Source organism: Pseudomonas sp. UMAB-08 (assembly GCF_900095225.1).
GTDB lineage: Bacteria > Pseudomonadota > Gammaproteobacteria > Pseudomonadales > Pseudomonadaceae > Aquipseudomonas.
On the sequence record NZ_LT607422.1, the window covers coordinates 111655 to 222987 of the forward strand.

The following is a 111333-nucleotide window of genomic DNA, read 5'->3' on the forward strand; positions in this document are numbered from 1 at the left end:
TGAACAGGAGCAAAACGCGATGCAAAAGAGAGTGGCAGTGATTCTTTCCGGCTGCGGTGTCCAGGATGGAGCGGAGATCCATGAGAGCGTTCTTACCCTGCTGCGCCTGGACCAACGCGGCGTCGAGGTGCAATGCTTCGCTCCTGACATTGCGCAACACGATGTGATCAACCACCTGACCGGCGAAAAAATGCCCGAGTCGCGCAACGTCCTGGTCGAGTCCGCACGCATTGCCCGTGGCGCGATCAAGGATATTCGCGAGGCCAATGCAGAGGATTTTGATGCGCTGATCATGCCGGGTGGATTTGGCGTGGCAAAAAACCTGTCCAATTTCGCCTTCGAAGGCGTCCATTGCAGCCTGCAGCCTGAGCTTCTGACGCTGGCCGAAGCCTTTGCCGAATCAGGAAAACCCATAGGGTTGATCTGCATTTCCCCCGCGCTGGCAGCGAAAATCTATGGGCCGGGCGTCACCTGCACCATCGGCAACGACCCGGACACCGCCAAGGCCATCTGCAAAATGGGCGGCAACCACACAGAGTGCGCAGTCGACGAGATTGTCGAGGACACCGCACGCAAACTGGTCAGCACCCCAGCGTACATGACCGCCCAGTCGATCAGCGAAGCGGCGGCCGGGATCAACAAACTGGTGGATCGGGTGATTGAGTTGACGCAGGAAAACGAAGATTAACGGTGAAAACCGCCCAATCCTGACTTAAGGGTATTCCCGCACCAGCCGCGTCAGGATCCGATCAAGGGCATTGGCGAACGCCTGTTTTTCGCGTTCGCCATGGGGCGCTTGCCCGCCGCCCATCTGGCCCTGATCACGCAGGTCAGTGAACAGGTTTCGCACCGCCAGACGATCACCCATGTTTTGCGGGTCGAACTCGCGGCCCCGAGGGTCGAGTGCCGCGACGCCTTTTTTGATCAGCCGATCCGCCAACGGCACATCGCTGCAAATCACCAGTTCGCCCGGCACTGCATGCTCGACCAGGTAATCATCCGCAGCGTCTGGGCCGCTGGGCACCACGATCAATTTCACGCACGCATACGTCGGCTTGACCTGGCTTTGCCCTGCCACCAACAACACCTCGAAATGACGCTTCAAAGCGAACTTGATGACTTGGTCTTTAGCCGCCCGGGGGCAAGCATCGGCATCGATCCAGACGCGCATACAGTTTTCCTAGACCGCCGGAATGCGGCGTTTCTCAGCCAGACGGCTACGGCCATACAACACCGCAATCGCTAACAAGGCAACGGCCTGTGCAGACAGCGAATACGCGTCGGCATGAATGCCCAGCCAATCGAACTCGAAGAACGGCACCGGACGCGTGCCGAAGATGCCGGCTTCTTGCAACGCCTTGACGCCATGCCCGGCGAACACCACCGACAACCCGCACAGCAGTGCTGCGTTGATGCTGAAGAACAGCGCCAGTGGCAGCTTGGCCGAACCGCGCAAAATCACCCACGCCAGACCGATCAATAACACAAGCGCTGTCGCGCCACCGGCCAGCACGGCGTTATGACCCGCAGGACCGGCCTGCAGCCACAGGGTTTCGTAGAACAGGATGACCTCGAACAACTCGCGATAGACCGAGAAGAAGGCAAGGATTGCGAAGCCAAAGCGGCCACCACCGCCCACCAGGCTGCTCTTGATGTAATCCTGCCAGGCAGCGGCATGACGGCGGTCGTGCATCCACACCCCGAGCCACAGCACCATGACGCTGGCAAACAAGGCCGTGGCGCCTTCAAGTAATTCACGCTGAGCGCCGCTGACATCAATCACATACGCGGCCACCGCCCACGTCGCGAGACCGGCGAGCAGGGCCAGACCCCAACCAATGTTGACGCTACGTGCCGCCGACTCCTGGCCGGTGTTGCGCAGGAACGCCAGAATCGCCGCCAGCACCAGGATCGCTTCCAGGCCTTCGCGCAGCAGAATCAGCAGACCCGAGATATAGCTCAGCGACAGGCTCAAGCCATCGCTGCCGAGCAGATCCGCCGATTGTTTGAGCAGGGCTTTAGCCGCTTCCAGCTTCTGTGCTGCCTGCGCCACCGGCAGGCCATCCTGCAACGACTGACGGAAAGCCATCAGGGATTTTTCAGTGGCCTTGCGAACGTTGGGGTCGACGTTGTCCAGCGAGCTTTCAACCAGCTCAAACCCTTCCAGATAGGCCGCGACCGACAGGTCATACGCTTGCTCGTGATCGCCTGCACGGTACGCCGCCAGGCTCTTGTCCAACGTCATGCGGGTGTATTCGAGCAGTTGCCCGGGGCCACGTTGTGCTTGCGGCGGCTGTGCGCGCTGGGCACGGAAGGTCGCAGCGACCTCAACACCTTGAGCAGCACCCACCTCTGCCGGCGTTTGCCGGGCCAGATCGGCCAAATTGAATACCGTGCCTTTGGCCGTTGCGGGATCAGCCGTGAAACTGGCGATATAGGTGGCCACGTCCCAGCGCTGACGGTCGTCCAGTTGGTCGGCGAAAGCAGGCATGTCCGTGCCTTGAACACCCAGGCCCAGCGTGTTGTAAACGTCATACAGACTTAAGTGGTCGAGCCGGGCCTTGTTACGCAGATTGGCGGGCGGCGGCGTCAAACCAATCCCGGCCGGGCCATCACCCGCCCCGGCGTCACCATGGCACACCGAACAATGCTGGGCGTACAGCGGCGCACCACGGGCAGGATCGGGGGTGATTGCCGGGGCTTGGCTGACTTCATACGTCACCGCCAGCTTGGCCGCCAACAGTCGAGCCTGGCGCGCTACAGCGGCGCCCTCCTGATGCTGACTCACGGCCTCGCGCAGGCTGACCACGCCCTGCTCCAGCTCAGTGCGCTCGGCACGGGTAGGCAAGGTGACGATCAAACCCTGCAAGACGGTCAGAAATTCCAACTGCTCGCGGTATTCAGATTCATCGATGACCTTCCCATCAGCAACGGTAGCGGGATAGTCCGCACCGATGTAACCCAGCATGTGTAACGCCTGAGCGGCGCCATCAACAGGGTCAGCCAGCAACTCGAGACTGCACAGGGCAAACACGGGCAGCATCAGCCAAGCCCAAAAACGGGAGGGGAAAGACATCAAGGAATCCCAAATAAGAATGCGTTGTATTACATTGTATCAATATTTCTCGTTCTCATGCAGCTGCGTTTGGGATGGACGGTGTGACACCACGCCGCATAGCCTGCTGAGCACGTCGAAATGTTGCGCTAATCCTTGCGAACAATTGACGTGTAGTGGTCGGCCATAAAGTCCACGAAAGCGCGCACCTTGGGAGCAAGGTGCTTCGCGTGGGGGTAAAGCGCGTAGTAGTGAAGCGGCCCTAACGTGTACTGCGGCAGGATGCGCACAAGGTGCCCGCGGTCGATATCGCACTGGACAGTCGCCTGCGTAAACGCTGCGATACCCGCCCCCGCCAATGTCGCCGCATACAGAGCACTGACCGTATCGACCTTGAAGCTACCGGTTGGCATCACACGAACAGGGTCGCCACGCGCAGTGCCGAGCTGCCATGCTGAGGCAGCACCACCGTGGCCCGAGTAAGCCAATAGCCGATGCGCCTCAAGTACCTGCACCGTACGAGGCAAACCCCGCTCTCGTACATAGGCCGGTGATGCCACCAGCACCTGCTCCGAAACAGCCAATGTCCGGGCAACCATTGTCGTGTCGGCAAGCGGCCCGGTAATGCGCAGGGCCACATCGAAACGGTCCGCGACAAGGTCGACAAACTGGTCATCACAGGACAGATCAAGCTGAATATCAGGATAGCGATGCTGGAAACCCGGCAACCAACCGCCCAACTCCAATGTCCCGATGACCAACGGCACGCTGACCCGTAATACGCCCGCAGGCCGTTGATGCTCCCCTGCCATGGCCCGTGCCGCAGCGTCCACACGCTCCAGAATATCGACGCAGGACGCGAAGTATTGCTCGCCTGCACTGGTCAGGCTGAACCGCCGGGTGTTTCGATTGATGAGCTGAACACCCAATTCGACTTCCAACTGCTGCAACTGGCGCGAGACCGTCGAGTGCGTGGTGTCCAGGCGCTCAGCCGCGGCCGAAAAGCCCCTGGCTTCGACGATGCAACGAAAAGCACGCATGGCAAGCAGTTGGTTCATGGAGTGAGCCACTCAAAGGTGCCGCTCAAAGACCGGCAATGGACATCAATGCAGCGGCAAATTGATGATTTGCGCAGTGGTCAACACATCACCGAAGGTGTCTTCGATCTCGGCAAGCGCGGCGCGATGCAACGCATCGGCACTGACAGAGTCACCATTGGCACGCGTGATGGTGCGCGTGGCCGAGGCATCGGATGCTACCACGACCCCATAACCCAGCGGCACCGCGTCCCGCGCAGCGCCCGCCACACAGGCATGCGTCATAAGGCCTGAGATGATCACGGTCTTGATACCGGCCTTTTTCAACTGGCTGTCCAGATCAGTACTGGCAAATACGCTGACCGTGCTTTTTTGCACCTGTTTGTCCTGAGCGCGCGGTTTCATGAGCGGGTGGAACTCGACACCCTCGCTCCCTAGCGCAAAGACTGCGGAGTCCTTCGGTGCAACGTGCTGGACATGGATCACCGGCAGGCTGGCCTTATCGGCGAATTGAATCAGGCGCCGGGTATTTTCCAATGCGTGCATACCGTCGGGTATGGGCATTTTCCCGGTGAAGTACTCGTTCTGGAAATCGATAACGACCAACGCCGTCGTGCGCGGATCAAGACGGTCGATCGGCGTCGCACCTGACAGTGCACGAATAGTTGGCTGTGCGTTCACGACTGGGGTCGCAGCGACGCTCCACTGTGCAGCCGACAAACTGAAGGTCGCCAAAAGCGTCTTTAGTAGCGAAGGAAAGAAACGGGAGGTTTGAACACGGTTCAGAGAGAGGCTCGACATATGGATTCCTGGGTCAGAGTGATTTCATTCCGCCCAGTCTATGAGCCCACCGACACCCCAACCACGCACCTATCAAGACATGTCCTGTGCAAAAACTGCACAAGACATGCTAAAGGGAATCAAGCCGTACCGCGATGGATCGTGGCCAGAAATGCCGCCGCGCCGACGAACAATCCGGCAAAGGTCCGGTTCATCCGACGCTGCTGCTTCGGCGTGCGCAGCAGGCGCAGCACGCGCGAAGCCAGCCCGGTATAACCGGCCATCACCGTCAGATCGACCGCGACCATGGTGGCGCAGATGATCAGGTATTGGACGAGCAGCGGCTGATGCGGGTCGATGAATTGCGGGAGGATCGCCAGCATGAACACCAGCGCCTTGGGGTTGCTGATATTCACCAGAAAGCCACGCATGACCAGGCTCAAGGGCCGGCCAATCGGGCGTACGGCAGCGTCATCGGCCATGTCGCTGGGCAGCGCGCGCCATTGTTTGATGGCCAGATAGACCAGATAGAGCACGCCAAACCATTTGATCAGGCTGAAGGCCAGCGCGGACGTCGCAAGGACTGCACCCACGCCCGCCGCAACAATCGCAATCTGCAACACCAGCGCCAATTGCAGGCCCAGAACGTTCCAGTAACCGCGCCAGAAACCGTATTGCAACCCGCACGACATGGACGCGATAGCGCCAGCCCCTGGAGACAGGCTGATAACCCAGCAGGCGGCAAAAAATGCCAGCCACGTTTCAAGCAACATCACACACCTCAGGCAAGACCGGAATGCCTTCTAAGCTAATGTTTGCGCCGAAAAATGACTATTCATTTTTTAAGGTCTGCTGGCAAACGCCCAGCAGGCCCATGCGTTGATCAGGACAAGGCTTCCAGCTCGGCCTGCATACCTTCAAGCAGTTCGAGGGCTTCCATCCAGGCTTCTTCAAGCTCGGCTTCACGCACCTTCAGTTTGGCTTGATCAGCCAGCAGGTCGCGCAACTTGTCTTTGTTCGCCGCCTCGTAGTTCGCACTGTCGGCCAATCCGGCTTCGACCTTGGTCAGCTTTTCATGCAGCGTGCCAAGGTCTCGTTCAAGCTTGTCAGCCTCGCGCTTGTGCGGTGCCAGCTGTTGACGCAAAGCGGCGGCCTGTTGGCGCTGGGCTTTCTTGTCGGTTTTATCGGCATTGACCGGCGTGTTGCTGACCGGTGCATTCCGCAAACGATAATCCACCAGCCAGCGCGCGTAGTCTTCCAGGTCGCCATCGAAGGTCTGTACCAGACCATCAGCCACCAACAAGAAGTCGTCGGTGGTGCTTTTAAGCAGATGCCGATCGTGGGAAACCACCAATACCGCGCCACTGAATTCCTGGAGGGCCATGGTCAAGGCCAGGCGCATCTCCAGATCCAGGTGGTTGGTCGGTTCGTCGAGCAGCAACAGGTTTGGCTTGCCCCAGGCGATCAAGGCCAACGCCAGACGCGCTTTTTCGCCGCCGGAAAAATTCAGTACCGGCTCGTCCAGACGCGGACCGCGGAAGTCGAAACCACCGAGGAAGTCGCGCAAGGTCTGCTCGCGCTCGGTCGGCGCAATACGTTGCAGGTGTAACAGCGGGCTGGCTTTGGAGTCTAGGGAGTCCAGCTGATGTTGAGCGAAGTAGCCAACAATCAGGTTTTCGCCACGCACCAATCGCCCGCTCAACGGCTCAAGCTCGCCCGCGAGGTTTTTGATCAGCGTCGATTTACCCGCCCCGTTAGGGCCGAGCAAACCGATCCGCGCACCCGGCGTAAGCTGTAATTTGACCTTTTCCAGTACGGCCCTTTCGCCGTAGCCCAAACGCGCATCAGAAAGATCGAGCAGCGGGCTGGAAATTTTATCGGACTCACGGAAGGTAAAGTCGAACGGCGAATCGACATGCGCCGCCGACAACTCTTCCATACGCTCAAGGGCTTTGATCCGGCTTTGAGCCTGACGGGCCTTGGTCGCCTGAGCCTTGAAGCGTGCAATGAATTTCTCCATGTGCGCGCGCTGCACCTGTTGCTTGTCGTAGGCCTGCTGTTGCTGGGCCAGACGCTCGGCACGGGCGCGCTCGAAGGCGCTGTAGCCCCCGCGATAGAGAATGATTTTTTTCTGCTCGACGTGAGCGATGTGATCCACCACCGCATCGAGGAAATCCCTGTCGTGGGAGATCAGCAGCAGGGTGCCGGTGTAGCTCTTAAGCCAGTCTTCGAGCCACAGAATGGCGTCGAGGTCCAAGTGGTTGGTCGGCTCATCGAGCAGCAACAGGTCCGACGGACACATCAGCGCTTGCGCAAGGTTCAGACGCATCCGCCAGCCACCGGAGAAATCTCCGACCTGACGTTCTGTCTGTTCATTGGTAAAGCCCAGCCCGGCAAGCAACTTTCGCGCTCGCGCATCGGCGGTGTAGCCGTCGGCACTGTCCAGCTCGGCATGCAAGCGCGCTTGCGCGGCGCCATCGTGCGCGGCTTCGGCGGCGGCCAGATCGCTCTGTACCTGGCGCAGGCGCAAGTCGCCGTCCAGCACATAGTCCACGGCCAGGCGATCGAGTGTGTCGACCTCCTGGCGCATGTGGGCAATGCGCCAATCGGCAGGCACAAGGCAGTCGCCGCCGTCCGGGGTCAGTTCACCCCGCAACAAAGCGAACAGGCTCGATTTGCCGGCGCCATTGGCGCCGATCAGGCCGGCTTTATGGCCGGGGTGCAGGGTCAGCTCAGCGTCTTCTAGCAGACGTTGCGGGCCACGCTGTAAAGTCAGGTTTTGAAGTCGAATCATAATGGCGGCGGAGTCTACCAGCTTCGTCCGGAACAAGTAGATGACTATGCCTTCTGATCTGTGGAGTTTCACCCTCATTCTTTATACCCGCCCGGGTGTGGAACAGGCGTGTTTGCGCCTGCAAGCCAGCGGCGCCAACGTTTGCACGCTGCTGTGTGGTGCCTGGCTGGGGCAACGCGGCGTGGTTTGCACCGCCGACCGTTTGCGGAAAATCAGACAATTGGCCACGCCCTGGCACGATGATGTGGTGCAACCCCTCAGGGCATTGCGCACCCGTTGGCGAGCAGCGGCGGTCAATGACGTCGAATGGGGGAAGTTGCGCGAGCAGGTAAAGGGTCTGGAACTGGAGGCAGAGCGCGAATTGCTTTCGCGGCTTGAAGCACTGACGCAGGACTGGTCAGCAGGGACACCGAAAGATCTGATGGCGTGGCTGGAAGGTCTGATGGCGTGGCTGGAAGGTCTTGCGGGCGACGCTGCCCACCAGAACCTCGACGCGCTGCACGTGCTGCGCGTCGAGGCGAACCAGCCTTAGGAAGCGCTGATAGGTGTGACGTTGCCAGTCGCTGGCACTGCTGCAGGGACAACGGCAGTCGGCGTGGTGGACGCTGACGGCGTTGCAGGTTTTGCAACAGGCTTGGCGGCTGGTTTCACTGCGGCAGGCTTGGCAGCCACTTTGGCGGGAGCCTTGGCAGTTGGCGCTTTAACCAGAGCAGGTTTGGCGGCTGGCTTGGCGGCGGCTGTTTTAACCGGTGCCTTGACCGCAGGTTTCACGACCGGCTTGGCAGCGGGTTTAGCGGCGGTTGCAGCAACTGCTTTTTTCGCGACAGGCTTGGCAGCAACTTTTGCGGCTGGCTTGGCAGCTACAGCAGGCGCTTTAGCAGCGGGTTTGGCAGGCGCCTTGACCGGAGCTTTTGCAGCCGTTTTTGCAGGGGCCTTCGCGGCGGCTGTTTTAGCCGGAGCTTTGGCGGCTGCAGGCGCGGAGGCTTTTACAGCTACCGGTTTCGCATCACGCAGGCTCAAGGTTTTACCCACGGCCTCTTTGACACGACCAATGCCCTGAGCCAGCTTCAGGCTCTCTTGAGCATCGCGCTTGAGCTGCAGAATGTAAGTGCGGGTTTCAGACTGACGAGATTTCAGTGCATCGAGCAACTCTTCAAGCTCAGACACGCCCTGCTTGGCTTTGGCTTGCGCCTTGGCTTTACCGGCGGTAGCGGCATCCTGCAATTTGATGCGGGATTTGTGCAGTTTTTCCTGAGCTTTACCGCGTTGCTTTTCCAATTTGGCGAGCAATTTTTCAGCATCAGCCATCGCTTGGGAGCAAGCGCTTTCAAGATGTTCGAGCAGGCTGCTCGAGAGCTGTTGGAGCAAATGCAATGGGGTGTTTACTGGCTTCTTTTGGGCCGACATGACTGACCTCCTGGCTGGCTTGATTGCGGCTCATACTAGACCTCTGCCTGCACCGCCGCTAGGCCATGTTGACAGTAACAATGGCCGTGCGTTTCACGACGGGGTGAAAGTGGGTAGAAGAGTGTGTGACAACCTCATGAAATTCCTTTCATGCCGAGCAACACCTTAGCGATTGCACTGGCATAATTGCCCTCTTCCCAGGCTGGAGAGCACCATGTCGCGTTACATATTAATGTCTCTGTTTCTCTTGCTACCACTCGCTCAAGCTGCTGAAACCGCCACCCCGGCTAATGACCATGACCTTGCCTACAGTCTGGGCGCGAGCCTTGGCGAGCGCCTGCGCCAGGAGGTTCCGGACCTACAGCTTCCGGCGCTGATCGAAGGGCTGCAGCGGGCCTATCAAGGCAAGCCGCTCGCGCTTAAAGATGAGCGCATTGAACAGATACTCAGAGACCATGATGCTTCAATGGCGCAGGCAGAAGACACGCCGCCCCCAGAGCCGCAAAGCGAAGTTGCCATGAGTACCGAGCAACGCTTTCTGGACAGCGAAAAAGCCAAACCGGGCGTTCGTGTCCTGGAGGACGGGATTCTGCTGACAGAGCTGACCCCGGGCAACGGTGCAAAACCGACGACTTCGGACCGAGTGCAAGTGCGCTATGTAGGTCGGCTGCCGGATGGGACCATCTTCGATCAAAACAGCCAACCCCAATGGTTCCGCCTTGATAGCGTAATCGCCGGCTGGACCAGCGCATTGCAAGGCATGCCGGTGGGTGCGAAATGGCGGCTGGTCATTCCTTCCGCGCAAGCCTATGGCGCAGAAGGTGCCGGGGATCTGATTGATCCTTACACACCGCTGGTGTTCGAAATTGAGCTATTGGGTGTCGCTCCGTAAGAGCGAGGGATCAGAAACCGGGGCGCAGGGCGCGCGCCCGGTAATGTCGAGGCTTCAGGCCTGGGCCACGTCTTTTATTTCATGAGAGGTGTGCAGCACTTCGATCAGACAGTCTTCAAGTTCGAAGCGCTCATGCAGCAGACCGCCCAGTTTCTTGAGCTCGACGGCAACGACTTCGCCATCGGAGCAATCGCCTTTGTCGCAGCGATCATTGAACGCCAACGCCACTTCAGTGATGACATCCAGACGCGGATAAATCTTCTCAGCCAACTCAAGGCCACGCTCATCGCCGAAGGCCTTGGCCTCATTGGTCAGCTGTTCGTAGACTTCGAAATGCCCCGCCGAAACGTAATCGACCAGAATTTCGCAGAATTTCTGCAGAGATACGCGGTCATCCGCCAACGCCTCGGGCGTTCCGCCGAGAGCACCGTAGGCTCGGACCAACTCGTGACGCTCCTTCAACCAGCGATCGATCAGCAGGTTGACCCCGCCCCAACGCTCCTGAGCATTCTGACAACTTTCCAACATGATGATCTCTCTTCCCTTCAGGGTCATGCTGCTCTGTACCCGCCTCCAGACTTTCTAATAAATCTCGATGCCAGAGACGGGTCTGATAAAGCCAGATAGGCAGCATATTTCCAATGACGCGTGCGGCCAAGATTATGCCCGCACGCTAACCCCATCAAGGTACGCAGGAGATAAAGTTCATACAAGCGTTTAATCCTTACCCGAATTTCAGGCCTCCTGTGCATCGTTCGCGCCGACGCCGACGCGCTGAAACAACGGGTAAGCCGCAAACAGAATCATGCCGGCGAACGCCAAAAGGCTCCATTCGGCAACGCTCATACCCAGCAGCGACCAATGGATTTCAATACAGCCGGCGGCGCATTTGAATACCTGCGCAAGAAGCAGGGGCACGGCCTCCTGTGCGGAGTTCGGCGCGTGCAGGCAGGCCGTTACGTCTTCCCTAAGCGGGCTTTGCAGCCAGACCTGACTCCCCGCCGCCACCGCCCCTGAAAGGGCGCAGAGCAAAGCCAAAAGCGAGTAGATCCGCCAACCGGCCTTACCGGGCGCATGTAAAACCGCGAGCAGGCAAATGACACCGAAGGTGATCAAAAAAACACGTTGAATGATGCACAGCGGGCAGGGGCGAAGCCCTACGCCATACTCCAGATATAACGCTGCGCAAGTGACAAGCGCACAGGCAATAAATGCCAAGAGGAACAGAGAGCGCGAGCGGGCCAGGTGCATGGCTAATCCGTAACAGAATGCGAGGTCTATTACGGTAGAGGAAAGCGCATAACCCTTTCAAGACGGGGGCGTAGCGATACTTCTGCAATCTTGTAGGCGTGTGCTGACGCAGTTGAGCGGATTTAATACCGCGCTCTGCAAGATCATTCCTGCGCCCTACGGAATGGTAGGGCACCTCCTACAAAACGGGGTCGGACACCCCCTCCAGACTAGGCCCGGCCTACTGCCGGAAGCGGACGTGCCAGCAAACGCTCGTCAAGCATGCCCAGGCCTTCTTGAAACAGCTGATTACTGCGTTCGGTCTCACCCAGTCGTGCCAACAATCGAGCCAGTTCGGCGCAAGCTTCCGGGTTACGTTGCTGGCCGAGACTGCTTTCCAGATAGTCCCGCGCCTTGCCCCACAGGCTGCTTTGCAGGCACAAACGACCCAGCGTCAATAACAGGCTCGGATCATCAGGATGACTTTTGAGCCAACCTTCAGCCGTTTGCAGTTGTCGCGCGGGATCGCGGCCCCGCAACAATCCATAAAGACGGGCCAGATGGCTGTTGTAGTCGCGCTTGAGCGCTGTACGCAGCGCCTCTTCCGCCTCGGCATCGGCACCCAGCTGGCGCAATTGTTCGGCATAGGCCAGGACCAACGGCGGCTCCTGACGTTGTGCCGAGGTCAGCTGTTGCCACGCTTTGTTGAGCGACTGCAGACCCGCTTCGCCCTCCTCCCCGCGTTGCGCAGCAAGGGTGAGATTCTCGCCCCAGGCACGCCGCTCCAGCTCAGCCAGCTCAGACGGCGGCAGCACTTTGTCCTTGCGCAGCTCGGGCATCAGTCGAATCAGTGACGACCAATCCCCACGCTGCTGATACAAACGTTGTAGCTGGCGCAACACCTGGGCGTTATGCGGGTGGCGATCATGCATCGCTTGCAAGGTCACCAATGCACTGTCGATGTCGCCGCGATCCTGCTGCAGTTGCGCGTGACTCAACGCAATCGCCAGCTCGGCTTGCGGCTGGCGCTCCAGCGCTCTCTCGAGCAGGTTGTCACAGTCCTCGTAACGGCCCAGTTCATTTGCCGCGCGTGCAGCGCCCAGGTAATACAACAGCGGCTGACGCTCAGCTTCAGCGGCACGCTGGAGATGGCGCTGGGCACTGGCCCAACGGCCCTCGGCGAGGTCCATCTGACCGTGCTCGATCGCCAGTTGCACACGGCGGCTGCGGTTATACCGCGACCACGGATTGACCACCCCACCCGACGCTGTCAGGAGATTGAACAAAGCCCGCAGCAGGAAAACCACCAGCCAGATCACCACCAGCAGCGCCAGCGTTGCCCATAGGCTCGATTCGTAACGGAAGTTTTGGTACGCGATCAACACGTAGCCCGAGTGCTCGGAGATAGCGACACCAATCAACGCCGCGACAACAATCACCGCGAACAGGATCAGGTAGGCACGCTTCATGGACGGGCCTCCTGCTTGGCAGGTGCGGCAGGCTGCTCGATAGACGCATGACGACGCTCAAGGTAAGCCTGCACGGCGCTCAGGCTTTGCGCCAGATCGGGTGTCATCACCGATACCGGCTGAGTAATCAGGGCTTGAAGGCGCTCATCCAGGAACTTGCTTTGCGGGTTGTCCTGATTGAAATTACTGAGCAGCACACTGCGCGCTTCAGTCAGGGCCTGGCTGTACACCTGCGGCTCGCCATTGAGCGCTGCCCACTGAGCTTGCTCCAGCGCCAGGGTCAAGGCCAGCCGAACCTGTGTCAAGCTCTGTCCGGCCAGCAGTGGACGAATGTTTTTGTCAGCATTGAAGTCGATACGAATGTAGTGCGAGAGTTTATCCCACCACTGCACCCAGCGACTGGAGTTGTCACTGTCGGAGGTCAATCCCAGCAACGACCCTCCCCTGTCTTCATATTCGGGCGCCAACGCATTGAGCTGCGCGGCCTGATCACGCAGGGCCGCCAATTGCAGAAACAGGCCGGTGCGATCAGGCTGCTCTACGCTGCGCAACGCAGCCAGGCTTTTGGCCAATTGCTCGCGCGCGGCAAAGGAACCCGGGTCATCCTGTTCGCGAAGGATTTCATCCGCACCCTGCACCAGCGCCTGAGCACTGTTGATATCTTGCAGCGCCGACAAGCGCAAGCTCGCCAGACGCACCAGATGCTCGGCTTCGGCCAGTCGCCAGTCTTTGCGGCTGGCACCCAGCACAGTTTCCAGACGCTGACTCAGACGCTGCTGATCGCCCTGAAGCTGGGCGACCAGTTGCCGACGATTTTCAAGTTCATCCGCTGCGGGCAACTGTGCAAGACGCGTCGCCAACTGGAGCTCGTTCTCTTTGAGCGTCTGAGTCTGCGCGCCAATATCCTGCAATTGCCCCGACTGTTGCTGATGGCCAGCCAGCAGAATGCGCACCTGCCAGACACCCCAGCCACCGGCAGCAACACCCGCAGCGCCCAGCAGTAACGCTAAAATCACCAGACTATTGCCACGACGCTTCGAAGGCTCGGTCGACGTTGGCGCAGGCGCTTCAAGCCGCGGTTCAAGATTCTCTTTAGGCAAGACTGTTTCGCTCACGTATCCATCCTTTGCATTAGGGCGCAGTCACATCAATGACGACTCTATTCTGAATGAGCCCGTCTTTGCTACGTCTAGAGGGCAGGCCCGGGGTGTTCCCGTAACGCCGCCAGCAAAGCCGCGGCGTTAGCGCCACGGCAATCCACAACTGTCTGGGCACCGGCGGCATGCGCCAACTCGGCAACCCGGGGGCTCGGTACAAACAGCGGTAACAGGGCCACGTCAGGCCAGGCATCGCCCGCCAATTCACGCAGGTGTTCAAAACCCTGCCCACTGCTGACCACCAGGCCGTTCAAGCGTTCCGCTTCGATACGGCGCGGCAGCTCCGAAACTGCATAGTGCGGCATATTACGTCGGTACAACGGCAGATAATCGACACTAGCACCTAGATCGCGTAACCGCTCGGCCAGTAGTTCTCGGCCACCTTCCCCGCGCAGAATCAATACGCGAGCTCCCGGCAGCGCCAACGCTTGCTGCAACTGCGGCAACGCGAGCAAGGCTTCGCTGTCATCGGCACGCGCGGGGTACGTGACGTCCAGGCCGTAGTCTTCAAGAATCTGCGCCGTCGCCGCGCCAACGCTGAACCATTGCTGTATCGGCGGTTGCGGCCAGAGTTCGTCGATCAACGCCAAACCCAGACGTGCGGCTGGCTTGCTGACCACGATGACCACCCGGTAAAGGTCCAGGTCGAAAATGATCGAACGCTGCGCTGGCGTAATCGCCAGCGGCTCGATGTCCAGCAACGGCAGGCTACTGCTGTAGATGCCGGCCTCGGCCAGCACTGCCGCCAGCGCCGCCGACTCCTGCGCAGGACGGGTCAATAGCAGTCGCCAACCGGTCACTCTTCGCCTGCCTCGCCATACACCGCTTGCAGAATGGCTTGCGCGCCCTGGGCCAGCAACGCTTCAGCGACCTGCACACCCAGTGCCTGAGCCTCGGATTGCGGGCCTCGGGCTTCGGCGTTGAGCAGCAGGCCTCCCGCAGGGTCGCCCACCAAACCACGCAACCAGACCTGTTCACCTTCAAGCACGGCGTAACAGGCGATGGGAACCTGGCAACCGCCATTCAGGTGTTTGTTCAAGGCGCGCTCGGCGGTAACCCGCACAGCCGTGTCGGCATGATGCAGCGGTGCGAGCAAGGCATGGATTTCAGTGTCCGCGCTGCGGCATTCGATACCGACCGCGCCTTGGCCACCGGCGGGCAAGCTGTCGTCGACGCTGATCGCTGAGGTGATACGGCTTTCGAAACCGAGACGAATCAAACCGGCGGCGGCAAGGATGATCGCGTCGTACTCACCGGCATCCAGTTTCGCCAGTCGGGTATTGACGTTACCCCGCAAGAAACGGATTTCCAGATCAGGTCGACGCGAGAGCAATTGAGCCTGACGACGCAGGCTCGAAGTGCCGACGACGCTGCCCGCAGGCAACTGATCCAGACTGGAGAACGTGTTGGACACAAAAGCGTCGCGCGGGTCTTCACGCTCGCAGATGCAGAACAAGCCAAGGCTTGGGGGGAAGTCCATGGGCACGTCTTTCATCGAGTGCACAGCGATGTCCGCTTCATGCTCAAGCAGGGCCGTTTCCAGCTCCTTGACGAACAACCCCTTGCCGCCAATTTTGGACAACGGCGAATCGAGCAGCTTGTCGCCACGACTGACCATGGGCACCAGCGTCACGACCAGCCCTGGGTGAAACTGCTCCAAACGGGCTTTAACATATTCGGCCTGCCACAGGGCCAGCGCACTTTTGCGGGTAGCAATGCGGATTTCGCGAGAGGACATGGGGTAAATCCGTACTTGAATAGATGTGACGGATAATAACAGCTCGGCCATGACCTCTGTAGACGCGCTTGCCCGCGCCGCTTTTACAGCTGTTGCATCATCTTGCGCACCCCGGCCACATGCCGACGGCTGACGATCAACGCATCCCCATTGAGGCCCTTGAGAAACAGCTGAAAATGGCCCAAAGGCGTACGCTGCAAGCGCTCGATGCGATCACGGGCAACCAGTGCATTACGGTGGATACGCACGAAGCGATCGCCGAACTCATCCTCCAACGCCTTGAGTGGCTCGTCCAGCAGCACCTCACCGCCTTCATGGCGCAAGGTCACGTACTTGTGATCCGCGATGAAATAAATCACTTGGTTGAGCGGAATCAGCTCAATGCCTTTGCGGGTTCGCGCACTGATATGGCTCCGCGGGCCAGTGCCGCTTTCGGCCGCAGGCCGGGTCAATGCCGCCAGTTGCACCCGATTGGGTCGCTCGGCTTTTTTCAAGGCTTCGAGCAAATGCTCGGCACGCACCGGTTTGACCAGATAGCCCACAGCGCTAACCTGAAACGCCTCCAGGGCAAACTCGTCATGGGCGGTGCAAAACACCACCGCTGGCGGCGTCTCGCGCTCGCACAATCGAGCGGCAACTTGCAGACCATCCAGGCCGGGCATACGGATATCGAGTAACACGACATCAGGTTTGAGACTGTCGATCAACGCCAAGGCTTCTTCACCATTAGTGGCGCTGGGTTCAAGGACTCGATAGCCCTCGAGTTCGCTGACCAGGCGGCTTAGTCGCTCGCGGGCCAGGGGTTCGTCATCAACGATCAGGACATTCATATTGCGTTGGCTTCCTGCGTAAGTCTCGCACAAGGATAGCGTAGACAGGTGAAGTGACGACCGTCACGGCGCTCCACGCTCAGACTGGCGCGGGGACCAAAAAGTGCCGCAATGCGTGCACCAATGTTTACCAGCGCCTGATGAGTACCGTTAGAAGTCTGCCTTTTGGCAACTTCGTCATAGGGATTGCTGACACACAATATGAACTCTCCCTTTTTATAGGTTGCTTCGACCCTTACTACACCGCCTTCGACCCGAGGAGCAATCCCGTAGATCAAGGCGTTTTCAAGCAGTGGTTGTAAGGTTAGCTGTGGAATCGGCAAGTCGTCTGGAATTGCACTCACTGCCCACTCCAACTGTAGACGTTCGCCAAGACGATATTGCTCAATCGATAAATAACGTTTCGCCAACTCCAGCTCATCATGCCATGTCACCAGACTCCCCGGTTTGGCAAGACTGGCACGAAACAGGTCGGAAAGGTCCAGCACCGCTTGCTCGGCCTTGACCGGATCGCTGGCCACCAGACTAGCAATACTGTTGAGCGTATTGAATAGAAAGTGCGGGCGGATCCGCGCCTGAAGCGATTCGATCCGGGCCCCCAGTTCGGCCTGTTGCTGTTTGCGCCACTGACTCTGCAAGTAAAAGTAACGCAGCATCAGCGCAGACATAATCAAGGCGATCAGCGAATACCGTAGATAACGCTCGACCATTGCGCCAACTGAAGGTGATCCATCCAGCTCACAATAGTCGGTCACCGCCGTGCACAGCAGGGTCAAGCCAACCACCAGCACACAACACAAAAGACCTGCGACACCCGCACGCAGGCGCGCCAGCCACGGCCGAAGGCCGCACAACAAGGCTGCCGAGAGCAGCACGATCCATTGCACGAACAGCGAAACCAACGCCAGCCGCACCCAATTGAACGCTGGGTACATGGGCTCGACCAACACCAGCACCATCACTAATAGCTCGGCCAGCACCACAAGCACCAATAACGCCTGAGGCAGGCACAGTTCGGGTAAGAAAAATTCTTTGCCGGGCGCTGGCGCTGCCCCCGGGTTCAAACGGTTATTTCGCATTAGGCCAGTCTCTGCGTCACGGGACCCAGCGGCAAGCCGGTCAAGGATAAAATAACAGCAACCCTGTTATTATCGCTGCGCCCATTTCAAAATCGGCCACGCCATATTTTTTTAAACAGCAGCCTGCAGACTAACGAGCGAACCCATGAGCACCGACAAGACCAATCAGTCCTGGGGCGGCCGCTTCAGTGAACCCGTCGACGCGTTCGTCGCCCGCTTCACCGCCTCCGTCACCTTCGATCAACGCCTCTATCGCCACGACATCCTGGGCTCCATCGCCCACGCGACCATGTTGGCCCACGTCGGTGTTTTGACCGATGTCGAGCGCGATACCATCATCGATGGCCTGAAAACCATTCAGACCGAGATCGAAGCCGGCAACTTTGACTGGCGTATCGATCTGGAAGATGTGCACATGAACATCGAAGCGCGTCTGACCGACCGCATCGGTATCACCGGCAAAAAACTGCACACCGGGCGTAGCCGTAACGATCAGGTCGCGACTGATATCCGCCTGTGGTTGCGCGACGAAATCGACGTGATCCTGGCGGAAATCACCCGCCTGCAAGAAGGTCTTCTGGGGCAAGCCGAGCGTGAAGCCGAGACCATCATGCCCGGCTTCACCCACCTGCAAACCGCGCAGCCGGTGACTTTCGGTCACCATATGCTGGCCTGGTTCGAAATGCTCAGCCGTGACTACGAGCGTCTCGTCGACTGCCGCAAGCGCCTCAACCGCTTGCCATTGGGCAGCGCGGCCCTGGCCGGCACCACCTACCCGATTGACCGCGAACTGACCTGCAAGCTGCTGGGCTTTGATGCAGTCGGCGGCAACTCGCTGGACAGCGTCTCCGATCGTGACTTCGCCATCGAGTTCTGCGCTGCAGCCAGCGTGGCGATGATGCACCTGTCGCGCTTCTCGGAAGAGTTGGTGCTGTGGACCAGCGCGCAGTTCCAATTCATTGATCTGCCTGATCGCTTCTGCACCGGCAGCTCGATCATGCCGCAAAAGAAAAACCCCGATGTGCCTGAACTGGTGCGCGGCAAAAGCGGCCGGGTCTTTGGTGCCTTGATGGGCCTGCTGACCTTGATGAAGGGTCAGCCACTGGCCTACAACAAGGACAACCAGGAAGACAAGGAACCCTTGTTCGACGCCGCCGACACCCTGCGCGATTCACTTCGCGCGTTTGCCGACATGATCCCCGCGATCAAGCCCAAGCACGCGATCATGCGTGAGGCGGCCTTGCGTGGCTTCTCCACCGCTACCGACCTTGCCGATTACCTGGTCCGTCGCGGCCTGCCATTCCGTGATTGCCACGAAATCGTTGGGCATGCGGTGAAGTACGGTGTGGAAAGCGGCAAGGACCTGGCTGAGATGAGCCTGGAAGAACTGCGCCGGTTCAGCGACCAGATCGATCAGGACGTGTTCGCGGTGCTGACCCTCGAAGGCTCGGTCAACGCCCGCAACCACATCGGCGGCACTGCACCCGCCCAGGTCAAAGCGGCCGTGGTGCGTGGCAAGGCGCTGCTGGCAACCCGCTAACTCAAAAACCTGCAGGCGCGCGGAGTTGCAAGCGCGCTCCTGCAGAGCCTTCTTTTTTCAGGAACATTTATGACCGACCAAATCAACAACAGCGACGATGACGAAGAATTTGCTGAGTCGACCCTGACTCAGGCCATCGAAAACCAGATCGAAAGCGACAATCCACCCGCCGCCAAAGCCACGTTCAACAAGCTCACCCTGGTGGGTTACGAGCGTGCAGAAATTCTCCAGCTCATGGCCCACGTGCTGGCGGTTGAAATTGATGCGTTGCTTGAAGAGGATCGCCCTTTCAATACCGAGTGGTACGAACAGGCCCTTCGCGCCTTGCCAGAGCTACCGCCCGAAGCCAAATGACGGCCGGCCAGAGATACATAGGCAAAAAAGCTACAGCCTGACTACACTGCAAAGGCCCCGCTGCCGCATGACCTCCGGGGCTGTCACGCCAAGCCGGCTTTATGGGTCCTCAAGAGCTCAATAAGCGCAGAACAGCTCGTTCCTGTGCCTTGACTCGAGACACTCCACAGACCTGCTGCCGCGTATTACTGGAAATGTCTGGAGTGCCTATGTCGTATACCCCTGATTTGGTTGCCGAACTGGAAATCCTCGCACTGTTCAATCTGGGCAATACCCTTGAGGGCCTGAAAGTCCATCACGTAGCTGCTCCCACCGCGATTGCAGCCGTACAGCGCCTCTTTGAAAAAGGGCTGATCACCCAACCCGATGGTGGCTATCTGACCAGTCTTGGGCTTGACGCTGCCGAGCACACCCAATCGCTGCTGACCATCCTGACCAGCCTGAATGTACCCGAAACGGCCTGAAGCGCGGCCTGGCTCGCGGGAGGTTTGGTTCGCCCTCAAAACCATTTCGCGAGCCCTTCCTCCTGCCCTTCACTTCCCCGAAGTGAAATCGCTTGAATTTTGACGTCAAAATAAAAAATCAGCTTAAAAGTACCTGATCACAGGCTGTAAACTGCTCGTCGCCCTGAGCCCTCCTTTCGAGCCTCGCCCGCCGGTTATTTGCGATGATGCGTACGTATGAAATTCGTCCCGACCTGGATGAGGGGATCGACCGCAAGGTCCTCAGCCAGTTGCGCGCCCGCTTTCTGTCCCTCAACGATGGGCGGCTGGGCCGTGCAATGGAAGGTCTGTCAACGCGGCAACAGGCCGTGTTGACGCTGCTGCCACTGTTTTTTCACGTCAATCACCCGCTGCTGCCCGGTTACGTTTCCGGCAGCACGCCAGCCGGGGTGACGAGCTATGAACCTGATGCCCAAGCGCTGGCCGAAGCGCAGCGACTGACCCGTTCGTTCTCTTACAAGCCGCGCCACGGCAATCCGCCGCAGCCGATCCACGGCCTGTTCCTGATGGGCAGCCTCGGCACGCTGGCCCAGGCCGAGCAGAGCGACATGGATGTCTGGGTCTGTCACGACTCCGAACTGGGCGAGGACGCCCTCACTGAACTGCGCAAAAAATGCCAGACACTGGAAGCGTGGGCTGCGACCCAGGGCGCTGAAGCACACTTTTTTCTGATTGATCCAAAACGCTTTGCCCTTGGCGAGCGCGACGCCCAACTCAGCTCGGAAGATTGCGGAACCACCCAGCACTATCTGCTGCTGGACGAGTTCTATCGCACCGCGATCTGGCTGGCAGGCCGCACACCCCTATGGTGGCTGGTGCCGGTCTACGACGAACAGCGGTACAGCGAGTACGCCCACACGCTGCTGTCCAAGCGCTTCATCCGGGCCGAAGAGATGCTCGACCTCGGTCATATGGCGCACATTCCACCTGGGGAGTTCATTGGCGCGGGCCTGTGGCAGCTGTTTAAAGGCATTGAGTCGCCTTACAAGTCGGTGCTCAAACTGTTGCTGATCGAGGTCTATGCCAGCGAACACCCGCACGGGCAGTGCCTGAGCTTGCGCTTCAAACAGGCGGTCTTCGCCAATAAGCTCGACCTCGACGAGCTGGACCCGTACATGGCTGTGTACCGGCGCATCGAAGAGTACCTCAATGCCCGGGGCGAACCGGAGCGTCTGGAACTGGTGCGGCGCAGCCTGTATTTGAAGGTCAACAAAAAGCTCACCGGCTCCGCACGCCAGCGCACGTCCCGTTGGCAGCACGTGCTGCTGGAGCGACTGACCAAGGAATGGGGCTGGGACGAACGCCACCTGGCGCTGCTCGACAGTCGCAGTCAGTGGAAAGTCCGCCAGGTCACCACTGAGCGCCGCGCGCTGGTCAACGAGCTCAATTACAGCTATCGGTTTCTCACCCAGTTTGCCCGCACGCAACAGGCGGTCAGCGTGATCAACAAGCGCGACCTGAACGTGCTCGGCCGTCGTTTGTATGCCGCCTTCGAGCGCAAGGCCGGCAAGGTCGAGTTCATCAATCCGGGAATCGCCCCGGACCTGGCCGAAGACACACTGACCCTGGTGCATTCGCCCAATCGCCGCGAGCCGGGCAAAACCCAATGGGGCTTGTTTAACGGCAGCCTTGGCGCGCAGGAATGGGAGCATTTTTCACCCATAAAACGCAGCCGGGAATTGCTTGAGCTGCTGGTCTGGTGCCATCGCAACAACGTGATCGACACCACCACGCGCCTGGCGCTGCACCCAGGCAGCAGCGATTTGACCGAGTTTGAGTTGTTCAACCTGATCGGCAGCCTGCAGCAGACCATAGAAATGCCCCTCGCCAGTGTCAGCGAAGAATCGCTGTTGCGCCCCAGCGTGCCCAGCGAAGTGCTGCTACTGATCAACGTCGGCATCGATCCGCTCAAACATCACCGGGACCTGAATGTCCTGATGACCACCGAGCGCACCGACTCGCTGAGCTATGCCGGCGTTCGGGAAAACCTGGTACTGACCCTCGACCAGATCACCCTCAACAGCTGGAATGAAATACTGGTCAGCCGTTACGACGGGCCCCATGCGCTACTCAACTGCCTGAGCGAATTCCTCAGCAACCTGCCCGAAGGCCGGGAACAACCGCATGTGCGCGTGCGCTGTTTCTGCCATAACCGCGCAACAGCCATTGCCCAGCGTGTCGAAGAGTTGGTGCACACTGCCCAACTGCTGCTCACCCGACGCCTTAATCACCGTTACCTGATCCAGGTACAGCAGCACTATCACGTATTGGAAATGGTGCCCGGACACGTCAATCACGTGGCACTGGCCAGCTTGCCGGCGCTGCTCGATTACTTGAGCGAAGAGTTACCGAGCTACAGCCCGTTGCACCTGGACACGAACGCACTGGATGAGCATGACCTGACGCTGATCCTGCCCCACGGTCAGCCGGAATGCATTCAGGTGTTTTACCGGATCAACGAACCCCACGCAGACCTCTATGTGCTCGATGAGCACAACGCGCTATGGCATCAGCGTTTGCCGTACCACGATGAATCAAGCCTGCTGGTGCCGCTGCAACGCTTCTTCCAGTCACTGGTGTATCGACGTGGCGCCCTGCTGCCGCTGGACAATCCGCTGGAACCGTCCGCGCTGGAAACCCTGTACTACCAGGTGCTGCCCACCGGCGCAGGCCGCGCCCGGCGAATCGAGCCCCGCGTGACGCCCGCCATCCCACTTGAAAAGCCGTTCTATGACGTGCAGGCAATCATCGACGAAGCGGCGCCAGGACAGGTGAATGTCACCTTGTACTGCAACCACCGAGAGTTTTCCGAACTGGAGTATGGCGAGCAGTTGTTCGCCGTGGTCGCCCAACAGATTCTCGAACAACGCAGTGAAATTCAGCGCTATCGCTGCTACATCACCGACCTTGATCTGTCCGGTTTACTGGGTGATGTACGCGGGCAAAGCATTCTGTTTCTGCGCTACAAAGCGGATCTGGAAAGAGCGCTGAACAGCGCCATGGATGCAGCCTGAGCTGCGACCACGGGCAGGCGTTCTACATGTAGACGGCTTGCCCGCGACCTAGGGCCTTACTGGTTGTACTCACCCGCCGCTTCCGGCTGATATTCCACTTCCAGTAACGTCAGTTTCAGCGTCTTGCCGCCGGGCGCGGGCCAGTCGATGTGTTGGCCGACCTGCAAGCCCAACAGTGCACAACCTACCGGAGCCAGCACCGACACCGTGCCTTCGGCGCCTGCGTCTTGCGGGTAGACCAGCGTCAGGTGGTAATCCTTGCCACTGCTTTCTTCGCGGCAATGCACGCGGGAATTCATGGTCACGACACCGGCAGGCACCTCTTCGTGACCTACCACGTGTTCGGCGCGATCCAATTCGGCCTGAAGCGCTTCAATGCCCGGCGTGCCCTCATCCAGGCTGTCGAGGAGACGCTCAAGACGTTGCACGTCGAGTCGGGTGAGGATGATTGAAGGTGCGATGCTCATGATCCTGACAGGCTCCTTTTATTCTGCCTGATAAAAGCAAAACCCCGCCGATTCGGGCGGGGTTTTGACGGGCCTCAAGCAAATGAGGCATGCCCGGACACTATCACAGCCTAATAAATACACAAGCCGACGAGGTTTCAGCGGGCAGCCACTCACTGTCCAGAGACGTCCAGCCTGCGCTGCTCGGCATCCGCGCAAATCTCCCGGCGTCGGTGATCATCCGCCGAGCGCCATTCGCGAATGGCTTCCACTGGACGCCAGCAGCCCTGGCAAACCTTTTGCTCATCGAGCCGACACACGCTGATGCAGGGCGACGGCACTGCCGGGCTGACATTGCTGAACAAGGGTTTCGCCGGTTTGACCGGCGCTGAAGCGGTGCTATCGGCCACTGTCAGATCTCGTCGAACTCAAGTTCGACGCCGGCCTGTTCCAGCGTGATGCGTGCGAGCATTTCGCTGAGCAACTCATCACTGGAGTCGCACACCCAACGCTTGTGCTCTTCGTCGTAGTCGAAATGGAAACCACCGGAACGCGCGGCCAGCCACAGCTGACGCAACGGTTCCTGGCGGCTGAAAATAAGCTGGGTCCCATTTTCAAACTTCACGGTCAGCACGCCGGCCGAGTTTTCCAGGTCCAGATCCAGATCGCTCTCATCGAAAATATCCTCCAGCGCTTGCTGGGTGGCATCGACCAAATCGTGAAAGCGGGCTTCAGTCAAACTCATTACGGGAACCTCAAAAAGTGTCTACCGGTGACGCAGCGCCGCAAGATACGGTCGCTTCCAGACAAATGCAAAGCATACCCGCCCAACAGCAGGCGGCAATGTCGATAATGCCTCATCGCGTCGGGACAAATCATCAGGGCCTTGCCCGGAGCCCCGCCAGACGGGTAGGCGGCCGCATAGGCAAGGCGCTGGGTGGCCGGTATACTCGTGCGCAATTAATGCTTTTACAAAGGATTTCGCCATGAAGCGCCTGATCTCTTCCCTTGCTGCGCTCCTCGCGGTCGCTTGCCTCGTCTCTGCCTGTGGTCAAAAAGGGCCGCTGTACCTGCCCGACGACAGCAAATCCCCTGAAGACCAAGCAAAGTCATCGCAATCGCAATCGCATAAGCACTCTACTTACTAGGGAACACCCATGGACGCCTTCAACTACCGCGACGGTGAACTGTTTGCGGAGGCTGTAGCGTTGTCTGCCATTGCCGAGCGTTTCGGCACGCCGACCTACGTCTACTCCCGCGCGCACATCGAAGCGCAATACCGTGCCTATGCCGATGCACTGGACGGTATGCCGCACCTTGTGTGCTTTGCGGTAAAAGCCAACTCCAACCTGGCTGTACTCAATGTCCTGGCGCGTTTGGGCGCTGGTTTCGACATCGTGTCCCGGGGTGAGCTGGAACGCGTCCTGGCCGCTGGCGGCGAGCCCGGCAAAATCGTGTTCTCCGGCGTCGGCAAGACCCGCGAAGACATGCGTCGCGCCCTGGAAGTCGGCGTGCACTGCTTCAACGTCGAATCCACCGACGAGCTGGAACGCCTGCAAGTGGTGGCCGCAGAGCTGGGCGTACGCGCCCCGATCTCGCTGCGCGTCAACCCGGATGTCGATGCGGGCACCCACCCGTACATCTCCACCGGGCTCAAAGAAAACAAGTTCGGCATCGCCATCGCCGATGCCGAAGACGTGTACATCCGGGCCGCGCAATTGCCGAACCTGGATGTGGTCGGCGTCGATTGCCATATCGGCTCGCAACTGACCAGCCTGCCGCCGTTCCTTGATGCACTGGATCGCTTGCTGGCGCTGGTCGATCGCCTCGGCGATTGCGGCATTCACTTGCGCCATCTGGATCTGGGTGGCGGTCTGGGCGTGCGTTATCGCGACGAAGAGCCACCGCTGGCCAGCGACTACATCAAGGCTGTGCGTGAGCGCCTTGACGGTCGCGACCTGGCACTGGTGTTCGAGCCCGGTCGCTTCATCGTGGCCAATGCCGGCGTGCTGCTGACCCAGGTTGAATACCTCAAGCACACCGAACACAAGGATTTCGCCATCGTCGATGCGGCAATGAACGACCTGATTCGACCGGCGCTGTATCAGGCCTGGATGGACGTGAGCGCGGTTCGCCCACGCGACGGCCAGCCACGCACTTACGACATCGTCGGACCGATCTGCGAAACCGGTGATTTCCTGGCCAAGGAGCGCGAACTGGTGCTGGCCGAGGGTGATTTGCTGGCTGTGCATTCGGCCGGGGCTTATGGTTTCGTCATGAGTTCCAACTACAACACCCGCGGCCGCGCCGCTGAAGTGTTGGTCGATGGCACCGAAGCGTTCGAAGTGCGCCGCCGCGAGACCGTGGCAGAGCTGTTTGCTGGCGAAAGCCTGCTGCCGGAGTAACCCCATGCTGCTGCGTTTTACCAAGATGCACGGTTTGGGCAACGACTTCATGGTTCTGGACCTGGTCAGCCAGCACGCGCACATTTTGCCCAAGCACGCCAAACAATGGGGTGACCGCCACACCGGGATCGGCTTCGACCAACTGCTGCTGGTCGAAGCGCCGAGCAACCCGGAGGTCGATTTCCGTTACCGGATTTTCAATTCCGACGGCTCCGAGGTTGAGCAGTGCGGCAACGGCGCGCGCTGCTTTGCCCGCTTCGTGCTGGACAAACGCCTGACCACCAAGCGCCAGATTCGCGTGGAAACCAAAAGCGGCATCATCGAACTGGACATCCGCAGCGACGGTCAGATCAGCGTCAACATGGGCCCACCCCGGCTGATTCCAGAAGAGATTCCGTTTCAGGCCGACGAGCAGGCGCTGAGCTATCCCGTCGAAGTCGATGGCCAAATCATTGAGCTTGCCGCAGTATCGATGGGCAATCCACACGCAGTTTTACGTGTCGAAGACATCAATAATGCGCCCGTGCACGAGCTTGGGCCGAAGCTGGAGCATCACCCGCGCTTCCCGGCCCGGGTCAATGTCGGCTTCTTGCATGTGGTTGATCGCCAACGCGCGCAACTGCGCGTCTGGGAGCGTGGCGCCGGGGAAACCCAGGCCTGCGGTACCGGGGCTTGCGCGGCGGCGGTGGCTGCCATCAGTCAGGGCTGGATGGATTCGCCCCTGTTGATCGACCTGCCTGGCGGGCGCCTGTCCATTGAGTGGGAAGGCCCAGGCCATCCCGTGATGATGACGGGTCCTGCAGTGCGGGTTTACGAAGGACAGGTTCGTCTATGAGTGAGCAAATCCGATGACCGATCAGCCTCAGATTTCAGCCGAAAAGCCCAGCGAAGCACCTGCCGACAACGCAGCGCCAGCCCTTGAGGCGGAGGCTATCGCCGCTTATTTGCGTCATCACCCGGAGTTCTTCGTTGAACACGAAGAACTCTTGCCAGCCTTGCGCATCCCGCACCAGCGCGGCGATACCGTGTCACTGGTCGAGCGCCAGCTCAAACTGTTGCGCGACCGCAATATCGAGATGCGCCACCGCCTTTCGCAACTGATGGACGTGGCTCGCGACAATGATCGGCTGTTTGACAAGACCCGTCGCCTGATCCTGGCGTTGATGGACGCCAGTAGCCTGGAAGAAGTGATCATCGCCGTGGAAGACAGCCTGCGCCAAGAGTTTCAGGTGCCCTTCGTCAGCCTCATTCTGTTCAGCGACAACCCCATGCCCGTGGGCCGCTGGGTCAGCAGTGCCGACGCGCAGAAAGCCATCGGCGGCCTGATCTCGGGCGACAAGACTGTCTGCGGCGCACTGCGTGAGCACGAGCTGACCTTTTTGTTCGGCCGCGAACAAGGCGAACAAATCGGCTCAACCGCCGTCGTCGCCCTGATTCATCAAGGCCTGCATGGCGTTTTGGCCATCGGCAGCCGCGACCCGCAGTACTACAAAAGCTCCGTCGGCACGCTGTTTCTCAGCTATATCGCTGAAGTATTGGGCCGGGTGTTGCCGCGCTTCACCCAGTCACTACGCTCGGTTCGCTGACCATGGAAAGGCAACTGGACGCTTACTGCACGCACCTGCGCAGTGAGCGCCAGGTGTCCTCCCATACCCTGGAAGCCTACCGCCGCGATCTGAGCAAAGTCCTCGCCTTTTGCGAAAAACAGCAGCTTAGCAGTTGGTCGGCGCTGGACATTCAGCACCTGCGCAGCCTGATCGCCCGTCTGCATCAGCAAGGCCAGTCCTCGCGCAGCCTGGCACGCCTGTTGTCAGCGGTTCGCGGCCTGTACCGTTACTTGAACCGTGAAGGCCTGTGCGATCACGACCCGGCCAACGGCTTGTCTCCCCCCAAGGGCGAGCGCCGCCTGCCGAAGACCCTCGATGCCGATCGCGCCCTGCAATTACTCGACGGTGCGGTCGAGGACGACTTTCTGGCTCATCGCGATCAAGCGATCCTGGAGCTGTTCTACTCGTCGGGCCTGCGCCTGTCGGAGCTGACTGGGCTCAATCTCGAACAGCTTGATTTGAGTGACGGATTGATTCAAGTCCTCGGCAAAGGCAGCAAGACCCGCGTGTTGCCAGTGGGCAAGAAGGCCCGTGAAGCCCTGGAAATATGGTTGCCGTTGCGCGCACTGGCCAATCCGGAGGACGATGCGGTATTCATCGGCCAGCAAGGGCGTCGTCTGGGACCCCGGGCGATTCAGTTGCGCGTGAAAGCGGCGGGCGAACGCGAGCTGGGGCAAAATCTGCATCCACACATGCTTCGCCATTCGTTTGCCAGCCACTTGCTCGAGTCTTCACAAGATCTACGCGCGGTGCAGGAGCTGCTCGGCCACGCCGACATCACCACCACGCAGATCTATACGCACCTGGACTTCCAGCATCTGGCCACGGTTTACGACAGCGCCCATCCCAGGGCCAAACGCAGCAAGGGCACTGATCATGATTAAACTGATTACCTTCGACCTCGATGACACCCTGTGGGACACCGCGCCGGTGATCGTCAGCGCCGAAGCCGTGCTGCGCGACTGGCTGGCCGAACACGCGCCGAATCTCGGCCCGGTGCCGGTGGAGCATCTGTGGGCCATACGCGCACAACTGGTCGAGGCCGACCCCACGTTCAAGCACCGAATCAGTGCGCTGCGTCGACGCGTACTGTTTCATGCGCTGGAGGAGGCTGGCTACGCCCATGCCCACGCGCAGGAATTGGCCGACAAAAGCTTCGAAGTCTTCCTGCACGCACGGCATCAAATCGAGATATTCCCCGAGGCTCAGCCGACGCTGGAAATTCTCGCCAAAACCTACACGCTGGGGGTTGTGACTAACGGCAATGCCGACGTCCGCCGCTTGGGGTTGGCTGATTATTTCGCGTTCGCCCTGTGTGCCGAAGAGCTGGGCATCGGCAAACCCGACCCGGCCCCCTTCCTTGAAGCGCTGAAGCGCGGCAAGGTCGACGCCAGCGCAGCCGTGCACATCGGCGACCACCCCGGCGACGATATCGCAGGGGCGCAGCAGGTTGGTTTTCGCGCCATCTGGTTCAATCCCGCAGGCAAAGCCTGGGAAGCCGACAAGCCGCCTGACGCCGAGATTCAAAGCCTGATGCAATTGCCGGAATTGTTGGCGCGTTGGGGCTGAGAGCAATTTTCAGACAAGAAAAAGCCCGCGGCGACAGCGGGCTTTTCTTTGTTCGATAAACGACCGTTTAGATAGGTCGGCTACCGTACTTGTTGTCAGGCTTCTTCGGCGGATCAGCAACCACGTTGGGCTCCACCTCGACAACCTTGCCGCCTTTGGAGAGGAACTCTTCCATCGCACGGGCCAGAGCGTCGCGCTCTTTGTTCTTGGCTTCTACGCTCGGCAGTTCATCTACCGAGACAGCGGCCTTGGCTTTACCCTTGGTGGGAGTGACCGAGGCTTCGATGCTGTCATCAGCGTCGGCGCCATCGTCTTCGGCAGCAGCAGCGAGCTCCTCACCGTCCTCTTCACCTTCCAGATCGTCTACCATTTCATCGTTGTCATCGTCGCTCATGTTCTACCTCATGACTTGCGAAAGCAGATTAGTTATAGCCCAGCTACGCCCACTGTCGAAGGCTGCCGGAAAAAAATCAACGACCGCTGAAAATCAGTGGTCATGCCTCATCACCGTACAAGGTGGCGAGGACTCTGCGAGCACCGCCAACATCTCGATGCTCACCCAGATAAACACCTTGCCAGGTACCCAGCGCCAATCGCCCCGCCGTGACCGGCAAACTCAACTGGCAGCCAAGCAAACTGGCCTTGAAGTGCGCAGGCAGGTCATCGGGGCCTTCGTCGTCATGTTCATATACGTCCATACCCTGGGGCACCAGACGATTGAAAAAACGCTCGAAGTCACGACGCACAGCCGGGTCGGCATTCTCGTTGATGGTCAACGAGGCCGAGGTATGCTGTAGCCACAGATGCAATAGACCGACCCGACAAGTGCGCAGCTCAGGCAAGCCTGCCAGTATCTCGTCGGTTACCAGATGAAACCCGCGAGGCCTTGCTCGCAGAGTAATCAGCGTCTGTTGCCACATACAGTTCTCCACGCTTCGGCGCGCATTCTAACGCGCTGGAGAAAAAAACAAAGCGCGTAATAGACCACCTTTTGTGTAAGCCGCCGCCCAAGAGCAAACAACCCTCTCCATCCTGCGTGTATCGACAAACTTCAGACAAAAAAATGCCCGGTCGCCCGGGCATTTTTTATGCGTCGACTTACAGGTTGTAGCCACGTTCGTTGTGCAGCGCAAGGTCGAGGCCGACAGCTTCTTCCTCGTCAGTGACACGCAGACCCATGACCATGTCCAGGACCTTGAGAATGACGTAGGTCACAATCGCGGTGTAGATGATCGTGAAGCCTACGCCTTTGCACTGGATCCAGACCTGTGCAGCGATGTCGGTCACGGTGCCGAAGCCACCCAGGGAAGGCGCTGCGAACACACCCGTCAAGATCGCGCCGAGGATACCGCCGATACCGTGTACGCCGAAGGCATCCAGGGAGTCGTCGTAGCCCAGTTTGCGTTTGAGGCTGGTGGCGCAGAAGAAGCAGACTACGCCCGCAGCCAGACCGATCACCAGGGAGCCCATCGGGCCAACGGTACCGGCGGCAGGGGTAATGGCAACCAGACCGGCAACCACACCCGAAGCGATGCCCAGGGCACTTGGCTTACCGTGGGTCAGCCACTCAGCGAACATCCAGCCCAGTGCGGCAGCAGCGGTCGCAATCTGAGTCACGAGCATTGCCATACCGGCAGTGCCGTTGGCCGCAGCAGCGGAGCCAGCGTTGAAGCCGAACCAGCCTACCCAAAGCATTGCCGCGCCGATCAGGGTGTAACCCAAGTTGTGCGGGGCCATTGGGGTGGTTGGAAAGCCTTTACGCTTGCCCAGCACCAGGCAGGCAACCAGACCCGCAATACCGGCGTTGATGTGAACCACGGTGCCGCCAGCGAAGTCGAGAACGCCCCAATCACCCAACAGTGCGCCCGGACCGCTCCAGACCATGTGCGCAATTGGCGCATAGACCAGCGTGAACCAGATGCCCATGAAGATCAGCATGGCGGAGAACTTCATCCGCTCAGCGAACGCGCCGACGATCAGCGCAGGGGTGATGATGGCGAAGGTCATCTGATAGGTGATGAACACTGCCTCAGGGAACAAAGCGGCCGGACCCGTGATGCTCGAAGGCGTCACACCGGCAAGGAATGCCTTGGACAGGCTGCCGAATATGGAGTTGAAGTTGACGACGCCCGCTTCCATCCCCGTCGTGTCGAACGCAATGCTGTAGCCATAAACGACCCACAGAATGCTGATCAGACCGGTAATGGCGAAGCACTGCATCATTACAGAAAGAATGTTTTTCGACCGAACCATACCGCCGTAGAACAGCGCCAGGCCGGGAATGGTCATGAACAGCACCAACGCCGTCGAGGTCATCATCCAGGAAGTGTCGCCGGAATTGAGGACAGGCGCAGCCACTGGGTCTGCCGCCATGGCCAGACCAGGGATTACAAGGGACAACAGGGCTCCTAGCCCTGCGAATTGACGCAGAGTCATATTGTTTTACTCCTGGGGCGTTGGGTTTGGCGGCTTAGATTGCGTCGGTATCGGTTTCGCCGGTACGGATGCGAATGGCCTGTTCCAGATTGACCACGAAGATCTTGCCGTCACCGATTTTGCCGGTGTTGGCAGCCTTGGTTATCGCCTCGATCACTCGATCCAGATCCTTGTCATCGATCGCAACATCGATTTTTACCTTGGGCAGGAAGTCGACTACGTATTCCGCGCCGCGATACAGCTCGGTGTGACCCTTTTGCCGACCGAAGCCTTTGACTTCAGTGACAGTGATGCCTTGCACGCCGATCTCCGACAGTGACTCGCGCACGTCATCCAATTTAAACGGCTTGATGATGGCAGTGACTAGCTTCATGAAACTTTCTCCCGAATTGGTGGACTTGCCCCAGGAAAACAAACCCGACTCAAGTCTAAGCGCAGTGCCTGGCTTTGTAACGTGTCGGTCGCCTTAACAGCCCCGATCAACCCCAGAAAACCGCTTCTGACGAAACACTTCCCCGCTTCGCCTGCCGCACTGCAATCGTCACAGCGACTGCATCAGTGCATGGGTCATATGCCACTAAGCAGAAAGCTTGCCATCTCGTGAAATCTCATTGAATACAGGGCCTTGGCCAAGAATCACTTTCCCGGCCACCGATTGCGGCGATCAGGACGCACAACAACAGTGCGCATGCGCCCGCCCCCATGCGCGAAAAGCGTGCAGAAAGGGCGATCTGAATTGACTATAGACGCTGCGTGATATACTGCCGCCCATCTGTTTCCGGAACCCTGACCATGCTCGCGCCCAAAGCCTTCCTCGACGCCCTGAGTGGCCACGCCTCTCGCTTGTTCAACGGCGAAACGCCTGTCCCGCGCAACGAATTCGAAACCCAGTTCAAAGCCCTGCTGCAAAGCGGCTTCAGCAAGCTTGATTTAGTGAGTCGCGAAGAGTTCGACAGCCAGATGACCGTCCTCGCCCGCACCCGCGCCCGCCTTGAAGCGCTGGAAGCAAAAGTGGCCGAGATGGAAGCGAAACTGACGCCACCGGCGGAGTAACAGCCGCGCGACTTCTGGACGTTCACCGTCCAATCCCGGTGGGAGCGAATTCATTCGCGAATAAGACTACGCGTCCCGATTGCTCCCACCCGGGACTATCCACTCACACCCTGTATCGATTCCCCTCCCCAGCTCCCCCTCGAATTCCCGCAGGATGCGGTTCTTCAGACATCAAGGAATGATCATGTCTCTCGCCATCGTGCTCAGCCGCGCTCAGGTGGGTGTGGAAGCGCCCGCCGTCACTGTCGAGTGCCATCTGGCCAACGGCCTTCCTGCGCTGACGCTGGTGGGCTTGCCTGAAGGTGCAGTCAGGGAAAGCAAGGATCGGGTCCGCAGTGCCATCCTCAATTCCGGCCTCGAATACCCTGCCCGCAGAATCACCCTCAATCTCGCACCGGCCGACTTGCCCAAAGACGGCGGGCGCTTCGATCTGGCGATTGCCCTGGGTTTGCTCGCCGCCAGTGGGCAACTGCCCGCTCACGCGTTGCAAGATGTCGAATGTCTGGGTGAATTGGCGCTCTCTGGCGCTATAAGGCCGATACAGGGTGTTTTGCCTGCCGCACTGGCCGCGCGTGCCGAGAGCCATACGTTGATCGTGCCTGCGGCCAATGCCGAGGAGGCGTGCCTGGCATCCGGGTTACGAGTGATTGCAGTCAATCATCTGCTGGAACTGGTGGCGCACTTCAATGGCCGGACACCGATTGTCCCCTACGAATCCAGCGGCCTTTTGCACCTGAGCAAACCCTATCCGGACTTGAGCGAGGTGCAAGGCCAGACTGCCGCCAAACGCGCATTGCTGGTAGCGGCGGCGGGCGCGCACAATCTTCTTTTCAGCGGGCCTCCCGGCACCGGCAAGACACTCCTCGCCAGCCGTCTGCCAGGCCTGTTGCCGCCACTGGATGAGCATGAAGCCCTGGAAGTCGCCGCGATTCAGTCGGTCGCCAGCCAGAGCCCTCTGACCAGTTGGCCACAGCGACCCTTTCGGCAGCCCCACCATTCCGCCTCAGGGGCAGCGCTGGTGGGTGGCGGCAGTCGTCCGCAACCCGGCGAAATTACCCTTGCCCACCATGGCGTGCTGTTTCTCGATGAGCTGCCCGAGTTTGATCGCAAAGTGCTGGAGGTGCTGCGTGAGCCACTGGAGTCCGGGCACATCGTCATCGCCCGTGCCCGCGACCGGGTGCGCTTCCCGGCGCGCTTTCAGTTGGTGGCCGCGATGAACCCCTGCCCTTGCGGCTATTTGGGCGAGCCCAGCGGTCGCTGTCGTTGTTCCACCGAGCAGATCCAGCGCTACCGCAACAAGCTCTCCGGCCCGCTGCTGGATCGAATCGACCTGCACCTGACCGTCGCCCGCGAAGCCACGGCGCTCAATCCGCCCCCCCACATCGGCGACGACACCGCCAGCGCCGCCGCCCTCGTGGCCCAGGCCCGCGACCGGCAACAACGGCGCCAAGGCTGCGCCAACGCCTTTCTCGACCTGCCGGGTCTGCGCAAACACTGCTCGCTGTCCAGTGCCGACGAAAACTGGCTGGAAACCGCCTGCGAGCGTTTGACCCTGTCACTCAGGGCCGCACACCGCTTGTTGAAAGTGGCAAGAACGCTGGCTGATCTGGAACAGGTCGATGCGATTGGGCGCAGTCACCTGGCCGAGGCGTTGCAGTATCGGCCGTCGAGTAATTGATGGGGTCACATGCAGAATAAGAGTCGCGCGCTACTGGATTTTCGGCGAACCATAGATCTGCTTCTGGCCGCCAGGCCGTAGGAGCGCGCTTGCCCGCGATCGACTACGTAGCGGTCGTAAAAGTGCTTGGTTTCATTGGCCCCTGAAGGCAGTGCCGACCTTTTCGCGGGCAAGCCCGCTCCTACAGGAGATCAACGTTGGGCTGAAAATTAAGTTTTCGGTGAACACAAACCTTGTATCACCGAAACCGATTGACCTCTTTGCGCAAATCCGCCGCCAGTTCGTCGAGTTCTTTCGCGGTGACAGCCAGGTGGGAGACGACTTCGCGCTGTTCGCTGTTGGCCAGGGCGATGCTTTGCAGGTTGCTGCTGAGCAAGGTAGCGGTGCTGCTTTGTTCTTGGGTGGCGGTGGTGATGGCCGCGAATTGTTCGCCCGCAGAGCGGCTTTGTTCGTCGATCCGGGCCAGAGCAGCCGCAACTTTTGCGTTGCGCGAGAGGCCTTCCTGCATGAGCGCGTTGCCCTGTTCCATGGTGCTGATCGCGTTACCGGTTTCTTGCTGAATGCTCACGATCATCCCTGAAATCTGGTCGGTCGCCTGACGGGTGCGCAAGGCCAGATTACGCACCTCATCCGCTACCACCGCAAAGCCACGGCCCTGCTCGCCAGCACGCGCGGCTTCAATCGCGGCGTTGAGAGCCAGCAGGTTGGTCTGCTCGGCAATCGAGGTGATGACGCCGACGATGCCGCCGATTTCCTGAGAACGCTGGCCCAAGGTATCAATCACCGTGGCCGTGCCTTTGAGCGAGGACGCGATTTGCTCAAGGGATGCCGAGGCTTCATCCATCGAGGTGCGGCCGATGCGCGTCTGCTGAGCGTTCTCCTGCGCCAGGCGCTCGGTGCTGCCCATGTTGTCGGCGATATTCAATGAGGTGGCGCTGAACTCTTCCACGGCGCCAGCCATGCTGGTGATCTCCCCGGACTGCTGCTCCATGCCGTCGTAGGCACCGCCCGACAAGCCGGACAGCGTCTGAGCGCGGCCACTGACTTCCTGTGCCGCGCTGCGGATGTGCGCGACCATGTTCGACAGGGCTTCACCCATCTGATTGAAGCTGCGTGCCAATTGACCGATTTCATCGTGACTGGAAACATTCAAACGCGCGCTCAGGTCGCCGGCGCCCAGGGCTTCAGCCTGACGAACCAGATCCGACAGCGGTTGCAACTTGCGGCGCAACAGCCAGATCGCCGCACCGACCGCGATCAACATGGCCAGCAAGCTGCCGATTGCCAATTGCGTGCCGACGCTCCAGGTCACGGCGCTGATTTCGGTTTTTGGCATGCTCGCAAACACTGCCCACGGGCCGCCAGCAAAGGGCACGGCGACGGTATAGAAATCTTGCGTGCCGTCACTCCAGAAATGACCTGTGCCTGGGCGCTTGACGAAGTCGGCCAACGTTTGCGTTGCCTGATCCAGCGCCTTGACCCCGGCAGGCGCCACCAGCCAGCGATTCTGCTCATCCAGCAGGGCCAGCGAACCCGTCGTGCCGATGCGGAAATTCTTCAGGTTCTCGAGTTGGGTATTTTGCGCACTGGTGTAGTCGAAGCCGACGAACAAGGCGGCAATAATTTTGCCACCGCTGTCACGCACCGGGCTGTACTGCGTCATGTAGTAGTGCTCGAACAACAGCGCCCGGCCGACGTACTCCTGCCCCGCCATCAGCCGGTCATAGGCCGGGCTCTTGTGATCCAGCAAGGTGCCGACGGCCCGCGAGCCATCCTGCTTGCTCAGCGACGTACTCACCCGAATAAAGTCATCGCCACTGCGCACGAAAATCGTCGCCACGCCGGCCGTCATTTGCTTGAAATTATCGACCTCGGTGAAGTCGTTGTTCAGTACATGGTCCCCCAACAACAGGCTCGGTGCCTGCACGCCCGCAACCGTCACGGGTTTGTCTGCCTGTAGGCTCAGGCCGCCGGTAAAGCGCTTCTCGAACAACCCATTCAAGCGCTGGGTGCTTTCACGCAGGGCGCTGTGAAACGTATTCAGTTGATCGGCCAGCAAGCGTGCTTCGCTGGCCATGTGCTCTTCACGAATTGCCAGGTTCGCGGCGTCCAGCGAGCGCAACGCGAACACGGTACTGCCGCTGATGACCACGGCCAGAATTACCGCCAGGGCGAGACCCAACTGCGAGGCGATACGAGCACGGGGTTCAGACATGGAAGCTCCTGGCCGAACAGCGGCATCGTTTTGATCTCGATGCCCTGTTCAGCAAAATTCAAAAATGGGGTCCGTTGAACCTTTTTTAAAAAGTCCGACTTATACGGATTCGGCCGACGTGAACAATACTTGAGTCCTACACTAGGATACTGACGAATAACCGCTCAACAGCCCGTGCCGCAGCTGTTTTTCAGGTCAATATCTCAACCGTTGGCAGGTCCATCGCCTGCACCTCGCCTTGAAGAAATTCGCTGAGCCGGCGCAGACGTTCGCCGCCCGGTCGGGTCTTTGGCCACACCAGATAGTAGTTTTCGCCGCTGGCCACGGCGGTGCGCCAAGGCAAGCTTAAACGCCCCTGCGCGACGTCCTCGGCGACCATCAGCAAGTCACCCATGGACACGCCATAGCTCCGCGCCGCCGCGATCATGCCCAACTCCAGGGTGTCGAACACCTGCCCGCCCTTGAGCGAGATCTGCTCCGACAGGCCCATCCGCTGTAGCCAGCTGCGCCAATCGCGGCGGTCGGGGGTTGGGTGCAACAGTTCGGCGCTGGCCAGCCGCGCGACATCCCAGGGCTGGTCCTGGAGCAACGTCGGTGCGCCCACTGGAATCAGCAGCTCAGGGAACAGGTAGGTGGCTTCCCAATCCGGCGGAAAATGCCCACGGCTGAGCAATACCGCGCAGTCAAACGGCTCCTGAGTGAAATCCACACTGTCGACATCCATCCAGGCGCTGGTCAATTGCACTTCATTACCGACCTGAAGATGGCGAAACCGGCTCAGGCGCGCCAGCAACCAGCGCATGGTCAGGGTCGACGGTGCCTTCATGCGCAAAATACCTTCCTCGGCGCGCAACGTGCTGCACGCACGCTCCAACGCCGAAAAACCTTCACGCACTCCCGGCAGTAGCAGGCGTGCCGCCTCAGTCAATTGCAGGTTGCGGCCATTGCGCTGAAACAAACGGCAGGCAAAGTGATCTTCGAGCGTGCGGATGTGGCGGCTGACGGCACTTTGGGTGATCGACAGCTCCTCGGCAGCGCGGGTGAACGAGCTGTGTCGGGCAGCAGCTTCAAATGCGCGTAACGCATAAAGGGGAGGAAGACTACGGGACATACACAACTCTCCTACGCAACAGTTGCGCTACTTTACCCCCAACGACTACACCCGATTCAGATGAGTTTTACTCATGCCAATCATCGGATTTATCCCTTTGTGCCCGCTGTGAGAAATGCCGAGAATCAGTTGCTCACGAAACCTCGTCCGCCGAGCGCCACGACCATGCGAGCTGCAACCACTCAACCCCCCTGGATCAGCGAACTGCGGATTATCCTGCGCTTGGCCGGGCCGCTGATCGCCTCGCAAATGGCGCACATGCTCATGGTTTTTACTGACACCGTGATGATGGGTCATCTGGGACCCGCTGCCCTGGCCGGCGGTGGGCTGGGCGCGGCCAGCTACAACCTGATTTCGTTCTTCTGCGTGGGGGTTATCGCCGCCGTCGGCACGCTGGTCTCGATCCGTCACGGTGCAGGCGACAACGTGGGCGCCACGCGGCTGACTCAAGCGGGGCTGTGGCTGGCGTGGGGCATGGCGCTAATCGCGGCCTTGGTGCTGTGGAACCTTGAGCCCATTTTGCTCAGGCTTGGGCAGAATGAGGCTAACGTGCACATGGCCGGGCAATTCTTGATCACCCTGCCCTTGGCCCTGCCCGGCTTTCTGTCGTTTATGGCATTGCGTGGCTTCACCAGCGCGCTGGGGCGTGCCGGCCCGGTGATGGTGATCAGCCTGGGCGGCGTAGCCATCAACTTCGGGCTTAACTATGCACTCATTCATGGCCTGTTTGGCCTGCCGCATCTGGGCCTGATGGGCATCGGTCTGGTCACGGCGGTGGTTGCCAACGGCATGGCGTTGCTTCTGGCCCTGCATATCCGCCAGCACCCGGCCTATGCGCCCTACCCCATTCGCCAAGGCCTGATGCGCCCCTCGCTGATTTATTTGCAAGAGCTGTGGCGCCTCGGCTTGCCGATTGGCGGCACCTATGCGGTCGAGGTTGGCCTGTTCACCTTCGCCGCGTTCTGCATGGGCGCGATGGGCAGTACGCAAATGGCCGCGCATCAGATCGCCCTGCAGTCGGTGTCGATGGCGTTCATGGTGCCCGTGGGGATTTCCTACGCAATGACCATGCGCATCGGCCAACACTACGGCGCGGGCAATCTGCTCCAGGCGCGGCTGGCCGGGCGCGTCGGCATTGCCTTTGGGGCAATGATCATGCTCGGTTTCGCGCTGTTGTTCTGGCTGGCGCCGTATCAAGTCGTCAGCCTGTTCCTCGACCTCGACAATCCGGCCTACCACGACGTGATCGATCTGGCCGTGAAGCTGTTGGCGATCGCCGCGTGGTTCGAACTGTTCGATGGCACGCAGACGCTGGCCATGGGCGCCATCAGGGGATTCAAGGACGCCAGGACCACGTTTGTCATCGGCCTCGCCTGCTATTGGCTGGTCGGCGCGCCTGCGGCCTGGGCTTTCGGTTTTTATGCACAGGGCGGCGCGATGGGGGTCTGGTGGGGGTTGGCCCTGGGGCTGGCCTGCGCGGCGCTCGCACTGACAGTGGCGTTCGAAAGGAAGACCTCACGCTTGTTGCGGCAAGCGCCAGTGAGTGCATCGGTCATGGTTTGAAGAGCTGAATCAGGTATGCCTACTGAACGTGCGCTTGCCCGACGTTATGCCGCTGTCCATACGTCAGGTACTCAATCAGCTCCGTGAATGGCAACGGCTTGCTGATCAGGTAACCCTGAATTTGATCGCAACCAAAATCACGTAACAGTGCCAGTTGTTCCGGGGTTTCGACACCTTCGGCGACCACTTCCAGGCTGAGGTTGTGCGCCAGGTTGATCATGGCGTGCACCAGCTTGCGGTTTTCTTCGCGCAACTCCATGCCGCCGACAAAGCTTTTGTCGACCTTGAGCAAGGCAATCGGCAGGCTGTTGAGGTGCACGAACGACGAGAAGCCGGTGCCAAAATCATCCAGCGAAAAACGCACACCCAGCCGACCCAGCGCATCCATCGTCTGTTTGACCAGATCGCTGCGGCGCATGACGGCAGTTTCGGTCAGTTCGAATTCCAGCCAGCGGGCATCGACGCCCCGCTCGGCGATCAAGCGGCTCAGGGTCGACAGCAATTGACTGTCCTGAAACTGGCGGAACGACAGGTTGACCGCCATGTGCAGTGCCGGCAGCCCGAGTTCGCGCAGCGCCTGCATGTCGCGCAGGGCGCGGGAAATGACCCAGTAACCCAAAGGCACGATCAAACCGCTTTGCTCGGCCAAGGGTACAAACTCGCTGGGTGGCAGCAATCCACGCTCGGCGTGGCGCCAGCGCACCAGGGCTTCAAGGCCAACGATGCGACCGTCGTTCAGTGACAGGCGTGGCTGGTAATGCAGCTCCAGCTCATCGCGGCGCAAGGCCCGGCGCAGTTCGCTTTCCAGATCGGCCAGGCTGCGGGCGTTGCGATTGATGCGCTCGTTAAAAATATGAAAGGTGCAGCCCTGAGTACCTTTCGCCTGCTGCATCGCGATATGAGCGTGCCACATCAACGGATCGGCACCGGCACCGACCCGTGCATAGGCAATCCCCAGGCTGCAGCCGATCAGCAAGCTTTCGCCATCGACCCAATAGGGCTCGGCCAAGGCTTCGGTAATGCGCTCGGCCATCCATTCGGCACGCTGCGGCGCACGGCGGATGTCGATCAACAACGCAAATTCGTCACTGCCCAGCCGCGCCAGTTGATCGCCCGCTTCCAGCTGGCTCTTGAGCCGCGAGACCACTTGCAAGATCAACCGGTCGCCGGCCTGATGACCCAGCGCGTCGTTGGCGTGGCGGAAATTGTCGAGATCCAGATGCCCAAGCGCGAGACCTCGGCCTTCATTTTCAACCAAACGCGTCGCCAATAAGGTCTGGAAGCCCTGGCGGTTGGCGATGCCGGTTAGCGGGTCTTGCTCGGCCAGGCGTTGCAGAGTGTTTTCCAGCACGCCGCGCTCGCGCACATGCCGCAGGCAACGACGCAGCGCATCAATGCTCAACGTGGCGAGCACCAGCCAATCGCTGACGCCCAGCGGGGGTTCGAGCGGTTCGTGCTCAAGCAGCATCACCACGGGCAACTTACAGCGCCCGGGCGCCGGCTGGAGCTCAGGCGTCGTCAGCAGCACGGCACTGCGCTCGTCGTCGAACAGGCTGCTGACATCGTCCCAACTCGGCGCACAGACCAGCGCGGCCGCATCTCCCAGAGGAGCCAGACACTCACGCAATAACGCCAGCCATTCCGGCTTTTGGGCCAGGAGCAACAAACGCAAGGGTTCGACAGGCGTAGACAAACTAGCTCCCTACTCGCAAAAAAATCGTTGGTGGTTCCGCCCTACTTCGGACATCCGGCGTAATCCACTGCGCATCCTGCGGGAAAGTAACAAAACCGGCAAATTTAGATCGCGCGCTACGTCACAGTGTCGGACGATGACCGCACAAATGCGTGAGCCTGTTAAAATGCCCACCCATTTCGCAAGCGACCCTTTTTCTGTCATGTCCCGACTCAATCCTCGGCAACAAGAAGCCGTGAACTACGTCGGCGGCCCTCTTTTGGTGCTCGCCGGTGCTGGCTCCGGCAAGACCAGCGTGATCACCCGCAAGATTGCGCACTTGATCCAGAACTGCGGCTTTCGGGCACAACACATTGTCGCCATGACCTTTACCAACAAGGCCGCGCGGGAAATGAAAGAGCGGGTCGGCACCCTGCTCAAGGGCGGCGAAGGGCGTGGCTTGACGGTATGTACCTTTCACAACCTGGGCCTGAACATCATCCGCAAAGAGCATGCGCGGCTGGGCTATAAACCCGGTTTCTCGATTTTCGACGAGACCGACGTGAAAGCCCTGATGACCGACATCATGCAAAAAGAATATTCGGGCGATGACGGCGTCGACGAAATCAAAAACATGATCGGCTCGTGGAAAAACGACCTGATCCTGCCGCCCGAGGCCCTGGAAAACGCGCGTAACCCCAAGGAACAGACCGCCGCCATTGTCTATACCCACTACCAGCGCACGCTCAAAGCCTACAACGCGGTGGATTTCGACGATTTGATCCTGATGCCCGTGAAGCTGTTCCAGGAACACGCTGACATCCTGGAGAAGTGGCAAAACAAGGTTCGCTACCTGTTGGTGGATGAATATCAGGACACCAACGCCAGTCAGTACCTGCTGGTGAAGTTGCTGATCGGTATGCGTAACCAGTTCACCGTGGTCGGCGACGATGACCAGTCGATCTATGCCTGGCGTGGTGCGCGCCCGGAAAACCTGATGCTGCTCAAGGATGACTACCCGTCGCTCAAGGTGGTGATGCTTGAGCAGAATTACCGCTCCACCAGCCGTATCCTGCGCTGCGCCAACGTGCTGATCTCGAACAACCCGCACGCCTTCGAAAAGCAATTGTGGAGCGATATGGGTCACGGCGATGAAGTCCGTGTGATCCGCTGCCGCAACGAAGATGCCGAAGCCGAACGCGTCGCGGTGGAACTGCTCACCCTGCACTTGCGCACCGACCGGCCCTACAGTGACTTCGCGATTCTCTATCGCGGTAACTATCAGGCCAAGCTGATCGAGCTGAAGCTGCAACACCACCAGATCCCCTACCGCCTGTCGGGTGGCAACAGCTTCTTCGGGCGTCAGGAAGTGAAAGACCTGATGGCCTACTTCCGCCTGCTGGTGAACCCGGACGACGACAACGCCTTCTTGCGCGTGATCAACGTACCGCGCCGTGAAATCGGCTCGACCACCCTGGAAAAACTCGGCAATTATTCCACCGAGCGCAAGATATCGATGTACGCCGCCACCGATGAAATCGGCCTGGGCGAGCATCTGGACAGCCGTTACACCGACCGCCTGCAACGCTTCAAACGCTGGATGGATGGCGTGCGCCAGCAATGCTCGCAAAACGACCCCATCGCCGCGCTGCGCAGCATGGTCATGGACATCGACTACGAAAACTGGCTGCGGCAGAACAGCTCCAGTGAAAAAGCCGCCGATTACCGTATGGCAAACGTCTGGTTCTTGATCGAAGCGCTGAAGAACACGCTGGAGAAAGACGACGACGGCAAAATGACCATCGAAGAGGCCATCGGCAAGCTGGTCTTGCGCGACATGCTCGAGCGTCAGCAGGAAGAAGAAGACGGCGCCGAAGGCGTGCAAATGATGACCCTGCATGCCTCCAAAGGCCTGGAATTCCCCTACGTGTTCATCATGGGCATGGAGGAAGAAATCCTCCCGCACCGCTCCAGTATCGAAGCCGATACGATCGAGGAAGAGCGCCGCCTGGCGTATGTCGGGATTACCCGCGCGCGGGAAACACTGGCCTTCACCTTTGCCGCCAAGCGCAAGCAATATGGCGAGATCATCGATTGCGCCCCCAGCCGCTTTCTCGATGAACTGCCGCCGGACGACCTCGCCTGGGAAGGCAACGACGACACACCGGTAGAAGTGAAAGCCGTTCGCGGTAACACGGCACTGGCCGATATTCGCGCCATGCTCAAACGCTGAATTGATCATTTATTGCGCACATGTGCGCAGCCTGAGGAATCACCGTGGAAGCACTGCATAAGAAAATTCGCGAAGAGGGCATCGTCCTTTCTGACCAGGTGTTGAAGGTCGACGCGTTTCTTAACCACCAGATCGACCCGGCCTTGATGCAGCTGATCGGCAACGAATTCGCCACGCTGTTCGCAGACTCGGGCATCACCAAGATCGTCACCATCGAGGCCTCGGGCATTGCCCCCGCGATCATGACCGGCCTGAAACTGGGCGTGCCGGTGATCTTTGCGCGCAAACACCAATCGCTGACCCTGACCGAAAACCTGCTGTCGGCGACCGTGTATTCATTCACCAAGCAAGTCGAAAGCACGGTCGCCATCTCTCCTCGACACCTGACCAGCAGCGACCGCGTGCTGATCATCGATGACTTTTTGGCCAACGGCAGGGCCTCGCAGGCGCTGATTTCGATCATCAAGCAAGCGGGCGCCAGCGTGGCCGGACTGGGCATTGTGATCGAGAAATCATTCCAGGGCGGCCGTGCCGAACTCGACGCTCAGGGTTATCGCGTCGAATCCCTCGCACGGGTGAAATCGCTGGAGGGCGGGGTGGTGACGTTTCTGGATTGATTGTGGCGGCCCCTTCGCCAATGTAGGAGCCAACTTGTTGGCGAAGGCGGTAGGTCAGACGCCAGAGATTGCCGTGGCCTGCAACCCCGCCAGCACCAAGCGCTGATACAGCTCTTCAAGCAGTCCCTGCGGCTGCAAAAGTCGCATGCGTTCAAGGTGCGCCGGGAAGGCTGTCGGTTCCGGTGCGTCGAGGGTGGCTTTGCCCAATTGCAGCATTTCGGTGAGTTTGAGTTTGCTTTTCAGCCAGTTCAACGCTCGCAACAGATCCCGCTCTTCAGCGCTGAAATCACAACCCAGTGGATACTCAGGGAACAACTGCGCGTAACGCGCCTGCAACGTCTGCAAACGTTCAGGGGTATTTTCGCTAAAGCGCGGATCGAGGCGGAAATCGCGGGGCAATTTGCCGACCTTTTGCGCCTGCTCGATCAAGCCCTCCTGGAAGCGTGAGTCACTGATATTCAGCAGCGCCTCAATCACCTTGGCGTCGGTCTTGCCACGCAGATCGGCAATCCCGTATTCCGTGACGATAATGTCCCGCAGGTGCCTCGGAATCGTGACGTGACCGTACTCCCAGACAACATTTGAACTGACCTCCCCGCCCGACTCCCGCCAGCTACGCAGCATCAACAGTGAGCGAGCACCTTCCAGTGCATGCGCCTGAGCGACGAAATTGTATTGGCCGCCCACCCCGCTCAACACTCGGCCGTCTTCCAGTTGATCGGCCACTGCGGCGCCCATCAGCGTCACTTTAAAAATGCTGTTGATGAATCGCGCATCGCGCCGTTGCAAGCGCTTGAGCTCTTCATTGCCGTACAGCTCGTTGATGTAGCTGATGGCGGTCATGTTGAAGCGCTCACGCTGAGCCAGTGAAAACTCGCGTAAACGTTGATAAAAGCTGCGAGGCCCCAGGAAAAACCCCGCGTGGACCATGACGCCATCGGGATGGGCCGATTCGTCCAGCGTGCCATCGTTGGCCTGCCGTTGCAGGGCCGCGTCGGGGTAAACCTTGCGCCGCACGATGCCGGCGTCCACCAGCACCAATAAACCGTTCACGAACATTTCGCTGCAACCGTACAGCCCGTGAGCAAACGGCTGCACCCCGCCTTCGCGCTCGATCAGCGCTTGCCACGACGTGGTCGCGTCCAGATCCGCGAGCAGCGCGCGGTAAGTGGCGTTATCCGCTTGCCGCGCCAAAAGCGCCGCTGTCAGCGCATCGCCCATCGAGCCAATACCGATCTGCAAGGTCCCGCCGTCGCGCACCAGAGTGCTGGCGTGCAAGCCGATGAAATGGTCCTGAAATCCGACCGGCATGTTCGGGGTAGAGAACAGGGTGCTGTGTTCTTCCTCGTCGAGCAGCACATCAAAGACGTCAGTGCCGAGCTCCGAGTCGCCGGGCATGTACGGCAAGTCAGCATGGACCTGGCCGAGCAACAGGATTGTTTCCCCGGCCGCACGACGTTTGGCGATCATCGGCAGCAGGTCGAGGGTGATGTCCGAGTTGCAACTCAGGCTCACGCGACCCGGACGCTGCGGATCACGGGCGACCAACTGCGCCACCAGATTCAGGCCATTGGCGTTGATGTCACGCGCGGCATGGCTGTAGTTGCTGCTGACGTAGTCCTGCTGCGCGGTGTGGCTGTTGAGCAGGCTGCCGGGCTGCAAGAAGAACTGCTCGATACGGATGTTCGTCGGCAGGCTGTCGCGCCGCAAGTCATCAAGGAAGTCCAGTTCGGGGTAATCGCCGAACACCCGCGCGACGAAGGGCTCAAGAAAACGCGCCTGCAAACCCTCGCCAAGCGGCGGGCGCCCGAGACAGAGGGCGGTGTACATCGTCAACTGTCGTTGGGGCAGCCCCTTGACCCGCGCATACAACGCGTTAACGAAGCGGTTGGGCTTGCCCAGCCCCAGCTGCAGGCCCATGTGAATGTGCGCAGGCAGTTGCGCCAGTACTTGGTCGACTGCTTGTTCAATGGAACACGACTGCGTCATCTCACCCTCCCGGAACATCCTTGATTTCAGGTTGGACCGAGATTGCCGGGTGTTTGCTGCAAAGGACAGGACTTCGAATCATTCGCGCACAAAAAAGCCGACACGAAGTCGGCTTTTTGTCATCGGGTCGAATTACTTCAGACCGGACATTTTCTGAATCGCGCTTTTCAGCTCTGCATCAGAGCAATCTGCGCAAGTGCCTTTTGGCGGCATCGAGTTGATACCGGTAATGGCTTTAGCAAGAATGCCTTCAAGACCGCCCTGCGTTTTGGCACGGTTGCCCCAGTCAGCCGCGTCACCGATTTTCGGTGCGCCCAGCAAGCCGGAACCGTGACATGCATTGCAATGGCCGGCGATGATCTCATCAGCGGACTTGGCACCACCGGCGCCGCCAGCCGAAGCTGCGACGTCCATACCGGCGCACTCTTTACCCTGCACACACACTTGACCCACTGGATCAAGGCGCTTGGCCAAATCGTCGCTTGTCGTGGCCTGAGCACCGACAGCCCAAAAGACCAATACGGCAGCTTGAACTGCCAGCATTTTATTAATTAGGTTCACGCGTACACCCTCATGGTGGCTAGTCACGCCCGCGGCCACGGTTTTGCGGGCGGGCGGAAGTATACCGGTTAGCCCGTCACACTGAAACAACCCTATAGTCGCAGGGGTATTTACCAGCTGTCAGGCCCTGCAAACGGGCACTTTGTGCTTTCATTTCTGAGAAGCAGCGCCTGTAAATGAAGCGTTCAATCAAAAATTCGCGGGTGTTGCCGCGCTGATCAGCCGCGCAGGCACATCGAACGGATTACGAAAACGGTGTGGCTTGGTACTCTCAAAGTAGTAGCTGTCGCCAGCTTCGAGGATGAACGTCTCAACGCCAACCACCAGTTCCAGCCGACCTTCGAGCAGGGTTCCGGTTTCTTCGCCTTCATGAACGAGCATTGCATCCCCGGTATCGGAACCCGGAGGATAGATCTCGTTGAGAAAAGTGATCGCCCGACCCGGATGGGCCTTACCGACCAGCTTCATGGTGACGGCGCCGTCCGAAATGTCGATCAACTCACTGGCTTTATAAACCACTTGAGTCAGATTTTCTTGCTCCAGCTCTTCCGAAAAGAACTCAACCATGGACATCGGAATACCGCCCAGCACCTTTCTCAGAGAGCTGATCGAGGGGCTGACGCTGTTTTTCTCGATCATGGAAATGGTGCTGTTGGTCACGCCCGCTCGCTTGGCGAGTTCACGCTGGGAGAGACCTTTAAGCTTTCGAATGGATTGCAGTCGTTCACCGACGTCCAATGCGGGAGTCCTCCTATTGATTAGTTATGGTCGTTATGAACGGTATGATGGCAACAGCGTTCAGTATTTACAACACTTCGACCCGTAACGTATTCGTAAAAGGACTAGCGGCTTATCGGTGTGGGATGAAATTTCGCCGACAGCTGCCGGCGACCGCCTGTCAGGCCCCGGAATAGAGCCTTGGCACGCGGCGCAGGTTACAAAATATCTGGTAAGGGATTGTACCGGCGTGCGCGGCAACATCGCTGGCCAGCACGTTCTTGCCCCATAACTCGACCTGGCTACCCAGCCCGGCGCGTGGCAAATCGGTCAAGTCCACGCACAGCATGTCCATCGACACACGCCCCAACAACCGGCTCGGCTGGCCGTCAATCGAGACCGGGGTGCCAGTCGGTGCCTGACGGGGATAACCATCGGCGTAACCCATGGCCACCACCCCTACACGCATCGAGCGATCCGTGATGAAACCACCGCCATACCCAATCGGTTCGCACGCCGGCAACTCGCGCACGCAAATCACCTTCGATTCCAGGGTCATCACCGGCTGCAAGCGCTCAGCCACGCTCTGGGGCTGATCAAAAGGCGTGGCGCCGTATAGCATGATGCCAGGACGGACCCAGTCACTGGGCACCTTCGGCCAGCCCATGACCGCAGGCGAGTTGCGCAGACTGACCTCTGCGGACAACCCCTGACGGGCCGCATTAAAGACTGCAACCTGTTCGTCGCTGCGTGAGCAATCCAATTCATCAGCGCGGGCGAAATGGCTCATCAAGACGATTTTTGCCACTTTGCCGCTGCTCAACAGGCGTTTATAAGCCGCTTGGTAATCGGCGGGGTGCAAGCCGACACGGTGCATGCCCGAATCCAGCTTGAGCCAGACGTTCAGCGGCTTGCTGATGCTCGCTTGCTCGATGGCGTCGAGTTGCCAAAGTGAATGCACCACGAACCAGAGGTCATGCTCGACGATCAGCGCCAGTTCGCTCGCCTCGAAAAAACCTTCAAGCAGCAAAATCGGCCCGCCAATCCCCGCTTCACGGAGTTCCAGCGCTTCTTCGATGCAGGCCACGGCGAACCCATCGGCCTGGGCTTCCAGAGCTTGCGCGCAACGCACCGCCCCATGACCGTAGGCATCGGCCTTGACGACCGCAAGCGCTTTGGCGCCAGCGGTTTCACGGGCCAATTGATAGTTGTGACGCAGGGCTTGGAGATCGATCAAGGCGCGGGCAGGACGCATGGCGGCAGGCTTCTAGGCATGATGGGAATAAAAAAGCCCGACACCCATTAACAGGCATCAGGCGAAGGTTCTTGCAGATTAAGGCAATGCCGCGACGACCGACAGCTCAACCAGAATTTCCGGTTCGCACAGCTTCGACTCGACCGTTGCCCGAGCGGGCGCAACGCCTTTTGGCAGCCATTTATCCCAGACACTGTTCATGCCGGCGAAATCTGCGTCGATGTCTTTCAGGTAGATGGTCACCGACAGAATCCGGGTCTTGTCGGTACCGGCCAGGTCCAGCAGACGCTCGATGTTGGCCAGCGTCTCCCGGGTTTGCTGTTCGATCCCGGCAGCCATGTCGTCACCCACTTGCCCGGACAGGTACACGGTGCTGTTGTGGACAACGAGCTGACTCATACGATCATTGGTGAGCTGGCGCAGGATTGCCATGTTTTACGATCTCCTGGGTTTTACCGTAGCGAGAAATATCAAGGCCTTCGGCACTGATCTGTGGTGTTTTAAAGGCCATCAAGTCGGCCAGCAAACGGCCGGAACCGCACGCCATGGTCCAGCCAAGTGTGCCGTGGCCGGTATTCAGGAACAGGTTGCGGAATGGTGTGGCGCCGACAATCGGGGTGCCGTCCGGTGTGGTTGGGCGCAGGCCGGTCCAGAAAGTGGCCTCCGTCAAATCACCGCCCTGAGGATAAAGGTCGCCGACGATCATCTCCAGTGTTTCGCGCCGACGCGGGTTGAGCGACAAGTCGAACCCGGCGATTTCCGCCATGCCGCCCACACGAATGCGGTTGTCGAAACGGGTAATGGCGACCTTGTAGGTCTCGTCGAGAATAGTCGACGTCGGGGCCATCGCCGGATTGGTGATTGGCACCGTCAGGGAGTAACCCTTGAGCGGGTAAATCGGCGCGCGGATGCCCAACGGCTTGAGCAACTGTGGTGAATAACTGCCCAGCGCCAGCACGTAGCGATCGGCGGTTTCCAGCTTGCCGTCGATCCACACGCCATTGATGCGATCACCTGCGTAGTCGAGGCGTTCGATGGACTGACCAAAACGGAACTCAACGCCCAACTTGACCGCCATTTCCGCCAGGCGGGTGGTGAACAGCTGGCAATCGCCGGTCTGGTCGTTCGGCAGACGCAACGCACCGGCCAAAATATTAGTCACGTTAGCCAACGCCGGCTCGACGCGGGCGATGCCAGCGCGATCAAGCAGTTCGTAAGGCACGCCAGACTGCTGCAGAACAGCGATGTCCTTGGCGGCGTTATCCAGTTGCTCCTGAGTACGGAACAATTGCGTGGTGCCCAAGCTGCGGCCTTCGTACGCGATACCGGTTTCGGCACGCAGCTCATCGAGGCAGTCGCGGCTGTACTCGGACAACCGCACCATGCGCTCTTTGTTCACCGCATAACGGCTGGCGGTGCAGTTGCGCAGCATTTGCGCCATCCACAGGTACTGATCAATGTCGGCGGTGGCCTTGATCGCCAGCGGGGCATGACGCTGCAGCAACCATTTGATCGCCTTGAGCGGCACACCAGGCGCGGCCCACGGCGATGCATAGCCTGGCGAAACCTGGCCGGCGTTGGCGAAACTGGTTTCCATGGCCGCCGCAGGTTGACGGTCGACCACGGTCACCTCAAATCCAGCCCGGGCCAGATAATAGGCGCTGGCCGTACCGATCACGCCACTGCCAAGGACCAGAACTCGCATGTTAAATCCCTCAATCGCGGATATCCGCTGACGTTTGTTGTATAGAGCCAAGATATGCGCAGTATAAAAAGCAATGGCCAGTGCTTTTCACTATATAAACACCTATATTTGGCGAGAATTCTCGGCAATAACGGCTTTAGTAGAGGGGGTTTACCCATGCGCACCCAGCACCAGTCAAAACGTGAGTTGGACAAGATCGACCGCAACATCCTGCGCATCCTGCAGGCGGACGGGCGGATCTCATTTACCGAGCTGGGAGAAAGGGTGGGATTGTCGACCACGCCCTGTACTGAGCGGGTGCGCAGGCTTGAGCGCGAAGGGATCATCATGGGCTACAACGCCCGGCTCAATCCGCAAAGCCTCAAGGCCAGCCTGCTGGTGTTCGTCGAGATCAGCCTGGACTACAAGTCCGGCGACACCTTCGAAGAGTTCCGCCGCGCCGTGCTCAAACTGCCGCACGTGCTGGAGTGTCATCTGGTGTCAGGTGACTTCGATTACCTGGTGAAAGCGCGGATTTCAGAGATGGCTTCGTACCGCAAACTACTCGGCGATATCCTGCTCAAACTGCCGCATGTGCGCGAATCCAAGAGCTACATCGTCATGGAAGAAGTGAAAGAGAGTTTGAATTTGCCGATTCCGGAGTGACCTCTACACCAACACCTGTCGCGTGGTCGCGATGTATTCGTGGATCTGCTTTTCCGCCTTGGGATGAATCATCTCGACCGGCCGACGGCCATTGGGGCATGGCAGGGTCGGCGTGGTGCCGAACAACCGGCAGATCAGCGGACGTTCTTCATACACCGTGCAGCCATTTGGCCCAAGGTGCACACAGTTCAGCTCATCCATCGCCGCCTCTTGCTCAGCGGCGGTTTTGCGCGGCAAGCGCGCCATCTCTTCGGATGAGGTGGTGACCGGGCCGCAGCAGTCGTGGCAGCCGGGCACGCACTCGAAGGACGGGATCTGCTGCCGAAGAAAGCGGATTTTCTGGCTGTTGCAGCTCATCGAGGCGTTTACCGAAAGAAAGACTAGCCCGTGATTTTGCATCACTTGAGCCCCAGGTGACAGCGCCGCCCGACCGAACCTTGCTGGGCAGCGCGGCTCACGTCTATGCTGCGTGAAATTTTCAAAACACAAAAATCAGGATAACCCTCATGAACGCTCGCGTTCAGCAACCGCTCGCCAACGACCAGCATGCCGCGTCCTATTACGCCGCCAGCAGCCATCCGCAACCGGATCATCCGCCGCTGGCAGGCGAGTTGAACGTCGATGTGTGCGTAGTCGGCGGTGGCTTTTCCGGGCTGAACACGGCCATCGAGCTGGCAGAGCGTGGCTTGAGTGTGGCGTTGCTGGAAGCGCGGAAAATCGGCTGGGGCGCCAGTGGGCGCAATGGCGGACAACTGATTCGCGGCGTCGGCCATGGCCTCGATCAGTTCAGCAACGTGATCGGCAGCGACGGCGTACGCCAGATGAAGCTCATGGGCCTGGAGGCGGTGGAAATCGTGCGCCAGCGGGTCGCCCGCTACCAGATCGACTGCGACCTGACGTGGGGCTACTGCGACCTCGCCAACAAGCCGCGCGATCTCGACGGCTTAGCCGAAGATGCAGACGAATTGCGCAGCCTGGGCTATCGCCATGAACTGCGCCTGCTGCAAGCGAACGAGATGCACAGTGTGGTCGGCTCGGACCGCTACGTCGGTGGCATGATCGACATGGGCTCGGGCCATCTGCACCCGCTGAACCTGGCATTGGGCGAAGCGGCCGCCGCTCGCACGTTGGGCGTACAGATCTTCGAGCACTCGGCGGTGACCCGTATCGAGTACGGCTCACGCGTGTGCGTGCATACCGCTCAAGGTTCGGTGCGCGCCGATACGCTGGTGCTGGGCTGCAATGCCTACCTGAATGATCTGAACCCGGAACTCAGCGGCAAAGTGCTGCCCGCCGGCAGCTACATCATCGCCACCGAGCCGCTCAGCGAAGCGCAGGCCCATGAGTTACTGCCCCAGAACATGGCCGTCTGCGACCAACGGGTGACGGTGGATTACTACCGGCTTTCCGCCGACCGACGCCTGTTGTTCGGCGGTGCGTGTCATTACTCCGGGCGCGACCCGCAGGACATCGCGGCCTACATGCAGCCGAAAATGCTGGAAGTCTTTCCGCAACTGGCCGGGGCCAGGATCGACTATCAATGGGGCGGCATGATCGGCATCGGCGCCAACCGCCTGCCGCAGATCGGCAGGCTCAAGGACCAGCCCAACGTGTTTTACGCCCAAGCCTATTCCGGGCATGGGGTGAATGCCACGCATCTGGCCGGCAAGCTGTTGGCAGAAGCCATCAGCGGGCAACACAGCAGCGGTTTCGAGTTGTTTGCCAAAGTGCCGCACATGACCTTCCCTGGCGGCAAACACCTGCGCTCCCCGCTGCTGGCGCTGGGCATGCTCTGGCATCGGCTGAAAGAACTGCGCTGACCGCCAGGCGTGGTTCAACCCCTCCAGAACGGCTTCAGGCCCTCGGCTCGGGCCTGCTCCAGGCTGATGCCAACGTCGCGCAACTGCTTGGCATCCAGATCAAGCAGCGCTTTGCGGGTCACCCAGCGATGGCGGAACACGCCCCACCGGCTTAGGCCCGGCGGGCAGCCCGCCTGCACGCAAGGCGCTCGCCCCTCATGCAGTTCCTGGCTATGCAGCATCAGCCGTACATCGCTCAACCCATTCATTTCCTGATCCCTCCATCACGCGTTCGTGTGATTTCATGATGACGGGCCGGGCAAATCCATTACAGATTCAAAAAAACCTTATTAACTCCATACAGACAGTCCCATCACGAGGCTGAATCCTGTATTTTGAGGGTATCTGTACTGGTCAACTGAATCGATCGCCATCGAGAGTACGCCATGACGCTTTACGTCAACCTTGCCGCCCTACTCGGCACCCGCATTGAAAACGGCTTTTATCGCCCTGGAGACCGGCTGCCCTCGGTCCGCGCACTGAGCCTGGAGCACGGCGTCAGCCTGAGCACCGTGCAACAGGCGTATCGCCTGCTGGAAGACAACGGGCTGGCATCGCCTAAACCTAAATCAGGTTATTTCGTCCCGTCTGGCCGTACGATCCCCGCCCTGCCGGTGGTGGGACGACCGGCGCAACGGCCCGTCGAAATTTCCCAATGGGAACAAGTCCTCGAGCTGATCCGCAGTGTGCCCAATGCCAATGTGATCCAGCTCGGGCGCGGCATGCCAGACGTCAGCAGCCCGACCCTGAAACCCCTGCTGCGCGCGCTGGCCAAGATCAGTCGGCGCCAGGACATGCCTGGGCTGTATTACGACAACATCTACGGCACCCAAAGCCTGCGCGATCAGGTGGCGCGCCTGCTGCTGGATTCCGGGTGCCAGCTCTCGGCCAACGATCTGGTGATCACCACTGGCTGCCATGAAGCGCTGTCCACCAGCATCCGCGCCATTTGCGAGCCGGGTGACATCGTGGCGGTGGACTCGCCAAGCTTTCACGGCGCCATGCAGACCCTCAAGGGCCTGGGCATGAAAGCCCTGGAAATCCCCACCGATCCCATCACCGGCATCAGCCTCGATGCGCTGGAACTGGCGCTGGAACAGTGGCCGATCAAAGCCATTCAACTGACCCCCAACTGCAACAACCCGCTGGGCTACATCATGCCCGAGGCGCGCAAGCGGGCCCTGCTGAGCCTCGCTCAACGCTTTGATGTGGCGATCATCGAAGACGATGTGTATGGCGATCTGGCCTACAACTATCCCCGACCGCGGACGATCAAATCCTTCGACGAAGACGGTCGCGTCCTGCTGTGCAGCTCGTTCTCGAAAACCCTGGCGCCAGGACTGCGCATTGGCTGGGTCGCGCCGGGGCGCTATCTGGAGCGGGTGCTGCACATGAAGTACATCAGCACCGGCTCGACCGCCACTCAACCGCAATTGGCGATTGCCGAATTTCTGGAGTCTGGGCACTACGAGCCGCATTTGCGGCGGATGCGCGGGCAGTATCAGCGCGGTCGCGATCAGATGACCGATTGGGTCATGCGCTACTTTCCGGCAGGCACCCGTGTCAGTCGGCCCCAAGGCGGTTTTATGCTGTGGGTTGAGCTGGCTGAGGATTTCGACACCTTGCGCCTGAACCGTGCCTTGCTCGACCAAGGCGTACAGATCGCCGTGGGCAGCATTTTCTCGGCGTCCGGCAAGTACCGCAATTGCCTGCGGATGAACTACGCCGCCAAACCGACGGCGCAGATCGAGGACGCCGTGCGCAAAGTAGGCTCGACCATCACCCGCCTGCTCGCCGAGACGGAACCGGCCCCCCACTGACGTCTGCCCCGCAGTGCGGGGCTAAGGGGCAGGCCAGAAAAAAGGGCTTTAAGCCACGACCGGCTGCGCACCGAACGCACCACGGCGCAGGGACAAAATCACCAGACCGAAGGAACCAGCGGCCATGAGCAATGGCAGGGCATGCCCACTGACCCATTGGCTGCCCGCGCCCGCCGCCAGAGGCCCGAGCAAGCAGCCTATCCCCCACAGCTGAGCGATGTGTGCGTTGGCACGAACCAGTGAGTCATCGCGATAACGCTCGCCGATCAGAATCAACGACAAGGTGAACAACCCACCGGCGCTGGCGCCAAACAACACCCAGACCGGCCAGATCAGCACCGTATCAAGCAGCAGCGGAATCGCCAGACTCGACAGCATGAGTAACAGCGCACAGCCCGAAAACAGCGTGCGCCGAGAAACCCTGTCAGCCAGCGCACCAATCGGCAATTGCAGCAGCGCATCACCAACCACCACCGTGCTGACCATGAACAAGGCGACTTCCGGGGTAAAGCCCTGACGCAGGCAGTAGATCGGCAGTAACGTCAGAATCATTGCCTCGAACGCCGCGAACAGTGCCACCGCCCAGGCAATCGCTGGCAGGCCTCGGCAAAAGCCGAACAGATCGCTGAAGGTCACATTGCAGGCTTCAGCGCTGGGCGCGCCGGTACGTCCCAGCAACAGCAGCGGCGAACAGAGCAGCAGCACGACGCCGACCCAGAAACCGTAATCCGCTTCGGCGCCGATGATGCCCAGCAGCAGGGGGCCAGCCAGTTGGCTCAGGGCATAACTGCTGCCATACAGCGCCACCAACCGGCCGCGCCAACGCTCGACCACCAGTTGATTGATCCAGCTTTCGCCGAGGATGAACACGATGGTCAGGATCACCCCGATCAACAGGCGCAGCCCTACCCAGACCCAATAGTTGGGCAGCAAGGCCAGCAAGCCGATGGACAACGCCCCGGCCCACAAGCACAAACGCATCAACAGTGGCGTTCCGAAGCGCGCGGCCAGACGGCTGGCAAAACTCGCCCCGACCAGCACGCCAATCGCCGGCATCGCCGCCATCACCCCGATGGCAAAAGAACCGTAGCCCCAGCTTTCCAGGCGCAAGGACACCAACGGCATGCTCACGCCCAAGGCCAATCCGACACTCAAGACGGAGGCCAGAACAGCGAAATAAGTACCCCAACGCATTGCCCACGCTCCTGTGGATAACGTGTACCGACGGTCAAAACAAAACAACCGGGCTTCCTGATGTGGAGAGCCCGGCTGCTTTTCGGTTGTCTTACACACCGCTTGCGCGAGTTTATTCGCGCCTACAGAGGATCAGAGCCCTGAGGGAGCGAATTCATTCGCGACCTCCCCGGATTACAACTTGATCCAGGTCGCCTTCAGCTCGGTGTACTTGTCGAACGCATGCAGCGATTTATCGCGGCCGTTGCCCGACTGCTTGAACCCGCCGAACGGTGCGGTCATGTCGCCGCCATCGTACTGGTTGATCCACACGCTGCCGGCACGCAGCGCCTTGGCCGTCAGATGAGCCTTGGACAGGTTGGCGGTCCACACAGCCGCCGCCAGGCCATAAGGCGTGTCGTTGGCGATCTGGATAGCTTCTTCGACGGTATCGAAGGCAATCACCGACAGCACCGGGCCGAAAATTTCTTCCTGCGCGATTTTCATCGCGTTGCTGACGCCGTCAAAAATCGTCGGTTCAACATAGGTGCCGCCCGTTTCCTGCAGCGTGCGCTTGCCGCCTGCGACCAACGTGGCACCATCGGCATGACCCGACTCGATGTAAGACAACACGGTGTTCAACTGCTGGGTATCGACCACCGCCCCCACATTGGTTTGCGGGTCCAGCGGATTACCTGGCTTCCAGGCCTTGAGCGCTTCGATCACCAGCGGCAGGAACGTGTCCTTGATCGAGCGTTCGACCAGCAGACGCGAACCCGCAGTGCACACTTCGCCCTGGTTGAAGGCGATAGCGCCAGCAGCCGATTCGGCAGCGGCGTGCAGATCCGGTGCGTCAGCAAATACGATATTCGGGCTCTTGCCACCGGCTTCCAGCCAGATGCGCTTCATGTTCGACTCGCCGGAATAAATCAGCAACTGTTTGGCGGTTCTGGTCGAGCCGGTGAAGACCAGCGTGTCGACATCCATGTGCAGGGCCAGCGCCTTGCCGACGGTGTGACCATAGCCAGGCAGCACGTTGAGCACACCCGCCGGGATACCGGCTTCAACCGCCAGTTGGGCGATGCGGATAGCGGTCAACGGCGATTTTTCCGACGGTTTCAGGATGACCGAGTTGCCGGTGGACAACGCTGGACCGAGTTTCCAGCAGGCCATCATCAGCGGGAAGTTCCACGGCACGATGGCCGCCACAACACCGATGGGCTCGCGCGTCACCAGACCCAGTTGGTCGTGGGGCGTGGCGGCCACTTCATCGTAAATTTTATCGATCGCTTCACCGCTCCAGCTCAGCGCCTGGGCGGCACCGGGGACATCGATGTTCAGCGAGTCACTGATCGGCTTGCCCATGTCGAGGGTTTCGAGCAGAGCCAATTCTTCAGCGTTCTGTTTCAACAGACCGGCAAAACGGATCATCGCCGCCTTGCGTTTGACAGGGGCCAGACGTGACCACACGCCAGAGTTGAACGTAGCGCGGGCACTGTCGACCGCATGCTGGGCGTCGGCAATGTCGCAGCTGGCAACCTGTGCCAGGACGCGGCCATCGACCGGGCTGATGCATTCGAAGGTGGCGCCAGAAACCGCAGCGGTGTACTCACCGTTGATGTAAGCACGGCCTTCGATCTTCAGATCCTTGGCACGTTGTTCCCAGTCAGCACGAGTCAGGGTGGTCATACGAGTGTCCTCCTGTTGTTTTTTGAATACGGATGGCATCAGCCAAGGGCAACCACCACCCTAAACCAAGTGACTGGGGAATTTCCAATATATTTGACACTTGAGGCCAAACGGCGTTTTGTTGTTCATTTTATTCAACATGAAACGCGTTAGCGGGGAGCGAATCACGATGAACATCGAAAATATTGTCGACTTCAGCCATGCCAATACCACGCCAGAGCACTACGTGCCCGCGCCAGAAAAAATCCTCAAGGGCAACCCCGAGCAAACCGTCTACAACCATTACAACAGCCCTTGCGGCCAACTCAGCGCTGGCGTTTGGGAAGGTGAAATCGGTCAATGGACGGTGAATTACACCGAACATGAGTATTGCGAAATCGTGCAGGGCGTATCGGTGCTACGCGACGAGGATGGCAACGCAAAAACCCTGCGTGCCGGTGATCGCTTTGTGATTCCTGCGGGCTTCAAAGGCACCTGGGAAGTGCTGGAAGCCTGTCGCAAGGTGTATGTGGTGTTCGAACAGAAGGTCTGAGTAGCGGCTGCTTTCGCTGAAATTCAGACACAAAAAAACCCGCCTTCTCAGGCGGGTTTTTTCGTAAAAAGCGAAATCAATTACTTGATTTTGGCTTCTTTGTAGATCACGTGCTTACGAGCAACCGGATCGAATTTTTTAATTTCGATTTTGTCCGGAGTGGTGCGCTTGTTCTTATCGGTGGTGTAGAAGTGGCCTGTGTTAGCGCTCGACACCAAACGGATCAATTCACGCATGATTATCTCCCTTAGACCTTAGCGCCATTGGCGCGAATTTCGAGAAGAATGACATCAATGCCACGCTTGTCGATGATACGCATGCCTTTGGCAGATACGCGCAGACGCACAAAACGATTCTCGGACTCGACCCAGAAGCGGTGATGCTGCAGGTTCGGCAGGAAACGACGACGGGTTTTGTTGTTTGCGTGGGAAATGTTATTCCCGGTTACCGGACCCTTACCGGTAACTTGACATACTCTCGACATGCCTCAGCCCTCTAAAACCACATGCCCAACCCGGCATGGGTTGGCCGCTTAATCTCTCAGTCATTTGGCGCCAGGCGCCGCGTTTCTTTAGGGGTCTTACCGGCCACACCTACAAACGAAGGAACCGGGCCCCTAGAAAAGAGCGCTGCTTTATATCAGAAACCCTGAGATGCAACAACAACACATGCACATTACCTTGTTTTGGCAGACCGTGTTTCGCCTTCAGGCTCAGTCCGTGCGGGCACGGCAAGAAATATACCGCTCGTCGCGCCAGACGGATTGTCCTGCGCCGATGCATAGTCTAGGGTAAGTCTCTCACCAGACTGCGCCCGCAGATGGGGCCCTCTCTGACAGGAATATCGCCATGCGTCTTACGCGTTTCGCAGCCCTTTCGCTCCTGCTCGCGCCCTTTTTCAGCACATTGCCGGCTCAGGCTGCGACCACCCTCAGCGTCTGCACCGAAGCCAGCCCCGAAGGGTTTGACGTTGTGCAGTACAACTCGCTGACGACGACCAACGCCTCCGCCGACGTGCTCATGAACCGCTTGGTGGAGTTCGATGCGCAGAGCGGCAAACTGCTGCCCAGTCTGGCTGAACGCTGGAGTGTCTCGGCGGATGGCCTGACCTACGACTTCAAACTACGCGCCGGGGTGAAGTTTCACCACACCGATTACTTCAATCCGACCCGTGACCTGACCGCAGAAGACGTCCAGTTCAGCTTCCAGCGCATGCTCGACCCGGCCAACCCGTGGCACAAGGTCGCCCAAAGCGGCTTTCCGCATGCACAATCGATGCAGTTACCCGCACTGATCAAGAATATTGAAGCACCTGATGCGCTCACCGTCCGCTTTACCCTCAACCACCCGGACTCGACCTTCCTGGCAACGCTGAGCATGGGGTTTGCGTCGATCTATTCCGCCGAATACACCGCGCAGCTGCTGAAGGCGGGCACCCCGGAAAAACTTAACAGCCAACCTGTCGGCACCGGTCCATTCGTCTTCAAGCGCTTCCAGAAGGACGCTGTGGTGCGTTACGCCGCCAACCCGGACTACTTCGGCGGCAAGCCCGCCGTCGACGCGCTGGTGTATGCGATCACGCCGGACGCCAACGTGCGACTGCAGAAAATCCGCCAGAACGAGTGCCAGATCACTCTTTCACCCAAGCCTCTGGATATTCAGGCCGCCAGCAAAGACCCACAGCTGAAAATCGAAAAAAACGCAGCGTTCATGACCGCGTTTGTCGCGATGAACAGCCAGCATCCGCCGCTGGACAAGCCTGAAGTTCGCCAGGCGATCAACCTCGCTTTCGATAAAAACAGCTACCTCAAAGCGGTGTTCGAAGACACCGCTGAAAACGCGACCGGGGTGTATCCACCCAACACCTGGAGCTACGCTAAAGACCTTCCCGGCTATCAGCATAATCCGGCCAAAGCCCGTGAGTTGCTGGCCAAAGCCGGTCTCAAGGATGGCTTCAAAACCACGATCTGGACGCGCCCGTCCGGCAGTTTGCTCAACCCGAACCCGAGCCTCGGCGCGCAATTGTTGCAGGCGGACCTGGCTGCCGTCGGGATCAAGGCCGAGATCAAAGTCATCGAGTGGGGCGAGTTGATTCGTCGCGCCAAGGCTGGCGAGCATGACCTGCTGTTCATGGGCTGGGCAGGCGATAACGGCGACCCGGATAACTTCCTGACACCGCAGTTCTCCTGCGCCGCCGTAACCTCAGGGACCAACTTCGCCCGTTATTGCGACCAGGGCCTGGACAAACTGATCAGCGCAGGCAAGGCCACCAGCGATCAAGCCGAGCGCAGCGCCTTGTATCTCAAGGCTCAGACGCAGATCCAGCAACAGGCCTTGTGGCTGCCGCTGGCACACCCGACCGCCGCCGCAGTGACGCGCAAAGACGTACAGGGTTATCAGGTGAGTCCGTTCGGTCGTCAGGACTTTTCCCACGTCATATTGAAATAGACGCAGGACGAAAATAACGCGCTGTACATTTTTCGTACGATAAACAGGCCGCGCCCCCGCTGTGCGCGGCCTGTGCCTCTCACATCAAACCGGCTTCGACCATCGACAACGGGTCGCCATCACCGATGATGAAGTGATCGAGCACCTTCACGTCGATCATGTCCAGGGCGTCCTTGAGCAGGTGGGTCAGCCTGCAGTCATCCTCGCTGGGGTCGGGCACGCCGGACGGATGGTTGTGGCACAGGATCAACGCCGCCGCATTGTGAGCCAGGGCGCGCTTGACCACTTGCCGGGGATGGACCTCGGCGCAACTGATCGATCCTCGAAACAACGCCTCGAACGCCAACACCCGATGCTTGGTGTCCAGAAACAGGCAGGCGAAAACCTCGTGCGGCTCATGCCGGAGCTGCGCCTTGAGGTAGTCACGCACACCTTGCGGGTTCTCCAGGCTTGAATCGCGCTTCAAACGTTCGGCCATATGCCGACGAGACATCTCCATCACCGCCTGCAACTGCGCGAACTTTGCAGGGCCCAGCCCCAACTCCAGGCAGAAGGTTTGCAGATCAGCCTCCAGCAACGACCTGAGGCTGCCAAATTGCTTCAGCAAATGTCGCGCAAGGTCCACGGCGCTTTTTCCGGCAACACCCGTGCGCAAAAAAATCGCCAACAGTTCGGCATCGGAAAGGCTCGCCGCCCCCTGCTCAAGAAGCTTCTCCCGCGGACGCTCGGCCGCAGGCCAATCACGAATACTCATAGCACCTCCATGTGTGTGGGGACCGCTGTTCCCGTGCGGTCGCTGTGCTATCTTAGCCCATCTTTTTTGCGCGGCGATCTGGCCTGGGGAGGCGTCATCGCCGTCGCGTTCACTCGACTAAAAGGCACGCCTATGCAGCGGCTGTATCGAAAACGCATTGTTCTCGGCGTCGGCGGCGGCATCGCCGCCTACAAGAGCGCCGAACTGGTCCGTCGGTTACGCGACCAGGGCGCAGAAGTGCGTGTTGTCATGACCCGCGGCGGCAGTGAATTCATCACGCCCCTGACCATGCAAGCCTTGTCCGGTAATCCGGTGCACATGGATTTGCTCGACCCGGCCGCGGAAGCCGCCATGGGCCATATCGAGCTGGCCAAGTGGGCCGACCTGGTGCTGATCGCCCCGGCTACCGCCGACCTGATCGCACGCCTGGCCCAAGGCATCGCCAATGACCTGTTGACCACCGTCGTGCTGGCCACTGACGCCTCTGTAGCGATTGCCCCGGCAATGAACCAGGCGATGTGGCGCGATCCAGCGACGCAGGCCAACACCCGACTGCTCGAAGAGCGCGGCATGCGCATGTTCGGTCCAGCATCGGGCAGCCAGGCCTGCGGCGATGTCGGCTTCGGCCGCATGCTCGAAGCGGACGAACTGGCGCAACGTGCTGCCGATTGTTTCCGCCGCGAGTCGCTGACCGGCAGGCATGTCCTGATCACCGCCGGCCCGACCCAGGAAAACATCGACCCGGTGCGCTACATCACCAACCACAGCTCGGGGAAAATGGGGTTTGCCTTGGCCGAAGCGGCGGTTGAAGCCGGCGCACGGGTGACCTTGATCACCGGCCCGGTCAATCTGCCAACCCCGGATCGCGTCACGCGGATCGACGTGGTCAGTGCCCGCGACATGCTCGCTGCCTGCGAAGCCGCGATCCCCTGCGATCTGTTTATCGCTTCCGCTGCGGTGGCCGATTACCGCCCCGAAGTGGTCGCACCGCACAAGCTCAAAAAAGACCCCAGCAACGGTGACGGCCTGCTGTTGCAGATGGTCCGCAACCCGGACATTCTTGCCACGATTGCTGGCCGCCCGGACCGTCCATTCAGTGTCGGCTTCGCTGCCGAAACCGAACATTTGCTCGACTATGCTGCACGCAAGCTCAAGGACAAGAACCTGGACCTGATCGTCGCCAACGATGTGGCTAACCCCAGCATCGGTTTCAATAGCGAAGAGAATGCGTGCAGCGTGATTGACCGGGCGCTGCACGAAACTTTTTTTGCCCAGACCAGCAAAGGCAAGATTGCCCGCCAGCTGATCACTTTTATCGCCGACCGTCTGAACCAGGTTTAATCACGCATGCATGCTTTACAAGCCAAAATCCTCGACCCTCGCATTGGTAGCGACTTCCCTCTTCCGGCCTACGCCACCGAGGGCTCCGCCGGTCTCGACCTGCGCGCGATGCTGCAAGAAGACACGACCATCGAACCGGGCCAGACCCTGCTGATCCCCACCGGGCTGTCGATTTACATTGGCGATCCCGGCCTCGCCGCGTTGATCCTGCCGCGCTCGGGCCTTGGCCATAAACACGGCATTGTGCTGGGCAATCTGGTCGGCTTGATCGACTCCGATTACCAGGGCGAGTTGATGGTGTCCTGCTGGAACCGCGGCCAGACCGCCTTCAAAATCTCGATCGGCGAACGCCTTGCTCAACTGGTACTGGTGCCGGTCGTACAAGCACACTTCGAGTTGGTCGAAGAGTTCGACGAAAGCCAGCGTGGTGCTGGCGGTTTTGGTCATTCGGGCAGTCACTGAAACAACGTCTAAAATGGCCACTTGAACCCTGACCCGGCCGTTTGGGCCCTAACGGACACCAAACGGCTCAGGAAAGACCCTTTGCGATTCAGGATGAATACCGGGGAGAGGTGATGTGAAAGGCTTTAACCGCACCGCCACAGCAAGCAATCACTCACAAACTCCCGACAGCCAGCCATCGGCTGCGCGTCAACCCATTCTTTCGCCCGGCCTTGTTTCGTCTGTCGCAGGGCTGCTCGCGGCCAGCGTGTTGTTGTGGCTGGCGTTATTCAGCCATCCACAACAACAGACCCGGCTCAGCCAGGCCTGGGGTTCAAGCCAGGCCGGCGCCTTGGGCCTGGCGCTCAAACAACTGAACGCCGAGACGCAAACCGCCGCGCTCGACGGCGCGCTTGCCCAGGCACTGCAAAGCAATGACCCCACCTTGATCAGCCAGGCTGAAAATCAGCTGCGCTATCACGACAGCGTGGTGGGCGCCCGGCTCAACCCTCTCGGCCGGACCGACGTGGATGCGCAAGGTCCCGTGCCGGTGAATTTTTCCACCCTGGACATGCTCAACAAAGCAGCACTCGGCCAGACGCCCTCCCCTGAAGCGCGCAAAGTCGGCGAGCGCTGGCTGGTCTATAACGTTGCACCGCTGCGGGCGAGCCCTGGCGCACCGATCACCGGCACCCTGTTGCTGGCATTCGACCTGCAACGGGTGCTGAGCGCGCTGCCGGTTTTGCTCGCTGATATTGGCCAGGTCCAGGTGACCCAACAGTTCGGCGTCAGTCCTGCGCAAGTTCTGCTGCAACGCGGTCAACCAGCAGCAGGTTCATCACAGACCTTCGACACCGGCCAACCCAACTGGAAACTCGACTTCACGCCGGGCCCGGCACTCGATTCATCAGTGCCCTGGCTGTTTCTGGCGCTGGCTGCGCTGGTCGCTCTAGCCGGTGTCGTGCTTGGGCTGTACCTCAACGACAGCGCCTTGCAGCGCCGCATTTCGGCAGATGCCCGACAGCTGGACCAACTGCTTCAAGAACTCTCAGGCGGAAAAGCCGTCAAAGCTTTCGGATTAAGCCTGCCGGCCCTGAACGGACTGGCACAGAGCTTGGCCAGGTTTTCGCTCCGCAATGCGCCATCGACCACGGTCCAGGGCGCATCAAGTGACAAGAACCGCTTCAATAACGACTTAGCGACAAGCAGTGCCCCAGCGTCGACTCAGCCCAATGCCCCGCGTACTGAGTGGGTCGATCCGCTGTTTCAAGATACCGACATTCTCGATATCGACTTCCTCGACGAAAACCAGGATTTCCTGAGATTGGAGCACCCCCCAGTTATGAGCAGTACAGCATTGGTGGCACCCAAATTTCCTGACACCATCTTCCGCGCCTACGATATTCGTGGCGTCGTCGGTGACACCCTCTTCGCAGAAACGGCTTACTGGATTGGTCGCGCCATCGGCTCCGAGAGTCTGGCCAAGAATGAACCTAACGTCTCCGTAGGTCGCGATGGCCGCCTGTCCGGCCCGGAGCTGGTACAGCAACTGATTCAGGGCCTGCACGACAGCGGCTGCCACGTCAGCGATGTCGGCCTCGTACCGACCCCTGCGCTCTATTACGCTGCCAACGTGCTTGCCGGGAAAACCGGTGTGATGCTGACCGGCAGCCACAACCCGCGAGACTACAACGGCTTCAAGATCGTCATTGCCGGCGACACCCTGGCCAACGAACAGATCCAGGCCCTGCACACGCGCCTGAAAACCAACGACCTGACCACCGGCAAAGGCAGCATCGAGAAAGTCGAAATCCTTGATCGCTACTTCAAGCAGATCACCGAAGATGTTGTCCTCGCCCGACGCATGAAGGTCGTGGTCGACTGTGGCAACGGCGCGGCGGGCGTCATCGCTCCGCGATTGCTCGAAGCCCTGAACTGCGAAATCATCCCGCTGTTCTGCGACGTCGACGGCAACTTCCCGAACCACCACCCTGATCCAGGCAAACCGGAAAACCTCGTTGACCTGATCGCCAAGGTCAAGGAAACCGGCGCCGACCTGGGCCTGGCCTTTGACGGTGACGGTGACCGCGTAGGCGTCGTTACCAACACCGGCAACATCGTGTTCCCGGATCGCCTGTTGATGCTGTTCGCCAAAGATGTGGTGTCACGCAATCCCGGTGCCGATATCATTTTCGACGTCAAATGCACCCGCCGCCTGACTCCGCTGATCCGCGAATACGGCGGTCGTCCGGTGATGTGGAAAACCGGTCACTCGCTGATCAAAAAGAAGATGCGCGAAAGCGGTGCGCTGCTGGCAGGCGAAATGAGCGGGCACATCTTCTTCAAGGAACGCTGGTTCGGTTTCGACGACGGCATCTACAGCGCGGCACGCCTGCTGGAAATCCTCAGCCAGGAGAAAGCCACCGCTGAAGAAGTCTTCGCGACCTTCCCGAATGATATTTCCACACCGGAAATCAATATCGATGTGACGGACGTGACCAAGTTCAGCATCATTGAAGCGCTGCAACGCGATGCCCAATGGGGCGACGCACAGTTGACCAGCATTGATGGCGTGCGAGTGGACTACCCCAAAGGCTGGGGTCTGGTGCGTGCATCCAACACCACGCCGGTCCTGGTATTACGCTTCGAGGCCGACACTGAAGCCGAATTGCAGCGCATCAAGGACGTGTTCCACGCCCAGCTCAAGAACGTTGCGCCCGACCTCCAATTACCGTTTTGAATGAACCCTTGTTTTCACTGGAGCCCTGAATGACCCTCGAACACGATGCCGCTGCTAATGTAGCCAAAGTTTTGTCCGAAGCGCTGCCCTACATTCGCCGATTTGTCGGCAAGACGCTGGTGATCAAATACGGCGGCAACGCTATGGAGAGCGAGGAGCTGAAAACCGGCTTTGCGCGCGATATCGTGCTGATGAAAGCCGTCGGTATCAACCCGGTAGTGGTTCACGGCGGGGGTCCGCAAATCGGCGACCTGCTCAAGCGTCTGTCCATCGAAAGCCACTTCATCGACGGCATGCGCGTCACTGACGCACAAACCATGGACGTGGTGGAAATGGTCCTGGGCGGCCAGGTCAACAAGGACATCGTCAACCTGATCAACCGCCACGGCGGCAGCGCCATTGGCTTGACCGGCAAGGACGCTGAACTGATCCGCGCGCGAAAGCTCACGGTCACCCGGCAGACGCCAGACATGACCAAGCCGGAAATCATTGATATCGGCCAGGTCGGTGAAGTGGTCGGGGTTAACACCGACCTGCTGAACATGCTGGTCAAAGGCGACTTTATTCCGGTCATCGCGCCTATCGGCGTCGGCCCTAATGGTGAGTCGTACAACATCAACGCCGACCTGGTTGCAGGCAAAGTCGCGGAAGCCCTCAAGGCCGAAAAACTGATTTTGCTGACCAACATCGCTGGCTTGATGAATAAACAAGGCGAAGTCCTGACCGGGCTGACCACCGAACAAGTCGATGGCTTGATCGCCGACGGCACCATCTACGGCGGCATGCTGCCCAAGATCCGGTGCGCACTGGAAGCGGTTCAGGGCGGGGTCAACAGCTCACACATCATCGACGGACGCGTGCCCAATGCCGTGCTGCTGGAGATCTTCACCGACAGCGGCGTCGGCACTCAGATCACCAATCGCAAGCGCCATTGATTGATCGATAAGCCGCGCAACTGAAAGGCCCCGTCCGGTTCACACCGGGCGGGGCCTTTTTTTTCGGGAGTCTGTCAGTGCTGCAACTGCTGAACCCGCACTCTATCAATCGCAAAATCGGCCTCAGCCTGTTTGCGCGAATCCTGATAACGCTCGACTTCAGCCCTCAGGCTTTGCTGATCGTCACGCAGGCTGTTCATCTGATCGAGTAGCGGCTGCGGCACAACACGCCCGGCCCGTTCCTGGGCCGCAGCCTGGCCCTGAAGCGTGCTCTGCTGAGAGATCAAGCCTTGCAGGTTGCCCTGTGCCACAGCAATCAAGGCATCCAGCTCGGCGAGCTTACGGGTCTTGGCCCGGTCGACATCGCTCACGCTGCTGTACAAATGCAGCAGTTGCGCATTGGCGTCGGCCTTGGCCTTGTCGGCCTGCTGACGCTGGATTTCCTCCGCCGTGGGGGCTGGCGGCACGACCTGTATCACCCGGCCCCGCTCATTGAGCACCTGGTAACCCTTGCCGACATACTCTGGCGGCACACCTTGACGGTCGAGAACGATCCCACCCTTGTTGTCGACGTAGCGATAGAGCAACACAGGCGTTTTATCCGCAGCCTGTACAGTCATCACATTCAACGCCAATAGCAGCCCAACGGTGCTCAGTTTGAGCATAAATGCAGCATCCTCAAATTCCGTACTGCGCCCGATAAGCCTCGACCGCAGGCAAATAATGCTTGAGTTGCGGGTCATCGGCCAAAAATTGCAGGACCTGATTCAAGGACACGATGCTGATCACCGGGATACCGAAGTCACGTTCGACCTCCTGAATCGCCGACAGCTCGCCGTTGCCGCGTTCCTGACGATTCAGGGCGATCAGCACACCGGCCGCCTTCGCGCCCTGGTCCTTGATGATCTGCATGACCTCACGAATGGCCGTACCGGCAGTGATCACGTCGTCGATGATCAACACATTACCTTCCAGTGGCGCGCCGACCAGGCTTCCGCCTTCGCCGTGAGCCTTGGCTTCCTTGCGATTGAAGCACCACGGCAGATCCAGTTGATGATGTTCAGCCAAAGCCACGGCCGTCGTGGCCGCCAGGGGAATACCCTTGTAGGCCGGGCCGAACAGAACATCGAAAGAAATGCCGCTCTCAACCACCGCCTGGGCGTAGAAACGACCGAGCTGAGCCAGGGCAGAACCACTGTTGAACAGGCCGGCATTGAAGAAATATGGACTGGTCCGTCCAGACTTCAAAGTGAACTCACCGAAGCGCAGAACACCGCGATCGATGGCAAAACGAATGAAGTCGCGCTGATATGCCTGCATGAAAAAAGCCCCAAATACCACGGATTTAGCTAATTAGGTAGAGCTCGGGTATCATACACGCACGTGATTTTTGGGGCCATTTATGCGGATCATCAGTGTGAACGTAAATGGCATTCAGGCTGCAGTCGAGCGTGGTTTGCTCAGTTGGCTGCAAGCCCAGAATGCTGACGTCATCTGCCTACAGGACACCCGCGCCTCTGCCTTTGAACTGGACGACCCAGCCTTCCAACTGGATGGCTACTTCCTTTATGCCTGCGAAGCTGAAGTCCCTGCCCAAGGCGGTGTGGCGCTCTACTCGCGGTTGCAACCAAAGGCTGTTATCAGCGGACTTGGCTTCGAAACAGCCGACCGTTACGGGCGCTATCTGCAAGCGGATTTCGACAAGGTCAGTATTGCGACCTTGCTGCTTCCTTCGGGAATGAACGGCGACGAAGACTTGAACCAGAAGTTCAAGCTTATGGACGACTTCGCGCGCTACCTGGATAAGCAACGACGCAAGCGTCGTGAATATATCTATTGCGGCTCGCTGTACGTCGCGCAACAGAAGCTCGATATCAAAAACTGGCGTGACAGCCAGCAATCTCCAGGCTTTCTTGCGCCAGAACGCGCATGGATGGACGAGATTGTCGGCACCATGGGCTATGTCGATGCCCTGCGTGAAGTCAGCCGTGAAGGCGATCAGTACAGCTGGTGGCCGGATAACGAGCAAGCCGAAATGCTCAACCTCGGTTGGCGCTTCGACTACCAACTGCTGACCCCGGGTCTGCGCCGCTTCGTACGCAGCGCTCGTCTGCCACGTCAGCCACGCTTCTCGCAACACGCTCCATTGATCGTGGATTACGATTGGACGTTGACCATCTGACGTCCCGCCGCCCACAAAAAAGCCGACTTCGTGTCGGCTTTTTCGTGGCTGCAAAGTCTTGCGTTACTTGATCAAGCGCCAGGTAAACGGATAGCGATAGGCAATCCCGTCGTTGGCCTTGACCCCACCGATAATGGTCAACACCAGCGCGCCGACGCCGACCAGAACCAACAGCGGGAAGCCGATAATCACGACCATCAACAGGAAGCAGATCATCGCGGCAATCGCCACGGTGATCTGAAAATTCAGAGCTTCCTTGCCTTGGGCATCAATGAAAGGATCGGTCTCTTTCTTGATCTGCCAGAGAATCAATGGTCCCAGCAGATTGCCGAAAGGGAAGATCAGTCCGAAAAACGCCGCAAAGTGACAGAGCATCGCCCATTGACGAACCTCAGCACTGGGGGTCGGTAGTGGAAGCTGGCTCTCACTCATGATGCTTATCCTTAGCAGGTGTGATGACTGAATCTATACCCGGGCCGATCAGTCGGCCAGTGCAGCACGTTGCAGCTCGAACAGTTCGGCCATGCCGATGTTCGCCAATGCCAGCATCGCGTTCAGCTCTTCCGGCTGGAACGGCGCGCCTTCAGCGGTACCCTGAACTTCGATAAAGCCACCAGCGCTGGTCATCACCACGTTGAGGTCGGTCTCGGCAGCGGAGTCTTCCAGATAGTCGAGGTCGAGCACGGGCTCGCCCTGATACATACCCACCGACACCGCAGCAATCATCTGCTTGAGTGGATCGCCGCCTTTGAGGCCGCCACGCTTCTTGATGACTTTCAACGCATCGACCAACGCAACCATGGCGCCGGTGATGGACGCGGTACGTGTACCGCCATCGGCCTGGATCACATCGCAATCGACATACAGTGTCACTTCGCCCAGCTTGGACATGTCTAACGCTGCGCGCAGGGAGCGGCCGATCAAACGTTGAATCTCCAGGGTACGCCCGCCTTGCTTGCCACGGCTCGCTTCACGCTGGTTGCGATCGCCAGTGGCGCGCGGCAGCATGCCGTATTCAGCCGTCAGCCAGCCTTGGCCCTGACCTTTAAGGAAGCGCGGCACGCCGCTCTCGACGCTGACCGTGCAAATCACTTTGGTGTCACCAAACTCGACCAGTACAGAACCCTCGGCGTGTTTGGTGTAGTTGCGGGTGATGCGGATCGAGCGGAGCTGATCGGCAGCGCGGCCACTTGGACGTTTCATTTGGGAATACCTGTACTGAGACGGAAAACTGCCGGGCATTATAGAGGTCACAACCCGAGCTGGGCACCTCTAATAAAGTTGCCGGGCCGATTCGAAGCCGCCAACAGCATTGCAACCGACACAAGAGCGACGTTCGGCAACACCGTAGGGTGTCGCCAGTTTGGGAGCATGCACTGCACTGCGCTACAATCCTGCGCCTTCGAAGCCTGTCGGCTATTTGTGACATTTATTGGGGCAGTCCTGCGCCCACGACAGCCTTTCACCGCCTGAACCCACGAGGTATTTCCCATGGTGCACAGCATGACGGCCTTCGCCCGAGTAGAACGGGCCGGCACCCAAGGCACGCTGAGCTGGGAACTGCGCTCGGTCAATCATCGTTATCTTGAGCCGCACCTGCGCTTGCCAGAGTCCTTTCGCGACCTGGAAGGCGCGGTCCGCGAAGCTCTGCGTCAGGGCTTGTCGCGCGGCAAGGTGGAGTGCACTTTGCGTTTCACCGAAGAAACCGCCGGCAAACCTCTGCAGGTTGATCTCGATCGCGCCGCACAATTGATCGCTGCAGCAGAGACCGTGGCCAGCCTGATCAAACAACCTGCTCCGCTGAATCCGCTGGAAGTACTCGCCTGGCCTGGCGTGTTGGTGGCCGATGCCAGCGACCCGCAGGCGCTCAATAACGATGCACTGGCCCTGTTCAGCGAGGCGTTAAGCGAGCTGAAAGCCGGTCGCGGCCGTGAAGGCGCCGACCTGGCCAAACTTCTAGACGAACGGTTGGTGTCGATCAACGAAGAAGTCGCGACCCTGCGCACATTGGTGCCGCAGATGCTCGCGACCCAGCGCCAAAAGGTAATGGATCGCTTTGCCGACATGAAGGCCGAGCTTGATCCTCAGCGCCTGGAACAGGAAATGGTCCTGCTCGCGCAGAAAAGTGACGTCGCCGAAGAACTGGACCGTCTCAGCACCCACGTCACTGAGGTGCGTCGCGTCCTCAAGACCGGCGGACAAGCAGGTCGGCGCCTGGACTTCCTGATGCAGGAACTCAACCGCGAAGCCAATACATTGGGCTCCAAAGCCTTCGACCCGCGCAGCACTCAAGCGGCGGTCAACCTCAAGGTGTTGATCGAGCAGATGCGTGAACAAGTGCAGAATATTGAGTAAGGCTACCCCAACATGACCCACAGTACCGGCACCCTTTATATCGTTTCTGCACCCTCTGGCGCGGGCAAAACCAGCCTGGTCAAAGCCCTGATCGACGCCCAGCCGCTGATCCGCGTTTCGGTCTCGCACACCACGCGCGCCATGCGTCCGGGCGAAGTCGACGGGGTGAACTATCACTTCGTCGACCGCGCCGAGTTCGTGCGGATGATCGAGCACGGCGATTTTCTCGAACAGGCCGAAGTCTTCGGCAATATGTACGGCACCTCGCAGAGCCGCCTGCAACAAACGCTTGATGAAGGCCATGACCTGATTCTGGAAATCGACTGGCAAGGGGCTGAACAAGTCCGCAAATTGCTGCCGGATGCGCGCTCGATTTTCATCCTGCCGCCGACCCAGCAAGCGTTGCGTCAACGTCTGACCAACCGCGGCCAGGACAGCGACGAGATCATCGAAGGGCGCATGCGTGAAGCCGTCAGCGAGATGAGCCATTATGTGGAATACGATTTCATTGTGATCAACGATGACTTCGCCACCGCCCTGGAAGACCTTAAAGCCATCTTCCGCGCCAACCAGTTAAAGCAGAAACCACAACAGCAGCGTTTCAGCGATTTGCTTCGTCAACTGCTGGCCTGAAAGACCGTTTTCGGGCATTTTAAACGTGCGTAAGCAACGTATTGGGGTGCCCCTGAAAAATCAGCGCTTCCCTAAACGCTGGTGTTTTTTTAAACTGTTCAGTCCGCTCGCCCATCCGGGCACCGCGCATACTGCATTTGCTACGAGGAATACCCATGGCCCGCGTGACCGTTGAAGACTGCCTAGACCACGTCGTTAATCGCTTTGAGCTGGTCATGCTCTCTACCAAGCGTGCTCGTCAATTGGCGACCGGCGGTAAAGAACCGAAGCTGCCTTGGGAAAACGACAAGCCTACCGTTATGGCTCTGCGTGAAATCGCAGCGGGCCTGATGGATTACGCAGTCATTGCAGAAGCTGAAATCGTTGAAGATGAGCCGTTGTTCGGTAATTTCGAGGACGAGTCCAACGAGGCCGTCTAAGTCTATGCCTGGTCGACGTAGTACGGCACAGGGCAAAAGCCATCGGCAGGGGGTAACACCTTGCCGAGCATAGACGCCCTCGCCGATCGTCTGTCGGCCTACCTCGGTAAAGACCAGGTCAATCTGGTCCGCCGAGCGTATTTCTACGCCGAACAAGCCCACGATGGCCAACGCCGTCGTAGCGGTGAAGCGTACGTCACGCACCCTCTAGCGGTCGCGAATATCCTTGCCGACATGCACATGGACCATCAAAGCCTGATGGCGGCCATGCTGCATGACGTGATTGAAGACACCGGAATTGCCAAGGAAGCGCTCTGTGCGCAGTTCGGCGAAACCGTGGCCGAACTGGTCGATGGGGTCAGCAAGCTGACTCAGATGAACTTCGAGACCAAGGCCGAGGCGCAAGCTGAAAACTTCCAGAAAATGGCCATGGCCATGGCGCGCGATATCCGCGTGATCCTGGTCAAGCTGGCTGACCGGCTGCACAACATGCGCACGCTGGAAGTCCTGTCCGGAGAAAAGCGTCGGCGGATCGCCAAGGAAACCCTGGAAATCTATGCGCCCATCGCCAATCGCCTGGGCATGCACAGCATTCGCATCGAGTTCGAAGACCTCGGGTTCAAGGCCATGTACCCAATGCGCTCCTCACGCATTGGCCAGGCGGTCAAACGGGCACGGGGCAATCGTAAAGAGCTGGTCAACAAGATCGAAGAGTCCCTGAGCCATTGCCTGGCCGTGGACGGTATCGAAGGCGAAGTCAGCGGTCGGCAGAAACACCTGTACGGCATCTACAAGAAGATGCGCGGCAAACGCCGGGCCTTCAACGAAATCATGGACGTTTACGCGTTCCGCATCATCGTCGACAAAGTCGACACCTGCTACCGCGTGCTGGGTGCTGTGCATAATTTGTACAAACCGCTGCCCGGTCGCTTCAAGGATTACATCGCGATTCCCAAGGCCAACGGCTACCAGTCCCTGCATACGACGCTGTTCGGCATGCACGGCGTTCCCATCGAAATCCAGATCCGCACCCGCGAAATGGAAGAGATGGCGAACAACGGGATCGCGGCGCATTGGCTGTACAAATCCAACGGCGACGAGCAGCAACAAGGCACGCATGCCCGTGCTCGCCAGTGGGTCAAAGGCGTGCTGGAAATGCAGCAGCGTGCTGGCAACTCGCTGGAATTCATCGAAAGCGTGAAGATCGACCTGTTCCCGGACGAGGTCTACGTGTTCACGCCCAAAGGCCGGATCATGGAGCTGCCCAAAGGCTCCACGGCGGTCGATTTCGCTTACGCAGTCCACACCGATGTCGGCAACAGCTGCATAGCCTGTCGGATCAATCGTCGCCTGGCACCGCTCTCCGAGCCGTTGCAAAGTGGCTCGACGGTTGAGATCGTCAGTGCGCCAGGTGCGCGTCCGAACCCGGCGTGGCTGAATTTCGTGGTCACCGGTAAAGCTCGCACGCATATTCGCCATGCCCTCAAGCTGCAACGCCGCTCTGAATCCATCAGCCTGGGCGAACGCCTGCTGAACAAGGTGCTCAACGGCTTCAACAGCACCCTGGAGAAAATTCCGGCCGACCGCGTGCAAATGATCCTTACCGAGTACCGCGTGGAGGTCATCGAAGACCTGCTCGAAGACATTGGCCTGGGCAACCGCATGGCCTACGTCGTCGCCCGTCGCTTGCTGACCAGCGAAGCAGAGCAACTGCCAAGCTCCGAAGGTCCATTGGCGATTCGCGGCACCGAAGGGTTGGTCCTCAGCTACGCCAAGTGCTGCACGCCGATCCCGGGCGACCCGATTGTCGGCCATCTGTCCGCGGGCAAAGGCATGGTTGTGCACCTGGACAACTGCCGCAACATCAGTGAAATCCGCCACAACCCGGAAAAATGCATCCAGCTGTCCTGGGCCAAGGATGTGACGGGCGAATTCAACGTCGAACTGCGCGTCGAGCTGGAACATCAGCGCGGCCTTATCGCCCTGCTGGCCAGCAGCGTGAATGCCGCAGACGGCAATATCGAAAAAATCAGCATGGACGAGCGCGATGGTCGCATCAGCGTGGTCCAACTGGTAGTCAGCGTGCACGACCGTGTGCACCTGGCCCGCGTGATCAGAAAACTGCGCGCCCTGACAGGGGTCATCCGCATCACCCGCATGCGCGCGTAGCCAACCACTTCATCAGGAGTTCTTCATGACCAAGACCGTTATCACCAGCGACAAAGCACCTGCAGCCATCGGCACTTACTCTCAGGCGATCAAAGCTGGCAATACCGTCTACATGTCCGGGCAGATCCCGCTGGACCCGAAAACCATGGAACTGGTCGAAGGCTTCGAAGCCCAGACCGTTCAGGTGTTCGAAAACCTGAAAGCCGTGGCTGAGGCAGCCGGCGGTTCGTTCAAGGACATCGTCAAACTGAACATCTTCCTGACTGACCTGAGCCACTTCGCCAAGGTCAACGAGATCATGGGCAAATACTTCGACCAGCCTTACCCGGCCCGCGCCGCCATCGGTGTTGCTGCGCTGCCAAAAGGCTCGCAGGTCGAAATGGACGCCATCCTCGTTATTGAATAACCCCCCCCCGGCGGAGCGCTGGCCGTTCCGCCCACCCTGCAAAGGAAGGAATCCGCTATGCGCTTTGCGCTTGCCCTCTCGCTGCTCGCCACGCTATTGAGCGGCTGTGCCAGCCACGCCGACCGTAACCCTGACGGCATCTGGATCAACCAAACCGCTATCGATGCCGCCTCCAAGGGTGGAAATCTGCGCCAGGCGCTGCTCGCTAACGGGCCTAACCTGGAATGGCACGTCGACACCAAAGCCAAGCAGGCTGCCTTCTCTAACGGCTTCGAGCTGAGTGAAGGCAAAATCGTCAGCGCCGCCGATGGCAAATGGCACGTCGATTTCTACGGTAACTTCTTCGAAGACCTGAGCCTCAAGGGCGACGAACTGGTTCAAGGCGTCAGCGACACGAGCCCGGAACAACGCTTCGTGCAGCCCGAAAATCCCGCACCTGCCGACGCACCGCCGGGCAGCAGTTTCGAGAAAGCCCTGTACAGCGCCTACATGGGCGGTAAATGGAAAATTGTCGACGGCGAAGGCACGGGCGGCGTCGTTCAGTTCCAGCCTGATGGCAGCATTATCGGCTTGCCGGGCAATGACCGTTACGCGCTATGCCTGGCCGGTGATTGCGCAGCCATGAGCGGCGAACACGACAGCCTCTGGCTGGAAAAAGCCCAGCAAGGCAACGCCTGGATTTTTGTCCGCAAAGACAAGCAGATGGAAATACTCCAGGCCGTCAATCAGGCCAAAGCCGACGAAATGCCAGACCTGCGCCCTGGTGCACGTCACTGGTTGCTCGAGCGGAACTGAAGCCACGCGACATGCCCTCCGCTCCCACTGTGAGAGCGGAGGCATTCGCGATACAAGCTTGTCAGGCAATACAGGGTTCAGCCCTTTATTTCTGCCCTTCAAGAATCGCTGCATACCCCTCGCGATAACTCGCATAACGCGGCACCCAGCCCAAGGCCCTGGCCCTGGCATTGCTGCAACGCTTGCTACCGGCGCGGCGCACGCTGGCCTCAGCCGACCACTGGGTAACCCCCAAGTACTCACGCAGCCAGGCAACCACCTCGGCCAAGGGCGCGGGTGCATCATCGACGCCGATATAGCACTCATCCAGCGCCACGCCACGGGCATCCGCTTGCACCAGATACGCCAATAGCCCTGCGGCATCGTCGACGTGAATGCGATTGCCATATAAAGGCGGCTCGACCACGACGCGATAACCCTGACGAACTTGCGTCAGCAGCCATTCGCGGCCCGGCCCATAGATACCTGTCAGGCGTACCACGCTGGCGGGGATGCCACTGTGCAACGCCAGGTGCTCGGCCTCGAGCATCAGCCGACTGGAATAACCCGTCGCCTGGGTAGCCGATGACTCATCGACCCACTCTCCCTGTTGTTGCCCATACACACTGCTGCTGGACACGAACACCAGACGCTTGGGCTTCTGCCCGTGTTGCTTGAGCCAGCTCAATACATTGCGCAGGCCATCCACATACGCTGCCCGGTAACCGGCCTCGTCATGATCGGTCGCCGCAGCACTGTAGACCAGGTAATCAATCGGCGAGGTCGGCCAGGCGTTTGGGCAATTAGCATCGAACAGGTCACCTGCAATGCCCGTTACCCCGGCAGGCAGGCGCGCAACAGACCGGCGCAAGCCATACACGGTCCAGCCCTGAGCAAGCAACTGGCTGGCGAGACGGCTTCCAACATCACCACAACCAGCAATCAAAACAGACGGGGCAGACATGTCGGAGCTCCACAATAAACGTGCGACAACGGCGCGGTAAACAGCCGAAAATGGCGTCTGAATTTAATCAGAAACCTACCGCCAACAGGGAAAAGATACTGCACCACTTGTTGTTAACAAGAATTATTTGCAATAATGCGGGCCCGTTTGCTCTGCCCTTCCGGTCATATGCCTGGCGCGAAGTGGCAGAACGAAGCCCCCTTTTTTCTCTCAGGTCAGGCCAGCATGACACGTATTCAATCCCCCGCTTCGCCCACCAAGCCTGCCAGCCTGCCGCGCGCATGGCGCGGCATTGCTGCGTTGATGCTCAGCCTGATGCTGGCTCCCGGCGCTTTTGCCAATGAACCGGTCGCCGCTGCTTCGCCCGCCGTCCAGGCTGTCGCTGCCGCACCCGCCAATGGCGCTGTCGCCCCTGCCGCAGTCCCCGCCGACGCCACTCCGGTTGTCGAGCAAAATGAAGGCGCAGCCGTTGTCGATGACAACAGCCTCGGTATGGCCAACGACCTGTCGCCTTGGGGCATGTACCAGCATGCCGACATCATCGTGAAAATCGTCCTGATCGGTCTGGCCATCGCCTCGATCATCACCTGGACAATCTGGATCGCCAAAGGCTTTGAGTTGTTGGGCGCCAAGCGTCGTCTGCGCGGCGAAATCGTCAACCTGAAAAAGGCCCGTACCCTCAAGGAAGCCAGCGACAGCGCCAGTAAAGAAGGCACGCTGGCCCACCTGTTAGTGCATGACGCCCTCGAAGAAATGCGCCTGTCGGCCAACAGCCGTGAGCGCGAAGGCATCAAGGAGCGGGTCAGCTTCCGTCTGGAACGCCTGGTTGCAGCCTGTGGCCGCAACATGAGCAACGGCACCGGCGTGCTCGCGACCATCGGTTCCACCGCGCCCTTCGTCGGCCTCTTCGGCACCGTATGGGGCATCATGAACAGCTTCATCGGCATCGCCAAAACCCAGACTACCAACCTTGCCGTGGTCGCCCCCGGTATTGCCGAAGCCCTGCTGGCTACCGCGCTTGGGCTGGTTGCCGCGATTCCGGCCGTGGTGATCTACAACGTTTTCGCCCGCTCCATCGCGGGGTATAAAGCCCAGGTTTCCGATGCCTCGGCACACGTCCTGCTGCTGGTCAGTCGTGACCTCGATCACCTGCCGGCCGAGCGTAGCCAGCAGCCTCACGTGGTTAAAGTGGGGTAAACCATGGGCCTGCATCTGAACGAAAACAGTGGCGACGATCTCGTCGAGAACCACGAAATCAACGTCACGCCGTTTATCGACGTCATGTTGGTGCTGCTGATCATTTTCATGGTGGCCGCACCGTTGGCGACGGTCGATATCAAAGTCGACCTCCCCGCCTCCACCGCCAAGCCGGTTGCTCGGCCCGAAAAACCGTTGTTTCTCAGCGTCAAGACGGATCAGAGCCTGTTCCTCGGCGAAGAAAAAATCAGTCGTGAACAGCTTGGCCAAGTGCTCGACGCCAAGACCAAGGGCAAGAAGGACACGACGATTTTCTTCCAGGCCGACAAGGGCGTGGACTACGGCGACCTGATGGAGGTGATGAACGCCTTGCGCGGTGCTGGCTACCTGAAAGTCGGCCTCGTGGGCCTCGAGACGGTTGGTAAGAAATGACGACTCTGCGCCAAAAACTGACGCGCTATAGCGGTAGTCTGTTGTTGGTGCTCGCCGTTCACGCCATCGCGATTATCGTCGCGATGCGCTGGTCGGCACCCCAGGCAATCGAACTGCCTCCTGCTGCGATGATGGTCGAACTGGCGCCGTTGCCAGCGCCCGCACCACCACCGCCGCCCAAGGTCTTGCAGCCGCCGCAACCACCGACGCCGGTGGAAACCCTGCCGCTGCCGAAGCTCGCTGAAGCGCCGAAGCCGGAAATCGCCATTCCCAAGCCGGTTATCAAGCCAAAAGCCAAGCCACAGCCGCCCAAACCGCAGAAAAAACCGGAGCCGCCGCAAGAAAAGCCGGCCGAGGAAAAACCAGTGGATACGCCGCCGACGGACGCCAAACCTGAAAAAGCCGCCGCAGCGCCGCAGCCATCCAGCACACCGTCAGACAGTCATGCGAAGCGCAATTGGCAATCCGACTTGCAGCAGCATCTGGCCAAGTACAAACGCTACCCCGAAGACGCTCGCCGTCGCGGCACCCAAGGGACGGTCAGCCTGCGCTTTGTCGTCGATGCCGAAGGCCGGGTCCTGTCCTTTTCGCTGGCGGGCAACTCCGGGAGCACCGCGCTGGACCGAGCCACCCTGGAAATGATCCGACGTGCGCAACCGTTGCCCAAGCCACCTGCTGAGGCACTGACTAACGGCGCAGTGGAAATACTCGCCCCTTTCGTTTATTCCCTGGATAAACGCTGAAATCGTAATTTTGATTGACTGGAGTACAGCTGATAACGTGCGTCTATCGATTGCAGCCGCTATGCTGGGGTCGCTACTTCATGGACGCACGCTATGACCCTTACAGAATTGCGCTACATCGTTACGCTCGCCCAGGAGCAACATTTCGGCCACGCGGCCGAGCGCTGCCACGTCAGCCAGCCAACCCTCTCCGTGGGCGTGAAAAAGCTGGAAGATGAACTTGGCGTGCTGATTTTCGAGCGCAGCAAGAGCGCCGTTCGCCTGACCCCGGTCGGCGAAGGGATCGTCGCTCAAGCGCAAAAAGTGCTCGAACAGGCTCAAGGCATCCGCGAACTGGCCCAGGCCGGCAAGAACCAGCTGACCGCGCCGCTCAAAGTCGGCGCGATCTACACCGTTGGCCCGTACCTGTTCCCGCACCTGATTCCGCAACTGCACCGGGTCGCCCCGCAAATGCCGTTGTACATCGAAGAAAACTTCACCCATATCCTGCGCGACAAACTGCGCAACGGTGAGTTGGACGCGATTATCATTGCCCTGCCGTTCAATGAAGCCGATGTGCTCACCTTGCCGCTGTACGACGAGCCGTTCTACGTACTGATGCCTGCGGACCACCCCTGGACCCAGACAGAGTCCATCGACGCCGCTGCGCTGAACGACAAGAGCCTGTTGCTGCTCGGCGAAGGTCACTGTTTCCGTGATCAGGTACTCGAAGCGTGCCCGACACTGGCCAAAGGCAGCGAAGGCGCCAAGCACACCACCGTCGAATCCAGCTCGCTGGAAACCATTCGGCACATGGTCGCTTCAGGCCTGGGCATCTCAATCTTGCCGATGTCCGCCGTCGACAGCCATCACTATGCTCCTGGCATCATCGAAGTGCGTCCGCTGACCCCTCCGGTGCCGTTCCGCACCGTGGCGATCGCCTGGCGCGCGAGCTTCCCTCGGCCCAAGGCGATCGAGATTCTCGCCGACTCCGTGCGCCTGTGCTCGGTGACCCGGCCTAAAGTAGAAGCGAGCTAAGTCGCAACATGAGCGAGTTGTCCCACGTCTCCGTCACGGCGCTTAAAGGCGTCGGCGCGGCCATGGCCGAGAAACTGGCCAAGGTAGGCCTCGAAAATCTTCAGGACGTCCTGTTCCACTTGCCCCTGCGTTATCAGGACCGGACCCGCGTCGTGCCCATCGGTGCGTTGCGTCCGGGCCAGGACGCAGTGATCGAAGGGGTGGTCAGCGGCGCCGATGTGGTCATGGGCAAGCGCCGCAGCCTGCTGGTGCGCCTGGGCGACGGCACGGGCACGCTCAGCCTGCGCTTTTATCACTTCAGCAATGCGCAAAAGGAGGGAATGAAACGCGGCACCCATTTGCGCTGCTACGGTGAAGCCAGGCCCGGCGCGTCCGGGCTGGAAATCTATCATCCGGAATACCGCGCACTGACCGACGATGAGCGCATCCCGGTAGAACAGACCCTCACGCCCATTTATCCAACCACCGAAGGCCTGACTCAGCAGCGTTTGCGCCAGCTGTGCCAGCAAAGCCTGGCGCTGCTGGGCCCCAAAAGTCTGCCTGACTGGCTGCCTGAAGAGCTGGCCCGCGACTATCAACTGGCGCCGCTGGATGAAGCCATTCGTTATTTGCACCATCCGCCCGCGAACGCCGACCTGGAAGAGCTTGCCCTCGGCCATCACTGGGCCCAGCACCGCTTGGCATTCGAAGAGTTGCTGACCCATCAGCTGTCGCAGCAGCGCCTGCGTGAAAGCTTGCGGTCGCAGCGCGCACCGGCATTGCCCAAGGCCACAAAGCTGCCACCACAGTTCCTCGCCAACCTTGGTTTTGCACCCACTGGCGCGCAGCAACGGGTCGGCAACGAAGTCGCTTATGACCTGAGCCAGCCAGAACCCATGCTGCGTCTGATTCAGGGCGATGTCGGCGCGGGCAAAACCGTGGTCGCGGCTCTGGCCGCCTTGCAGGCACTGGAAGCGGGTTATCAGGTGGCGCTGATGGCGCCGACCGAAATTCTGGCTGAACAGCATTACGTCAACTTCAAACGCTGGCTCGAACCCTTGGGCGTTGATGTCGCGTGGCTGGCTGGCAAGCTCAAGGGCAAAGCCCGGGTCGCCTCGCTGGAGCAAATTGCTGGCGGTACACCCATGGTAGTGGGCACCCATGCGCTGTTTCAGGACGAAGTGCAGTTCAAGAATCTGGCGCTGGTCATCATCGATGAACAGCACCGCTTCGGCGTGCAACAGCGTCTGGCCCTCCGCAAAAAGGGCGTCGGCGGTCTGATGTGCCCGCATCAGCTGATCATGACCGCAACGCCCATCCCGCGCACCCTGGCCATGAGCGCCTACGCCGACCTCGACACCTCGATCCTCGACGAACTCCCACCGGGCCGCACACCGGTCAATACTGTGCTGGTGGTCGACAGTCGCCGGGGTGAAGTCGTCGAACGCGTTCGCGCGGCCTGCGCTGAAGGGCGTCAGGCCTATTGGGTCTGCACCCTGATCGAAGAGTCCGAAGAGCTCACCTGCCAGGCCGCCGAAACCTCATTCGAAGAGTTGACCAGCGCCTTGGGCGAGTTGCGCGTGGGCTTGATCCACGGGCGCATGAAACCCGCGGAAAAAGCCGCCGTCATGGCCGAGTTCAAACAAGGCGCCTTGCAACTGTTGGTGGCAACCACGGTGATCGAGGTTGGCGTCGATGTACCCAATGCCAGCCTGATGATTATCGAAAACCCCGAACGTCTGGGCCTGGCGCAATTGCACCAGTTGCGCGGGCGCGTCGGACGGGGCAGCGCCGCGAGTCATTGTGTATTGCTCTATCATCCACCCCTGTCGCAGATTGGTCGGCAACGACTGGGCATCATGCGCGAGACCAATGATGGTTTCGTCATCGCTGAAAAAGATTTAGAACTGCGCGGCCCTGGCGAAATGCTCGGCACCCGGCAGACTGGCTTGCTGCAATTCAAGGTCGCCGACCTGATGCGCGACGCAGACCTGTTGCCAGCCGTCAGGGACGCCGCACAAGCCTTGCTCGAACGCTGGCCCCAACATGTAAGCCCACTGCTGGAGCGCTGGCTGCGTCATGGCCAGCAATATGGACAGGTATGAAGAGTGTGCGTCGATAACGACGCCGGATAACTAAGCTGGTTATACTCCCTAAATTGTAACAATCTGGATACAAGTCATGACAGAAGTTGCCTTCGCCGATGCAACCCCGCCCGCTCCGTCTGTCATTCGGGCGCTGTTCGGCAAATTAGCCGTCAGCTACCGGGAAGTCATGGATGACACGAGCCTTCCTGCCTCGCAGAGAGTCCAGGCCGTACTCCTCGGCGACGCCGTTGGCGCGCTGCTGGTCCTGTTTCCGCAGAGCCATCTGCTGGACCTCAACCGTCTCGCCGAGTTGACTGGACGCACGCTGACCGCCATTCCTCAAGAACGCCTCGATCGCATGCTCGGTAAATTCAACCAGAGCATGCTGCCTGGCCTGCCTGCGCTGAACGGCTCACCGTGCCTGTACGAAGAGCGATTGCTGGAAGAGCCGACGCTGCTGATCAATTCCGGCGAACCGGGCCTGTTGCTGGAAATCTCCAGCGAGGCCTTCAAAGGCATGATGAGCAAAGCCAGCGCGGCAACGTTCGGCGAACCATTGAGCTTGATCCGGCCCAACCTTGACCGCCCGGACGATGACCGCGAGGAAATCATCCAGGCGATGCACGCCTTCACCGCACGTCGCATTCAGCAACGTCTGGAAGAGACGCTGGAAATTCCACCGCTGGCCGAGACCGCGCAAAAAATCATCAAGCTGCGGGTCGATCCCAACGCCACGATTGACGACATCACCGGCGTGGTCGAGACCGACCCGGCGTTGGCGGCACAGGTGGTCAGCTGGGCCGCTTCGCCTTACTACGCGTCGCCCGGCAAGATCCGCTCGGTGGAAGACGCCATCGTCCGCGTGCTTGGCTTCGACCTGGTGATCAACCTGGCCTTGGGTCTGGCGCTTGGGAAAACCCTGAGCCTGCCCAAGGACCATCCGCAACACACCACGCCTTACTGGCAGCAGTCGATCTACACTGCGGCCGTGATCGAAGGCCTGACCCGCGCCATGCCTCGGGCACAGCGTCCGGAAGCCGGTCTGACGTACCTCGCCGGTTTGCTGCACAACTTCGGTTACCTGCTGCTGGCCCACGTCTTCCCACCGCATTTCTCGCTGATCTGCCGCCATCTGGAGGTCAATCCGCACCTGTGCCACAGCTACGTCGAGCAGCATTTGCTGGGCATCAGCCGCGAACAGATCGGTGCCTGGCTGATGCGCTACTGGGATATGCCTGAGGAGTTGGCCACGGCGCTGCGCTTCCAGCACGATCCGTCCTACGCTGGCGCTCATTGCGAGTACGCGAATCTGGTGTGCCTGTCGGTGCGCTTGCTGCGTAAAAACGGCATCGGTTCAGGGCCGGAAGAGGACATCCCGGACGAACTGTTCGAACGCTTGGGTCTGCCGCGCGAAAAAGCCGAAGAGTCGGTGAAAAAGGTACTGGAAGCCGAAGTACTGTTGCGCGAACTGGCGTCGCAATTCGCTTAAACAGTCACACCCTGCAGGAGAGACCCCGTTTGCTGCGCGACAGCGCAATGTCGAAGACGGGGCAACATCTCCTGCAGGTGATCTCAGACCGCTTTCTTCTTCGGCTTGAGGAACTTGGTCAAGCCCTGAAACCAGATCACCAGGCCCGGATTACCCGTGATATGGATGTCCTTGTCCTGAATCCCCTGCATAAACGCCAATTGCTTGTTTTTAGCCCGCATCGTGGCGAAACCGAACGCAGCATCCTTGAACGAAATCGAGAACGCTGGCTCAGCGATCACGCCTGGACGGCTGATGAGGCGCTGGCCGCTCACGACGAAATGGCGCGCGACCGTGCCGTCGAACGTCTGCAGCTGGAAGGTCAATTCTTTACCGGCCAATTGATTCTGAAAAGCGGGATTGTTGCGGCTGGCTTTGGCCATCATTCGGCCGAGCATCCACAGGAGAAAACGAAATTTCATGCACACAGCCTCAACGGGGACGCCGCTCAGGTCAAAAGCGGCCAGCGGCGCAGTGTAGCGGTTTGCAGCACCTGCAACAGTAGTGAAATGTTACTCGATCGGCGAGGATCGCTACTGGAACCAGATTGTTCGACAATTTCAGGTCAGCACACCCCACCTTTTTCAATGCAAAAAAATAGGCACCCAACCTGCCAACCCGATTGGTATGCCCATTTTTTGCTGCTGCTCGCCTCCCGCTGAGGCGTCGAGCAGATTAAGGATTAACGCTGTCTTTCAAAAATTTGCCAGGTTTGAAGGCCACGGTGTTGCTCGCCTTGATTTTGACTGGCTCACCGGTTTGCGGGTTTTTGCCGGTGCGGGCACCGCGGTGACGCTGCAAGAAGGTGCCGAATCCCACCAAGGTGACGCTGTCTTTACGATGCAGTGCGCCGGTGATCTCTTCAAGCACTGCGTTGAGTACCTTGTTGGCTTGTTCTTTAGTGAGATCCGCTTTTTCAGCAATGGCGGCTGCGAGTTCTGGTTTACGCATATAAAGCCTCTTTGACGTTTTTTTGTTGTTATGTCCGTGCTGTTCTTCCCGAACAGCGACCAAGGCGCCGCAACAGCTCTACTATGCGGCAGACGAGAATGAGGATGGCATGCCGTCGGGGCCCGCGCCAGCCTGTGCGCGACGTTTGTAGAAACAAAAACGGGGCTTATCCGACAGAACGACCCGTATTTACGCCAAGAGGGGCGGCAAACCTTTGTTCAGGGCCATTTTTTCCATAACGGCGGTGCCGGTCAGGGCGTAACCCAGCAGGTTGCCGCTGGCGTCGCGGCACAGGGCCTTGATATCGGCACCCTGCCCTTCAACGGTCCAAACCCCTTCCATGCCGCGCGGTACGGGTGAAACCACCAATGGACACACCGGGGTTTTTACGGTGATCGGCATAGGGCCATAACTGACCGCAGTCGGGTTGCCGGCAAGGGTTTGCGCCAGTGCACGCGCGCAGCTCATCAGCGGCATGACGTAGAGCAGATTCAAGCCATCGACTTCCGCGCAGTCGCCCAGCGCGAAGATATTGGCGTGGGATGTCTGCAAATGACGATCGACCACAATCCCGCGACCGGTCTGCAATCCTGCTGCAGCGGCCAGATCGACACGCGGACGCAAGCCAATGGCTGAGACCACCACGTCACACGGGAGCACTTCTCCATCGGAAAGGTGGGCCTCCAGCCCCTGCTCGGTACGTAGCAGGCGCGTCAGCACCGGCCCCAGGTGGAAACGCGCACCCAGCTCTTCCAGGCCTGCTTGCACCGCAGCAGCGGCTGCCGGGTGAAGTAACGTCGGCATGACTTGCTCACAAGGCGCAACCAGGTCCACTTCATAGCCACCGATGATCAGGTCGTTGGCGAACTCGCAACCAATCAAACCGGCGCCCAGCAGCAGCACCCGATGTTTGCCTGCGGCCGCAGCGCGAAACCGTGCGTAATCCTCAAGATCGTTGATCGGGAATATCGCGTCACTGGCATCACCCTCTACAGGGACACGCACGGTTTCAGCGCCCCAGGCGAGGATCAGGTCGCGGTAGTACACGGCCTCTTCGCCAATCCACAGGCGCTTGTGCCCCGGATCGATGCCGCTGATACGCGTATGAGTGCGCACTTCGGCTTTCAATTGCTCAGCCATGGCGCCGGGTTCGGCCATGCTCAAGCCATCGGCTTCCTTATTCTTCCCAAAGCCGGTGGAGAGCATTGGCTTGGAGTAGGAACGTCCGTCATCCGCGGTAATCAGCAGCAGCGGCGTTTCGCCATCGAGCTTGCGAAATTCCCGGGCGAGGTTGTAGCCCGCCAGGCCGGTGCCTACGATTACGACAGGTGCGTTCATTCGGTTCTCCTGATTGAGGTGCAAAAGGTCGAACGGCAGATCAGCCGATTTCGATCATTTCAAAATCCATTTTGCCCACACCACAGTCCGGGCACAGCCAGTCCGCAGGCACGTCTTCCCAGCGGGTTCCCGGCGCGATGCCGTCGTCCGGCCAGCCGTCAGCCTCGTTATAGATCAAGCCACACACAATGCACTGCCACTTCTTCATCGGTAAATACTCTCGGTTCTCAGGCTGTCCTGGCCCAGGCGGTCGATGGGTAACGCGATTGCCGCCAGGCTCAGGGCGTTTTGTACTGATCGGGGCGTCCAGATGCAAGCGCGATCGACGCAACAGGGCTGTCCTCAGGGGTCAGGCCCCGCAATCAAACATGCTAAGCTCGCCGCTTCGACTGTTGCCAATAATTACCCACCGTGTCCCACCAACGCCTTCTTCTTGTTGCCCCCGACTGGCTCCAGCAAAATCAGCTGATGGAGTTGCCCGAGCCTGTAACCCTCGATTGGCTATTCAATCAGGACTCGCTGACCCGCCGTCTCACTCGCCTCTCTGCCAATGGTTTCAGCGTGACCCCGCTGTTCGAGGGCTGGCAAACCCTGCGCGCGGACGAATGCGCAGCGCTGGACTTGCCCGTTCAAAGCCTTGGCTGGGTGCGCGAGGTGTATTTGCGCGGCAATGCCCGGAAGTGGGTCTTTGCCCGTAGCGTCGCGGCACAAAGCGCCCTGCTGGAAGGCGGGCTGAATATGGATGAGCTGGGCACGCGGTCACTGGGCGAGCTGCTGTTTTGCGACGCGGCGTTCGAACGCGGCGCCCTCGAGGTGTGCCACTACCCTGCCGCGTGGCTGCCCGCTGATGATGCTGTCGAAGGCTTATGGGGCCGACGCTCATGTTTCAGCCGTGGCGCCTTGAGTCTGTTGGTGGCCGAGGTCTTTCTGCCGAATCTGTGGCACGCGATTGAAGTCGCCGGGCCCGTTGTTACGGAGCGTCATTGATGTACCTGAGCCTGCTTAAATCGCTGAACCGCCTGAATCCAAGGGCCTGGGACTTTATCCAGCTGACCCGCGTCGACAAACCCATCGGCATTTACCTGCTGCTGTGGCCGACCCTGTGGGCGCTGTGGATCGCGGCCAAGGGCGTGCCGTCTTTGAGCAATCTGCTGATTTTCGTGATCGGCGTGATTCTGATGCGTGCCGCCGGTTGCGTGATCAATGACTTCGCCGACCGTAAAGTCGACGGCCACGTCAAACGTACCGAGCAGCGCCCGCTGGTCAGCGGCAAGGTCAGCTCGCGTGAAGCGTTGGTGTTGTTCGCGGTGCTGGTGGGCTTGAGTTTTCTCCTGGTGTTGCTCACCAACTCGCTGACCGTCTGGCTGTCGTTCGGCGGTCTGGCACTGGCGGCGTGCTACCCCTTCATGAAGCGCTACACCTACTACCCGCAGGTGGTACTGGGTGCAGCGTTTTCGTGGGGCATGCCGATGGCGTTCACCGCCGAGACCGGCGACCTGCCAGCAGCGGCCTGGTTGCTGTACATCGCTAACCTGCTGTGGACTGTGGGCTACGACACCTACTACGCGATGACCGACCGCGAAGACGACCTGAAAATCGGGGTCAAATCCACGGCAGTGCTGTTCGGCGACGCCGACCGCGTGATTATTCTGGGTTTGCAGGGCCTGGCGCTGGGCTGTCTGCTGCTGGCCGGATCACGCTTTGAGCTGGGCACGTGCTTCCACCTGGGTCTGCTGGTGGCCGCCGGGTGCTTTGTCTGGGAGTTCTGGTACACGCGCAATCGTGAGCCGCAACGCTGCTTCAAGGCGTTTTTGCATAACCATTGGGCGGGGCTGGCCATTTTTGTCGGCATCGTCGCCGATTATGCACTGCGTTAACCGCCAGAATTCAAGCAGACGGCTAACGCAACAGCCTGGCGCTTAATGCTTGGCGGCGTGCCACATGTCCATTTTGCCGTCGCCCATCATGTCTCCCGCTTTTTTGTCCATTTTGAAGGTGTAGAGCGGTTTGCCGTCGTAGGCCCACTGCATCTTGCCGTCGTCACGCTTGATCATTGTCCACTCGCCAGCAGCCTTGCCATCGGCAGGCGCCATCAGGGGTGGCCAGCTTTCAGCGCACGAGCCATTGCACATTGACTTACCGTCAGCGTCCTTGTCGAAGGTGTACAGCGTCATCCCCTTCTGATCGACCATCATTCCATTCTTGACCATGGCAGGGTCCGCAGCGAACGCCATCCCGGACGAAGCCAGGGCCGCCGCGGTGAACACGCCAAGCAAGGTTTTCGAGATTTTAGTCATTTGGATGCATCCTCTTTTTGTTTTAAGAGCGAGCTCTAAGCTTAGACCCAAAATACGCAGGCATACTGGCCATCCCCAGGCTGTCACACGACTGCAATAATTCCGTTATCTAATGCGGCTCAAGACAGTTAAATGACAAGAGGACCGAGCATGGCTGGCAGGAGCATTCTGATAGTTGACGACGAAGCGCCTATTCGCGAAATGATCGCCGTTGCGTTGGAAATGGCCGGCTACGATTGCATGGAAGCCGAAAACTCCCAGCAAGCCCATGCCATCATCGTTGACCGCAAACCGGACCTGATTTTGCTCGACTGGATGCTGCCTGGCACTTCGGGCATCGAATTGGCCCGCAGGCTCAAGCGCGACGAGCTGACCGGGGACATCCCGATCATCATGCTTACCGCCAAGGGTGAAGAGGACAACAAGATCCAGGGCCTGGAAGTCGGCGCCGACGACTACATCACCAAACCGTTCTCACCCCGCGAACTGGTCGCACGCCTCAAGGCTGTGTTACGCCGCGCCGGGCCGAGCGATGTCGAAGCACCGATTGAAGTCGGCGGCCTGTTACTCGATCCGATCAGCCACCGCGTCACCATCGACGGCAAACCCGCGGAAATGGGCCCGACCGAATACCGTTTGCTGCAATTTTTCATGACCCACCAGGAGCGTGCCTACACCCGTGGTCAATTGCTCGATCAGGTGTGGGGCGGCAACGTGTATGTCGAAGAGCGCACCGTAGACGTGCATATCCGACGCCTGCGCAAAGCCCTCGGCGACGCCTACGAGAATCTGGTTCAAACTGTTCGCGGCACTGGTTACCGTTTTTCTACCAAGAGCTGATCCCGCGCGTCTTTAGCGCGTTGGCTGCTGACAGGCCTGATTGACCGCCCACTCGACAAGGATGCGTTTTAATTGAACCAAAACTGGCATGGCACCCTGATCCGTCACATGCTGCTATTGGTGACCGGCTGCCTGGTGATCGGTTTGATCAGCGGCTATTACGGCTGGAGCCTGGCGATTGGGCTGGCGATTTACCTGACGTGGACACTTAAACAATTACTGCGCCTGCACCAGTGGCTACGCCAGCATAAACCCGACGAACCACCACCTGACGGGTACGGTTTGTGGGGCGACGTGTTCGACAGCATTTATCAGCTGCAACGCCGCGACCAACGCGTGCGCGGCCGGTTGCAAGCGGTGATCGACCGCGTTCAGGAGTCCACTGCGGCCCTCAAAGACGCAGTGATCATGCTCGACAGCGACGGCAACCTGGAGTGGTGGAACCGAGCGGCGGAAACCCTGCTCGGCCTGAAAACCCCGCAGGACAGCGGTCAGCCTGTGACCAACCTGGTGCGTCATCCACGCTTCAAAGAATACTTCGAGCAGAACAATTACCTTGAGCCGCTGGAGATCCCCTCGCCGATCAATGATCGCGTGCGCGTGCAGTTGCTCATCACCCGCTATGGCAACAACGAACACCTGATGCTGGTCCGCGATGTGACCCGCATTCATCAGCTCGAGCAGATGCGCAAAGACTTCGTCGCCAACGTCTCTCATGAGCTGCGCACGCCACTGACGGTGATCTGTGGCTATCTGGAAACCTTGCTCGATAACGTTGAAGAGATAAACCCGCGCTGGGCTCGTGCCCTGCAGCAGATGCAACAGCAAGGCGCGCGCATGCAAACCCTGCTCAATGACTTGCTGTTGCTGGCCAAACTCGAAGCCACCGACTACCCGTCGGGTAACCAACCGGTCGTCGTATCAACGCTGTTGCAGACCATCAAAAATGACGCCCAGGCATTGTCCGGGCAGCGCAACCAGCGCATCACCCTGGAAATCGACAGCACACTCGGACTCAAGGGCAGCGAGCCCGAGCTGCGCAGTGCGTTTTCCAATCTGGTGTTCAATGCGGTGAAATACACCCCGGCCGAAGGCGCCATCCACATCCGCTGGTGGAGCGACGAGCAAGGTGCGCACTTGTGCGTACAGGATTCAGGCCCCGGTATCGAGGCCAAGCATTTGCCGCGCCTGACCGAGCGTTTCTACCGCGTCGATTCCAGCCGAGCCTCCAATACCGGTGGCACCGGGCTTGGCCTGGCCATCGTCAAGCACGTGTTGTTACGCCATCGCGGCACGCTGGATATCAGCAGCGTGCTGGGCAAAGGCAGCAGTTTTACCTGCCATTTTGCCCCTGCCCAAGTGATCAAGCTCTGAGCAAACCCCTAGGCAAGCTGGCCGGTAGCCGCTACATTGCCCCTCTTATGCCCGCCACTTTGGCTGCGGCAGCCCCCTAGATAATACGGAACCTTTAAAACTCCACCATGGACCCTTCCCCTAGTTATAACCTGGCTTCACTTTTTGCCGATTTCGGCATGATTCTTTTTGCAATGGTCCTGGTTCTGCTCAACGGCTTTTTCGTTGCCGCCGAGTTCGCTATGGTCAAGCTGCGTTCGACCAAGGTCGAATCCATCGCCGTTAAAAACGGCTGGCGCGGTCATATCCTGCGCACGGTCCACAGCCAGCTGGACGCCTATCTTTCAGCTTGCCAGTTGGGTATCACCCTCGCCTCCCTTGGCCTTGGCTGGGTCGGTGAGCCGGCGTTTGCCCACTTGTTGGCACCGCTGCTGGACATGGTCGGCGTACAGTCGCAGGAATTGATCAAGGGCATCTCCTTCTTCAGTGCGTTTTTCATCATCTCTTATCTGCACATCGTTATCGGCGAGCTGGCCCCCAAATCCTGGGCGATCCGCAAGCCCGAGCTGCTGTCGCTATGGACGGCCGTGCCGCTGTATATGTTCTATTGGACCATGTACCCAGCGATCTACCTGCTCAACGCCAGTGCCAACGGCATCCTGCGCATCGCTGGCCAAGGCGAACCCGGCCCGCATCACGATCATCAGTACAGCCGTGAAGAACTGAAGCTGATTCTGCATTCGAGCCGAGGCCAGGACCCGAGCGATCAAGGCATGCGCGTGCTGGCCTCCGCCGTCGAAATGGGCGAACTGGAGGTGGTCGACTGGGCCAACTCCCGCGAAGACCTGGTGACCCTGGACTGCAATGCGCCGCTCAAGGAAATCCTGGCCCTGTTCCGCCGTCACAAATTCAGCCGCTACCCGGTCTACGATGCAGAGCGCGGTGAATTCGTCGGCCTGCTGCACATCAAGGACTTGTTGCTGGAACTGGCCGCGCTGGACCATATCCCCGAGTCGTTCAACCTCGCCGAGCTGACCCGGCCGCTGGAGCGCGTGTCCAAACACATGCCGCTGTCACGCCTGCTGGAGCAGTTCCGCAAGGGTGGCGCGCACTTCGCACTGGTTGAGGAGGCCGACGGCAAAATCATCGGTTACCTGACCATGGAAGACGTGCTGGAAGTATTGGTCGGCGATATCCAGGACGAACACCGCAAGGCCGAACGCGGCATTCTCGCCTACCAACCCGGCAAGTTGCTGGTACGGGGCGATACGCCGTTGTTCAAGATCGAGCGCCTGCTGGGTATCGATCTGGACCACATCGACGCGGAGACACTCGCCGGATTGATCTACGAAACCCTGAAGCGGGTGCCTGAAGAAGAGGAAGTGCTGGAGGTCGAAGGCCTGCGCATCATCATCAAGAAGATGAAAGGGCCGAAAATCGTCCTGGCCAAGGTGCTCAAGCTGGATTGACCTGGAAAGGCCTGTTCGTTCCCACGTGACGAACTGCGCAATCTACTGTGCGGTCTGGGTGATCCCGACCGCCTCAGTTCCCGCCCACCGCAAAGTTCGGCAGGCTGTCGACGCGCTCAGCGAAACGATAGGGAATCGACTCCAGCCCCAGCCCGCCGTTGCGCTGCACCACGAAATGTAGATGGGGTCCGCTGCTGTTGCCGGTATTGCCGGAACGCGCCAGCGCGCTGCCGACAACGACGTGCTGACCTTCCTTGACGCTCACTGAACCACGCATCAGGTGCAAATAGACACCCATGGTGCCGTCGTCGTGCAGTATCCGGACAAAATTGCCTGAAGGGTCCGCGCCGTGGCCCGATTGGCCATTCTCGGTTTTAACCACCGTTCCCGCCCGCGCGGCAATGATCGGCGTGCCTTCGGGCATGGCGATGTCCATCGCGTAACGGCTTTTAATACCAAAGTGGCTGAAGGCGCCATTGGGACCCTGGCTCAGGCGAAAAGGGCCACCCTGCCAAGGCAGCGGATAACTGTAACCCTGAGGCTGCCGCCCAGGGTCGCCCAACGAGTAGCGCAGCTTGGGCGTGTAACTCAGCGCCTTGCCCGCTTGCCTAGGGCTGAGCACGGCCAGACGCAACGCGCTGCGGGCGGGAATGACACGGTGGATCGTCTGCTCCGTGACGCCCAGCACGTTCTTCAGCGCCGTGACCTGCAGCGCTACCTCGACCGGCGCATACGTATCGTTGCGCACAAACAGGCTGTGCACACCCTTGTCCTTTTTGATGTTCAGGTGCACCTGTTTTTCAAGGTGCTCGACGATCCGCTCGCGCGGCACCACCACCGTAGCACCTGCCGTCGGCCTGTCAGTAAACGAGACCACGCCATTGGCATCGGTGAATTTATAGATGGTCACCGCCGCCGCCGATTGCGCGGTCAGCAACAGAGCACACAGGAGTAAGCAGCGCTCGAGCATCGTGATTGATATCTGGGTAGTGGGAGGCAGGGAGAGCGTAGCAGCGATTTGCCGCCGTTTGGGGGTGGCGGTATCAATCAGTAGCAAAGAGGCGGGGAAATCAGACAAACCGCATCAGCGCCTCCGCAGGCAAGCCTGCAGAGGCGCTGATGCCAAGGGATCAACCCCCCGGTACGAAGTGCTTTTGCGCCGTGCCACGGGCGATCAGACGGGACACGTAATCGAGCTTCTGCGCGTCCTGGTCGACAAAGCGGAAGGTCAGTTGCAGCCAGTCGCTGTCCGGTTTTGGTTCGTAGGCGACGATGGCGTGCAGGTAGCCGTTGAGACGGGCGACTTCGGCGTTCTCGCCTTGTTCCAGGTCGAGTACGGCGCTGTCGAGTACCTGCGGCAAGACCTCACCGCGACGCACCACCAGCAGCGCTTCCTTGAGGCTCAGCGCCTTGATCACGCATTGCTGGTTACCGCTGGGCAACCGCAATTGGCCTTGACCGCGACCGCCAAGGGCTGACGCAGCAGCAGGTGCAGAGGCGTTGGCCGCCGGATTGATCAAGGGTGCCGCTTTGGGCCCGGTAGCTGGCGTAGCGGTCGGTCTGACCACTTCCGTCTTGCCACCGGTAAGGGCGCTGAGAGAGTCGTTTGCAAATGCCGAGTTCATCTTGGTTGGCGCACTGGCCAACAGGGTGTCGAGCTTGCCGACTTTAGTCAGCGCCTTCTTGACCTTGGTCAGCAGTTGCTCATTGGTGAACGGCTTGCCAATAAAGTCGGTGACGCCAGCCTGAATCGCCTGGACCACGTTCTCCTTGTCGCCACGGCTGGTGACCATGATGAAAGGCAGGGCTTTGAGGTTGTCCTGCCCACGGCACCAGGTCAGCAGTTCCAGCCCGGACATCTCTGGCATTTCCCAGTCGCACAACACCAGGTCGAACGTCTGACGCTCCAGCAACACCTGAGCCTTGCGACCGTTGACGGCGTCTTCGATGTGAATACCGGGGAAGTAGTTACGTAACCCTTTTTTCACCAGATCGCGAATAAACGGCGCGTCGTCCACCACCAGCACACTGACTTTACTCATTGATCTTTCCCTTTAAAATCCCGGCAAGCATAGCGCTGGTTGATGGCCAATTGCCAAACCGATTAACGACGCCAGGACTTTTCGTTCGCGGGCGGCTTGAGTTCAACGCCCGTAACGAAAACGCCCGACAATGAGCCGGGCGTTTTTTTGCAGGCAGTCTTATTTATCGTCAGATTTGCCCAGAACATTAGCGCTATCGCTGCTGACGCCCTGCACTTCTTCCTTCATGCGCTTGAGGCCCATATGGCGGACGTCGGTACCGCGCACCAGGTAGATAACCAGCTCCGAAATATTACGGGCATGGTCGCCGATACGTTCCAGCGAACGCAGCACCCAAATCACGCTCAACACCCGCGAGATAGAGCGCGGGTCTTCCATCATGTACGTGACCAGCTCGCGCAGCGCGGTTTTGTATTCGCGATCGATGGTCTTGTCGTACTGGGCCACGGACAGCGCCAGATCGGCATCGAAGCGAGCGAACGCATCAAGTGCATCACGGACCATGTTGCGCACCTGATCGCCGATATGCCGCACTTCAACGTAACCACGCGGCGATTCGCCTTCTTCACACAGCTGAATGGCGCGCTTGGCAATTTTGGTGGACTCATCACCGATGCGCTCAAGATCGATCACAGACTTGGAGATGCTGATGATCAAACGCAGGTCGGAGGCCGCTGGCTGACGACGCGCAAGAATGCGCAGGCATTCTTCATCAATGTTGCGTTCCATCTGGTTGATCTGGTCGTCGATGTCACGAACCTGCTGGGCCAGGCCCGAGTCGGCTTCGATCAACGAGGTCACCGCATCGTTGACCTGTTTCTCGACCAGGCCACCCATCGCCAGTAGATGGCTGCGCACCTCCTCGAGTTCGGCATTGAACTGCTGGGAGATGTGATGAGTAAGGCTGTCTTTATCGATCATGCTTATTGTCCTTGGAACGTCCAGTTAACTACGAGACCGCAGCAGTACTTCAGGGCCAACCCGCCAGGCCCTAGCCGTAACGGCCGGTGATGTAGTCTTCTGTCTGTTTTTTCGCCGGGTTGGTGAACAGCGTGTCGGTATCACCGAACTCGACCAGTTTGCCCATGTACATGAAGGCGGTGTAGTCGGAGACCCGCGCCGCCTGTTGCATGTTGTGGGTCACGATGACGATGGTGTACTTGGCTTTCAGCTCGTAGATCAGCTCTTCGACTTTCAGCGTCGAGATCGGATCGAGTGCCGAGCACGGCTCATCGAGCAGCAGGACTTCCGGCTCCACGGCGATAGTACGTGCAATCACCAACCGTTGTTGCTGACCACCGGACAGACCCAGTGCCGACTCGTGCAGGCGGTCTTTGACCTCCTCCCACAGTGCCGCACCCTTGAGCGCCCACTCGACCGCTTCGTCGAGTACACGTTTTTTGTTGATGCCCTGAATACGCAGGCCGTACACCACGTTTTCATAGATGGTTTTCGGGAACGGGTTAGGCTTCTGGAACACCATGCCGACACGGCGACGCAGTTCAGCCACGTCTTCGCCCTTGCGATAGATGTCATGGCCGTACAGGTTGATGGCGCCTTCCACGCGGCAGCCGTCAACCAGGTCGTTCATGCGGTTGAACGTGCGCAACAGGGTCGACTTGCCGCAGCCGGACGGGCCGATAAAGGCAGTCACGCGTTGTTTCGGGATGTTCATGCTGACGTCGAACAACGCCTGCTTGTCGCCGTAGAACAGGCTCAGACCCGGCACTTCGAGTGCAACGGTTTCATTCGCCAGGTTCAGGCCTTGCTTATCGCGTCCCAGGGCGGACATGTTGATGCCGTGGGTATGGGTTTCGTGCTGCATAGGGTTACTCCATACGCTAACAATTCGTTTCATCGAACCGCCCTCCTCGCATGAGTGGGCGGCGCTTTTCAAATCAGCTGTCCAGCGCTTTGTACTTCTCGCGCAGGTGGTTACGAATGGCCACCGCAGACAGGTTGAGCAAGGCGATCACCAGCACCAGCAGCAGCGCCGTGGCGTACACCAGCGGCCGCGCGGCTTCGACGTTCGGGCTCTGGAAGCCGACGTCATAAATATGGAAGCCCAAGTGCATGATCTTCTGGTCAAGGTGCAGGTACGGGTAGTTGCCGTCCACTGGCAGCGACGGCGCCAGTTTCACGACACCCACCAGCATCAACGGCGCCACTTCGCCAGCAGCACGGGCGACCGCCAGAATCATGCCGGTCATCATCGCCGGGCTGGCCATGGGCAGCACGATCTTCCATAAGGTTTCAGCCTTGGTTGCACCGAGCGCCAACGAACCTTCGCGAACGGTACGCGGAATACGCGCCAGACCTTCTTCCGTGGCCACGATCACCACGGGGACGGCCAACAGTGCGAGGGTCAGAGACGCCCAGAGCAAGCCTGGCGTGCCGAAGGTCGGTGCTGGCAAAGCTTCAGGAAAGAACAACCGGTCCACCGAACCGCCGAGCACGTAAACAAAGAAGCCCAGGCCGAATACCCCGTACACAATCGCCGGCACCCCGGCCAGGTTGTTCACTGCGATACGGATCAAACGGGTGACCGGGCCTTGCCGTGCGTACTCTCGCAGGTACACCGCAGCCAGGACGCCGAACGGGGTGACGATCATCGCCATGATCAGGGTCATCATCACGGTGCCGAAAATCGCCGGGAAGATCCCGCCTTCGGTGTTGGCTTCACGCGGGTCTTCGCTGAGGAACTCCCACAGTTTCTTGAAGTAGAAACCCAGCTTGGTAAAGGTGCCCATGGCATTCGGTTGGTAAGCGTGAACCACTTTGCCGACGCTGATCACCACTTCGTTGCCGTTGGCATCGCGGGCCGTCAGGCTGTCGCGATTGAACGCCTCATGCAGCGAGCCCAGTCGCCCTTCAATTGCCTGGTAACGAGCATCCAGTTCGGCGCGCTCGCTATCCATGTCCGCTTGAGCGGCAGCATCGAGCGTGCCGTCGAGTTCCAGTTTGCGTTTGTGCAGACGCAGACGCTCGATGCCATGGTTGATGGCGCCGATGTCTTTTTTCTCGAGTTTGCTCAGCTCACTGGCCAGGGTTTCGACGCGCTTGATTCGCTCTTGAAGCATCGGCCAGGCCGCTTCACCTTCGGCGATGACCTTGCCGTCTTCCTTGAGATTGACCAGATAGCCGTAGTAGTTACCCCATTCACGACGCTCCAGGGTCATCAGCTCGGCAGGCGTGCTCTGTTCCGTCAGCCACTCGCCGACAACCCAGGTGAAATCGCTTGGGTTGGAATCACGGTTACCGACCTTGAACAGCTCGCGAGTCATGAACTCCGGGCCGACATCGGGTACGGGCAAGCCTGCACCCTTGAGGCGAGCGCGAGGCACTTCTTCGGCCTGCACCACTTCACCGATCAATACATGGTTAGCCTGATTGGGCACGTTGTACTGCGCACGCACCACATCAGCCGGCCAGAAGTGGCCCAAGCCACGGACGGCGATCACTGTCAGCAAGCCCAGGGTCATGATCACCGCGATGGACACAGCGCCCGCGCTCATCCAGACGCCGGGGGCACCGCTCTTGAACCAACTCTTGAGGGAGTTCTGTTTCACAGACTTCTACCTTCCTTAGAGAGACGAATATTTCTTGCGCAGACGCTGACGAATCAGCTCCGCAAGCGTGTTCATCACGAAGGTGAACAACAGCAGCACCAGCGCCGCCAGGAACAGCACCCTATAGTGACTGCCGCCGACTTCGGACTCCGGCATCTCAACCGCGACGTTCGCCGCCAGCGTACGCATGCCTTCGAACAGGTTCATGTCCATGATCGGTGTATTACCGGTGGCCATCAGCACGATCATGGTCTCGCCGACAGCGCGGCCCATGCCGATCATCAAGGCCGAGAAGATGCCAGGGCTGGCGGTGAGGATCACCACCCGCGTCATGGTCTGCCACGGCGTCGCACCCAAGGCCAGCGAGCCCAGGGTCAGACCGCGCGGCACACTGAATACGGCATCTTCAGCGATGGAGTAGATGTTCGGAATCACGGCGAAACCCATGGCCAGCCCGACCACCAGCGCGTTGCGCTGATCGTAGGTGATGCCCAGGTCGTTGGTGATCCACATGCGCATGTCGCCGCCGAAGAACCAGGCTTCCATATACGGGCTCATGCCCAGCGACAACCAGCCCACCAGCAACACCACAGGAATCAGGATTGCGGCTTCCCATCCATCCGGCACCCGCAGGCGGAATGACTCCGGCAAGCGGCTCCAGATAAAGCCCGCCAACAGAATGCCGATCGGTGTCAGCAGCAACAGACTGAAGATCCCCGGCAAATGTCCTTCCAGATACGGCGCCAGAAACAGGCCAGCGAAAAAGCCGAGAATCACGGTCGGCATCGCTTCCATCAACTCGATCACCGGCTTGACCTTGCGGCGCATGCCCGGGGCCATGAAGTAAGCGGTGTAGATCGCAGCAGCAATCGCCAGGGGCGCCGCCAGCAGCATCGCGTAGAACGCCGCTTTCAAGGTGCCGTAGGTCAATGGCGCAAGGCTCAGCTTGGGCTCGAAGTCAGTGCTCGACGCGGTGGACTGCCAAACGTACTTGGGTCCGTCGTAATTTTCGTACCAGACCTTGCTCCACAGCGCGCTCCACGAAACTTCCGGGTGCGGGTTGCGCAGGCTCATAGGCAGCAGCTTGCCGCCCTCTTCGACGATGATCTCGTCAGCACGTGGCGACAGTCCCATGACACCTGGGCCCTGAGCCACCTGATCGACCAACAGCGTGCGATGCGCGGTGCTATGGAACACCCCGAGCTTGCCGGAAGCGTCGAGGGCGACGAAGCCTTTACGGCGTTCTTCACCGGTGATCTGTACGATCGGCGTGGTGCCCATCTGGAAGTCACGGATGTGCTCCAGGCGCAGCTCGCCGTCGGTATCGCGGGCCATGAACCACTGAGCCAGACCGCCCGTGGAGCTGCCGATAATCAACGACACACCGCCGACCAATTGCGTACTGGCGGAGACTTCAGCGTTACCGTCTTCCAGCAGCTTGTAGCGGCCATTGAGGCTGCGATCACGCAAACTGAACACGTCGGCCTGAGCGCGACCGTTGATCACGTACAGCCACTGTTGGCGCGGATCGATATAGATCGCCTTGACCGCTTCGGTCATGTGCGGCAATTCGATGCGGGTCAGCTCGCTGGTGGTCTCCCCGGTCATCATGTTTTCTTCCTGGGACAGGGAGAGCACATGCAATTGGGAGCCGGTGGAACCCGCTACCATCAGGGATTTGTCGCTGGCGTTGAGGCTGACGTGCTCCAAGGCCTGGCCTTGTTCGTTCAGGCTCAGCGCCGCTTCACCAAATGGATACGTGATGGTCGGGCTGATGGTCTTGACGTTGTCCGGGTAGGTGATCAGGTAGTTGTGTTTGAACACCAGCGCCTGACCGTTGGACAGACCCAGCACCATCAACGGGCTGCCTGGCTGATCTTTACCGATAGCCGTCACAGTCGTGCCCGCCGGAATCGGCAAGGCGACATGCTTGAGCTCGGTCCCGTCGTCGATGCGGAAGAACAGTGCCTCACCCTTGTCGGAAACCCGCAGGCCAACCTTGTTCTGCTCTTCGATGGCAAACATCAACGGCTTGCCAGCATCCTGCATCCAGGCCGGATTGAGCGCCTTCTCGGTGGTCAGTTTCGCACCTTGGAACAAGGGCGCGACCACGTAAGCAAGATAGAAGAAAATCAGCGTAATGGCGGCCAGCACTGCCAGACCACCGACCAGTACATACCACTGGGTCAGACGGTCTTTAAAGGCGCGTATACGGCGCTTTCGCTTGAGTTCGGGCGTATTGAAGTCAATTCGCTCGGGAGGGGAATTTTGAGTCATGGTGGAATTGGCCAGATCATTCATGCGCTCACCCTAGCGGTCCTTTATTACAAAAACATGACAGTGCAGTGACGCAAAAAATCCGCCGCCCAAAAGTACTGGCAGCGGACTACGAAATTAGTAGCGGGACCCCGTTGAATCAGGTCCCGCTCAGGGATTGAGATCGGGGCAAAAAAGCGCGTGCCCCGCGTCAATCCTTACTTGGCAGCGCCTTCCTGCAAGCCCAGGTCAGCCAGTGCTTTGGCAGCAACCTTGGCTGGCAACGGGATGTAGCCGTCTTTGATCACGACTTCTTGACCCTGTTTAGACAGGACCATTTTCACGAACTCGGCTTCCAGCGGTGCCAGAGGCTTGTTCGGCGCTTTGTTCACGTAGATGAACAGGAAGCGCGACAGTGGGTATTTGCCGTTCAGTGCGTTTTCTTCGCTGTCTTCGATGAATTCAGTGCTGCCTTTCTTGGACAGGGCAACCGTCTTCACGCTGGACGTTTTGTAGCCGATACCTGAGTAACCGATGCCGTTCAGCGAGCTGCTGATCGAGCTTACAACCGAAGCAGAACCTGGTTGTTCGTTAACGTTAGCGCGGAAGTCGCCTTTGCACAGGGCTTCTTCTTTGAAGTAGCCGTAAGTGCCGGATACCGAGTTACGACCGAACAGTTGGATCGGTTTGCCAGCCAGGTCGCCGGTCACGCCGACATCACCCCAGGTTTTGGCTTCGGCTTTGGCGCCACACAGACGGGTCGCGGAGAAAATCGCGTCCACTTGTTCCATGGTCAGGTGCTGAATCGGGTTGTCTTTGTGTACGAAAATAGCCAAGGCATCGACCGCGACCGGGATTGCAGTTGGCTTGTAGCCGTACTTCTGTTCGAAAGCCGCCAATTCGGTGTCTTTCATTTTGCGGCTCATCGGGCCCAGGTTCGAGGTGCCCTCAGTCAGCGCAGGTGGCGCGGTGGCCGAACCGGCGGCTTGAATCTGGATGTTCACGCTTGGGTATTCTTTTTTGTAAGCCTCAGCCCACAAGGTCATCAAGTTTGCCAGGGTGTCAGAGCCGACACTGGACAGGTTACCCGAGACACCGGTGGTCTTGGTGTAGCCCGGAATAGCTGGGTCAACAGCAGCAACCGCAGTGGCGGTGGCAACGCCTGCGGCGACGAAAGTCAGGGCCGCCATCAATCGCTTAAGTCTCATGCCTTGCTCCTAGCAAAATTGGATAGGTATTGGATCGACGCCAAGTATCTAAGGGCCGTATGAACACTCTATGAAAGCAATGTGACAATTAGATGAAAGGCCATCATCGATTTTCAATGATGGCCTTTCAGTTCAGGAGGGAGGGTGCAGCGGCATTCGCCCGGCAGGCCGGGCGATTCAACACTCAGCGTTGCCTGCGCAACAGATGAACACCAATCAGCATGCCCATGACGCAGAGGATTGCCACGTACCAGGCCGGCCCCATAGGACTGGTCTTGAGCATGAGGGTCACCACCATCGGTGTCAGACCGCCGAATATCGCGTAGGCCAGGTTGTACGAGAACGACAGCCCCGAGAACCGCACGGCTGCCGGAAAGGCCCGGACCATGACGAACGGCACCGCACCGATGACCCCGACAAACAGCCCAGTGATGGCGTACAACGGAAACAGCCAGTCGGGGTGCGCCAAAAGGCTGTGATAGAACGTCCATGAACTGACGAGCAATGCCAGGCAACCGAGAATAAACACCCAGCCCGCGCCAAAGCGATCCGCCAGAGAACCCGCGCCGACACAGCCCAGGCTCAGGCAGACAATCGCCAGACTATTGGCCTTCAGCGCCGTCGCAGGGGAGAAACCGTAAACCGTCTGCAATACCGTTGGGGTCATCAGGATCACGACGATGACGCCGGCCGACAGCAGCCAGGTCAACAGCATTGATAACAGGATCGCCCCGCGATGGTCGCGCAACACGGCCTTGAGCGGCACCTCTTCGGCCAGCGCCTTGCGCAACTGCAGCTCGGCGAAAACCGGCGTCTCATGCAGCCAGCGGCGCAGGTAAACAGACAGCAAACCAAATACGCCGCCGAGCAAAAACGGAATCCGCCATGCGTAATCGAGCAGCTCCTCAGCGCTGTAGAGGCTATTGATCAGGGTGGCGACCAGCGAACCCAGCAAGATGCCCGAGGTCAGGCCGGCGGTCAGGGTGCCGCATGCGTAGCCAATGCTGCGCGGCGGCACGTGTTCGGACACAAATACCCAGGCGCCAGGCACCTCACCGCCAATCGCCGCCCCCTGAATAACCCGCATCAACAGCAGCAGGATCGGCGCCCACAGGCCAATCTGCGCGTACGTCGGCAACAGGCCCATGATCAGGGTCGGTACGGCCATCATGAAAATGCTCAGGGTGAACATTTTCTTGCGCCCCAAAAGGTCGCCGAAGTGCGCCATAACGATGCCGCCCAGCGGGCGCGCCAGGTAACCGGCAGCAAAAATGCCGAAGGTCTGCATCAATCGCAGCCACTCCGGCATGTCCGCAGGGAAAAACAACTTGCCGACCACGGTGGCAAAAAACACGAAAATGATGAAATCGTAGAACTCCAGCGCTCCACCCAGGGCAGAAAGCGACAAGGTCTTATAGTCGCTGCGGGTCAGCGGGCGCGAGGGCTGCACGGTACTTGAGGACACAGTGGGCATGACAAGGGCTTCTCTTGGGATTGCTGAGCCTCAGCAACGCTGGCTGAGGCTTGACGGCCTGCACACTTCATCACTCAGGAAAACGCTGACATGGGCATCAAAATTGCCCTTTATAGAGAGAAGTACAGAGCCGATCGGGTCCGGCAAGATAGCAAATTCTCTAAAAAGCACACAGTCAGGCGCTTTACCCGGTCAAAATGAGAACCGAGTGGTCGTCGCATGGCCCATCGATCGATATACTTGCAGACCGAAAGAAACAACCCAGCGTACGCCGGGGTTGCTGTGCGAAATCGCCGCTGAGCCCAATCCAGCCGCTTTCGCAGAGTTTCCCCTTAAGGCATCGCTGAAAGCGGATGAACGCAATTAGTTCATGAACATCGTTTTCACTGAGGCCTGTTAACCGCACCAAAACTTTAAAGAGTCATGGGTCGAGGCACCCTAGGCATGATTGAACTCGAACAAGAAGATCCGATACCGCAGGGCGACCTTGCGTTGCAAATCACTGCATTGCCCCGCGAAACCAATGGTTTCGGCGATATTTTCGGCGGCTGGCTGGTCTCGCAAATGGACCTGGCGGGCACTGCCATGGCGAGTAAAGTCGCTGGCGGCCGCGTTGCGACCGTGGCCATTGATCGCATGGCATTCCTGGTCCCGGTCGCGGTCGGCGCGCAATTGTCCTTCTATACCCAGGCCCTGGACATCGGCCGCAGCTCGATCCAGATGATGGTCGAAGTGTGGAGCGATGACCCACTGTCCAGCGAATGGCGCAAAGTCACCGAGGCGGTGTTTGTGTTCGTCGCCATTGATGGCAGCGGCCGCACTCGCTCGGTACCGGCACGGCGATAAGCCTGGGTATTGGTCTGCTGGGGTAAACTCGTTGACTGTCGCACGGTCTACTTTTATCACTGTACTTGAGTGAGCACCCCCGCATGCCAACGCCCCATGTCGAATCCGTCAAACTCGATGAGCTCAACTGCTGGCGCATCCGCCACGGTCAGGCCGAGTTACTCGTCGCCCAGCAAGGCGCGCACATCCTCAGCTATCAAGTGGACGGCGAGCCGCCACTGATCTGGCTAAACGACAAGGCTGTCTTCAAACAGGGCAAGCCGATCCGCGCCGGCATGCCGATTTGCTGGCCCTGGTTTGGCAATCTGGAGCGCAACCCCGCCAGCGTGCAGGCGATGCGCAACAGCAGCGAACCGGCCAAGGCCCACGGCGAAGTCCGGGCACTGGACTGGGAACTGCTGGGCATCGGCAATGATGGCGACGCGCTACTGGCCGAGTTCGTATTGCCCCAGGCCGAAGGTCATTTGCCTGGCTGGCCACATAACGTCGCCCTCAAACTGAGCATTCGTCTGGACGAGCAGTTGCACGTCAGCCTGCTCAGCTACAACGCGGGCACCGAAGACGTCACCTTCAGCCAGGCATTACACAGTTATTTCGCGGTCAGCGATGTACGGCAGGTACACGTCCAGGGCCTGGACGGTTCGCGTTACCTGGACACGTTGAAAAACTGGGAAGACGAGCATCAGCAGGACGGCGACCTGCATTTCACGGCAGAGACGGACCGCGTATATCTAGACACGCCGCATCACCTGAGCATCGTCGATCCGGGCTGGCAACGACGGATTCAGATCATGACCAGCGGCTCGAAGTCAGCGGTGCTCTGGAATCCGTGGGTCGACAAGACCAAAACCTTCAGCGACATGGCCGAAGACGGCTGGCAGCACATGGTCTGCGTCGAAACCGCCAACGTCCTGTCCGATGTCGTCACGCTGGCGCCAGACGCCATGCACACCTTGAGTGTCAGCATCTGGGCCGAGCCGCTGGCGGCGTTGCCAGAAGCGGAGGCGTAACCGTTACAGGTCCGCTTCGACCACGACGCGGACCTTCGACGCATCCAGCGCGTAGGCCGCATCGGCCAGGTTATTGCTGACCGCCTCGACCTTCAGCGTGCCGATCACCCACAGCGGCGTGTAGATATCGTCCAGCTTCAGGCCTTTTGGATAACGCACCAGCACCAGTTGATTGGGTGGCGGTGGCGGCACATGGATGCATGCGCCCGGGTAAGGCACGAGGAAGAATAGGGTGCTGCGGCCTTTCGCGTCCGTTTCCAGCGGCACGGGATAACCACCAAGACGGATATTTTTGCCATTCATGGCGGGTACGGTCTTGGCCGAATACATCACGGCAGGCAAGCCCTTGCTCTGCTTCAAACCGCCTTTGCTATCGAACGTCCCCTGCGCTTCCGGGGAGTTGTGATCGATTTCAGGCATGGCTTCGAGGGCTTTTTGATCCGACTTTGGCATCAGTTCGAGCCAATCGGTTTCTGGCAGCTCGGCGCGGGCCAGCCCGGAGGCCAACAGCAGCGCTATAAAGAGGAGACGACGCATGAGGGAGCTCGGCAAAGTGGGTGGTAATCAGTGCCGGGCATTCTAGCTCTCTGCGCAGCAATAGCGCAGAGAGCCGATGAATAACTGTCAGTCTTTTTTGAGCATGCCGTAAAGCACCAGCAGCACCACCGCGCCCACCAATGCGCCGAGGAAACCCGCGCCCTGGCCAGCCTGATAAATGCCCAGCGCCTGACCGCCATAGGTCGCAGCCAACGAGCCGCCGATACCCAGCACAATGGTCATGATCCAACCCATGCTGTCATCGCCTGGCTTGAGGAAGCGCGCCAGCAAGCCCACGATCAAACCGATAAAGATGGTTCCGATAATACCCATGCCTTTTCCCCTGTATTAATTGGACAAACCAAGGCCTGATGATGGCATTAGCGTCCTGTCATCAGAGAACCGCTGGCAGGATTGGTTCCGCGCACGTCTATTGCAGCTATTACGGCTTGATCAGCGCTTCGACTTTTTTGATCTGCTGATCAAGGGTGGCGCGATCAGCACAACGCAAGGTGGCATGACCCACTTTACGCCCGACCTTGAACGCCTTGCCGTAGTGATGCAGATGGCAGTCATCGATGGCGATGACCTTGCTCACAGCCGGCACTTCGCCAATGAAGTTGAGCATGGCGCTTTCGCCGACCTTGGCAGTGGAGCCCAACGGCAAACCGGCCACCGCCCGCAGGTGGTTTTCGAACTGGCTGCACTCGGCGCCTTCGGTGGTCCAATGCCCCGAGTTATGCACGCGGGGTGCAATCTCGTTAGCTTTCAAACCACCATCGACTTCAAAGAACTCAAAACCCAGCACGCCGACGTAATCGAGTTGCTTGAGTACGCGACCGGCGTAATCCTCGGCCAGCGTTTGCAGCGGATGCGCGGTACTGGCGATCGACAGGCGCAAAACCCCATTTTCGTGGGTGTTGTGCACCAGCGGATAGAAGCGCGTTTCGCCATCGCGGCCGCGCACGGCAATCAGCGACACTTCGCCCGTGAAGGGCACGAAACCTTCCAGCAAGCAGGCAACACTGCCCAGCTCGGCAAACGTGCCGACCACATCAGCCGGGGTACGCAGCACTTTCTGGCCCTTGCCATCGTAACCGAGGGTGCGGGTTTTCAACACGGCAGGCAGACCAATGCTGGCCACTGCGGCGTCCAGATCGGCTTGCGACTGGATGTCAGCGAACGTAGGCGTTGGAATGCCGAGGTCCTTGAACATGCTTTTTTCGAACCAGCGATCGCGGGCAATCCGCAGCGCTTCGGCGCTTGGATAAACCGGCACGAACTGCGACAGGAACGCCACGGTTTCTGCTGGCACGCTTTCGAATTCGAAGGTCACCAGATCGACTTCATCGGCCAACTGGCGCAGGTGATCCTGATCGCCGTAATCGGCACGCAGATGTTCGCCCAACGCAGCGGCACACGCGTCTGGCGCAGGGTCGAGAAAAGCGAAACTCATCCCCAGCGGGGTCCCTGCCAAAGCCAACATGCGACCCAACTGGCCGCCACCGATTACACCGATCTTCATGGAAAAACCTCAGGCGTCGCGTGGGTCTGGATTGTCCAGGACGCTGTCTGTCTGCTCAGCGCGGAATTTCTTCAGCACTGCATGGAATTGCGGGTGCTTGGCGCCAAGAATGCTGGCCGACAACAATGCAGCATTGATTGCGCCCGCTTTGCCGATGGCCAGGGTCGCCACAGGAATCCCGGCAGGCATCTGCACGATAGACAGCAGGGAATCAACGCCCGACAACATCGACGACTGCACGGGCACGCCCAGCACTGGAAGATGAGTCTTGGCCGCACACATGCCCGGCAAATGAGCTGCACCGCCAGCACCGGCAATGATCACTTCAATGCCACGGGCTTCGGCCTGTTCGGCGTACTGGAACAGCAGATCCGGCGTCCGGTGGGCTGACACCACTTTGACTTCGTAAGGGATGCCTAGCTTTTCCAGCATATCGGCGGTGTGGCTAAGGGTGGACCAATCGGACTTGGAGCCCATGATCACGCCAACCAGTGCGCTCATCGTCGTGCCTCTTCTATCGGGCGCCCGCAGGCGCGTCAAAAAACAAACAAGCCACGCGGGAAAACCGGCGTGGCTTGCTGGATGAATTATGGCCGGTCGAACCGGCCAAAGGCCGCGCAGTATACCTTAAAGCGCAGGGAAGACAGCCCCCTTGGTGACCACCTGTCCGCAGGGCCTTGGCGAGGTCTGCGCACGGCACCCGCGACCGAAATTCCCCAAGGCAAAAGGTCCTACATCGCCTGTACGCCATTTACTACTTTATGTGACGCCAACAGCAACTAACAAATCGCAACCGCTTCGGCTTAGCTGTTTTCATGCCTGACATGAACACATGTTCCGGGTAGATCCCGTCATCCAGTACGGACATTAATCAACGAAAACTACCGCCATCGAGACACCCATGCTCATTTATTTAAGAACACTCGCTTTAACACTAAGCACCCTGCTTATGATCATCATTCCACCGGCTTCCGCGGATGAAAAATTCACGAAGACGCCGCTCCATTTTTATGTATTTCTGCACGACGATATTCCGCAAGCCGAACGCGAAAACATTTCCAAGGACTACTTCTCGTGGCTGCGCAAGGACCTTGAAAGCTTCACCCATCGCCGGGTTTACGTGAACTTCATAGCGCATGTCGCGCCCATAACCCAGTATCCGTATCAAGGCGAAAACCTGGCAAAAATACTGGACGGCTGGCAACGAGAGGTAAATGACTACATCGACAAAAACAATCTACCCATGAACAGCAGAACCAAGTATTTACTGTTAACCAACGAAAAAATAAACGGGATGACTTTGGGTGTCGCCAGAGACAAGAGTTATGCAGGCATTGCATCGCTGGGTAGTTACCCTGCCGCCGCGCATGAAATAGGTCATCTGCTCGGCGGGAGACATGAGCACTCAGAAGTTTTATTCAAAGGCAGTTGGTGGTGTGAAACCAATATATTCCCGACACGCATCAACGTAAGAGCGAACTGCTACCACTACAGCGACAAAAACAAAGAAGCCATCGCCGCTTATTTGAGCGAATCGCCTTAAGCACTCAAGACGCACCCTGTGCCGCCCCGCCTTCCAGCTTGCGCCACAACAACCGCACGTTGGCCTTGCGCACCAACGCGCAACGGTACAAACGAATTTCCAGCGGTACGTGCCATTGTGGGCCGCCACACACCACCAACTCACCCCGCGCCAGTTCAGCACGCACGCTGAGCTGGGGTACCCAAGCGATGCCCAAACCTTCGAGCGCCATGCTTTTCAGGCTGTCCGCCATGGCTGTTTCGTAGACCGTGGTGAAGCGCAAGCTGCGCTGACGCAGCAGCAGGTTCACCGAACGCCCCAGAAATGCGCCGGCGCTGTAGGCCAGCAACGGCACACTGGCATCGCCTTCAAGGTCGAATAACGGTTGACCGTTGGCGTCTGCCGCGCAGACGGGCAGCATCTCCGTATGCCCAAGGTGCAGCGAGGGGAAAATTTCAGCGTCCATCTGCAGCGCCGCATCCGGGTCGTAGAACGCCAGCATCAGATCGCAACCCCCCTCACGCAACGCATGTACCGCATCGCCAACGTTGGTCGCAACCAACCGCGTGGCAATGTTCAGCCCTTCGTTGCGCAACTGGGCGATCCAGCGCGGGAAAAACCCCAAGGCCAAAGAGTGCGCCGCCGCGACTTGCATGACTTCGCCTTGCCCACCCTCCAGGTGATGCAGATGACGCAGTACCTCGCCAAGCTGTTCGACAACGGTACGCGCTGTCACCAGAAACAGCTGTCCGGCAGCCGTCAGTTCGATCGGCGTGCGTGAGCGATTGACCAGCGTCAGCCCCAGCGCCGATTCAAGGCTGCGAATCCGGCGGCTGAAAGCAGGTTGCGTCACGAAGCGGCGCTCGGCCGCCTGGGAAAAACTGCGGGTGGCGGCCAGGGCACTGAAGTCCTCCAGCCATTTACTTTCCAGGTTCATCATGTCCTCCGATCACTGCAGGAGCGGACTTGCAACTACCCGTCCCGCGCCTGTCAAAAAGCATCTGCGTCATGTTCATACGCTCGTCACAATCGTAACGTCACATCGACATTATGCCGTTTGTGCATAGGGCAGCGCTTAACAGCATTGGCCCCAAATTGCCCACACGCCTAGCATCAGTGGCGTTCCGGCATTGTTCGTGCCTTTCTTGAGACTATCTCTATCATGTCCTCCGCTGCATCATTGCGCATCGAAAAAGACCTGCTTGGCGTCCTTGAAGTACCCGCTGAAGCGTACTACGGCATCCAGACCCTGAGGGCGGTGAATAACTTCCGTCTCTCCGGCGTTCCGATTTCGCACTACCCGAAGCTGGTCGTGGCCCTGGCCATGGTCAAGCAAGCCGCCGCTGACGCCAACCGCGAGCTCGGCCACCTCAGCGAAGCCAAGCACGCCGCCATCAGCGAAGCCTGCGCCCGCTTGGTTCGCGGCGATTTCCACGAGCAGTTCGTGGTGGACATGATTCAAGGCGGCGCTGGCACTTCAACCAACATGAATGCCAACGAAGTCATCGCCAACATCGCGCTGGAGGCCATGGGCCACAGCAAGGGCGAATACCAATACCTGCACCCGAACAATGACGTGAACATGGCGCAGTCGACCAACGACGCTTACCCGACGGCCATCCGTCTGGGCCTGCTGCTCGGTCACGACGCCCTGCTCGCCAGCCTCGACAGCCTGATTCAGGCATTCGCCGCCAAGGGCCAGGAATTCAACCACGTTCTGAAAATGGGCCGTACCCAATTGCAGGACGCCGTACCGATGACCCTCGGCCAGGAATTCCGGGCCTTCGCCACCACCTTGGGCGAAGACCTCAATCGTCTGCGCAGCCTCGCGCCGGAACTGCTGACCGAAGTGAACCTGGGCGGCACCGCCATCGGCACCGGCATCAACGCCGACCCTCGCTACCAGCACCTGGCCGTATCACGTCTGGCGCTCATCAGCGGTCAACCGCTGGTGCCTGCCGCCGACCTGATCGAAGCCACGTCCGACATGGGCGCCTTCGTCCTGTTCTCGGGCATGCTCAAGCGCACCGCGGTCAAGCTGTCGAAGATCTGCAACGACCTGCGCCTGCTGTCCAGCGGTCCACGTACCGGCATCAATGAAATCAACCTGCCGGCACGTCAGCCAGGCAGCTCGATCATGCCCGGCAAGGTCAACCCGGTTATCCCGGAAGCGGTCAACCAGGTGGCTTTCCAGATCATCGGCAACGACCTGGCACTGACCATCGCCGCAGAAGGCGGTCAATTGCAGCTGAACGTGATGGAGCCGCTGATCGCTTACAAGATTTTCGACTCGATCCGCCTGCTGCAACGCGCCATGGACATGCTGCGCGAGCATTGCATCGTCGGTATCACCGCCAACGAAGCACGCTGCCGCGAACTGGTCGAGCACTCGATCGGCCTGGTCACCGCCCTGAACCCGTACATTGGCTATGAAAACGCCACCCGTATCGCCCGCATCGCCCTGGAAAGCGGCCGCGGCGTACTGGAACTGGTGCGTGAAGAAGGCTTGCTCGACGACGCCATGCTCGACGACATCCTGCGCCCGGAAAACATGATTGCGCCACGCTTGGTGCCATTGAAGGCCTGACCTTCAGCCCCTGGCAGCAACACGCTCACCAGGCTGAGAGACTAGACACCTCTCACCCTTTTGAGGGCCCCGAGATCATTCTCCGGGCCCTTTTTTTTGCCAGCTTGTTTTTACTTTTCACTAGACACGCCATAGCCTTGGCCGATCACCCAAAGGAGAAGTGCCATGAATCGCGAAACCCCGCCACCCGCTCAGCAGGTCATGGTGCTCTACACCGGCGGCACCATCGGCATGCAGGCCAGCGCCAATGGCTTGGCTCCGGCTTCGGGATTCGAGGCGCGGATGGCCGAGCAACTGGCTGCCCAACCAGAGCTGAAGGTGCCGAACTGGCAGTTTCGCGAACTGCTGCCGTTGATCGACAGCGCCAACATGACCCCCGCCTACTGGCAGCGTCTGCGTGAAGCGGTGATCGAGGCAGTGGAGGTGGATGGCTGCGACGCGGTATTGATCCTGCACGGGACCGATACCCTGGCCTACAGCGCGGCGGCGATGAGTTTTCAGTTGCTCGGGCTGAGCGCACCGGTACTGTTCACCGGCTCGATGCTGCCCGCTGGCGTCGAGAACAGTGATGCCTGGGAAAATCTTAATGGCGCCCTGCTCGCCCTGGGCCAAGGCTTGGCGCCGGGCGTGCAGCTGTACTTTCATGGCGAGTTGCTGGCACCGACCCGCTGCGCAAAAATCCGCAGCTTTGGTCGTCATCCGTTCGCCGCATTGCAGCGCTCGCGGGGGGGGGAGTCGGCGCAGCCTGTACCAGCGGCGCTGGATTATCGTCAGCCGAAAAGCATTGCCAACGTCGCCGTGCTGCCCTTGTTTCCCGGCATCAACGCGCAACACCTGGAGGGTTTACTCGACAGCGGGATTCAGGCGCTGATACTGGAATGCTTCGGCAGCGGCACCGGCCCAAGTGATAACCCACAATTTCTCGCCAGCCTGCAACGCGCCCGGCAACGCGGCATCTGCGTGGTCGCCATCACCCAGTGCCATGAAGGCGGCGTCGAACTGGACATCTACGAAGCCGGCAGTCGCCTGCGCGGCGTCGGCGTACTGTCGGGTGGCGGCATGACCCGCGAAGCGGCATTCGGCAAATTGCATGCGCTACTCGGCGCAGGGCTTGCGCAAGATGAAGTACGACGCTTGGTTGAGCTGGATGTGTGTGGTGAGTTAGGGGACTGATTTATTTTTCACGCTGCGGGAGGACTCGCCGCGTCCTCTACGCTGCACTGTCGCGCAAACTGTGTCTCGATTCTGCCCGGCGTAGGAGCTGACTTGTCTGCGAAGACCATACGGCGCGGTCCACCTGCTGCCGCTCGATCTAGATCATCGCTGCTGGGTCAAACCTGTCGGAAGCCCGTGCCGGGCTTATTCGCAGACAAGTCAGCTCCTACAGATTGGAGAAAATCCACCTTATATTTCAATCAGTTACATCTAGTTTGATGGAAGGCCTCGCCGCGTCCTCTACGCTGCACTGTCGCGCAAACTGTGTCTCGATTCTGCCCGGCGTGGGAGCTGACTTGTCTGCGAAGACCATACGGCGCGG

General features: G+C 59.4%; 111 protein-coding genes. 50 read left to right on the forward strand and 61 right to left on the reverse strand.

The genetic code is table 11. The features are described from left to right. Nucleotides 1-19: 19 nt before the first annotated feature. Nucleotides 20-688, forward strand: a complete 669-nt coding sequence (gene elbB / locus K0F75_RS16370; protein WP_219062994.1) for an isoprenoid biosynthesis glyoxalase ElbB — start codon at nucleotides 20-22, stop codon at nucleotides 686-688. A gap of 24 nt (nucleotides 689-712) precedes the next feature. On the opposite strand, the gene K0F75_RS16375 is transcribed toward elbB, so the two are convergent. From K0F75_RS16375 to K0F75_RS16400, 6 genes are all read right to left on the reverse strand, one after another. Continuing rightward, nucleotides 713-1171, reverse strand: coding sequence for a YaiI/YqxD family protein (locus tag K0F75_RS16375; protein ID WP_219062995.1), 459 nt, complete (start codon nucleotides 1169-1171; stop codon nucleotides 713-715). Between the two features lie 9 nt (nucleotides 1172-1180). Continuing rightward, entirely contained in the window at nucleotides 1181-3076 is a 1896-nt protein-coding gene (locus K0F75_RS16380; protein WP_219062996.1) for a cytochrome c/FTR1 family iron permease, read from the reverse strand. A gap of 128 nt (nucleotides 3077-3204) precedes the next feature. Then, nucleotides 3205-4113, reverse strand: a complete 909-nt coding sequence (locus tag K0F75_RS16385) for a LysR family transcriptional regulator (RefSeq protein ID WP_219062997.1) — start codon at nucleotides 4111-4113, stop codon at nucleotides 3205-3207. A 45-nt stretch (nucleotides 4114-4158) separates the two neighbouring features. Further along, complete coding sequence (locus K0F75_RS16390) at nucleotides 4159-4893, reverse strand: cysteine hydrolase family protein (protein ID WP_219062998.1); 735 nt, start codon at nucleotides 4891-4893, stop codon at nucleotides 4159-4161. Between the two features lie 119 nt (nucleotides 4894-5012). Continuing rightward, complete coding sequence (locus K0F75_RS16395; RefSeq protein WP_219062999.1) at nucleotides 5013-5645, reverse strand: LysE family transporter; 633 nt, start codon at nucleotides 5643-5645, stop codon at nucleotides 5013-5015. Between the two features lie 110 nt (nucleotides 5646-5755). Further along, nucleotides 5756-7666 carry an ATP-binding cassette domain-containing protein gene (locus K0F75_RS16400; RefSeq protein ID WP_219063000.1) on the reverse strand — a complete coding sequence of 637 codons (1911 nt, stop codon included), beginning with the start codon at nucleotides 7664-7666 and terminating at the stop codon, nucleotides 5756-5758. Between the two features lie 46 nt (nucleotides 7667-7712). On the opposite strand from K0F75_RS16400, the gene K0F75_RS16405 reads away from it, so the two are divergent. Then, on the forward strand, nucleotides 7713-8198 hold the full coding sequence (locus K0F75_RS16405) for a TIGR02444 family protein (RefSeq protein ID WP_219063101.1): 486 nt from the start codon (nucleotides 7713-7715) through the stop codon (nucleotides 8196-8198). Here the strand turns inward: K0F75_RS16405 and K0F75_RS16410 are convergent. Then, complete coding sequence (locus tag K0F75_RS16410; protein WP_219063001.1) at nucleotides 8195-9073, reverse strand: AlgP family protein; 879 nt, start codon at nucleotides 9071-9073, stop codon at nucleotides 8195-8197. The genes K0F75_RS16405 and K0F75_RS16410 overlap by 4 nt on opposite strands. A gap of 214 nt (nucleotides 9074-9287) precedes the next feature. Here K0F75_RS16410 and K0F75_RS16415 point away from each other — a divergent pair, with 214 nt between their 5' ends. Beyond that, complete coding sequence (locus K0F75_RS16415) at nucleotides 9288-9965, forward strand: FKBP-type peptidyl-prolyl cis-trans isomerase (RefSeq protein WP_219063002.1); 678 nt, start codon at nucleotides 9288-9290, stop codon at nucleotides 9963-9965. Nucleotides 9966-10019: 54 nt separating this feature from the next. Here the strand turns inward: K0F75_RS16415 and rsd are convergent, their stop codons facing one another. The 8 genes from rsd to K0F75_RS16455 all read right to left on the reverse strand — a co-directional run bounded on the left by rsd (nucleotide 10020) and on the right by K0F75_RS16455 (nucleotide 17468). Beyond that, nucleotides 10020-10493, reverse strand: a complete 474-nt coding sequence (gene rsd / locus K0F75_RS16420; RefSeq protein ID WP_219063003.1) for a sigma D regulator — start codon at nucleotides 10491-10493, stop codon at nucleotides 10020-10022. A 207-nt stretch (nucleotides 10494-10700) separates the two neighbouring features. Beyond that, on the reverse strand, nucleotides 10701-11216 hold the full coding sequence (locus tag K0F75_RS16425) for a disulfide bond formation protein B (protein ID WP_219063004.1): 516 nt from the start codon (nucleotides 11214-11216) through the stop codon (nucleotides 10701-10703). Between the two features lie 209 nt (nucleotides 11217-11425). Next, nucleotides 11426-12664: a heme biosynthesis protein HemY gene (locus K0F75_RS16430; protein WP_219063005.1), complete on the reverse strand. Its 1239-nt coding sequence runs from the start codon at nucleotides 12662-12664 to the stop codon at nucleotides 11426-11428. Further along, a complete protein-coding gene (locus tag K0F75_RS16435) occupies nucleotides 12661-13779 on the reverse strand; it encodes a uroporphyrinogen-III C-methyltransferase (protein ID WP_219063006.1) in 1119 nt (372 codons plus the stop codon). Before K0F75_RS16435 ends, K0F75_RS16430 begins: the two co-directional genes overlap by 4 nt. 74 nt (nucleotides 13780-13853) lie before the next feature. Continuing rightward, nucleotides 13854-14621, reverse strand: coding sequence for a uroporphyrinogen-III synthase (locus K0F75_RS16440; RefSeq protein WP_219063007.1), 768 nt, complete (start codon nucleotides 14619-14621; stop codon nucleotides 13854-13856). Continuing rightward, nucleotides 14618-15559 (reverse strand): hydroxymethylbilane synthase, encoded by a 942-nt coding sequence (hemC, locus tag K0F75_RS16445; RefSeq protein WP_219063008.1) that lies wholly within the window; start codon nucleotides 15557-15559, stop codon nucleotides 14618-14620. Before hemC ends, K0F75_RS16440 begins: the two co-directional genes overlap by 4 nt. 83 nt (nucleotides 15560-15642) lie before the next feature. Further along, entirely contained in the window at nucleotides 15643-16389 is a 747-nt protein-coding gene (locus K0F75_RS16450; RefSeq protein WP_219063009.1) for a LytTR family DNA-binding domain-containing protein, read from the reverse strand. Next, on the reverse strand, nucleotides 16386-17468 hold the full coding sequence (locus K0F75_RS16455) for a sensor histidine kinase (RefSeq protein WP_219063010.1): 1083 nt from the start codon (nucleotides 17466-17468) through the stop codon (nucleotides 16386-16388). The genes K0F75_RS16450 and K0F75_RS16455 overlap by 4 nt, the downstream gene beginning before the upstream one ends. Before the next feature lie 145 nt (nucleotides 17469-17613). Between K0F75_RS16455 and argH the strand changes: the two genes are divergently transcribed. From argH to K0F75_RS16475, 4 genes are all read left to right on the forward strand, one after another. Next, entirely contained in the window at nucleotides 17614-19008 is a 1395-nt protein-coding gene (gene argH, locus K0F75_RS16460; protein WP_219063011.1) for an argininosuccinate lyase, read from the forward strand. Between the two features lie 69 nt (nucleotides 19009-19077). Continuing rightward, nucleotides 19078-19362: a hypothetical protein gene (locus K0F75_RS16465; RefSeq protein ID WP_219063012.1), complete on the forward strand. Its 285-nt coding sequence runs from the start codon at nucleotides 19078-19080 to the stop codon at nucleotides 19360-19362. Nucleotides 19363-19571: 209 nt separating this feature from the next. After that, entirely contained in the window at nucleotides 19572-19826 is a 255-nt protein-coding gene (locus K0F75_RS16470; protein WP_219063013.1) for a TIGR02647 family protein, read from the forward strand. 203 nt (nucleotides 19827-20029) lie between these two features. After that, nucleotides 20030-22879, forward strand: coding sequence for a class I adenylate cyclase (locus K0F75_RS16475; RefSeq protein WP_219063014.1), 2850 nt, complete (start codon nucleotides 20030-20032; stop codon nucleotides 22877-22879). Between the two features lie 56 nt (nucleotides 22880-22935). On the opposite strand, the gene rnk is transcribed toward K0F75_RS16475, so the two are convergent. The 3 genes from rnk to cyaY form a co-directional block, all read right to left on the reverse strand. Beyond that, nucleotides 22936-23346 (reverse strand): nucleoside diphosphate kinase regulator, encoded by a 411-nt coding sequence (rnk, locus tag K0F75_RS16480; protein ID WP_219063015.1) that lies wholly within the window; start codon nucleotides 23344-23346, stop codon nucleotides 22936-22938. A gap of 152 nt (nucleotides 23347-23498) precedes the next feature. After that, nucleotides 23499-23735, reverse strand: a complete 237-nt coding sequence (locus K0F75_RS16485) for a DUF1289 domain-containing protein (RefSeq protein ID WP_219063016.1) — start codon at nucleotides 23733-23735, stop codon at nucleotides 23499-23501. Nucleotides 23736-23737: 2 nt separating this feature from the next. Then, the gene (gene cyaY, locus K0F75_RS16490; protein ID WP_219063017.1) at nucleotides 23738-24070 is read right to left on the reverse strand and encodes an iron donor protein CyaY; all 333 of its coding nucleotides are present in this window, start codon (nucleotides 24068-24070) and stop codon (nucleotides 23738-23740) included. Between the two features lie 241 nt (nucleotides 24071-24311). Here cyaY and K0F75_RS16495 point away from each other — a divergent pair, with 241 nt between their 5' ends. Genes K0F75_RS16495 through K0F75_RS16520 form a run of 6 tightly spaced genes read left to right on the forward strand, consistent with a single transcriptional unit; the run spans nucleotide 24312 to nucleotide 28906 of the window. Continuing rightward, nucleotides 24312-24473 (forward strand): lipoprotein, encoded by a 162-nt coding sequence (locus K0F75_RS16495; protein WP_219063018.1) that lies wholly within the window; start codon nucleotides 24312-24314, stop codon nucleotides 24471-24473. A gap of 9 nt (nucleotides 24474-24482) precedes the next feature. After that, a complete protein-coding gene (lysA, locus tag K0F75_RS16500; protein ID WP_219063019.1) occupies nucleotides 24483-25730 on the forward strand; it encodes a diaminopimelate decarboxylase in 1248 nt (415 codons plus the stop codon). 4 nt (nucleotides 25731-25734) lie between these two features. Beyond that, nucleotides 25735-26565 carry a diaminopimelate epimerase gene (dapF, locus tag K0F75_RS16505; RefSeq protein ID WP_219063020.1) on the forward strand — a complete coding sequence of 277 codons (831 nt, stop codon included), beginning with the start codon at nucleotides 25735-25737 and terminating at the stop codon, nucleotides 26563-26565. 13 nt (nucleotides 26566-26578) lie between these two features. Next, nucleotides 26579-27316: a DUF484 family protein gene (locus K0F75_RS16510; RefSeq protein ID WP_219063021.1), complete on the forward strand. Its 738-nt coding sequence runs from the start codon at nucleotides 26579-26581 to the stop codon at nucleotides 27314-27316. Between the two features lie 2 nt (nucleotides 27317-27318). Beyond that, nucleotides 27319-28221 (forward strand): tyrosine recombinase XerC, encoded by a 903-nt coding sequence (gene xerC / locus K0F75_RS16515; RefSeq protein WP_219063022.1) that lies wholly within the window; start codon nucleotides 27319-27321, stop codon nucleotides 28219-28221. Continuing rightward, complete coding sequence (locus tag K0F75_RS16520; RefSeq protein WP_219063023.1) at nucleotides 28214-28906, forward strand: HAD family hydrolase; 693 nt, start codon at nucleotides 28214-28216, stop codon at nucleotides 28904-28906. Before xerC ends, K0F75_RS16520 begins: the two co-directional genes overlap by 8 nt. A 67-nt stretch (nucleotides 28907-28973) precedes the next feature. Here K0F75_RS16520 and K0F75_RS16525 read toward each other — a convergent pair whose 3' ends face one another. From K0F75_RS16525 to glnK, 4 genes are all read right to left on the reverse strand, one after another. Beyond that, nucleotides 28974-29300 (reverse strand): hypothetical protein, encoded by a 327-nt coding sequence (locus K0F75_RS16525; RefSeq protein ID WP_219063024.1) that lies wholly within the window; start codon nucleotides 29298-29300, stop codon nucleotides 28974-28976. 100 nt (nucleotides 29301-29400) lie between these two features. Further along, nucleotides 29401-29826, reverse strand: coding sequence for a secondary thiamine-phosphate synthase enzyme YjbQ (locus K0F75_RS16530; protein ID WP_219063025.1), 426 nt, complete (start codon nucleotides 29824-29826; stop codon nucleotides 29401-29403). 178 nt (nucleotides 29827-30004) lie between these two features. Continuing rightward, nucleotides 30005-31342, reverse strand: coding sequence for an ammonium transporter (locus tag K0F75_RS16535; protein WP_219063026.1), 1338 nt, complete (start codon nucleotides 31340-31342; stop codon nucleotides 30005-30007). 34 nt (nucleotides 31343-31376) lie between these two features. Next, nucleotides 31377-31715 (reverse strand): P-II family nitrogen regulator, encoded by a 339-nt coding sequence (glnK, locus tag K0F75_RS16540; protein WP_002555808.1) that lies wholly within the window; start codon nucleotides 31713-31715, stop codon nucleotides 31377-31379. Between the two features lie 419 nt (nucleotides 31716-32134). Between glnK and K0F75_RS16545 the strand changes: the two genes are divergently transcribed. Continuing rightward, on the forward strand, nucleotides 32135-32395 hold the full coding sequence (locus tag K0F75_RS16545; RefSeq protein WP_219063027.1) for an accessory factor UbiK family protein: 261 nt from the start codon (nucleotides 32135-32137) through the stop codon (nucleotides 32393-32395). A 184-nt stretch (nucleotides 32396-32579) separates the two neighbouring features. Then, nucleotides 32580-34073: a YifB family Mg chelatase-like AAA ATPase gene (locus K0F75_RS16550; protein ID WP_219063028.1), complete on the forward strand. Its 1494-nt coding sequence runs from the start codon at nucleotides 32580-32582 to the stop codon at nucleotides 34071-34073. Between the two features lie 238 nt (nucleotides 34074-34311). On the opposite strand, the gene K0F75_RS16555 is transcribed toward K0F75_RS16550, so the two are convergent. Both K0F75_RS16555 and K0F75_RS16560 read right to left on the reverse strand, forming a co-directional pair. Further along, a complete protein-coding gene (locus tag K0F75_RS16555; RefSeq protein ID WP_219063029.1) occupies nucleotides 34312-36288 on the reverse strand; it encodes a methyl-accepting chemotaxis protein in 1977 nt (658 codons plus the stop codon). 190 nt (nucleotides 36289-36478) lie between these two features. Further along, on the reverse strand, nucleotides 36479-37399 hold the full coding sequence (locus K0F75_RS16560; RefSeq protein ID WP_219063030.1) for a LysR substrate-binding domain-containing protein: 921 nt from the start codon (nucleotides 37397-37399) through the stop codon (nucleotides 36479-36481). 165 nt (nucleotides 37400-37564) lie between these two features. Between K0F75_RS16560 and K0F75_RS16565 the strand changes: the two genes are divergently transcribed. Continuing rightward, a complete protein-coding gene (locus K0F75_RS16565; protein WP_219063031.1) occupies nucleotides 37565-38962 on the forward strand; it encodes a NorM family multidrug efflux MATE transporter in 1398 nt (465 codons plus the stop codon). A gap of 19 nt (nucleotides 38963-38981) precedes the next feature. On the opposite strand, the gene K0F75_RS16570 is transcribed toward K0F75_RS16565, so the two are convergent. After that, nucleotides 38982-40655 (reverse strand): bifunctional diguanylate cyclase/phosphodiesterase, encoded by a 1674-nt coding sequence (locus tag K0F75_RS16570; protein WP_219063032.1) that lies wholly within the window; start codon nucleotides 40653-40655, stop codon nucleotides 38982-38984. 202 nt (nucleotides 40656-40857) lie between these two features. On the opposite strand from K0F75_RS16570, the gene rep reads away from it, so the two are divergent. Both rep and K0F75_RS16580 read left to right on the forward strand, forming a co-directional pair. Beyond that, nucleotides 40858-42867: a DNA helicase Rep gene (gene rep / locus K0F75_RS16575; protein WP_219063033.1), complete on the forward strand. Its 2010-nt coding sequence runs from the start codon at nucleotides 40858-40860 to the stop codon at nucleotides 42865-42867. Between the two features lie 44 nt (nucleotides 42868-42911). Further along, nucleotides 42912-43484, forward strand: a complete 573-nt coding sequence (locus tag K0F75_RS16580; protein WP_219063034.1) for a xanthine phosphoribosyltransferase — start codon at nucleotides 42912-42914, stop codon at nucleotides 43482-43484. 54 nt (nucleotides 43485-43538) lie between these two features. On the opposite strand, the gene K0F75_RS16585 is transcribed toward K0F75_RS16580, so the two are convergent. The 6 genes from K0F75_RS16585 to dadA all read right to left on the reverse strand — a co-directional run bounded on the left by K0F75_RS16585 (nucleotide 43539) and on the right by dadA (nucleotide 49711). Next, nucleotides 43539-45473, reverse strand: a complete 1935-nt coding sequence (locus K0F75_RS16585; RefSeq protein WP_219063035.1) for an acetyl-CoA hydrolase/transferase C-terminal domain-containing protein — start codon at nucleotides 45471-45473, stop codon at nucleotides 43539-43541. Nucleotides 45474-45605: 132 nt separating this feature from the next. Further along, a complete protein-coding gene (locus tag K0F75_RS16590; protein ID WP_257604408.1) occupies nucleotides 45606-46034 on the reverse strand; it encodes a cytochrome c5 family protein in 429 nt (142 codons plus the stop codon). Nucleotides 46035-46223: 189 nt separating this feature from the next. Beyond that, on the reverse strand, nucleotides 46224-46772 hold the full coding sequence (locus tag K0F75_RS16595) for a cupin domain-containing protein (RefSeq protein WP_219063036.1): 549 nt from the start codon (nucleotides 46770-46772) through the stop codon (nucleotides 46224-46226). Between the two features lie 160 nt (nucleotides 46773-46932). Next, nucleotides 46933-48006: an alanine racemase gene (alr, locus tag K0F75_RS16600; protein ID WP_219063037.1), complete on the reverse strand. Its 1074-nt coding sequence runs from the start codon at nucleotides 48004-48006 to the stop codon at nucleotides 46933-46935. A gap of 78 nt (nucleotides 48007-48084) precedes the next feature. Next, nucleotides 48085-48438: a RidA family protein gene (locus K0F75_RS16605; RefSeq protein ID WP_219063038.1), complete on the reverse strand. Its 354-nt coding sequence runs from the start codon at nucleotides 48436-48438 to the stop codon at nucleotides 48085-48087. After that, nucleotides 48410-49711: a D-amino acid dehydrogenase gene (dadA, locus tag K0F75_RS16610; protein WP_219063039.1), complete on the reverse strand. Its 1302-nt coding sequence runs from the start codon at nucleotides 49709-49711 to the stop codon at nucleotides 48410-48412. The genes K0F75_RS16605 and dadA overlap by 29 nt, the downstream gene beginning before the upstream one ends. 156 nt (nucleotides 49712-49867) lie before the next feature. Between dadA and dadR the strand changes: the two genes are divergently transcribed. Beyond that, entirely contained in the window at nucleotides 49868-50356 is a 489-nt protein-coding gene (dadR, locus tag K0F75_RS16615; RefSeq protein WP_219063040.1) for a transcriptional regulator DadR, read from the forward strand. A gap of 3 nt (nucleotides 50357-50359) precedes the next feature. Here dadR and K0F75_RS16620 read toward each other — a convergent pair whose 3' ends face one another. Continuing rightward, nucleotides 50360-50713: a YkgJ family cysteine cluster protein gene (locus K0F75_RS16620; protein WP_219063041.1), complete on the reverse strand. Its 354-nt coding sequence runs from the start codon at nucleotides 50711-50713 to the stop codon at nucleotides 50360-50362. A gap of 149 nt (nucleotides 50714-50862) precedes the next feature. Between K0F75_RS16620 and K0F75_RS16625 the strand changes: the two genes are divergently transcribed. Beyond that, complete coding sequence (locus K0F75_RS16625; RefSeq protein WP_219063042.1) at nucleotides 50863-52176, forward strand: FAD-binding oxidoreductase; 1314 nt, start codon at nucleotides 50863-50865, stop codon at nucleotides 52174-52176. Between the two features lie 14 nt (nucleotides 52177-52190). On the opposite strand, the gene K0F75_RS16630 is transcribed toward K0F75_RS16625, so the two are convergent. Then, nucleotides 52191-52424, reverse strand: a complete 234-nt coding sequence (locus tag K0F75_RS16630) for a DUF1127 domain-containing protein (protein ID WP_219063043.1) — start codon at nucleotides 52422-52424, stop codon at nucleotides 52191-52193. Between the two features lie 177 nt (nucleotides 52425-52601). Here K0F75_RS16630 and K0F75_RS16635 point away from each other — a divergent pair, with 177 nt between their 5' ends. Next, on the forward strand, nucleotides 52602-54035 hold the full coding sequence (locus K0F75_RS16635; protein ID WP_219063044.1) for a PLP-dependent aminotransferase family protein: 1434 nt from the start codon (nucleotides 52602-52604) through the stop codon (nucleotides 54033-54035). Nucleotides 54036-54083: 48 nt separating this feature from the next. Here the strand turns inward: K0F75_RS16635 and K0F75_RS16640 are convergent, their stop codons facing one another. Both K0F75_RS16640 and K0F75_RS16645 read right to left on the reverse strand, forming a co-directional pair. After that, complete coding sequence (locus K0F75_RS16640) at nucleotides 54084-55229, reverse strand: MFS transporter (RefSeq protein ID WP_219063045.1); 1146 nt, start codon at nucleotides 55227-55229, stop codon at nucleotides 54084-54086. A gap of 174 nt (nucleotides 55230-55403) precedes the next feature. After that, nucleotides 55404-56897, reverse strand: coding sequence for an aldehyde dehydrogenase (locus K0F75_RS16645; RefSeq protein ID WP_219063046.1), 1494 nt, complete (start codon nucleotides 56895-56897; stop codon nucleotides 55404-55406). A gap of 169 nt (nucleotides 56898-57066) precedes the next feature. Between K0F75_RS16645 and K0F75_RS16650 the strand changes: the two genes are divergently transcribed. Then, nucleotides 57067-57429, forward strand: coding sequence for a cupin domain-containing protein (locus K0F75_RS16650; RefSeq protein WP_219063047.1), 363 nt, complete (start codon nucleotides 57067-57069; stop codon nucleotides 57427-57429). Between the two features lie 80 nt (nucleotides 57430-57509). Here the strand turns inward: K0F75_RS16650 and rpmG are convergent, their stop codons facing one another. Both rpmG and rpmB read right to left on the reverse strand, forming a co-directional pair. After that, nucleotides 57510-57665 carry a 50S ribosomal protein L33 gene (gene rpmG, locus K0F75_RS16655; RefSeq protein WP_219063048.1) on the reverse strand — a complete coding sequence of 52 codons (156 nt, stop codon included), beginning with the start codon at nucleotides 57663-57665 and terminating at the stop codon, nucleotides 57510-57512. Nucleotides 57666-57676: 11 nt separating this feature from the next. Beyond that, the gene (gene rpmB / locus K0F75_RS16660) at nucleotides 57677-57913 is read right to left on the reverse strand and encodes a 50S ribosomal protein L28 (RefSeq protein ID WP_219063049.1); all 237 of its coding nucleotides are present in this window, start codon (nucleotides 57911-57913) and stop codon (nucleotides 57677-57679) included. A 364-nt stretch (nucleotides 57914-58277) separates the two neighbouring features. Here rpmB and K0F75_RS16665 point away from each other — a divergent pair, with 364 nt between their 5' ends. Continuing rightward, nucleotides 58278-59876, forward strand: coding sequence for an ABC transporter substrate-binding protein (locus tag K0F75_RS16665; protein ID WP_219063050.1), 1599 nt, complete (start codon nucleotides 58278-58280; stop codon nucleotides 59874-59876). 79 nt (nucleotides 59877-59955) lie between these two features. On the opposite strand, the gene radC is transcribed toward K0F75_RS16665, so the two are convergent. After that, entirely contained in the window at nucleotides 59956-60630 is a 675-nt protein-coding gene (radC, locus tag K0F75_RS16670) for a DNA repair protein RadC (protein ID WP_219063051.1), read from the reverse strand. 132 nt (nucleotides 60631-60762) lie between these two features. Between radC and coaBC the strand changes: the two genes are divergently transcribed. The 4 genes from coaBC (at nucleotide 60763) to argB (ending at nucleotide 66087) form a co-directional block, all read left to right on the forward strand. Further along, on the forward strand, nucleotides 60763-61971 hold the full coding sequence (coaBC, locus tag K0F75_RS16675) for a bifunctional phosphopantothenoylcysteine decarboxylase/phosphopantothenate--cysteine ligase CoaBC (protein ID WP_219063052.1): 1209 nt from the start codon (nucleotides 60763-60765) through the stop codon (nucleotides 61969-61971). Between the two features lie 6 nt (nucleotides 61972-61977). After that, the gene (gene dut / locus K0F75_RS16680) at nucleotides 61978-62433 is read left to right on the forward strand and encodes a dUTP diphosphatase (protein ID WP_219063053.1); all 456 of its coding nucleotides are present in this window, start codon (nucleotides 61978-61980) and stop codon (nucleotides 62431-62433) included. 1321 nt (nucleotides 62434-63754) lie between these two features. After that, entirely contained in the window at nucleotides 63755-65152 is a 1398-nt protein-coding gene (locus K0F75_RS16685) for a phosphomannomutase/phosphoglucomutase (RefSeq protein WP_219063103.1), read from the forward strand. A gap of 29 nt (nucleotides 65153-65181) precedes the next feature. Further along, nucleotides 65182-66087, forward strand: coding sequence for an acetylglutamate kinase (argB, locus tag K0F75_RS16690; protein WP_219063054.1), 906 nt, complete (start codon nucleotides 65182-65184; stop codon nucleotides 66085-66087). Nucleotides 66088-66161: 74 nt separating this feature from the next. Here the strand turns inward: argB and K0F75_RS16695 are convergent, their stop codons facing one another. Both K0F75_RS16695 and pyrE read right to left on the reverse strand, forming a co-directional pair. After that, complete coding sequence (locus tag K0F75_RS16695; protein WP_219063055.1) at nucleotides 66162-66752, reverse strand: DUF4124 domain-containing protein; 591 nt, start codon at nucleotides 66750-66752, stop codon at nucleotides 66162-66164. 13 nt (nucleotides 66753-66765) lie between these two features. After that, a complete protein-coding gene (pyrE, locus tag K0F75_RS16700; protein WP_219063056.1) occupies nucleotides 66766-67407 on the reverse strand; it encodes an orotate phosphoribosyltransferase in 642 nt (213 codons plus the stop codon). Nucleotides 67408-67489: 82 nt separating this feature from the next. Here pyrE and K0F75_RS16705 point away from each other — a divergent pair, with 82 nt between their 5' ends. Further along, nucleotides 67490-68269, forward strand: coding sequence for an exodeoxyribonuclease III (locus K0F75_RS16705; protein ID WP_219063057.1), 780 nt, complete (start codon nucleotides 67490-67492; stop codon nucleotides 68267-68269). Between the two features lie 63 nt (nucleotides 68270-68332). Here K0F75_RS16705 and K0F75_RS16710 read toward each other — a convergent pair whose 3' ends face one another. Next, complete coding sequence (locus K0F75_RS16710) at nucleotides 68333-68701, reverse strand: DUF4870 domain-containing protein (protein ID WP_219063058.1); 369 nt, start codon at nucleotides 68699-68701, stop codon at nucleotides 68333-68335. 48 nt (nucleotides 68702-68749) lie between these two features. Continuing rightward, nucleotides 68750-69472: a ribonuclease PH gene (rph, locus tag K0F75_RS16715; protein ID WP_219063059.1), complete on the reverse strand. Its 723-nt coding sequence runs from the start codon at nucleotides 69470-69472 to the stop codon at nucleotides 68750-68752. A gap of 288 nt (nucleotides 69473-69760) precedes the next feature. On the opposite strand from rph, the gene K0F75_RS16720 reads away from it, so the two are divergent. The 6 genes from K0F75_RS16720 (at nucleotide 69761) to K0F75_RS16745 (ending at nucleotide 75046) form a co-directional block, all read left to right on the forward strand. Next, nucleotides 69761-70624: a YicC/YloC family endoribonuclease gene (locus tag K0F75_RS16720; RefSeq protein ID WP_219063060.1), complete on the forward strand. Its 864-nt coding sequence runs from the start codon at nucleotides 69761-69763 to the stop codon at nucleotides 70622-70624. Between the two features lie 12 nt (nucleotides 70625-70636). Further along, complete coding sequence (gene gmk / locus K0F75_RS16725) at nucleotides 70637-71257, forward strand: guanylate kinase (RefSeq protein WP_219063061.1); 621 nt, start codon at nucleotides 70637-70639, stop codon at nucleotides 71255-71257. A 155-nt stretch (nucleotides 71258-71412) separates the two neighbouring features. Next, a complete protein-coding gene (rpoZ, locus tag K0F75_RS16730; RefSeq protein WP_219063062.1) occupies nucleotides 71413-71676 on the forward strand; it encodes a DNA-directed RNA polymerase subunit omega in 264 nt (87 codons plus the stop codon). Between the two features lie 60 nt (nucleotides 71677-71736). Then, on the forward strand, nucleotides 71737-73845 hold the full coding sequence (spoT, locus tag K0F75_RS16735; protein WP_219063063.1) for a bifunctional GTP diphosphokinase/guanosine-3',5'-bis pyrophosphate 3'-pyrophosphohydrolase: 2109 nt from the start codon (nucleotides 71737-71739) through the stop codon (nucleotides 73843-73845). 25 nt (nucleotides 73846-73870) lie between these two features. Next, complete coding sequence (locus K0F75_RS16740) at nucleotides 73871-74251, forward strand: RidA family protein (RefSeq protein WP_003229509.1); 381 nt, start codon at nucleotides 73871-73873, stop codon at nucleotides 74249-74251. A gap of 57 nt (nucleotides 74252-74308) precedes the next feature. Further along, a complete protein-coding gene (locus K0F75_RS16745; protein ID WP_219063064.1) occupies nucleotides 74309-75046 on the forward strand; it encodes a hypothetical protein in 738 nt (245 codons plus the stop codon). An 85-nt stretch (nucleotides 75047-75131) separates the two neighbouring features. On the opposite strand, the gene K0F75_RS16750 is transcribed toward K0F75_RS16745, so the two are convergent. Beyond that, nucleotides 75132-75989 (reverse strand): SDR family oxidoreductase, encoded by an 858-nt coding sequence (locus K0F75_RS16750; RefSeq protein WP_219063065.1) that lies wholly within the window; start codon nucleotides 75987-75989, stop codon nucleotides 75132-75134. Between the two features lie 225 nt (nucleotides 75990-76214). Between K0F75_RS16750 and exbB the strand changes: the two genes are divergently transcribed. From exbB to K0F75_RS16780, 6 genes are all read left to right on the forward strand, one after another. After that, on the forward strand, nucleotides 76215-77186 hold the full coding sequence (gene exbB, locus K0F75_RS16755; RefSeq protein WP_219063066.1) for a tonB-system energizer ExbB: 972 nt from the start codon (nucleotides 76215-76217) through the stop codon (nucleotides 77184-77186). 3 nt (nucleotides 77187-77189) lie between these two features. Further along, nucleotides 77190-77618 (forward strand): TonB system transport protein ExbD, encoded by a 429-nt coding sequence (gene exbD / locus K0F75_RS16760; protein WP_219063067.1) that lies wholly within the window; start codon nucleotides 77190-77192, stop codon nucleotides 77616-77618. Then, nucleotides 77615-78361 carry an energy transducer TonB gene (locus tag K0F75_RS16765; protein ID WP_219063068.1) on the forward strand — a complete coding sequence of 249 codons (747 nt, stop codon included), beginning with the start codon at nucleotides 77615-77617 and terminating at the stop codon, nucleotides 78359-78361. The genes exbD and K0F75_RS16765 overlap by 4 nt, the downstream gene beginning before the upstream one ends. A 93-nt stretch (nucleotides 78362-78454) precedes the next feature. Beyond that, entirely contained in the window at nucleotides 78455-79378 is a 924-nt protein-coding gene (locus K0F75_RS16770) for a hydrogen peroxide-inducible genes activator (RefSeq protein WP_219063069.1), read from the forward strand. An 8-nt stretch (nucleotides 79379-79386) separates the two neighbouring features. Next, a complete protein-coding gene (recG, locus tag K0F75_RS16775; protein ID WP_219063070.1) occupies nucleotides 79387-81462 on the forward strand; it encodes an ATP-dependent DNA helicase RecG in 2076 nt (691 codons plus the stop codon). A gap of 76 nt (nucleotides 81463-81538) precedes the next feature. Next, nucleotides 81539-82933 carry an aminoacyl-tRNA deacylase and HDOD domain-containing protein gene (locus tag K0F75_RS16780; protein ID WP_219063071.1) on the forward strand — a complete coding sequence of 465 codons (1395 nt, stop codon included), beginning with the start codon at nucleotides 81539-81541 and terminating at the stop codon, nucleotides 82931-82933. An 83-nt stretch (nucleotides 82934-83016) separates the two neighbouring features. Here the strand turns inward: K0F75_RS16780 and K0F75_RS16785 are convergent, their stop codons facing one another. From K0F75_RS16785 to K0F75_RS16800, 4 genes are all read right to left on the reverse strand, one after another. Further along, nucleotides 83017-83394 carry an SCP2 sterol-binding domain-containing protein gene (locus tag K0F75_RS16785; protein WP_219063072.1) on the reverse strand — a complete coding sequence of 126 codons (378 nt, stop codon included), beginning with the start codon at nucleotides 83392-83394 and terminating at the stop codon, nucleotides 83017-83019. Nucleotides 83395-83647: 253 nt separating this feature from the next. Beyond that, the gene (locus K0F75_RS16790) at nucleotides 83648-83923 is read right to left on the reverse strand and encodes an HU family DNA-binding protein (protein WP_219063073.1); all 276 of its coding nucleotides are present in this window, start codon (nucleotides 83921-83923) and stop codon (nucleotides 83648-83650) included. Between the two features lie 189 nt (nucleotides 83924-84112). Further along, complete coding sequence (locus K0F75_RS16795; protein WP_219063074.1) at nucleotides 84113-85261, reverse strand: NAD(P)/FAD-dependent oxidoreductase; 1149 nt, start codon at nucleotides 85259-85261, stop codon at nucleotides 84113-84115. Nucleotides 85262-85301: 40 nt separating this feature from the next. After that, a complete protein-coding gene (locus K0F75_RS16800) occupies nucleotides 85302-85469 on the reverse strand; it encodes a rubredoxin (protein ID WP_017528588.1) in 168 nt (55 codons plus the stop codon). 260 nt (nucleotides 85470-85729) lie between these two features. Here K0F75_RS16800 and K0F75_RS16805 point away from each other — a divergent pair, with 260 nt between their 5' ends. Next, nucleotides 85730-86248 carry a chorismate lyase gene (locus K0F75_RS16805; RefSeq protein ID WP_219063104.1) on the forward strand — a complete coding sequence of 173 codons (519 nt, stop codon included), beginning with the start codon at nucleotides 85730-85732 and terminating at the stop codon, nucleotides 86246-86248. Beyond that, nucleotides 86248-87138, forward strand: coding sequence for a 4-hydroxybenzoate octaprenyltransferase (ubiA, locus tag K0F75_RS16810; RefSeq protein ID WP_219063075.1), 891 nt, complete (start codon nucleotides 86248-86250; stop codon nucleotides 87136-87138). The genes K0F75_RS16805 and ubiA overlap by 1 nt, the downstream gene beginning before the upstream one ends. 42 nt (nucleotides 87139-87180) lie before the next feature. Here ubiA and K0F75_RS16815 read toward each other — a convergent pair whose 3' ends face one another. After that, on the reverse strand, nucleotides 87181-87558 hold the full coding sequence (locus tag K0F75_RS16815; protein ID WP_219063076.1) for a hypothetical protein: 378 nt from the start codon (nucleotides 87556-87558) through the stop codon (nucleotides 87181-87183). A 150-nt stretch (nucleotides 87559-87708) separates the two neighbouring features. Here K0F75_RS16815 and phoB point away from each other — a divergent pair, with 150 nt between their 5' ends. The 3 genes from phoB to K0F75_RS16830 all read left to right on the forward strand — a co-directional run bounded on the left by phoB (nucleotide 87709) and on the right by K0F75_RS16830 (nucleotide 91220). Continuing rightward, entirely contained in the window at nucleotides 87709-88398 is a 690-nt protein-coding gene (gene phoB / locus K0F75_RS16820) for a phosphate regulon transcriptional regulator PhoB (protein WP_219063077.1), read from the forward strand. Between the two features lie 108 nt (nucleotides 88399-88506). Continuing rightward, nucleotides 88507-89772, forward strand: coding sequence for a phosphate regulon sensor histidine kinase PhoR (gene phoR / locus K0F75_RS16825; protein WP_257604414.1), 1266 nt, complete (start codon nucleotides 88507-88509; stop codon nucleotides 89770-89772). A gap of 107 nt (nucleotides 89773-89879) precedes the next feature. Continuing rightward, on the forward strand, nucleotides 89880-91220 hold the full coding sequence (locus tag K0F75_RS16830) for a hemolysin family protein (protein WP_219063079.1): 1341 nt from the start codon (nucleotides 89880-89882) through the stop codon (nucleotides 91218-91220). A gap of 73 nt (nucleotides 91221-91293) precedes the next feature. Here the strand turns inward: K0F75_RS16830 and K0F75_RS16835 are convergent, their stop codons facing one another. The 8 genes from K0F75_RS16835 to K0F75_RS16870 all read right to left on the reverse strand — a co-directional run bounded on the left by K0F75_RS16835 (nucleotide 91294) and on the right by K0F75_RS16870 (nucleotide 101769). Then, complete coding sequence (locus K0F75_RS16835) at nucleotides 91294-92190, reverse strand: peptidoglycan DD-metalloendopeptidase family protein (protein ID WP_219063105.1); 897 nt, start codon at nucleotides 92188-92190, stop codon at nucleotides 91294-91296. A 160-nt stretch (nucleotides 92191-92350) separates the two neighbouring features. Continuing rightward, nucleotides 92351-93262 (reverse strand): response regulator, encoded by a 912-nt coding sequence (locus K0F75_RS16840; RefSeq protein WP_219063080.1) that lies wholly within the window; start codon nucleotides 93260-93262, stop codon nucleotides 92351-92353. 159 nt (nucleotides 93263-93421) lie between these two features. Next, nucleotides 93422-94183 carry a phosphate signaling complex protein PhoU gene (gene phoU / locus K0F75_RS16845; RefSeq protein ID WP_219063081.1) on the reverse strand — a complete coding sequence of 254 codons (762 nt, stop codon included), beginning with the start codon at nucleotides 94181-94183 and terminating at the stop codon, nucleotides 93422-93424. A gap of 70 nt (nucleotides 94184-94253) precedes the next feature. Next, the gene (gene pstB / locus K0F75_RS16850; RefSeq protein ID WP_219063106.1) at nucleotides 94254-95087 is read right to left on the reverse strand and encodes a phosphate ABC transporter ATP-binding protein PstB; all 834 of its coding nucleotides are present in this window, start codon (nucleotides 95085-95087) and stop codon (nucleotides 94254-94256) included. Nucleotides 95088-95160: 73 nt separating this feature from the next. After that, on the reverse strand, nucleotides 95161-96777 hold the full coding sequence (pstA, locus tag K0F75_RS16855; RefSeq protein ID WP_219063107.1) for a phosphate ABC transporter permease PstA: 1617 nt from the start codon (nucleotides 96775-96777) through the stop codon (nucleotides 95161-95163). A 69-nt stretch (nucleotides 96778-96846) separates the two neighbouring features. Beyond that, nucleotides 96847-99132, reverse strand: a complete 2286-nt coding sequence (locus tag K0F75_RS16860) for an ABC transporter permease subunit (RefSeq protein WP_219063082.1) — start codon at nucleotides 99130-99132, stop codon at nucleotides 96847-96849. Nucleotides 99133-99305: 173 nt separating this feature from the next. After that, nucleotides 99306-100295, reverse strand: a complete 990-nt coding sequence (locus K0F75_RS16865; RefSeq protein WP_219063083.1) for a phosphate ABC transporter substrate-binding protein PstS family protein — start codon at nucleotides 100293-100295, stop codon at nucleotides 99306-99308. 184 nt (nucleotides 100296-100479) lie between these two features. Then, a complete protein-coding gene (locus K0F75_RS16870) occupies nucleotides 100480-101769 on the reverse strand; it encodes an MFS transporter (RefSeq protein WP_219063084.1) in 1290 nt (429 codons plus the stop codon). 444 nt (nucleotides 101770-102213) lie between these two features. Between K0F75_RS16870 and K0F75_RS16875 the strand changes: the two genes are divergently transcribed. Then, on the forward strand, nucleotides 102214-102615 hold the full coding sequence (locus K0F75_RS16875; protein WP_219063085.1) for an acyl-CoA thioesterase: 402 nt from the start codon (nucleotides 102214-102216) through the stop codon (nucleotides 102613-102615). Nucleotides 102616-102698: 83 nt separating this feature from the next. After that, nucleotides 102699-103625, forward strand: coding sequence for a D-hexose-6-phosphate mutarotase (locus K0F75_RS16880; RefSeq protein WP_219063086.1), 927 nt, complete (start codon nucleotides 102699-102701; stop codon nucleotides 103623-103625). A 3-nt stretch (nucleotides 103626-103628) separates the two neighbouring features. Here K0F75_RS16880 and K0F75_RS16885 read toward each other — a convergent pair whose 3' ends face one another. From K0F75_RS16885 to purE, 4 genes are all read right to left on the reverse strand, one after another. Beyond that, the gene (locus K0F75_RS16885; protein WP_219063087.1) at nucleotides 103629-104162 is read right to left on the reverse strand and encodes a DUF3299 domain-containing protein; all 534 of its coding nucleotides are present in this window, start codon (nucleotides 104160-104162) and stop codon (nucleotides 103629-103631) included. Between the two features lie 87 nt (nucleotides 104163-104249). Further along, on the reverse strand, nucleotides 104250-104495 hold the full coding sequence (locus K0F75_RS16890; protein ID WP_219063088.1) for a GlsB/YeaQ/YmgE family stress response membrane protein: 246 nt from the start codon (nucleotides 104493-104495) through the stop codon (nucleotides 104250-104252). Between the two features lie 109 nt (nucleotides 104496-104604). Then, nucleotides 104605-105687 (reverse strand): 5-(carboxyamino)imidazole ribonucleotide synthase, encoded by a 1083-nt coding sequence (locus tag K0F75_RS16895; RefSeq protein ID WP_219063089.1) that lies wholly within the window; start codon nucleotides 105685-105687, stop codon nucleotides 104605-104607. Nucleotides 105688-105696: 9 nt separating this feature from the next. Next, the gene (purE, locus tag K0F75_RS16900) at nucleotides 105697-106188 is read right to left on the reverse strand and encodes a 5-(carboxyamino)imidazole ribonucleotide mutase (protein WP_219063090.1); all 492 of its coding nucleotides are present in this window, start codon (nucleotides 106186-106188) and stop codon (nucleotides 105697-105699) included. Nucleotides 106189-106588: 400 nt separating this feature from the next. On the opposite strand from purE, the gene K0F75_RS16905 reads away from it, so the two are divergent. Continuing rightward, entirely contained in the window at nucleotides 106589-107230 is a 642-nt protein-coding gene (locus K0F75_RS16905; protein ID WP_219063091.1) for a hypothetical protein, read from the forward strand. A gap of 4 nt (nucleotides 107231-107234) precedes the next feature. On the opposite strand, the gene K0F75_RS16910 is transcribed toward K0F75_RS16905, so the two are convergent. After that, nucleotides 107235-108146, reverse strand: a complete 912-nt coding sequence (locus K0F75_RS16910; protein ID WP_219063092.1) for a LysR substrate-binding domain-containing protein — start codon at nucleotides 108144-108146, stop codon at nucleotides 107235-107237. Nucleotides 108147-108371: 225 nt separating this feature from the next. On the opposite strand from K0F75_RS16910, the gene aspA reads away from it, so the two are divergent. Together aspA and K0F75_RS16920 are read left to right on the forward strand one after the other, a co-directional pair. Next, a complete protein-coding gene (gene aspA, locus K0F75_RS16915) occupies nucleotides 108372-109796 on the forward strand; it encodes an aspartate ammonia-lyase (RefSeq protein ID WP_219063093.1) in 1425 nt (474 codons plus the stop codon). Between the two features lie 165 nt (nucleotides 109797-109961). Next, complete coding sequence (locus tag K0F75_RS16920; RefSeq protein ID WP_219063094.1) at nucleotides 109962-110969, forward strand: asparaginase; 1008 nt, start codon at nucleotides 109962-109964, stop codon at nucleotides 110967-110969. The last annotated feature ends 364 nt before the right edge of the window (nucleotides 110970-111333 follow it).

Bases quoted from the DNA above. Each gene is read 5' to 3' on its own strand.
- ubiA (WP_219063075.1), top strand. From the start codon at position 86,248: ATGTACCTGAGCCTGCTTAAATCGCTGAACCGCCTGAATCCAAGGGCC.
- K0F75_RS16415 (WP_219063002.1), top strand. From the start codon at position 9,288: ATGTCGCGTTACATATTAATGTCTCTGTTTCTCTTGCTACCACTCGCT.
- dapF (WP_219063020.1), top strand. From the start codon at position 25,735: ATGCTGCTGCGTTTTACCAAGATGCACGGTTTGGGCAACGACTTCATG.
- K0F75_RS16430 (WP_219063005.1), bottom strand. From the start codon at position 12,664: ATGAAGCGTGCCTACCTGATCCTGTTCGCGGTGATTGTTGTCGCGGCG.
- K0F75_RS16395 (WP_219062999.1), bottom strand. From the start codon at position 5,645: ATGTTGCTTGAAACGTGGCTGGCATTTTTTGCCGCCTGCTGGGTTATC.
- K0F75_RS16890 (WP_219063088.1), bottom strand. From the start codon at position 104,495: ATGGGTATTATCGGAACCATCTTTATCGGTTTGATCGTGGGCTTGCTG.
- xerC (WP_219063022.1), top strand. From the start codon at position 27,319: ATGGAAAGGCAACTGGACGCTTACTGCACGCACCTGCGCAGTGAGCGC.
- rsd (WP_219063003.1), bottom strand. From the start codon at position 10,493: ATGTTGGAAAGTTGTCAGAATGCTCAGGAGCGTTGGGGCGGGGTCAAC.
- K0F75_RS16885 (WP_219063087.1), bottom strand. From the start codon at position 104,162: ATGCGTCGTCTCCTCTTTATAGCGCTGCTGTTGGCCTCCGGGCTGGCC.
- glnK (WP_002555808.1), bottom strand. From the start codon at position 31,715: ATGAAGCTAGTCACTGCCATCATCAAGCCGTTTAAATTGGATGACGTG.
- K0F75_RS16560 (WP_219063030.1), bottom strand. From the start codon at position 37,399: ATGTCCCGTAGTCTTCCTCCCCTTTATGCGTTACGCGCATTTGAAGCT.
- K0F75_RS16375 (WP_219062995.1), bottom strand. From the start codon at position 1,171: ATGCGCGTCTGGATCGATGCCGATGCTTGCCCCCGGGCGGCTAAAGAC.
- aspA (WP_219063093.1), top strand. From the start codon at position 108,372: ATGTCCTCCGCTGCATCATTGCGCATCGAAAAAGACCTGCTTGGCGTC.
- K0F75_RS16650 (WP_219063047.1), top strand. From the start codon at position 57,067: ATGAACATCGAAAATATTGTCGACTTCAGCCATGCCAATACCACGCCA.
- K0F75_RS16815 (WP_219063076.1), bottom strand. From the start codon at position 87,558: ATGACTAAAATCTCGAAAACCTTGCTTGGCGTGTTCACCGCGGCGGCC.
- rpoZ (WP_219063062.1), top strand. From the start codon at position 71,413: ATGGCCCGCGTGACCGTTGAAGACTGCCTAGACCACGTCGTTAATCGC.
- K0F75_RS16470 (WP_219063013.1), top strand. From the start codon at position 19,572: ATGTCGTATACCCCTGATTTGGTTGCCGAACTGGAAATCCTCGCACTG.
- rph (WP_219063059.1), bottom strand. From the start codon at position 69,472: ATGAAACGTCCAAGTGGCCGCGCTGCCGATCAGCTCCGCTCGATCCGC.
- K0F75_RS16565 (WP_219063031.1), top strand. From the start codon at position 37,565: ATGCGAGCTGCAACCACTCAACCCCCCTGGATCAGCGAACTGCGGATT.
- rpmB (WP_219063049.1), bottom strand. From the start codon at position 57,913: ATGTCGAGAGTATGTCAAGTTACCGGTAAGGGTCCGGTAACCGGGAAT.
- dut (WP_219063053.1), top strand. From the start codon at position 61,978: ATGCATGCTTTACAAGCCAAAATCCTCGACCCTCGCATTGGTAGCGAC.
- phoU (WP_219063081.1), bottom strand. From the start codon at position 94,183: ATGATCGATAAAGACAGCCTTACTCATCACATCTCCCAGCAGTTCAAT.
- K0F75_RS16630 (WP_219063043.1), bottom strand. From the start codon at position 52,424: ATGAATGGGTTGAGCGATGTACGGCTGATGCTGCATAGCCAGGAACTG.
- K0F75_RS16920 (WP_219063094.1), top strand. From the start codon at position 109,962: ATGAATCGCGAAACCCCGCCACCCGCTCAGCAGGTCATGGTGCTCTAC.
- rpmG (WP_219063048.1), bottom strand. From the start codon at position 57,665: ATGCGTGAATTGATCCGTTTGGTGTCGAGCGCTAACACAGGCCACTTC.
- recG (WP_219063070.1), top strand. From the start codon at position 79,387: ATGAGCGAGTTGTCCCACGTCTCCGTCACGGCGCTTAAAGGCGTCGGC.
- K0F75_RS16555 (WP_219063029.1), bottom strand. From the start codon at position 36,288: ATGTCTGAACCCCGTGCTCGTATCGCCTCGCAGTTGGGTCTCGCCCTG.
- K0F75_RS16770 (WP_219063069.1), top strand. From the start codon at position 78,455: ATGACCCTTACAGAATTGCGCTACATCGTTACGCTCGCCCAGGAGCAA.
- K0F75_RS16400 (WP_219063000.1), bottom strand. From the start codon at position 7,666: ATGATTCGACTTCAAAACCTGACTTTACAGCGTGGCCCGCAACGTCTG.
- K0F75_RS16740 (WP_003229509.1), top strand. From the start codon at position 73,871: ATGACCAAGACCGTTATCACCAGCGACAAAGCACCTGCAGCCATCGGC.
- argH (WP_219063011.1), top strand. From the start codon at position 17,614: ATGAGCACCGACAAGACCAATCAGTCCTGGGGCGGCCGCTTCAGTGAA.
- K0F75_RS16535 (WP_219063026.1), bottom strand. From the start codon at position 31,342: ATGACTCTGCGTCAATTCGCAGGGCTAGGAGCCCTGTTGTCCCTTGTA.
- K0F75_RS16870 (WP_219063084.1), bottom strand. From the start codon at position 101,769: ATGCCCACTGTGTCCTCAAGTACCGTGCAGCCCTCGCGCCCGCTGACC.
- purE (WP_219063090.1), bottom strand. From the start codon at position 106,188: ATGAGCGCACTGGTTGGCGTGATCATGGGCTCCAAGTCCGATTGGTCC.
- exbB (WP_219063066.1), top strand. From the start codon at position 76,215: ATGACACGTATTCAATCCCCCGCTTCGCCCACCAAGCCTGCCAGCCTG.
- K0F75_RS16635 (WP_219063044.1), top strand. From the start codon at position 52,602: ATGACGCTTTACGTCAACCTTGCCGCCCTACTCGGCACCCGCATTGAA.
- K0F75_RS16795 (WP_219063074.1), bottom strand. From the start codon at position 85,261: ATGAACGCACCTGTCGTAATCGTAGGCACCGGCCTGGCGGGCTACAAC.
- K0F75_RS16390 (WP_219062998.1), bottom strand. From the start codon at position 4,893: ATGTCGAGCCTCTCTCTGAACCGTGTTCAAACCTCCCGTTTCTTTCCT.
- K0F75_RS16875 (WP_219063085.1), top strand. From the start codon at position 102,214: ATGATTGAACTCGAACAAGAAGATCCGATACCGCAGGGCGACCTTGCG.
- K0F75_RS16905 (WP_219063091.1), top strand. From the start codon at position 106,589: ATGCTCATTTATTTAAGAACACTCGCTTTAACACTAAGCACCCTGCTT.
- K0F75_RS16550 (WP_219063028.1), top strand. From the start codon at position 32,580: ATGTCTCTCGCCATCGTGCTCAGCCGCGCTCAGGTGGGTGTGGAAGCG.
- pyrE (WP_219063056.1), bottom strand. From the start codon at position 67,407: ATGCAGGCATATCAGCGCGACTTCATTCGTTTTGCCATCGATCGCGGT.
- K0F75_RS16805 (WP_219063104.1), top strand. From the start codon at position 85,730: ATGGAGTTGCCCGAGCCTGTAACCCTCGATTGGCTATTCAATCAGGAC.
- K0F75_RS16640 (WP_219063045.1), bottom strand. From the start codon at position 55,229: ATGCGTTGGGGTACTTATTTCGCTGTTCTGGCCTCCGTCTTGAGTGTC.
- K0F75_RS16720 (WP_219063060.1), top strand. From the start codon at position 69,761: ATGGTGCACAGCATGACGGCCTTCGCCCGAGTAGAACGGGCCGGCACC.
- K0F75_RS16695 (WP_219063055.1), bottom strand. From the start codon at position 66,752: ATGCTCAAACTGAGCACCGTTGGGCTGCTATTGGCGTTGAATGTGATG.
- argB (WP_219063054.1), top strand. From the start codon at position 65,182: ATGACCCTCGAACACGATGCCGCTGCTAATGTAGCCAAAGTTTTGTCC.
- alr (WP_219063037.1), bottom strand. From the start codon at position 48,006: ATGCGTCCTGCCCGCGCCTTGATCGATCTCCAAGCCCTGCGTCACAAC.
- K0F75_RS16830 (WP_219063079.1), top strand. From the start codon at position 89,880: ATGGACCCTTCCCCTAGTTATAACCTGGCTTCACTTTTTGCCGATTTC.
- K0F75_RS16455 (WP_219063010.1), bottom strand. From the start codon at position 17,468: ATGCGAAATAACCGTTTGAACCCGGGGGCAGCGCCAGCGCCCGGCAAA.
- K0F75_RS16585 (WP_219063035.1), bottom strand. From the start codon at position 45,473: ATGACGCAGTCGTGTTCCATTGAACAAGCAGTCGACCAAGTACTGGCG.
- K0F75_RS16790 (WP_219063073.1), bottom strand. From the start codon at position 83,923: ATGCGTAAACCAGAACTCGCAGCCGCCATTGCTGAAAAAGCGGATCTC.
- phoR (WP_257604414.1), top strand. From the start codon at position 88,507: ATGCTGCTATTGGTGACCGGCTGCCTGGTGATCGGTTTGATCAGCGGC.
- hemC (WP_219063008.1), bottom strand. From the start codon at position 15,559: ATGTCCTCTCGCGAAATCCGCATTGCTACCCGCAAAAGTGCGCTGGCC.
- K0F75_RS16895 (WP_219063089.1), bottom strand. From the start codon at position 105,687: ATGAAGATCGGTGTAATCGGTGGCGGCCAGTTGGGTCGCATGTTGGCT.
- K0F75_RS16385 (WP_219062997.1), bottom strand. From the start codon at position 4,113: ATGAACCAACTGCTTGCCATGCGTGCTTTTCGTTGCATCGTCGAAGCC.
- K0F75_RS16745 (WP_219063064.1), top strand. From the start codon at position 74,309: ATGCGCTTTGCGCTTGCCCTCTCGCTGCTCGCCACGCTATTGAGCGGC.
- K0F75_RS16860 (WP_219063082.1), bottom strand. From the start codon at position 99,132: ATGAATGATCTGGCCAATTCCACCATGACTCAAAATTCCCCTCCCGAG.
- K0F75_RS16545 (WP_219063027.1), top strand. From the start codon at position 32,135: ATGCTCGCGCCCAAAGCCTTCCTCGACGCCCTGAGTGGCCACGCCTCT.
- K0F75_RS16750 (WP_219063065.1), bottom strand. From the start codon at position 75,989: ATGTCTGCCCCGTCTGTTTTGATTGCTGGTTGTGGTGATGTTGGAAGC.
- K0F75_RS16450 (WP_219063009.1), bottom strand. From the start codon at position 16,389: ATGAATGTCCTGATCGTTGATGACGAACCCCTGGCCCGCGAGCGACTA.
- pstA (WP_219063107.1), bottom strand. From the start codon at position 96,777: ATGAGCGCGGGCGCTGTGTCCATCGCGGTGATCATGACCCTGGGCTTG.
- rnk (WP_219063015.1), bottom strand. From the start codon at position 23,346: ATGAGCATCGCACCTTCAATCATCCTCACCCGACTCGACGTGCAACGT.
- exbD (WP_219063067.1), top strand. From the start codon at position 77,190: ATGGGCCTGCATCTGAACGAAAACAGTGGCGACGATCTCGTCGAGAAC.
- phoB (WP_219063077.1), top strand. From the start codon at position 87,709: ATGGCTGGCAGGAGCATTCTGATAGTTGACGACGAAGCGCCTATTCGC.
- cyaY (WP_219063017.1), bottom strand. From the start codon at position 24,070: ATGAGTTTGACTGAAGCCCGCTTTCACGATTTGGTCGATGCCACCCAG.
- radC (WP_219063051.1), bottom strand. From the start codon at position 60,630: ATGAGTATTCGTGATTGGCCTGCGGCCGAGCGTCCGCGGGAGAAGCTT.
- K0F75_RS16665 (WP_219063050.1), top strand. From the start codon at position 58,278: ATGCGTCTTACGCGTTTCGCAGCCCTTTCGCTCCTGCTCGCGCCCTTT.
- dadA (WP_219063039.1), bottom strand. From the start codon at position 49,711: ATGCGAGTTCTGGTCCTTGGCAGTGGCGTGATCGGTACGGCCAGCGCC.
- pstB (WP_219063106.1), bottom strand. From the start codon at position 95,087: ATGCAGCACGAAACCCATACCCACGGCATCAACATGTCCGCCCTGGGA.
- K0F75_RS16410 (WP_219063001.1), bottom strand. From the start codon at position 9,073: ATGTCGGCCCAAAAGAAGCCAGTAAACACCCCATTGCATTTGCTCCAA.
- K0F75_RS16495 (WP_219063018.1), top strand. From the start codon at position 24,312: ATGAAGCGCCTGATCTCTTCCCTTGCTGCGCTCCTCGCGGTCGCTTGC.
- K0F75_RS16405 (WP_219063101.1), top strand. From the start codon at position 7,713: ATGCCTTCTGATCTGTGGAGTTTCACCCTCATTCTTTATACCCGCCCG.
- K0F75_RS16620 (WP_219063041.1), bottom strand. From the start codon at position 50,713: ATGAGCTGCAACAGCCAGAAAATCCGCTTTCTTCGGCAGCAGATCCCG.
- K0F75_RS16605 (WP_219063038.1), bottom strand. From the start codon at position 48,438: ATGGCAATCCTGCGCCAGCTCACCAATGATCGTATGAGTCAGCTCGTT.
- K0F75_RS16785 (WP_219063072.1), bottom strand. From the start codon at position 83,394: ATGAAATTTCGTTTTCTCCTGTGGATGCTCGGCCGAATGATGGCCAAA.
- K0F75_RS16645 (WP_219063046.1), bottom strand. From the start codon at position 56,897: ATGACCACCCTGACTCGTGCTGACTGGGAACAACGTGCCAAGGATCTG.
- lysA (WP_219063019.1), top strand. From the start codon at position 24,483: ATGGACGCCTTCAACTACCGCGACGGTGAACTGTTTGCGGAGGCTGTA.
- K0F75_RS16520 (WP_219063023.1), top strand. From the start codon at position 28,214: ATGATTAAACTGATTACCTTCGACCTCGATGACACCCTGTGGGACACC.
- K0F75_RS16835 (WP_219063105.1), bottom strand. From the start codon at position 92,190: ATGCTCGAGCGCTGCTTACTCCTGTGTGCTCTGTTGCTGACCGCGCAA.
- coaBC (WP_219063052.1), top strand. From the start codon at position 60,763: ATGCAGCGGCTGTATCGAAAACGCATTGTTCTCGGCGTCGGCGGCGGC.
- K0F75_RS16530 (WP_219063025.1), bottom strand. From the start codon at position 29,826: ATGTGGCAACAGACGCTGATTACTCTGCGAGCAAGGCCTCGCGGGTTT.
- K0F75_RS16380 (WP_219062996.1), bottom strand. From the start codon at position 3,076: ATGTCTTTCCCCTCCCGTTTTTGGGCTTGGCTGATGCTGCCCGTGTTT.
- K0F75_RS16710 (WP_219063058.1), bottom strand. From the start codon at position 68,701: ATGAGTGAGAGCCAGCTTCCACTACCGACCCCCAGTGCTGAGGTTCGT.
- K0F75_RS16425 (WP_219063004.1), bottom strand. From the start codon at position 11,216: ATGCACCTGGCCCGCTCGCGCTCTCTGTTCCTCTTGGCATTTATTGCC.
- K0F75_RS16880 (WP_219063086.1), top strand. From the start codon at position 102,699: ATGCCAACGCCCCATGTCGAATCCGTCAAACTCGATGAGCTCAACTGC.
- K0F75_RS16685 (WP_219063103.1), top strand. From the start codon at position 63,755: ATGAGCAGTACAGCATTGGTGGCACCCAAATTTCCTGACACCATCTTC.
- K0F75_RS16465 (WP_219063012.1), top strand. From the start codon at position 19,078: ATGACCGACCAAATCAACAACAGCGACGATGACGAAGAATTTGCTGAG.
- rep (WP_219063033.1), top strand. From the start codon at position 40,858: ATGTCCCGACTCAATCCTCGGCAACAAGAAGCCGTGAACTACGTCGGC.
- K0F75_RS16525 (WP_219063024.1), bottom strand. From the start codon at position 29,300: ATGAGCGACGATGACAACGATGAAATGGTAGACGATCTGGAAGGTGAA.
- K0F75_RS16910 (WP_219063092.1), bottom strand. From the start codon at position 108,146: ATGAACCTGGAAAGTAAATGGCTGGAGGACTTCAGTGCCCTGGCCGCC.
- K0F75_RS16705 (WP_219063057.1), top strand. From the start codon at position 67,490: ATGCGGATCATCAGTGTGAACGTAAATGGCATTCAGGCTGCAGTCGAG.
- K0F75_RS16475 (WP_219063014.1), top strand. From the start codon at position 20,030: ATGATGCGTACGTATGAAATTCGTCCCGACCTGGATGAGGGGATCGAC.
- K0F75_RS16840 (WP_219063080.1), bottom strand. From the start codon at position 93,262: ATGAGTAAAGTCAGTGTGCTGGTGGTGGACGACGCGCCGTTTATTCGC.
- gmk (WP_219063061.1), top strand. From the start codon at position 70,637: ATGACCCACAGTACCGGCACCCTTTATATCGTTTCTGCACCCTCTGGC.
- K0F75_RS16625 (WP_219063042.1), top strand. From the start codon at position 50,863: ATGAACGCTCGCGTTCAGCAACCGCTCGCCAACGACCAGCATGCCGCG.
- K0F75_RS16800 (WP_017528588.1), bottom strand. From the start codon at position 85,469: ATGAAGAAGTGGCAGTGCATTGTGTGTGGCTTGATCTATAACGAGGCT.
- K0F75_RS16765 (WP_219063068.1), top strand. From the start codon at position 77,615: ATGACGACTCTGCGCCAAAAACTGACGCGCTATAGCGGTAGTCTGTTG.
- dadR (WP_219063040.1), top strand. From the start codon at position 49,868: ATGCGCACCCAGCACCAGTCAAAACGTGAGTTGGACAAGATCGACCGC.
- K0F75_RS16865 (WP_219063083.1), bottom strand. From the start codon at position 100,295: ATGAGACTTAAGCGATTGATGGCGGCCCTGACTTTCGTCGCCGCAGGC.
- K0F75_RS16780 (WP_219063071.1), top strand. From the start codon at position 81,539: ATGACAGAAGTTGCCTTCGCCGATGCAACCCCGCCCGCTCCGTCTGTC.
- K0F75_RS16510 (WP_219063021.1), top strand. From the start codon at position 26,579: ATGACCGATCAGCCTCAGATTTCAGCCGAAAAGCCCAGCGAAGCACCT.
- elbB (WP_219062994.1), top strand. From the start codon at position 20: ATGCAAAAGAGAGTGGCAGTGATTCTTTCCGGCTGCGGTGTCCAGGAT.